The following is a 113,537-nucleotide window of genomic DNA, read 5'->3' as shown; positions in this document are numbered from 1 at the left end:
CCGCTGACCGAGTTACCCGCGTCGCGGTAGTAGCGGTACTTACCGATACCGTGCACCCCGACGATCGTGTCCATCCGCCCCCGCCTCCTGTGTTGGATGCCCGGTTTTCACGGGTGTCGATGACATGCGCCCCGAGCAACTGTGGCGGAAGCGAGCCCCGCGCCACAAGACCACGGGGGTGCTATTCGGAGACCGGGTGGCGGGCTTTCAGGAGGGAGAGGAAGGCGCGGAACAGCCCCGGCATGTCGATCTCGTCGGGGGCGAGCAGCCACTGGAGCTGGAGTCCGTCCATCACCGCGAACATCAGCGGCGCGGCCTGCTCGGGTGTGAGGCCGGCGGGTAAATCGTCGCCGAGTTCGGCGCGGATCACCTCGGCCATCCAGGCGCGGGAGGTTCCGTAGCGCTCCTTGAAGAAATCCCTGGCCGGGTGGTCCTCGATCACGCTCTCCGCGGAGAGCACGGTGAAGGACTGCACGATGCCGCGGCGCTGTGCGTTGTACTCGACCAGCGCGGCCACGGTGTCCAGCGTGATCGCTCCTCCCTCACCGGGCAGCACGAGCACGTCGAGGTTGCGCTCGTCGCGCAACTGCAGAACCTCGGCGAGCAGCCGATCCTTGCTCGGGAAGTAATGCAGCACCCCCTGCTGGCTGAGGCCCACCCGCTCGGCGATCGACGCGATCGACGCCCCCGTGTAGCCGCGTTCGGCGAACACGTCGAGCGCGGCCAGCAGGATCTCCTCTCGCCGGCTCTCGCGCGATCCTCGGCGTCGCACCATGCGTCAACCCCTCTCGTCGCGCCGAGCCTAACGTGATCAGCAAGAATAACAATTACATATCATGACCTACCGACTATTCGGTAATTGCGGGCATACTCCCGAGGGAAAGCGCGTACAGCGAGGTTCAAGGAGATCACGTGGCCGGACCCCTCGTCGTCGGTCCAGGGAGGCCCGGCGTTCTCCCGGCCACCGCACCCGCTGGTTTCGCGCGCCGCCTCGCCCTCGCCGGCCCCGGTTCCTCCGGCGACGCTCCGCGCGACCGCCGGAGGAACCGGCCCGCACTCTTCCTCTTCGCCCCGATCGGCGTGATCGTGGGCACTGTTCTGGTCACTCGCATCAAGGAGGTTCGCTGACCGTGTCGGGAATCGAGCACGACGACATCGTGGAACAGGCGCTGAGCAAACTCGACCTGGACACCAAGGCGCGCATCCTGGCCGGTCAGGACATGTGGAGCCTGCCCGCGGCGCCCGGCGCCGGCCTCGATGCGATCGTCATGTCGGACGGGCCGATCGGCGTCCGAGGCGCCAGGTGGACGGCCGACGACCCGTCCATCGCCCTGCCGAGCCCGACCGCCCTGGCCGCGACCTGGGATGTGGCGCTGGCCCGCCGCGTCGGCAACCTGCTGGCCCAGGAGGCCCGCCGCAAGGGCGTTCACGTGCTGCTGGCACCGACCGTCAACCTGCACCGCTCCCCCCTCGGCGGCCGGCACTTCGAGTGCTACTCCGAGGACCCGATGCTGAGCGGCGAGATCGCCGCCGCTTACGTCACCGGAGTCCAGGAGGGCGGGGTCGCCGCCATGGTCAAGCACTTCGTGGCCAACGACTTCGAGACCGGGCGGATGACCGCCAACGTCCTGGTCGGCGAGCGCGCCCTGCGCGAGCTCTACCTGGCCCCCTTCGAGCTCGTGGTGAAGAAGGCGGGGCCGTTCGGCGTCATGGCGGCCTACAACAGCGTCAACGGGCCCACCATGACAGAACATGACGAGCTGCAGAACAAGGTCCTGCGCGACGAGTGGGGTTTCGACGGCGTCATCGTCTCCGACTGGACGGCCGCCCGCGACACGATCCGCGCCGCGCTCGGCGGGCTCGACATCGCCATGCCCGGCCCCGGCACCGTGTACGGCCCGGCGCTCGCGGCGGCCGTACGCGCCGGAGAGCTGGACGAGGAGGTCGTGGACGAGCACGCACGCCGGGTGCTGACCCTGGCCCGCCGGGTGGGCGCCTTGGAGGGCGCGTCCCGCGCCGAACCCCTTCCGGCCGTCGACGGGGAGGCGCTGGCCCGTGAGGTCGCGGCGGCGTCGTTCACGCTGGTGCGCAACGACGGCGTCCTGCCGTTCGGCCCGGACACGAGCGTGGCCCTCATCGGAGGAGCGGCGAAGGAGGCCCGCGTGATGGGCGGGGGCAGCGCGCAGGTCTTCCCCTCCCATGTCGTGTCACCGTACGACGGGCTCGCGTCCGCGGGGATCCGGATGGCGTACGCCCGCGGGGCCGACCCCAGCGGCAGGTTCAACCCGGCGCGCTTCCCGCTGCGCGCGGTCTGCCGGGCGAAGGACGGGCGGGTGCTCGGCGATTTCCCGCTGTCCGAGGGGGTGATCCAGTGGTTCGGCGAGATGCCGGAAGGCGTGGCCTTCCAAGAGCTGCGCAGCGTCGAGATCACCGGCACGTTCACTCCCGCGGTCGGCGGCGTGCACCGGCTCTCGATCGAGGGAGTCGGCCGCTTCCGGCTCGTCGTCGGCGGGCAGGCCCGCTTCGACGGGACGATGGTCCCGGCGGGCGATGACCCGATCGCGTTGTTCATGGCGCCGCCGCACACCGTCGTCGACGTGGAGCTGCGCGCCGGGGAGCCGGTCGACGTCCGCCTCGAGCACACGCTGCCCCGGTCCGGCCTGCTGTCGTTCCCCTTCGTCGGCGCCACGCTCGGTCACCGGGAGCCGTCGCCCGGTTCGGACGAGCTGATCGAGGAGGCCGTACGGGTCGCCTCGGCGGCGGACGTCGCCGTGGTCGTCGTGGCCACGACCAAGGAGGTGGAGAGCGAGGGCTTCGACCGCACGTCGCTGAAGCTGCCCGGCCGCCAGGACGAGCTGGTGTCCCGGGTGGCCGCCGCCAACCCGCGGACGGTCGTCGTGGTCAACGCCGGCTCCCCTGTGGAGATGCCGTGGCGGGAAGAGGTCGCGGCCATCCTGCTCACCTGGTTCCCCGGCCAGGAGGGTGGCCACGCGCTGGCCGACGTGGTGCTCGGCCGTACGGAGCCGGGCGGCCGCCTGCCGACCACCTGGCCCGGCGTGCTCGAGGAGTGTCCGGTCATCGACGTCACCCCCGTCGACGGTGTGCTGCGGTACGAGGAGGGCGTCTTCGTCGGCTACCGCGCCTGGGAGCGGTCGGGTACGGCTCCCGCCTACGGGTTCGGAGCCGGTCTCGGATACACGACCTGGCACTACGAGTCCGCCGGGTACGCCGACGGGACGCTCACCGTCCGGGTGCGCAACACCGGCGACCGTCCCGGCCGCGAGGTGGTGCAGGTCTACCTGGCACCCGCGGTGCCCGACGAGTCCCGGCCCGCCCGCTGGCTGGTCGGGTTCGCCGTCGCCGAGGCCGGCCCCGGCGAGACCGCCGAGGTGTCCGTCGAGATCCCGCGCCGCGCGGCCGAGGTCTGGAGCGAGCACGGATGGCGCCTGGTCTCCGGGGACTACGTGCTCCAGACCGGGCATTCACTCGACGACATCCGCCTCACCACCGCCATACCCCTGTAGGAGACTCCCGCGTACGCGGTGGCGGCCCGCTGGGCGTTCAGGGCCCCAGCCGTTTCAGCGAGCTCTTCGAGGCCGGGCCCGGCGTCCCACCCCGCGAGTTCCGAGACCGATTCCACCTGAGCGTCACCCAGGAGCGAGCGGGGACACCGCCGGCCGCCGCGTCCGCCGCGCGGGCCGCCGGCCGGGAAAGACCGAAGACGCGCGGATCTGGAAGTCGGCCGAGAAGAGGCGGCCGTGGTCACCCTCGCGCCCTTCGATGCGGTCGACGAGCAGTTCCACCGCCGCCCGGGCGGTCTCGCCGGGCAGGAAGCTGAGCGTGCTGATCGGCGGGTCGGTGTAGGCGGCCGCCGGATCCTCCGTGGTGCAGACGAGCAGCAGGTCGTCGGGGACGGAGCGGCCGAGCCTGCGGATCGTGTCCAGCAGGAGCGGCGAGCTGACCTCGACCAGTGTGAACAGCGCGTCCGGCGGGACCGGGGCGGCGAGCAGTTCCCGCACGGCGTCGAGCGTCTGTTGCACACCGGGGCCGGGCAGGTAGACGATCCAGGGTTCACGGTCCCGCTCGGCACACCAGTCCTGGTAGGCGTCCACGGACTGCTGGTGGAAGCAGGCTGTGGCCGCGGCCGCGACGACCGCGATCCGTTCGGCACCGGCTTCCTCCAGGTGATCGAGGACCTGGCGTACGGCGCCGTCGTTGTCGAAGTCGACCCATCGGCCGATCTCCCGTACTCCGCTCGTGACCTCCGCCAGGGCCCGGCGATCGGAGACCACGGGGACGCCCGCTGCGAGGAAGTCTCCGACCATCGGATCTCCCGCGACCGGGTCGACGACGAACACGCCGTCCAGCGGCATGTCCAGCCAGCAGTCCTCCGGCCCGGAGGTCGGCAACAGGACGACGCCATATCCATGGGACAGAGCCACCCGGGTCGTGGCGATGACGAGCTGCGAGAAGTAGGCCAGATCGGTGTACACCCATGGTGTCTCGACGTACTCACGTGCCGCGAGGCCGAGCAGCCGGGTGTGCCCCCTGCGTAGGAGCCGTGCCGTGGCGTTCGGGCGGTAGCCGAGAGCTCGCGCCACCCTCTGCACATGCTCGCGGGTGGCCGCGGGAAGCCGACCGGTCCCGTTCAGCGCGTCCGACACGGTCGTCTTGGACACCCCCGCGGCACGGGCCACATCCACGAGGCGAACCCGGGCCGTGCGCTCTGACTGGCTCATGAGAACGATCCTGTCATCCTGCCGGGCGCTGCCGCCACCCGTCCAACCATTGCAGAATCGTTCCGCCAACCTCTTGTGCAGGAACGTTCCTTCACGAATACTCACTGCAATCTCAGCCGCACATCGGATCGTTGCGGCCCGTTCAGAAAGAGGTGATCTGATGCGCACCTCCCGTTTGGTCGCGGCGACCGCCCTGCTCGCCCTCGCGGTCAGCGCCTGCGGCGGCGCCACAAGCGCCGGTAAGGACGGCGGCTCCGTCGCTTTCGAGATCACGAAGGACACTCCGGCGGCCAAGGGCGCCGTGGACTCGGTGACCTGGTCGCTGTACGCCGAACCGCAGTCCCTGGACTACGTGTACGCCTTCGACTACCACCCCAACACCGTGCTCGCCAACATATGCGAGCAGCTCATGCGGATCACTCCCGACCTGAAGGTGGAGCCCGGCCTGGCCAGTGCCGCGACCTCACCCGATCCCAAACGCTGGGTCTACACGATCCGCTCCGGGGTGAAATTCCACGACGGCTCCACGCTCACCGCCGACGACGTCGTCGCCAGCATGCGCCGCCACCTCGATCCCAAGGTCGGCTCGTACTGGGTCTCCGCCTACACGAACGTCGACAAGATCGAGAAGACCGGGCCGATGGAGGTCACGGTCCATCTGAAGCAGCCCGACCAGCTCTTCAACGAGGAGATGGGCACCTCCGCCGGAACCATCGAGAGCGCCGCCTCCCTGTCCAAGGAGGGCTACGGCACCCCGGATGTCGGAGTCAACTGCACCGGCCCCTTCTCACTCGACTCATGGCAGAAGGGCCAGTCGATCAACCTCAAGAAGTTCGACGACTATTGGGACCCGTCGCTCGTACCCAAGGTGAACACGATCAAGAACGTGTTCATCCCGGACCCCGCCGCCCGCGTCAACGCGCTGCTCTCCGGCGAGGTCGACGGCGGTTACCTGCTGCCGCCCCCCGGGTTCCCCAAGCTCCGCACCGCCGACAGCGGCACGCTCTACTTCGGTCCCAACACGACGGCCGTGAACCTGATCCCCACCGACCTCAAGGGCACGCTCGGTGATGTCAAGGTCCGCAAGGCGCTGTCCATGGCGCTCGACCGCGACGGCATCATCAAGGCCGCCGCGGGCGGAGTCGCCACACCGGCGAAGGCGCCCGGCGCCATCGGCGCCTGGGGAATCGCCCCGGAGGCGGCCAAGGAGTACTACGCCAAGCTTCCGCCCCTCACCAGGGATGTCGCCGGGGCGAAGAAGCTGATCGAGGAGGCCGGCGCCTCCGGCAAGAAGATCGTGATCGCGACCAGTACGCTCTCCCCGGAGATCAGCGTCATCGCCAACGCGGTGCAGTCGGCGGGGCAGGCCATCGGCCTGAAGGTCGAACTGAAGGCGGTCGCCCCGGATGCCTACACGGCGCTGTTCTCCGACCCGAAGGCCCGCGAGGGCATCGATCTGGTCATGACGATCTGGTACGACTCCACCCCCGACCCGCTGGAGTTCTACGGGATCCTGGAGACGGGCAACTTCGCCAACTACGGCGGCTACTCCAACCCCGAATACGACGCCCTGGTCGATGAGGCCAACGCCCAGGCCGACCCGGCCGCGCGCGCCGCGACGATCGCCAAGCTGCAGGAGATCGCCGTCCGCGATGTGGTCTGGATCCCGCTGTACGAGTTGCCGCACAGCATGTTCCTCAACAAGCGGCTCACCGGCGCGCCGACCAGCATCTCCCAGCTTGTCTTCCCATGGGCCGCTCGTCTGGGTTCGGCCAGTTGAGTTCGACCATGGCGGGCTTTCTCCTTCGCCGGATCACCGGGATCATCGCGACGCTGCTCATCACGTCGTTCCTGGTCTTCGGCTCGGTCCATCTCGCCCCCGGCGACCCGGCGTCCTTCCTCCTGGGAGGGCGCTCGGCGTCACCGGCGGCCGTCGCGGCCATCAAGGAGCAGTACCACCTGAACGACCCGTTCCTGATCCAGTACACCAAGTGGATCAGCGGCGTCGTCACCGGTGACTTCGGCAAGTCCGTGCAGTTCCGGCAGGACGTGGGCGGTCTGATCACCGCCCGGCTGCCGACGACGCTGTGGCTCATCGGCTACGCCGGCCTGCTCATCCTGATCGGAGGGCTGGCGTTCGGGGCGCTGGCCGCGCTGCGGCGGGGCATCGTCGACCGGATGGTCCTCATCGGCACGGGCGTCGCCACGGCCACCCCGTCGTTCGTCGCCGCGATCGGGCTGATCTCGCTGTTCTCCGTCCAGCTGGGCTGGTTCCCCGCTTTCGGCAACGGCAGCGGTTTCGGCGACCGGATCAGCCATCTGACGCTCCCGGCGGCGGCGCTCGCCCTGACCTTCGTCGGCCTGCTGGCCCGGGTGACCCGTACCTCGATGCTGGAGGAGCTGGGACGCGAGCACGTCGAGGTGGCCCGCTCACGCGGGGTGCCCGGCTCGGACGTGGTATGGCGGCACGTGCTGCGCAACGCCCTCGGCCCGATCACCACGGTGGCCGGGACGATCGTGGCCGGCCTGCTGGTCGCCACCTCGATCGTGGAGACCGCCTTCGGCCTGTCCGGGGTCGGCCAGTTGCTGGTCAGCTCCGTCACCGTCAAGGACTTCCCTGTCGTGCAGGCCGTCAGCCTGCTGGTGGTGCTGGCCTTCGTCTCCGCCAACCTCATCGTCGACCTGGTCCATCCGCTCATCGACCCCCGCCTGTCCCACGCGAAGGGAGGCACAAGATGACCGCCCTGCCCATCCACCGGCGCAGGCTCCTCGCACCGCTGGCCCGCCTCGCGGGAGGCGACAAGCTCGTCACGACCGCCCTCGCCGTGCTGACCGTGCTGATCATCGCGGCGGTCCTCGCCCCGCTGATCGCTCCGCACGACCCCGACGCCGTCGACCTGTCCGCGACCTTGAGCGGCTCCACCCCCGACCACCTGCTGGGCGCGGACCAGTCCGGCCGCGACGTCCTGTCCCGGCTGATCTTCGGTGCCCGGACGGGACTGCTCGGCCCGCTGGTGGTCGTGGTCGTGTCGACGCTGCTCGGCATGCTGATCGGGGTGACCGCCGCCTGGCACGGCGGAGTCGTCGACTCCGTGCTTTCACGCGCCATGGAGCTCGTCTTCTCCTTCCCCGCCCTGCTGCTGGCCATCATCCTGGTGGCGGTCTTCGGAGCCGGGCTGACCGCTCCGGTCATCGCGATGAGCGTCGCCTACGCCCCGTACGTCGGCCGGCTGGCACGCAGCGTGGCCCTGCAGGAGAAGGCCCGCCCCTACATCCAGGCGTACCGGGTGCAGGGCTGGTCGGGCTGGGTGATCTGCGTGAAGCATCTGCTTCCCAACATCGCTCCGCTGATCCTCGCCCAGTCCGCGATCAACTTCGGGTACGCGCTCATGGATCTCGCGGCACTCTCCTTCCTCGGCTTCGGTGTGCAGCCGCCCACCGCCGACTGGGGCGCGATGATCAACGAGGGCTCCTCGGCCCTGCTCCAGGGCGCGACGCTCCCCGCCCTCGCCCCCGGCGTCGCCATCGTGATCACGGTGGTCGCGTTCGGCATCGTCGGCGAGTCCATCGCCGATCGCGTCGCCAGGCGGGAGCAGTGATGACCACTCGGCTACTGGAGATCGAGAACCTGACCGTGCGGCTCGCGGACGGCAAGGCCGCGCGTCCCATCCTCGACGGTGTGTCGCTGCACGTCGAGCGGGGCGAGGCCGTCGGGCTGGTCGGCGAGTCCGGATCGGGCAAGTCCGTCACCTGCCGCTCGGTGCTGGGGTTGCTCCCCGAGGGAGCTCGGGCCGCCGGCAGCCTGCGGGTGGACGGAGCGGACATCCTGACGATGTCCCCCACCCGGCTTCGCGAGCTGCGCCGCCGCGACGCCTCCATGATCTTCCAAGACCCTCGGGCCTCCATCAACCCGCTGCGCAGGATCGGCGACTTCGTCACCGAAGGGATGCGGGCCGGCGGTGTGCCACAGAAAGACGCGCTCAAGCGGGCCGAGGAGTTGCTGGAGTCGGTCGGCATCCGTGAGCCGCGCGCGGCCCTGCGCAGGTACCCGCACGAGTTCTCCGGCGGCATGCTGCAGCGCGTGATGATCGCCGGCGCGCTCGCCGGAGGGCCCCGGCTGCTGCTGGCCGACGAGCCCACCACGGCGCTGGACGTCACCACCCAGGCCGAGGTCATCTCGATCCTCAGCAGGCTGCGGGCCGAGCGTGACATGGGGATGCTCTTCGTCACCCACGACCTGGAACTGGCCGCGGCGATCTGCGACCGCATCTACGTGATGTACGCGGGACGGATCGTCGAGGCGCAGTCCACCGAAGGGCTCTTCGGCCGCCCCCGCCATCCGTACACCTCGGGACTGCTGGCCGCGACCCCGCGACTGGGGTCGGACGAGCCGCCGCACGGCGTCCCCGGGCGTCCGGTGTCACTCGCCGAGAGCCCGGCCGGATGTGCCTTCGCGGCCCGCTGCGCCCACGCCCAGCCCGCCTGCGCACAGGAGGAACCCGTCCGGCGGGAGATCGACGGTGCTCAGGTGGCCTGCCTGCGCGCGGAGGAGCTCATCCATGACTGAGTACACACTGGAGGTCGAGAACCTGCGCAAGTCGTTCGGCGACCAGGTGGCCGTCGACGACGTCTCCTTCTCGCTGAAGCCCGGCGGCTCCCTGGCCATCGTGGGCGAGTCGGGATCGGGGAAGACGACGACCGCGCGGATGCTCGTCGGCCTGGAGCGGCCGGACGCCGGCCGGATCCGCGTCGGCGGACGGGACCGCTCGGATGTGGCCCGCGGCAAGGCGACCCGGCTTGCCCGTGCCCGAGAGCTCCAGATGGTCTTCCAGGACCCCTACCTCTCGCTCGACCCCCGCGTCAGCGTCGCGCAGTGCGTCGAGGAACCGCTGCGCCTGCACTTCGGGATGAGCCCGCGGGAACGGCGGGCCCGCCGCGACGAACTGCTGGAGCGGGTCGGTCTCGGCGAGCGGGAGGCGGACGCGCTCCCCAGACGACTGTCCGGCGGCCAGCGCCAGCGGGTCGCCATCGCCCGCGCGCTGGCGACCGAGCCGAAGGTGCTGATCCTGGACGAGGCGACCGCCGCACTCGACGTGTCCATCCAGGCCCAGATCCTCGACCTGCTCTCGGAGATCCACCGTGACACCGGCGTCGGATATCTGTTCGTCACCCACAACCTGGCGCTCGTCCGGCACATCGCCGACGACATCCTCGTGCTCTACCAGGGCCGCGTGGTCGAGTACGGCCCGAGCCGGCAGGTGCTGGCCGCCCCCGAGCATCCCTATACCCGCCTGCTACTGCACTCGGTGCCGCGCCCCGGCTGGGACCCAGCCCAGATCGCGGCGGACCGACGTGCCCTCGCGACCGATTCGAAGGAGATCTCATGACGGACCTCGCCTACCTCGCCGCGACCGAGGCCCTGCGGCTGTTCCGGTCCCGCGAGCTGTCCCCCGTCGAGCTGATGACCTCCGTCATCGAGCGCGCCGAGGCCGTCGAGCCCCAGATCAACGCGCTGAGCGAGCGCATGTTCGAGGATGCGCTCCGCCAGGCGAAGGACGCCGAGCGCGCCTACCGCGACGGCTCCCCGCGACCGCTTGAGGGGATTCCCGTCGCCACGAAGGACGAGCAGCCGATCGCCGGACGGATCGCCTCGGACGGATCGCTCGCCTACACCGACCATGTGGCCGAGGTGACCCATCCGGTCATCGAGCGACTGCAGGCCGCCGGCGGCATCGTGCACGCCCGCACCACCACACCCGAGTTCTGCTGCGCGGGCTTCACGCACTCTCGGCTGTGGGGACTCACCCGCAACCCGTGGAACCTGGACTACTCCCCCGGCGGTTCCTCGGGCGGCTCGGGCGCGGCGCTCGCCTCCGGCACCGCCACCCTCGCGACCGGCTCCGACATCGGCGGCTCGATCCGGCTGCCCGCCGCCAACACCGGCACGGTCGGCTACAAGCCGCCCTACGGCCGGGTGCCCGCGATGCCGCCGTTCAACCTCGACCACTACTGCCACGACGGGCCGATGGCCCGCACGGTCGCCGACTGCGCGCTGCTGCAGAACGTCATCGTCGGCCCGCACCCCCGCGACGTGGTCTCGCTCCGCCCCGCCGTGCGCGTCCCCGAGCGGCTCGGCGACGTGACCGGCCTGCGCATCGCGTACGCGCCGAACCTGGGCGACTGGGAGATCGAGCCGGAGATCGCGGCCAACACCAAGGCGGTGGCCGACGCGCTGCGGGAGGCCGGGGCGATCGTCGAGGAGGTCGAGGTCGGGCTGCGCCGGGCCGACGTCTTCCAGGCCGTCTTCATCCACTTCGGCGCCATCTTCGGTCCCATGGTCACCCGGGTCGCGGCCGAGCACGGCGACAAGCTCAACCCCTACGCCCTCGCGTTCGCCGCGACGGCCGAGCAGGCGATGGGAGACAGCGGCGCCTTCCTGACCGGGCTGGAGCTGGAGGCGGCCGTCTACGCGCCGATCGGCGAGCTGCTCGACCGCTACGACGCGCTGCTCTGCCCGACCACGGGAGCACCCGGCCTGCTCGCGGGCGAGGACTACGTCGACACCAAGTTCACCGTGAACGGCGTCGAGCTGGACGACTACCTGGAGTACGCGCTGACTCCGGTCTTCAACATCGCCAGCCGCTGCCCGGTGCTCAACGTCCCGTCCGGCCGCGCGTCCAACGGCATGCCGACCGGGGTGCAGATCGTCGGCCGCAGCTACGACGACGCGACCGTCTTCCAGATCGGCGCCGCCGTCGAGCGGGTCCGCCCATGGGCCTACCGCCCGGAGTCGCTGTGAACCCCCTGATCTCACCTCAAGGAGAATCCGCATGACCGCCCCCGCCGACCTCGTCCTCCGCGGCGGTCCGGTGCACACGCTCGAACCCGCCGCCCCCACCGCCACGGCGGTCGCCGTCCGAGCCGGCCGGATCATCGCCGTCGGCGAGGACCCGGACGTCCGGCCGTTGATCGGCGCGGCCACCGAGGTCGTCGACCTGGCCGGCCGCGCCCTGCTCCCCGGGTTCCAGGACGCCCACGTGCATCCCGTCCTGGCCGGCCTCACCATGATCCGGTGCGACCTGCACGACGCCGAGGACGCGGATGAGGCCGTCGCCGCCGTCCGCGCCTACGCCGAGGCCAACCCCGAGGCCGAATGGATCAGCGGAGGCGGCTGGTCCATGGAATGGTTTCCGGGCGGGACGCCGAGCCGGCACCTGCTGGACGCGGTGGTCCCCGACCGGCCCGTCCATCTGATCAACCGGGACGGCCACGGGGCCTGGGTCAACACCAGGGCCCTGGAGCTGTGCGGCGTCGACGCCGGCACCCCGGACCCCGTCGACGGGCGCATCGAGCGGGAGGCCGACGGCACCCCGCAGGGAACGCTCCACGAAGGCGCGTCGCACCTGGTGGCCCGGCACGTCCCCGAGCCGACCGCGGACATGATGCTGGCCGCCCTGCGGGCCGGCCAGCGGCGGCTGCACTCCGTCGGCGTGACCGCCTGGCAGGACGCCATGGTCGACCCCGCGGTGCAGCGGGCCTACCTCACCGCGGCCGAGTCCGGGCTGCTCACCGCCCGGGTGATCGGCGCGCTGTGGTGGGACCGCGACGGGGGCGAGGAGCAGATCCCCGAACTGCTCGCGCGCAGAGGCACGGCCGGGCGGTTCCGCGCCACCAGCGTCAAGATCATGCAGGACGGGGTCGCGGAGAACTTCACCGCCGCGATGACCTCCTCCTACCTGGACGGCTGCGGGTGCGGGACCGGCAATCAGGGGATCAGCTTCGTCGATCCGGAGGCGCTGCGCGCGTACGTCACCCGCCTGGACGCCGAAGGCTTCCAGGTCCACGTGCACGCCGTCGGGGACCGCGCGGCCCGCGAGGCCCTGGACGCGTTCGAGGCGGCGCGGGCCGCCAACGGCATGAACGACCTCCGCCACCACATCGCGCACCTGCAGGTCGTGCATCCCGACGACGTGCCGCGCTTCGCCGCTCTTGAGATCACCGCGAACATGCAGCCGCTGTGGGCGGCGCACGAGCCGCAGATGGACGAGCTGACCATTCCGTTCCTCGGCCGGGAACGGGCAGGCTGGCAGTACCCGTTCGGGGATCTGGCCCGCACGGGCGCTCCGCTCGCGGCGGGCAGCGACTGGCCGGTCAGCAGCCCCGACCCGTTCCTGGGCATCCACGTCGCGGTCAACCGGACGGTCCCCGGCGAGAGCGCCAAGGTGTTCCTGCCGGAACAGCGTCTGAGCCTGACGGCCGCGCTGGCCGCCTACACGATCGGCACGGCGCGGGTGAACCACCTGGACACCCGGACCGGCACGATCGAGAAGGGCAAGCTCGCCGACCTGGTGATCACCGACCGCGACCCCTTCTCGGTTCCGGCCACCGAGATCGCCGAGACCACGGTGCTGGCCACCTACGTCGAGGGCGAGCGGGTCCACACCGATCCGGTCTTCTGACGCCGGCCGTCCGGACGCGCGGCGCGGACGGCGGGGCCGCGCACGCGTCACGGCCGGGGGGACAGCTCGTCCAGGACCTCGTCCGCGAGCTTCCGCGCGCTCGTCTCGTACCTCCGGGCCGGCGACTGGAAGACCCCTGTCATCGTGCTCCCCGCCCGGCCGAGTTTTCGCGTCCGGCGCGGAGCGGTACGGATCAGCGGACGGACTTGACGGGGAGCACGGTCGGCTCCGCCACGATGGCGATGACGACGAGCGCCGGATAGCCGCTCAGGCCGATGACGAACGCCGCGGCGAGCGGCGCGAGCAGCCGTGTCGGAAAGATCTAGATCCAGCCATCGAGACCGGCCATGAAGTCTTCGAACAGGTGGCGATGGATCGTGTGCTCGGCGCCCTTCACCACGCGCACCTCGAAGCCCTTGGAGATGAGGGCCTCGGCCGCCTCCGGGGAGATCAGCCCACTCGGGTCGGCCTGCTGAACCAGTGACGGCACCACCGGTTCGGGCGTGAAGTCCGAGTCGGCGAACGAGTTCAGCGCCATCGCGGTGGCAGGGTCCCAGCTGGCCAGCATCTCGATCTCAAGGGCGCATTCCTCGGCGGACCAGCCGGGATGGACCTGCCGCACCATCTCCACGGTCTGGTCCTTGGCCGCGGCCATCATCGCACCGAAGTCCACTCCGTCGATCCGGGGGATGCGGAACGCCGGGTCGGAGTAGATCGCCCTGCCCGGCTTGAGCCGTTCGACCGCGAGCGACAAGGTGAGGCCGCCGAGTGAGTGACCGATGGCCAGTTCGGGTGTGGCCGGGACCGACTCCAGCACGCTTGAGGCGTACAGCTCGGGGGTGTACTCCTCGGCACGGGGGCTTTCGCCATGGCCGGGCAGGTCCACCGCGACGACCCGGTAGCCACGCTCGGCCAGCGCCGGGCCGACCCGCCACCAGCAGCGGGAGTCGGCCATGATGCCGTGGATCAGCACCGCGACCCGGTCACCGCGGCCCCATTCGCGAGTGTGCAGCATTGGACTCCTTCACAGACGTGATCAACAGGATGGCGGCCGCGCCGACGAGAGGTGGCACCCCCGCAGGTCACCCCGCCGCCGACGGGATCGCTTATACGTATAAGCAGTTGATAGCATCGCCTTCGCAAGGCGACAAGGGCGCGGCTCCGGTCTTAACGAACTCGCGATGATCCAGAATGGACTCGATGTCCGCCAAGCCACCCACCAGTCTCGACGTCGCCCGTGAGGCAGGGGTCTCTCAGGCGACGGTGTCGTACGTCCTCAACAACCGCGAGGGCGCGCGTATCAGCGACGAGACGCGGGCGCGCGTCCAAGAGGCCGCCGACAGGCTCGGGTACGTGCCGCACGCCGGAGCCCGGACGCTGCGGACCGGGCACAGCGGACTGGTGCTGGTGCCGCTGGCCGATATCCCGTACGGCCCGCTCGCCGTCGGCCTGATGGAGGAGTTGGACCGCGAGCTCAGCCAGCTCGGATACACCATGATCCAGTACGGCGCGCGCCGCCTGAAAGGCGTGGCCGCCGCCCGCGCCTGGGCCGGGCTACGCCCGGTCGCGGTCCTCGCCCCGGCCGGGCGGCTGACCCGGCAGGCCGTGGACGTACTGCACTCGGCGGGGATCAGAGCGGTGATCGGCATCGGCGTCGTGGGCTGGTCCTCCGAGATCGTCTCCACCGTGACCATGGACCATGAGGGGATCGGGGCCATGGCCGCCGAACACCTCCTCGCACGCGGCAGTCGCACCCTCACCGCGATCGTCCCGGCCGAGGACGGCCTGCGCGACATGGGCCTGCTCCGGGCGACCGGCGTGCAGCGGGTGGCCGCCGCCCGCGGCGTGCCGTACACCCGGGTGGATCTGGCCTTCTCCGAGACCGCGACCGCCGCGCGGCTGGATGTGTGGCGGACCGCGGGCATCAGCGGAAACGGCCGGACCAAGCACGGCGTGTTCGCCTACAACGACGAGTACGCCATGCTGCTGATGGCGGTGCTCGCCGACAACGGGCTCTCCGTTCCCGGCAACGTGGCGGTCGTGGGCTGCGACGACCTGCCGTTGGCGAAGCTGCTGCGGCCCCGGCTGACCACCGTCCGCCTCGACGTCACCAACGCCCCGGCCGTGCTCGCCCAGACCCTGGACCAGCTCGTCAAGGAGGGCACGACCAGGCGGCCCCGCCTCGCCCTGTGGACCCATGCCCTGGTCGAGCGCGACTCCACCTGAGATCCGGTGATCAGGGACGACTCGGCACCGGGTGACTGCCGCGTTGACCCCCTCCTCGAACAAGCAGGCGCCCGAGGCGTCGAGTCCGACGGCGACCCCGCGCGCCACGCGGGCCGGCGCGATCGAGGTTGGAAGGGCCGCTGCCGCCTCCGATCCCGGGCCGGACCGGTACAGGCGACGGCGTCCCGGCCCACCCCGGCACCGTACTCGGGTCGCCGGTGACAGTGGAAATGTAAGCGACGGCCCTGTTACCGGCAAGTTTCATGAATCTTGCTGAAAGCTCTTGAAATTCTTGCAGAGATCAAAGATTGTTCTGCTAGATGGACGGCCGTCCCCTGCCCCAAAGCGCACCTTCGTCCTCGGAAGTAGGTCCATCCCCCCATGGAACGAGCTAGGTCACGCCTGCGCAGCAGGATCCGCCATGTCCTCCTCGCCGCCGCGGTCGCCGCACTCGGCATCGCCCCGGTGACCGCCGCGGTCGCCACATCTCCCGCGAGCGCCGCCGTCACGCTGAACGACAGCGAGGTGACGGCCAATCTGTGGGAATGGAACTGGAAGTCGGTCTCCGCGGCGTGTACGAACCATCTCGGACCGGCCGGGTACGGTGCGGTCCAGGTCGCGCCGCCGCAGGAGTCGGTGAGCCTTCCGAACAGCAGTGACGGGGTGCATCCGTGGTACGAGGTGTACCAGCCGGTCTCCTACAGGCTCGACTCCCGGTTCGGTAACCGGGCCCAGTTCGCCTCGATGGTGACGGCCTGCCACAACGCGGGCGTACGTGTCTACGTGGACGCGGTCGTCAACCACATGGCGGGGACGAACAACCCCGGCGGCGTGACCGGCTACGCCGGAACGTCCTTCACCGGTTACAGCTACCCGGCCGTCCCGTACGGGTACGGAGACTTCCACCACCCGGGCGACAACTGCCCGACCGGCGGCGGGATCAACGACTGGAACAACGAGTCCCAGGTGACCAGCTGCGAGCTGCTGTCGCTGTCGGACCTGTACACCGAGAAGGAGTCTGTCCGCAACAAGATCGCGGCTTACTTGAACGACCTGATCGGGCTCGGCGTGGACGGGTTCCGCGTCGACGCGGTCAAGCACATGCAGAAGTCCGACTTCGCGGCGATCCTCGGCAAGCTGAACAACACCGTCGCGGAGAACAAGCGCCCGTACGTCGCCCAGGAGATCTTCGATGGCGCCGGCAACGACGCGCTGAAGGCGCGGGCGTTCATCGGCAACGGCGATGTCCTGGACTTCGCCTACGCCAAGGGCGTCAAGGCCCAGTTCCAGGGGTCGATCTCCAACCTCGGGAGCATCGGGAGCTGGAACCTGGACGCGCCCAGCGCCAACGTCTTCGCCATGGTCACCAACCACGACCTCGAACGCGACGGCGTCACCCTCTCCTGGCGCAACGGCACCGACTACACCCTCGCCAACTACTTCGTGCTGGCCTACCCGCATGGCAAGCCCTCGGTCTACGACAGCTTCACCTACGACAACCGCAACCAGTCCCCGCCCTCCGACGGCAACGGATTCGTCACCGACACCTCCTGCGGCAGCAACTGGAACTGCCTGACCCAGTCCACCGGGATCAAGGGCATGGTCGGCTGGGCCAACGCCGCCAGGTCCGTCAAGACCGTCTCGGACTTCAAGGTCGTCAACAGCAACGTCATCGGCTTCCACCGCGGCGACCGCGCCTGGATCGGCATCAACGACTCCGGCAGCGCCGCCACCGCGCAGTTCACCACCGGCCTGGCCGACGGCGAGTACTGCGACGTCATCTCCGGCGCCGCCACCACCACCGGCTGCACCGGCACGAAGATCACGGTCTCCGGCGGCCAGGCCACCGTGACCATCCCCGCCAACAACGCGGTCGCGATCCACGTCAACGCCAAGGCGGACATCACCAAGATCGCGACGACCTTCAACGTCACCGCCGACCTCACCGCCGGGCAGACCCTGCACGTCGTCGGGAACGTCCCGGCGCTGGGCGGCGGCGACAACGCCGGCTCCGTCGCGCTCGTCGCCGCCCCCGGCGGCGGCTACACCGGCGTCGTCCAGCTGCCCGCCTCCACGGCCGTCTCCTACAAGTACCTGATCAAGGAAGGCGCGACGGTCGCCCAGGCCGAAGTGGCCGACCGAACCTTCACCACCCCGGCGAGCGGCACCGCCACCCGGACCGACACCTACGTGCCGGCCCCCGTCAGCGACAAGATCGCCACCACGTTCACCGTCACCGCCACCGCGGCCACCGACCAGAACCTCTATGTCGTCGGCGGCATCCCGGCCCTCGGCTCATGGGCCCCGGCCGGTGCGATCAAGCTGACCGCGCAGGGCAACAACCTGTACTCCGGAGTCATCGACCTGCCCAAGTCCACCGCGGTGGAGTACAAGTTCATCAAGAAGAACCCCGACGGCGCCGTCACCTGGGAGTCCGGCGCCAACCGGACCCTCACCACCCCCGCGAGCGGGACCCACGCCGTCACCGAGACCTTCCGCGGCGACACCGCCTCGCAGATCGCCACCTCCTTCAACGCCAACGTCACCACCTACTACGGCCAGAACGTCTTCGTCGTCGGCAACATCCCCGCCCTCGGCGGCTGGGACCCCGGCCAGGCGATCGCCCTGTCCTCGGCCGACTATCCGATCTGGCGGGTAGCGGTCAACCTGCCCCCCAACACCGCCGTCGAGTACAAGTACATCAAGAAGAACCCCGACGGCGCCGTCACCTGGGAGTCCGGCGCCAACCGGACCCTCACCACCCCGGCCACCGGCACCCACACCAGCAACGACACCTGGAAGTAGCCCTCCGTCAGACCGACGGCGGCCGGACCTTCACGGACCGGCCGCCGTCGGCGTCGACACCACGGATCACCCGTGACCTGCCGGCCTGTTTCCGGGCTTCGGTCTGTTCTTTCCCCTGCGAAGCGTGACGCCGGAGCTGCGCGACCTCGCCATCGAGCCATCCGGCGCGGCGAACCCCGCCTGCGCCGTTGCCATCGACTCGCCGGGTGGTGATGGCCGCCGGTCCACCTCGGCACAAGGCGACTATTTGCAAAACCTACCTACTAATAGGTAGGTTTTGCGAATGGACAGAACCACCCCACCGGCCATTCATGTAGCCGGACTCGGCCGGGACTTCGGAGACCGCTCCGCGGTGCACCAGCTCGATCTTCAGGTGAACGCTGGAGAGGTCTACGGACTGCTTGGCCCCAACGGCTCCGGCAAGAGCACCACCGTCCGCATGCTCACCACGATGCTCCGCGCCTGCTCACCACAGCCTTCACCGGCGGCGCCACCGCCGGCCAACTCCTCGTGCGCGACATCGGCTCCGGCTATCACGCCAGGCTATGGCTCACCCCGGTGGGCCGCTGGACGCTTGTCGCCGCCCCCGTCCTAGCTGGGATCCTCATCCTCACCGTGCAGGCCGGCGCGCTCACCGCACTCGGCCTGCTGCTCGACCTGAGTCCCGTCTCCGGCCTCCCCGCCCTGCTCGCCCTGGTCGGCGCGACCGTACTCCTCGGCACCGGATTCCAGCTGCTGACGGCCGCAGTCGCCCTCCACACCGGCAACGGCTCGGCGATCGGATCCGTCACCCTGGTCTTCTTCCCTCTCTCGTTCTTCACCGCCACCTTCGTACCGCGTGACCAACTCGACGGCTGGATGGCCTACGCGGCCGACATCAACCCCCTCACCCCGCCACTGGAAGCGATGCGCGGCCTGCTCACCTCACCCTGGAGCGAGCAGAACCTTCTCCCCGGCGCTCTCGTCACCGCCGGCATTCTTGCCGCGGGCGCTGTCGCGGCCCGCCTCGCCCTTATCCGCCGTACCCGTACAGGAGTCTGAACCGCCATGCCACGCCAAGCCGATACCCGCGTCCGCGCCCGCGATGAATTCGCCCGCCTCCTCGCCGAACACGGCTACCTCGGGGTCTCCCTCGATGAAATCGCCAAAACCGTGGACGTGAGGAAGGCCAGCCTCTACCACCACTTCCCCGGCGGGAAGCCCGCCCTGTTCATGGAAGTCGCCCACCACTACATCGAGGAGACCTCCGCCGTGCTCCAGCAGGCACTGGAAGGCGACGGCGATCTCCGCAACCGCCTCCTCGCCCTCGCCGACACCTATGCGCGGGGAACGTACGACTCCGTTCTCGGTGACCAGATCTACTACGCCACCCGCCACCTGGAGGACGCACAGCGCGCCGACATCTCGCGCGCCTACGTGCGTAGTCTGATCACGCCCGTCACCGACCTGATGGCCCAAGCAGTGGAGGCGGGCGAGCTACGGAAGGCTGATCCGAGCTTCCTGGCCATGGCTTTCATGGAACTGGCCGGCATGCTCCAGCCCATGCCCGCCGATGTGGCGATGCCCCCGCAGGAGCGTCCCGTTCCGCCTCCCGCCGATCAGCTGGTCCACGAAGTCGTCGACCTCTTCCTGCGAGGGGCAGCCGTCTCGGATCGGCCCATGACCTGACCGCGGCGGTCTCGAAAACTCACCACTGCGCTGACCACATAGGTTCACCGGGTTGCGACACGCCGTGGGCGTGTCCGGGGCCGTCCACGCGGGACGGCCCCGGACGGTGTCACCGCGTCGTGCAGACGGTTCCGTTGAGGGTGAAGACGGCGGGGAGGATGTTCGGGCCGCTGTAGTTGCCGACGAAGCCGATCGTGGTCGACGCGCCGGTGGGCAGCGAGCCGTTGCCGGGCTCGTTGACGACCTTGACGTTCGAGCCGTTCTGCGTCCAGACGGCGCTCCAGCCGCTGCCCAGGCTCTGCCACGTCCTGGGCCAGCTGAAGTTCAGGGTCCAGCCGTTGATCGGCGCGCCGTTGTTGGTGATGTCGATGGCGCCGACATAGCCGTTGCCCCAGTCGGACTGGTCACTCAGCCGGACCGCGCAGGAACTGGAGGCGGGCGTGCCGGTCGTGAACGTGAGGGGCGGGGAGGCCGGCGAGACACCGCCGCCGCTGTCCCTCGCGATCACGTTGACCGTGTAGCGCGTGCCCGGCTTGAGGTTGCCGACGGTGAAGGAGTTGCCGGCGGTCTCACCGAGCTGCTCGCCGACCACTCCGTTGTGGCGGTGGACCTCGTACTTCACGATCGGACGCGTCCCGGCGGAGGCGGCGGGCCAGGAGATCACGGCGGTCTTGTCCGTCACGTTCGAGACCGTCGGCTGCCCCGGCGCGCCCGGCAGCCCGGTCTGGGCCGAGGCGGGACGCACCACGATCGTGGTCAGCGACAGCGGCGGCAGCGTCCGGCTGGTCGCGCTCCCCGAGGTCGAGCCGACGAGGTCGGTGGCGCCGTTGGTGTGGGTCAGCACGGCCGGCGCCCCGGAGGCCGGGCTGAAGCCGGAATAGTCGATCGTGACGGGGAGCGACGTGTCGGACGAGGTATTGATCAACAGGACCGCCAGATCGCCGTTGGGGCGGCGGACGGCATGCGCGCCGACCTTCGCCTGGTCGCTGGCGGCCCCGACGAACCGATCGCCGGCCCGGGCGAACGCGCTCACCATCCGCAGCGCGTAGTACGGCGCGAAGGGCGTGTTCATCGCCGGCTCGCACACGCTGCCGTCGGAGGTGCACGTCCCGCTCGACAGCAGGCCGAAATCGCCGTAGTCGGTATGTCCCTCGACCTGCGTGACCTTGCCGATGCCGTTGTGGGTGTTCCACCAGTCGACCGTGAACACACCGTTCGCGAGAAGCGTCGCGTAGGCGTCGGCGGCGGCGAGCGCACCGGGCTGGGTGTTCGTGCCGTTGCTGCTGGTCCCGGTGTTGAACTCGGTCATCGAGATGCCGATCCGCTCCGACCCGGGTCCCGCGTACTCGGTGATCTGCCGGCGGGTGAGATGGATCATGTCGGGGACGTGGCCGGCCCTGTCGAAGGCGCCGGGATACCAGTGCAGGATCACAAAGTCGATCTTCGGCCCGGCGATCGACAGGACCACCTTGTTCCAGGTTCCTTCGTCGCCGCCGGCGACCAGTCCGTCCGGCCAGTTGGCGGGCGTGGTCAGGACCGCACCGATCTTGATGTCCGGGTCGACCGCCTTCATCGCGTCGGCGTACGCGACGACGTGGCGGGCGTACTCGGCCGGGCTCTTGTCGGCGTGGTCGTCGGCCTCCCAGGGGTCGCCGTAGTGACCGTTGCCGTAGTTCTCGTTGCCGATCTCCCAGTACTTGACACCGTAGGACTTGGTGACGTTGGCGTAGCGGACCCAGGCGGCGGCCTCGGCGGCGGTGCCGGTGCCGTAGTTGGCGGTCACCATCGCCTGCGCCCCGGTGCGCCGCACACCGCGCATGAAGGTGTCGAAGTCGGTGTTGGGAGCCACGTAGCCGCCGGGAGCGGTGTGGTCGGCCCAGTGGTAGATGTCGGAGTAGGAGCCGCCGGGATAGCGCAGCAGCTTCACACCCGCGCCCTTGAGCCGGTCGGCGGTCTCGTCGGTGCCCAGCTGGCTGTCCCAGATCGCATGGTTGGCGCCGATACCGGTTTCGGGGACGGTGGCGAGTGCGGCACGTGCGTTGACGGTCACCGTGACCGGGGTGACGTCGTCGGCGGCGTACGCGGTGGGAACGTTCAGTACGGCCAGCGTCAGCAGGACGGCGGACGCGACCCGTAACGGGACTTTGGGCATCGGCACACCTCAGTCATAGGTAGCGGAATTCAGTCGACGCCCCCTCCTGACCAGGGAGGCACCATGATCTTGTGGGCTGGCGCCACGCGCGTCAACCGCCGGTGAAAGTTTCAGTCGGTACGGCTGTCATGGTGATCGCCACCCCCGTGCGGCCTGTGCTTTCTCCGGTCCGGGAGCAGCGTCAAGGGCCGGAAGATCAACCGTGTACCGCTTCAAAGCTCATCGCACATCGAGAAACGGGGCATAAAACCAGTTGATCCATGCTTGTCACTCCTCGGTACCCTGAGAACACACCCCCTGTGAGAAGGAAGTAAGCGCCATGCCCGGTCCGCTCCAGATCAGCGGTTCGGTCTCGGTCCCCGAGGCCGAGCTCGGCTGGCGGTTCTCCCGTTCCTCGGGCCCCGGCGGCCAGGGGGTCAACACCACCGACAGCCGGGTCGAGCTCAGCTTCGACCTGGCCGCCACCGGTGCGTTCGGAGACGTCCTCAAGGCCCGTGCCCTCGAACGCCTCGCCTCCCGCCTGGTGAACGGCGTGATCACCATCGCCGCCTCGGAGTTCCGCTCCCAGCTGCGCAACCGCGAGGCCGCCGAGATGCGCCTGGCCCAGCTGCTCCGCGAGGCGATCGCCCCGCCCCCCAAGAAGCGCCGCCCGACCAAACCGAGCAGGGGCGCGATCGAACGGCGGATCACCGCCAAGAAACAACGCTCCGACCTCAAACGCCTGCGCCGGGACCACCACTGACCGAGCAAGCACTACGCCGTTTGAGCAGAGGGAACGAAAAGAGCGCTTTTAATCCGTAGATTCCGGGTTCGAGCCCCGGGCGCCTTAACACTGTCGACACGAATAGTCTGGGATCGTAGATAGTGCGCAACGTCACCTGCCGTGGATCCGTGGCCAGATAGGCGGCGAAGCACGGCGAGCATATGTAGCCACTGAGGTTTTCTCACCGATGAGCGTTTCCAGGCTCCAGCGAGGTTGAGAGCGGGTGGGTGGTTCGGGGTTTCCTGTGCGAGGTCCTGCGATGTGCCGTTGTGCGCTTACTCAGTCCACGTGCGACTGGCAGGAGTTCGTCAAACGCGTGGGGCACGAGAGCCCGAACTGTCGACATGGGGTCGATCGAGGAGGATCGGTTCCGTTGACCGAAATCCGCGAAGGTCGTTCGGGTCTACTCGCCGCTTGGTCGGCGTTATGGCGGTAAGAAGTGGGGCCAGCTGGTTGAGGCCGTCGCGCCACGATTGCGTCAGAAGGCTACTCGGACCTTGTCCCGGTCAGCGTTCTGGGCTGATTGACCTTGTTGACGGTGGTGTCATCGGGGTCGAGCCGTCGCCCATCTGCGGAGCGGACCTCTAGTACGCGCAGGGGCCGCCCGCGCTGGCGGTCGATCATCTCCGAATGCGGTTCATCGGGCTCGAAGAAGTGTCCTTCGCCCCACTGCCGCAGCGCCACGATGACGGGGAAGAGGTCTTTGCCCTTCGGCGTCAGAACGTACTCGTGGTAGGAACTGCCGTCGGAGGCCGGGACGACGTCCAGGATGCCGCCGGCGACCAAGACGCGCAGACGCGTGGTGAGGATGTTCTTGGCGACGCCGAGGCTGCGTTGGAACTCTCCGAAGCGGCGGCTGCCGTCAAACGCGTCCCGCACGATCAACAAGGACCACCAGTCGCCGATCGCGTCGACTGATCGAGCGACGGGACAGTCGCTGTCATTGAAACGTGTCCGCCTGACCATGGCACCCTCCATATTTACATTGGTTGCAACATGCTACCAGAACGACTACCGTCCATCTGGTAGCAAGATGAAACCAATTTCCGAAGGGCGCCGAGTGGCCAGTAACGACGAGACCACGACACCGAGGACCGCGGGCACTCCCAGCTTCGCGCTACCCCGAGGCGTCACCCTGCTCTTCGCCATCGCCTGTGGGACTGCGGTGGCCAACGTCTACTTCGCGCAGCCCCTCCTGGTGACACTGGGCCGTGACTTCGCGATCAGCCCGGCGACACTCGGTGCCGTCGTCACCCTCACACAACTTGGTTACGGGCTGGGACTGTTCTTCATCGTGCCGCTGGGCGACCTGATCGACCGCAGGCGCCTCATCGTGATGCAGCTGCTCCTGCTGGCGGCGGCGCTGATGGTGGTCGGCACCGCCACCATCGCGGCGCTCCTGCTTGCGGGTATGGCCGCTGTGGGACTCCTCGCGGTGGTGACTCAGACGTTGGTGGCCTTCGCTGCTTCGCTCGCCCCACCGGCGCAACGCGGACGCGTCGTCGGCCTCGTGACCAGCGGTGTGGTCACCGGCATCCTGCTTGCCCGCACCGTATCCGGCCTCCTGGCCGACCTCGCCGGCTGGCGCTCCGTCTACCTCACCTCGGCGGCCCTCACCTGCGTGCTCGCCCTGGCACTGCACCATGTCCTGCCGCCCCGTGACACCGCTGCACCGTCCATGCACTACGGACAGCTCTTGCGCTCCACGCTCTCCTTGTTCGCACAGGAGCGCCTCCTTCGGCTCCGTGCCCTGCTCGCCCTGCTCATCTTCGCCGCCTTCAGCACCCTGTGGAGCTGCATCGCGCTGCCGCTGAGCGCGCCTCCGCTGTCTCTGTCCCACACGGCAATCGGCGCGTTCGGACTGCTGGGAGCCGCAGGCGCCCTGGCTGCGACCGCAGCCGGCCGCCTAAACGATCGCGGGCTCTCCCAGCGGACCACCGGCATCGGCCTGGCCCTGCTCGTCGCCTCGTGGCTACCCCTGACCTTCGCCCGACAGTCACTATGGGCACTGGTGGTCGGCGTGATCGTCCTCGACCTCGCCGTGCAGGCGGTCCACGTCACCAACCAGAGCCTGATCTACACACTTCGCCCGGACGCGGGCAGCCGACTGATCGGCGGCTACATGGTCTTCTACTCGCTCGGCAGCGCCTTCGGAGCCATCGCCTCGACCGCTCTCTATGCGGCGGCCGGCTGGGGTGCCGTGTGCGCACTGGGGACCGCGATCAGCTGCCTCGCGCTCCTGCTATGGGCGGGCACCCGGCCCTGTACCCCGCCACCGGCCGCCGCCAATGTGGCTCTTCGATGTTGAGGGGGAAGTGCCACTTATCCCGCAGCACAGCCTCTTGCCACGGTTTCGATGTCGTCTTAAGCATTTCGACACGTCAACAAGGGTTCGGATTCACTCGCCTTCACGATCCACACCTGACGCGCTCGCCGGCACGCCTTTTCCGTAACGCTCACCGCCCCGGCTCTTAACCGGCGCAGCTTACGGTGGTTTGCAGCCTCCACCTGCACGGCGGCTGCGGAGGGCCCGCCTCCATCTCTCAAACAGCACCACGCCAACACGCCCCCGGTTTCCAGGGCACGCACTGGACACGTTCAGGGCATCGAGCGTTTCATCCCCGCCTTCGGCGGCGGATTTCCCGTCACGGCGTGATCGAGAAATGGCACCTTTGCACCACCGTCACCCACCTGCTTGGCCCAAACCACTCCGATACCCTGTCCACCCGGGAGAATCTGGCGTTCTGGCGGGGGCGGGCCGGGGACGCCGCAGGTGCGGTAGCCACGCTCCAAGAAGTACTGTCCGACCGGTTGCGGGTGCTGGGGACCGACCACCCCGCTACTTTGACCCTCCGCCGCGATCTGGCGTACTGGCGAGAGCAGGCGGGGCTCGCATGAATGACCTGTTGGCAAGGGCCATTGAACACCGCTCTCGGTGACCGGCGGCGCGATTAGCGAGTCGCCGAGGCCACTCACACCAGCCTCGGTTAGTAGTCGAGGGCGTGGTCGACCAGCTCGGCGACGCGGGGCTGGCCTGCAGGGCCAACGTCCGGGCGCACCCTTGAGCGTGACAGCATCTTCGTCAGCCTCGGACTGAGCGTGCGCGGCCGCGTGGGTCGGTTCGTCGGCGCGCTTGTCATTGGCATGGTCGCCCCTGTCGTCCTGCTGGTGGCGTCGCAGTTGCTCGCGGGTGCTCTCGGCACCTTCGATCTCGATCTCACTCTGCGCCAGGCCGTGATCGATCACGAGCTCCCAGTAGACACTCCGCTCCCGCAGGTATGGCTCGCTTTCGGGGGGCAGGCTGCTGACCGCGATGGTCCTCGGCGGCGCAATCAACCTGATCCTCGCCCTGGGTGAAGAGATCGGGTGGCACGGATACCTCATGCCGCGAATCCACCAGCTCTGGGGGCTACCGGTCGCGATCATCGCCGGAGGCATCATCTGGGGGCTGTGGCACGCACCGCTGATCCTCCTCGGCTACAACTATCCCGATGTCGCACCTTGGGCTGGACAACTGGCAATGGTTGCGGCCTGCATCGTGGTGGGCGGCTTCCTCTACTTGCTGACCGTGCGCCTCGGTTCCCTGTGGCCCACAGCGCTCGCCCACGGAGTGAACGATGCAACCTCTGCACTCGTCATGACCTCGCTGCTCGTCCCGGGTGCGACGATCGACACCGTCAACGGATCGGCCATGGGCCGGCCCGGATGGATCACCTACGCCACCGTCGTGATCGTCGGCTTCACACTCGCCCGTCGAACGCGCCGAGCGTAGAAACGTAGGCATTGGTCTCGCTGCTGGTGGATGTGGTCCTGCCACATCTCATCCGCAGGCCGCAGCCGCCGGTCTGGAAGCGCTTGACTGTGCCCTTAGGGCACGATGTGCAATGCGTGTCATGACTGAACAGAACGAAAGACGGGAAGCGAGCCAGGCGGGTGCGGATGTTCGCCCCGGCTGGATCGAGTTGGTGGTCGCGCTGGTCGCGGCGGTCGTGCTCTACGCGGGCGGTCTGACGCTGCTGGTCGCGTTTCCAGCGCCGACGCCGGCACTGGAGGGGGTAGTGCAGCTCGCGTTCTCCGGGGTGGCACCGCTCGCCGTCTTCGCCATCGTGGTGCTGGTGCGGATTCGTGACGTCCGGCCCTTCGGGCTGCGGAGCGTCGAGCCGAAGTGGCTACTCATTGCCGTTGCCCTCGCAGCCGGCTGCTTAGCGGTGATCCTCACATTCGACACGGTTGTCGCCACGCTTTTTCCAGGTATCGACGATGCCCAAGGCCAGCTGCGCGCCTCAGCCGCTGGTGGCCTCGCTACCCTGGTCGGCACCATCGCCTTTGGTGGGGTGTTGACTCCGCTGGGCGAGGAGCTATTGTTTCGAGGAATCCTCACCCGCTTCTTTCAGCGATGGGGAACCTGGGTCGCCGTCTTGGCCAGTGCGTTGATCTTCGCTCTATGGCACGGCATCAATCTGGTGTTTCCCTCGGCGCTGGTCGTCGGGCTCTGCTGCGGCTGGCTGCTATGCCGCACCAAGTCGGTTTGGCCAGGAGTTGTGCTCCACATCGTCTACAACAGCTCGTTCCTTTTCATCTACGCAGTGGGATAACGCTGGCGAGCAAGCTTCAGGCGGGGTCGACGTTCGCGAAGCGCTCTGGATCTGTTCGAGCTGGGTACGTACGGCGGCGAGCCGCGCGGCGTAGTTCTCGCACGTCACCGGGCCGAGCGCTGCTTCCGCGGCGCGGCGATCGGTGTCCGCGCGATCTTACGCCGCGCTCCGAGCAGCAGATGCTTCGTCGTGCGCCTTCTGTGCCTTCCTCAGCTTTGCCCCGCCTGCTCGCGCGCCGGGCCGCACGTCCCACGTGCCACATCGCCAGCGCGCCCTGCTTCCGCTTCGCGCGCAAGCCTCGCTTCCACCTTCGCGCTGTCGACATGAGATGCCCAGCAGATTCCGGATAGTCAGCTACATAAGCTGACAGAAGTCTGGAAGAGGTAGGTACGTGACGAGGCGTCGCAGGCAGTTCTCATCGGAGTTCAAGGAAGAGGCCGTCCGGATGGTACTGGAGGGCGAACGGACGGTCGCGTCGGTGGCGCGGGAGTTCGGGATCAACCCCAGCACCCTGGGCAGCTGGGTAAACAGGCACCGAATCGTGCACGGCGAGGCCGAGCGGCCGGCCTCGGGGCCGGAGCGGGCGCGGGTCCGCGAACTGGAGCGGGAGAACGCCGAACTGCGGGAGAAGCTGGCGTTCTCGAAAAAAACGGCCGCCTTCTTCGCGGCCGAGAATCGATGACGCTCGCCAAGTTCGAGCTGATCGATGCGGAGAAGGCCCACCACGCGATCGTCAACATGTGCGCTTGGCTGGAGGTGTCCCGGTCGGGCTACTACGAGTGGCGCGAGCGGCCGGCCTCGGCCACCGCGCAACGCCGCACCCTGCTGGCCACGCTGGTCGCCGAGATCTTCGTCGGCTCGCACGAGACCTACGGCTACCGGCGGGTGCACGCCGCCCTGCTGCGCCGCGGCGAGCACTGCTCGGCCGAACTGGTCCGCGCCCTGATGCGCGAATCGACTGCCACAGCAAGGCGGTCCTGGGCTGGTCGATGGCCGACCACTACCGCACCGAACTGATCAAGGACGCGTTCCGGATGGCGGCCGGCACCGGCCTGCTCCAGCCGGACGCCGTCTTCCACACCGACCGCGGGTCTGTCAATCAAACGGTGTAACTGATCGTTTTGGTTGTCTACTTCTGGCCGGCTGACAGGCGTCCGTCGAAGGTGATCGCGAATGCGCCATCGCCGGGCAGGCGTGGGGCCGGACGGTCACCCTGCTGGAGTACAAGACCTCCGAGCGGGGCGGCCAGGTGGTGAAGGTCCCCGCGCGGGGGACCTCGCAGACCTGTCACCGGTGCGGCCAGCACGCCCCGGCGGCCCGGGACGGGACACGATACGCCTGCGCCAACCCCACGTGCGGTTGGGCCGGGCATGCCGACACCAACGCCGCGATCAATATCAAGAACGCCGTCGGAACGCCGGTGTTCGGCTGACTCGCCAGAAGCTTCTGCTGCGAGAAGAAAGTCCGATCCGGTTCTGGACCGTGATCGACGAGGCCGCTCTTGCCCGCCAGATCGGCTCAGCGGCGATCATGCGCGGGCAGTACGCCAAGCTCCTTGAGTTGGTGGACCAGGACAACATCACGATCCAAGTGTTGCCGCTCGCCGCTGGCGTTCACCCGGCGACCGCCGGCGCCTTCAGCATCATGGAGTTCCGTGAGATTTACGACCCTACCGTGGTGTATGTCGAGAACATGACGAGTAGCCTGTACGTGGAAAATGACACTGAAATGTACTGGTATACGCTCGCATTTGATTACTTACGAGCTGCGGCGCTCGGCCCTGACAAGTCAAAAAAATTGATCGAGCAAATGGTCGAGGAATCCTCCTGAGGTATGTCCTGTACTCAGCGAGAAAGGTGGAGGTCCGAAGTGGATACGTCCCGTATCGAGTGGCGCAAGAGCTCCCTCAGCGGTAACGGCCCGGACTGTGTCGAAGTCGCCCTCGCCGACACCCCCCAGGCCGGAGCCGAGACCGCCCCGGACGCCGACCGGCTCGTCCTGGTCCGTGACTCCAAGGACCCCGATGGTCCGGTGCTGTCCTTCACCCCGTCCGAGTGGGATGTCTTCCTCGGGATGATCAAGGGCGGGGAGCTCGCCGATCTGGGCTGACCGTCATGGCGGCACCCTCTGCCGGGCTTCGGCGAGACATGGGACGCCGAAACCCTCTCCCGGAGGCGACCGACCGCCCGTGCCGTACGGAAATCCCGCCCCCCGGGGCCCGGATGCGGATCACGTCACCGGATCGGTGACACAATGGGCCCCATGTCTGACGTGCCGAGTGTTCGCGCCGTCCTCCTCGACGACGACCGGCTGGTGGTCTTCCGGCGTACGGTCCCCGGTAAGGAGCTCTACTGGTCCGTCCCCGGCGGCCATGTCGAGCCCGAGGACGCCTCGCTGGAGCACACCCTGCACCGCGAGGTCATGGAGGAGCTGGGCGCCGTGGTCTCCGACGTCACCCCGCTGACCACCCTGGAATGCGTGCGCGACGAGGGGATCAAGACCCAGCACGTCTACGGCTGCCGCCTGGTCTCGATGGATCTCGCCCTGCGCTGCGGCCCGGAGTTCGACGATCCCGCTCGTGGCCACTACGAGGTGGTGCGGCTCCCGCTCGATCCGGCCGAGATCTCCGCCATCAACCTCGTCCCCCCGGAGCTCGGCACCTACCTCGCGGGTACCGTCACCCTGCTGCCCGGCCTGATCTCCTGACCTTCCTGCCCGCCGAAGTCACCGCGGAGGAACGCCTTACCGGCTCGCGCCGGGCGAGGCAGTGGCACCGCAGCAGGCCGGCCTGCGGACATAGAGGCCGATCCACGAATACCCAAAATCATCGGTGGATCTCAGCACGAAATCACGGTTGCCCATCAGGGCGAGATAGCGCTCATCCTCCTCCACGAAGGCGCTGTTCTGGCGCCTCCTGCCGCCGGTGACCACCCAGACCCGCTCGACGCCGTCCAGGGCGGCCGTGAACTGCGCGGCGGTTCTCGGCGCGGCCTGGCCGGGAGCGTAGGTGAGATCGCGCAGGTTCCGGTACGCGTCCCCGTACACGGCGACGAACAGGCGCCAGTTCTCCTTCACGTACAGCACGGCGTCGCCGGGGCGCTGCTCGGCCAGCAGCGTGGCCGCCATGCTCCGCAGATCGTCGGGGCGGGTGTCCGGCTCACGGATCGTCAGGTGCGCCGGGACGGTCAGCGCCGCGACGAGGGCCAGTCCGGCCCAGGCAGACGCCCGGGGCCGCAGGGCGTCCAGGCCCGCCCCCGCGAGCAGCGCCATGGCGGGAACGGCGAAGAGCAGGTATCTCGGACTGTAGACCGGATGGATCTGCGAGATCGCCATGGACAGCAACGGCAGCAGCGCCCAGGGCAGCGCGACCCCGGTCAGCCGCCCGCCGGAGATCGCCCCGAAGATCACGAGGGCGGCCAGGGGCAGCACCGGCCACGTGTTGCCCGCGATCTCCTTCCCGAACCTGGCGACGTCGACGAACTCCGGCGATTGCAACCACGACAGCTGGGCCTCGCGCTGACCGGCCGCGAGAAGCGCGAGCGGGGCGATCCCGGCCCCGGCCACCGTCAGCGCCCCGGCGAACCGCGCGATCCCTGGGCGGGGCGCGGTCACCGACGAGGAATCACGACGAGGCGACACCACCGGCGCGATGCCTCGGCGGGACGCCTCGGTGGACGAGACGTCATCGCGGCGATGCCACACTGCCACCGTCACCGCGTGCGCGACGACCAGGAGCAGGGCGTAGACGTGCAGCCAGCCGAGCAGCACCAGGCAGGCCGCGTAGCCCAGGTACCACCGGCGGCTCGATCGTCGCGTCGCCTCGATGAGCACCCAGGTGGCCAGCACGGCCACCGCCGTCACGATGGCGTAGCTCCGGGTCTCCTGGGCGTACCGGCTCACCATCGGCAGTGCGGCGTAGCACAGTCCGGCCAGCAGGCCCGCCCGCGGAGTGGCGAGCCTCCCGCCCAGAACCGCGATGCCGTACGCGGCGGCGGCCGTGGCGAGGACCGAGGGCAGGCGCATGGCCGTCTCTCCGGTCGAGATCGCGGCGATCGGCCGGAGCATGAGGTAGTAGAGCGCGTGCACCCGGTCGATGCTGTCGAGCAGGTTCCACAGGTCGCCGATGGGCATCGCGGCGGCCAGCACGCTGACCGACTCGTCCCGCCAGAACGAGGGGGTGGCGATGCCCCAGAGGCCGATCACCATCGCCACCACCGCCGGGATCACCTCCGGCAGGCGGGTCCGGCCACGTGGCCGGACCATGACTTTTTCCACAACACCCATCACATCGTGCTATTTCACACGATGATCAGAATGATGCGATGACTGGACGGGATCGGGCCGTGGCGGAGGACTTCCCGCGAAGATTCGCGAGGACCCGGCGGTTCACCCAGGTGGCATCCGGAACGGCGAAGGCCACCGAGGGCTAGTGCGACGTTCCTTACCGGAAGTACAGATCCACCCCGGTCCTGGCATCAGGAAGGCAGGCCCGACAATCTCGGTTTCCCTGCAGCGCGTTCGCAACCTCCGCTGAGGAACGGAGCACTGTTTGAGCCACTGGTGCTGGTGTGGGACAACTTGAACACCCCCATCACCGTTCGACACCTTCACGTCGCCGTGGTGCACCGCCGGTGAGCATCACGGGCAGAGCAGCTGCCACGCTGTCGGGGCCAGTCGGCAGCTGGGTTGCGGCGCTGGTGCGAAGGCCGTCCAGGAGGAGGGCGATATGACGCCGCCAGGCGTCGGGGGCGGCGGCGCTGGTGGTGCGGGTCAGGTGGGCGTTCAGCCAGAACATCACGAAGACGTCGTCGGGGGTGAGGTCAGGACGTAGTGAGCCGTCGGCCTGGGCCTCGGTGATGAGCCTGGTGCCGAAGGCCACGGACTCGTCGCAGATCGCTGCCAGCGCCGTGGCGTCCTGGTAGGAGCGGGCGATGATGTCGTTGAGTGCGGTATCGGCGGCCTGGAGTGCGCACATCTCCTCGATGTAGACGGCGAACCGCTGCCACGGACTGGTCTGCTCCCGCGCCCGCTGCATTGCTTGGCCCAGCTTGGCCGCGGCGAGATCCGGGACGACCACGTCGATCAGTTCCTGACGGCTTTCGAACCGGTTGTACAGCGTCCCGATGCTGACCCCGGCGCGCTGGGCGATCTCCTCCAGGGGCACGCTCAGGCCACGTTCCTGGAACACCTCGACCGCGGCGCTCTTGAGTTTTTCCAGGTTGCGGCGAGCATCCGCGCGCATGAAACCTCCCAAAGGCTAACTTGACGATGCTCCTCAAGTTAGTGTTAGCATCGCAAGGAACTTGAGAACACGTCTCAACTTACCATTGTGGGAGGCCGTGACATGGCCAAGACCATCGCCGTATTCGGCGCCGGAGGCGGGATGGGCCTCTCGCTCGCCCGCCGCTTCGGCCAAGAGGGCTACCGGGTCGCGCTGGTCGCCCGGCGCCGCGACCCCTTGGACCAGCTGGTCGCCGAGCTGGCCGCCGACGGCATCGAGGCGGCGGCGTTCGTCGCGGACCTGCGTCGCACCGAAGACGTCCCGGCTCTGGTCGCGTCCATCAGGGCGCGCTTCGGGCGGATCGACGCCGTGGTGTACTCGCCGTTCAGCCCCGCCACCCTCATCCCCGCCGCCGAGCTCGACGCGGCCACGCTGCGCGACTGGGTCGACCTGTACCTGCTGACCCCGGTCGAGCTGGTGCACGCGGTGCTGCCAGAGATGCTCGAACGCCGTGCCGGCGCCATCGTGACGGGGTACGGCTACTCGGTGCTCGAGCCGTCGGCGGGCCTGTCCGGACCGGTCCCGGTGCTGGCCGCCGCCCGCAACTACATCCACACCCTGCACGACGAGCTGGCAGAGCACGGCGTCTACGCGGGCGCGGTGGCGGTGCGCGCGCTCATCGATCGCAGCGAGGCCCACCAGGCCGTGCGCTCAGGCGACATGCGGCTGGCGGTCGACCTGCCGGTGATCGACCCGGACGAGCTCGCCGACCTCGTCTGGGCGCTGGTGCGCAGGCGGGACCTGGTCGAGGTGGTGCACCCGTGAGGTACAGCGTCTCGGTCGACGTGCCGGTGCCCATGCGCGACGGCGCCGAGCTCGCCACCGACATCTGGCTCCCGCAGACCGGCGGCCCGGCCCCGGTCCTGCTGGTGCGCAATCCGTACGGCAAGCACGTGCTGGCCAACTACGGGTTCACCTCGCCCAACATCTTCACCCTCGTCGAGAACGGCTACGCCGTCGTCGTCCAGGAGTGCCGCGGCACCTTCAACTCCGCCGGCGACCACACCCCGCACGTCAACGAGTCCGCCGACGGCGCGGACACCGTGACCTGGCTGACCGGGCAGGACTGGTGCGACGGCAACATCGGCACCTGGGGCGTGTCCTACCTCGGGATGGTGCAGTGGCAGGTCGCCGCCACCGGCGTGCCCGGCTTGAAGGCGATCGCCCCGGCGATCACCTCCGCGGACCTCTACCGCGCCCCGTACTACTCGCCGGGCGGCGCCTTCTCCCTGGACACCATCTTGACCTTCACCTCGCTCATGAGCGCCAACGACGTGACGCGAAGGCTGCGCTCCGGCAAGGGAGAGGCGGCCGACCTGGTCGGGCTGGGCGAGGCGCTGAACGACATGGACGCGTTGGTGGCGGCCACGCCGACGGCGGAGCATCCGCTGCTGGCGAAGTACCTGCCATGGATCTTCGATCAGGCGATGGACCACCCGGATCGCGACGACGTCTGGCAGGAGCTGTCGGCGCTGGACAGGGCGGCCTCCATCACGGTGCCGGCGTTGAACATCGGCGGCTGGTACGACCCGTTCCTGGGCGAAACCATCCGCGCTTACGCCGAGATGAAGCAGCGCGGCGGAACGGCCGAGGCGCGCGAGGGACAGCGGCTGATCATCGGGCCATGGAGCCACACCACGGTGAGCGGGGTCTTTCCCGACCGCAGCTTCGGGATAGGCGCCTCACCTGAGGCGGCCGACATGACGGGTGCGCATCTGGCGTTCTTCGACCGGTGGCTGCGCGGCCGGAAGGATGCGCTCGACAGCATGGCGCCGGTCCGGATCTTCGTTATGGGCATCGACCAGTGGCGTGACGAACAGGGCTGGCCGTTACCCGACACCCGATACATCCCCTACTTCCTGGACGGCTCCGGTCCCGCCAACACCGCGGTCGGTTCCGGGTCGCTGACCTCGGATAAGCCCGAGAGTAACTTCACCGATGCCTACCTCTACGACCCGCACCGGCCGGTGCCGACTCTGGGCGGCTCCGTCATGCGGCCGACCGGCTTCAACGGCCCCACCGATCAGCGCCCGGTCCAGAGCCGTGACGACGTGCTGTGCTTCAGCAGCGGCGTCCTCGATGAGGCCGTGGAGGTGACCGGACCCGTGTCGGCGACCTTGTTCGTGTCGTCGTCGGTGGTCGACACCGACTTCACGGTCAAGCTGGTCGACGTCCACCCGGACGGCCGCGCGATCAACCTGTGCGACGGCATCCAGCGGATGCGCTACCGCGACTCGCTGGAGAAGCCGGAGCTGATGGAGCCAGGCGTCGTCTACGAGATCACCGTGGACCTGCTGGCGACCTCGAACGTATTCCTGCCGGGGCACCGGATCCTGGTGGAGATCTCCAGCAGCAACTTCCCGCGCTTCGACCGCAATTCGGGCACCGGCGGCGTGATCACCCGTGAGCACGAGTCGGAGATGGCTGTCGCGCTCAACCGGATCCACCACGGCCCCTCGTATCCAAGCAGGGTCACCCTCCCCGTCATCATCCGCGAGCCGACTCAGGAGTAGCGATGCTCGGACTCATGCAGGACCGCCCGCTCGCCCTACCCCACCTCTTCCACCGCGCCGAGCAGTACTTCGGCCACAAGACGATCATCACGGCCGAGGCCTCCGGCGAGACCACGACGACGATCGCCGACATGTGCGCGCGGGTGCGCAGGCTCGCCACCGTGCTGGACATGCTGGGCGTCAGCGCGGACGGGCGGGTCGGCACATTCTGCTGGAACACCGCCCGGCATCTGGAGCTGTACCTGGCGGCGCCGTGCACCGGCCGGGTGCTGCACACCCTCAACATCCGGCTGTTTCCCGACCAGTTGGTCTACATCGTCAACCATGCCGAGGACGAGGTCGTCTTCGTCGACCGCTCGCTGTTACCCGTGCTGTGGCCGCTGACCGACCGATTGGAGACCGTGCGCACTTGCGTGGTGATCGACGACGGATCCGACGCCCCGATCCCCGACGACCCGCGCATCGCCGACTACGAGCAGTTGCTGTCCGCGGCGCAGCCGTACAGCGGCACCTTCCACATCGCCGACGAGAACACCGCCGCCGCGATGTGCTACACCTCCGGCACCACCGGCAACCCGAAAGGGGTGGTCTACAGCCACCGCTCGACGGTGCTGCACTCGCTGATGACGCTGATCGCCGACGGCCCGGCGGCGCTGTCGGAACGCGACGTGGTGCTGCCGGTCGTCCCGATGTTCCACGCAGGCGCCTGGGGCCTGCCGTACGGCGCGCTGCTGGCGGGCGCGTCCTTCATCTTCCCGGGCTCGAACATGACCCCGCACGCGATCGCCTCGCTGCTGGAGCGGCACAAGGTGACCGTCACCGGCGGCGTGCCCACCATCTGGATGGGCGTCCAGCCGCTGCTCGCCGAGCACGACCTGTCGTCGCTGCGCACGATCCTGTGCGGCGGGTCGGCGGTGCCGAAGGCGCTGTCGGCGGCCTACCGCGAGGCCATCGGCGTGCCGATCCTGCAGGCATGGGGGATGACCGAGACCAGCCCGATCGCTACCATCGCCCGGCCCGGCACCCAGCACGCCGCCCTGCCGGAGGACGAGCGTGACGGCGTACGCGCCCGGCAGGGCTTGGCCGCACCGCTGGTCGAGCTGCGCATCTGCGACCCCGAGACCGGCGAGCCGCAGCCGTGGGACGACACGGCCACCGGCGAGGTACAGGCGGCAGGGCCGTGGGTCGCCAAGGAGTACTACCGCGCTGAGGGCGGCGGTGCGCAGTTCACCGAGGACGGCTGGTTGCGCACCGGCGACGTCGCCACGATCGACCGCCACGGCTCGGTCCGGCTGGTCGACCGTACCAAGGACCTGATCAAGTCCGGCGGCGAGTGGATCGGATCGGTCGAGCTGGAGAATGCGATCATGGCGCACCCGAAGGTCGCCGAGGCGGCGGTGATCGCCATTCCGCACGAACACTGGGTAGAGCGTCCGCTGGCAGTGGTCGTGGTCAAGGAAGGCGAGGCACTCACCTCCAGCGAAGTCCTCCAGTTCCTCACCGAGCGGGTCGCCAAATGGTGGGTACCCGACGTGGTGGAGTTCATCGACGAGATCCCCAAGACCAGCGTCGGCAAGTTCTCGAAGAAGACGCTCCGTGAACGATTTGGCGGCTATCAGGTCAGCGAGCCCATGGCTGAGCCGCAGAGGGCAGACCGTTGATGGTGGCATCGCTCTGCTGACAGCCGATGTCTTTCATCCATGAGCGAGTGAGGGGCACCGGCGTCAGCTGTGACGTCGACGGCTGTTTCGCGGCCTGACCAGATCGGACCCGGACGACGAGTAGGCACGGCCAAGGGCTCCGGTTGCGGGCGACACGGAGGCCGAGGACCGATGGCGACGGCGGTCATGGGCCGGCCATTTGGACGCTTCGGCGTTCGCAGCCGGGGTCGGACTGCTGGCGTCGACCTGGTGGCGCCAAGTCGTGGCATCGCAAGCCGGAGAACGTCCGTCGGTACTTCAAGCCGGCCTCGGAGGCCGGGTCATCCGCCAAGGAGGCTGGTTCGGCGGCGGCCGGGACGGGGCGTCACCGCGTGGACGCAGGTGGCCCCGGTGTCGGCGCCGCCCGCGCTCGGTTCGAGGTCGTTCGGGACGGGCGCTGTTCAGGGTTCGATGATCAGTTTGCCGACGGTGTGGCGGGATTCCAGGTCGCGTCGGGGACGGGACGAGTGCGGCGGCGGGGGCCAGGAGGTGGGTGGTGTAACTGCCGGGCACGTGATACCAGGCCACGCGCCGGCCGACGTGGAGGTCGTCGGTGCCGGGGCCCAGTGCGCGGATGACGCCTGAGCCCTCGACGCCAGGCGTCGCGGGCGGTCGGACGGTCGGGTTGAAGCCGAGGCGGGTGGAGACGTCCATGAAGTCGACGCCAATGGCACGTACCTCGACCACGGCCTCGCCCGGCCCCGGCCGCGGTATCGCGGCCGAGGTGAGGGTGAGGACGTCGGCCGGCCCAAAGCGCTCGAAGGTGATCGTGCGGGCTTGGGGCTCGTGGGCGCTCACTTGGTGATCACCGCGACGTCCGCGAGGAGGTTGGCGTTGCCGGTGTGGTGGACGGGCCGAACGCGCGCCCCGGTCAGCTTCCAGCCCTGCTCGGTGCGCTTCAGGTCGTGCTCGCCCCGGGCATAGGAGCACTAGGTCCGGCGGTCCTCCATCTCCCACAGGTGGTCGAGGACGTGCCAGGCGATGCGGCGGGCGGCGTAGCGGACGGGCCAGCCGCCGGGGAGCGGTGGCCGGCCGTCGGAGGGCCGGGACAGCACCTCGGCGAGATCCGCGCGCATCGCCGCCAGGTCCGCGGGCTCGCGTGGAGGCTTGTGGCGGACACCGACCTTGCGGGCGTACGCGCGCTCGGCCTCGACGACGTGGGCGACCATCTTGTCGCGGTCCCTGCCACCGCCGCGCGGCCCCTTGCGCAGTTCCTCCGGTGAGGCGGCGGCCGCCTCGCCGAAGAGCTTCCAGGCCGCCTCGACCAACGCGACGACCCGGACGGCCTCCGCCTCACCGACCGGTTCGGTGTCGAGCGAGGGGATCGCCTCGATGGCCCCGAAGTCCGTGGTGGTGCCGCCCTTGGCCCGCTCCACCACCACCGGGTCCGCCGGCTCGAAGAGCAGCCCCGCCCGCTCCGCGACGACCCGGTAGCGCGGCGCATACGTCACCAGCGCCTCCAGCGCCTCCTCCTCGGATCTGCCGATCCGGCACCAGCCCGGCCACTCCACCGAGCAGGCGAAGACCTTCTTGGCACCGATCTCCAGGTAAACACGTGTCATGCACGGCAGCATGGCACCCATACCTGACAGATCACGGCAGGAATGTGTCCTGCTGGACTCGACACCTCCGGTACTCCCCGCCCGGCGGACAGGCCCTAGTCGATCAGCTCGATCAGGTCGGCGACCGAGTCGACCACCAGGGAGGGGCGGAACGGATAGCGGTCGATCTGGTCCCTGCTGACGACCCCGGTCAGCACCAGGATCGTGTGCAGCCCTGCCTCCATGCCGGAGACGATGTCGGTGTCCATCCGGTCACCGATCATCGCGGTGCTCTCGCTGTGGCCGTCGATGGCCCGCAGCGCGCTGCGCATCATCATCGGGTTGGGCTTGCCCACGAAGTAGGGCTCCACCCCGGTCGCCTTGGTGATCATCGCGGCGACCGCACCGCAGGCGGGCAGCGACCCCTCGTTGGAAGGCCCGACCGCGTCGGGGTTGGTGGCGATGAACCGGGCGCCGCCCTCGATCAGCCGGATCGCCCGGGTGATCTGGGTGAAGCTGTAGGTGCGGGTCTCGCCCAGGACCACGTAGTCGGGGGCGATGTCGGTGAGCACGTAGCCGATCTCGTGCAGGGCCGTGGTCAGGCCGGCCTCCCCGACCACGTACGCCGAGCCTCCGGGGCGCTGGCCGTCCAGGAACCTGGCGGTGGCCAGCGCGGAGGTCCAGATCGACTCCGGCGGGATGTCCAGGCCTGCCGCGCGCAGTCGTACGGCGAGGTCACGCGGGGTGTATATGGAGTTGTTGGTCAGGACCAGGAACCGCTTGCCGGACTCGCGCAGCCGGCGGATGAACTCGTCTGCGCCGGGCACCGGGTGTCCTTCATGGACGAGGACCCCGTCCATGTCCGACAGCCAGCATTCGATCGGCTTGCGCTCGTCCACCGTTCTCCCCTGTTCCGGCCGTATATATACGAGAACAAGGATGGCAGGGTAAGACCGACAATGCGCCATCAGGCCCGTACATCGGAGCATCGCGCAGTTGAACGGCCGCCCAAACGGGCCTCCGGCCACCGCACGGTGCCGGACCGCCCCTACCCGTTCCCGCTCCGGCCCCTGTCCGCGGATCTTGCCGTGGCGGGGAACGGTGGGCGAAAGACCCAGGGGCCATGGCCTAACACACGGTCCGCCAGGTCTGTTCCTCGATCAGTTCTCTGCTCCGCCAGCCGTACATGGTGCGGACCAGGCGGTGGTGGTACCAGCCGCCGCCGCGGATGAGCCCTGCGGTGTCGGCGGCGATCATGTCCCTGGACGGCGCGAGCGTGTCGGTGAACGAGGCGGTGACCGCCGCCTCGTCCCCGTCGAACCTGATGGTCATCGCCCCGATCAGGTGCTGGCGTCCCGGCCAGGTCGGCAGCACCTCGGCGAGCCATCGCCGCGCCTCGTCCCTGCTGCCCCTGATGCCGCCCGCCGAGGTGTAGTCGATCACCGCGTCCGGGGTGAAGACCAGATCGAGCCGTTCCCAGTCTCCGGTGTCCACCGCGTAGGCGTATCTGGCGAGCAACTCGCCGATCTCCAGCCGGTCCGCCATCTCCTGTGCCCTCATGCCTCTATCGAACCAAACGCTTGATCAGGGCGCGAGTGCCTCCAGTGCCGCCTCCGCCCTGCGCATCGACTCCTCGGGGTCGGCGTCGGGCGATCCGATCTCCGGATCGAAGTTGAGGTCGTGGAAGACGTCGGTGACGCCCTTGGCCGCCAGCCTGTCGACGTCCTGCCTGATCTCCTCGAACGAGCCGGTCAGCGGCTCTCGTCCGGCCGTCCCCGAGGGGCGGATGCGGGTGACGCCCCGGGTGACGAAGCGCAGCGCCTCGGGATCGCGCCCGACGTCACGAGCCGCCTCCTTGGCGACGGAGATCTTCTTGTCGATCTCATCGAGGTCCTCGCGGCTCGAACTGATCCAGCCGTCCGCCAGCCGCCCGACGCGCCTCAGCGCCACCTCCGCCGACCCGCCCAGCAGGATCGGCGGCACGGTGGGCGGTTTGGGATCCTGGTACGCGGCCGGCAGCTCGTAGAACTCGCCGCTGTGCTCCACGACCTCCTCCGTCCACAGGCGCCGCAGCAGCGGGACGAACTCCTCCCCGCGCCGCCCGCGCCGCTCGAACGACGCCCCCGAGGCGGCGAACTCCTCGGGCAGCCAGCCCAGCCCGAGTCCCACGTCCAGCCGCCCGCCGGAGACCGCCTGCAGGCTGGCCAGCTGCTTGGCCAGCAGCGCGGGCGAGACGAACGGTATGTTGAGCACCGCGACCCCGAGCCTGATCCGGCTCGTCAACCCCGCCAGGTAGGCGAGCGTGACCACCGGGTCGTGCACGCTGCGGTAGATCGGGCCCATGTCGTGCCCCTGCGGATAGAGCAGACGCTGGAAGGTCCACACCTCGTGGTAGCCGAGTTCCTCGGCCCGGCGTGCGACCCGCGTCATGTTGCCCGGCGTCGCCCATGATCCCGACACCGGCACCGCAAACCCGATCCTCATATCTCGTACCTTATGCGGCTGCTCGGCAAGATCCTGGATCGAGTGGTTCACTTGCCCGGTGGACAGCGAAGACCTGATCGACAAATTACGCCGGATCGGCGTCGAGTACGGCGGTGTGGCCGGCACCGTGCTGCCGACCAGGCCGGACGTGATCATCATGCGGGCCAGCTCCGTCGTGGTCAAGGCGCACGCACCGGGGGCGGAACGGGAACCGCTGGTGGAGCGGATGCGGGCCGCCGCCCATCCGGCGCTGCGCCAGATCATGCTCCAGCCGGTGACCGAGGAGGTCATGACCGCAGGGGATCGGCTGGTCACCGTCTGGCCGGCCGGGACTCCGGTGGACCCCGAGGATCCGGACGCGGCGCCCTGGGAGGCCGCCGCCCGGCTGCTGGCACGGCTGCACGCCGTACCCGCGCGGACCCTGCCCCCGCTGGGAGCCGCGGGAGGGCCGAGCCGGGTGGCCGCGACCGTTGCCCGCCTGGGCGGCCGCTCCGCCGCCGAACTGGCGGTACGCCGGGCCTTCGGCTGCCTGCCCTCCCCTTCCACGGACCCCGGCGGCCTGACCCACGGCGACTGGCACATGGGCCAGATGGTCCGCGCGCCGGACGAGTGGATCCTCATCGACATCGACGACCTGGGCGTCGGCGACCAGGCATGGGACCTGTCCAGGCCCGCCGCCTGGTTCGCGGCCGGGCTGCTGGAACCGCAGGTGTGGCACCGCTTCCTGGATGCCTACCGCGCCGCGGGCGGAGGCGCCGTCCCTCCGGACGGTGACCCGTGGGAACGGCTGGAGATCCCCGCGCAGGCGATGACCGTACAGCTCGCGGCGGCGGCGGTGGCCACCGCCGGGCGGGCGGGGCGCCCGCTGGACGAGGTCGAGGAGATCCTCGTCGAGGCGTGCCTGAGGATTGTCCGACACAGAAGCGCCTGCCATGCTGTGCCCACGCAGTAGGTTGTGGTTACTTGGTAATCACGCCCGAAAAAGGAGACCAGCCAGATGCAGTGCCCCAAGTGTCGGGGCGCCATGCGCACCTACGAGCGCAACGGCGTCCACATCGACCAGTGTGAGAGCTGTCGCGGAATCTTCCTGGACTACGGCGAGCTTGAGACGCTGACCCGCATGGAGAGCCAGTGGTCACAGCAGTCCCACGCTGCGCCGCCGCCGCCTCCTCCGCCGCCGCCCGCGCACGGCGCTCCCGGCTACGGCGCTCCCGCCTGGGGTGCACCGCACCACGGTCACTACGGTCACCACCGCCAGCGCAGCTGGGTGGGGATGCTCTTCTCGACCTGATCGGAGCCGGGGGAACACAGGGACCGCGATCTCACCACGAGATCGCGGTCTTCGCGTCCGTGGCGGCCCACCGGAGAGCAGGTCAGCCGGGGAAGTCGCCCGGCTTGATCCGCTTTGGCTTCACGGTGCCCCCCGTGACGGCGTGCAGGGTGATCGTCCAGTCGGTCCAGCGGATCTGGGCCGCGGTGTAGACGGTCCTGAACCGCACGGACTTGCCGAACTGCTCGAAGTCGCACGACCGGGTGAAACTGCGGGCCTTGGAATCCCAGTCGCTGCCGAAGGTGTAGTAGATCTTGTAGCTGCCGTCCCGCACCCCCCGGATCTTGAACTTCGACTTCTTTCTGACGTACACGGTGACCGCCTTCCGCTTGCCGCGCACCAGGACGACGACGGCGTCCTGCCGGGTGCCGTTGCGCAGTTCGAGGAAGGCGCGCCCCGGACGGCCCTCGGAGGCGATGAACCTGCCGTTGGGCAGCCGGCGGGTGCGCTGTTTGGGCGCCTTGACCGAGATGACGCTCGCCGGATATCCGCTCAGCGCGTCGGCCGCCTTCTCCACATCGGACAGCTCCCCCGCTCTGTCCATGCCGGTCAGCACGGCGGGGCCGGTGCAGAACCGCTGTGCCTCGGCGTCCTGGCGGGCGCCTCCGAAGGCGACCGACAGGGCGCGCAGGGCCTCGACGTAGTCGTCGTGCTGGACCTTCACCTCCGCGGGAGGGGCCAGCTCGGCCAATCGGGTCACCGCGCCGTCCACCGCGGTGGAGGTCTGCTTCAGCCGCTTGTCGAGGGTCTTCAGCCCGCCGGTCGCGGCCAGCTTCTTCACCGCGGCACGCACCGGGCCGCGCGCCTTCTCCAGCTCGGTCCGGTACTCCTCGGGCGTCAGCGTCACGACGGCGGGTGAGGTGGCGGGTGAGCCGGTGGGCGGCGAAGAGGCCTGGCCGCCGGACCCCTGGCCCACTCCGGCCACACCGCCCGCGGTGGCCGGGCCGACCACTTTCTCGTCAGAGGACGCGGTGCAGGCGGTCAGGGCCACCAGAGTTGCCACGGCACAGGCGAGGATACGGGGGGTAGTCACTTACCAAACTATTGCCGCATCGATCATTGTCCGTCAAACAGTGCCGGAAAGTCGGTGGTCTCCACCAACCCCCCTCCCGATTCACGGACAACCACCGGGTGACACCGGCGGATCCCAGGAACGGCAGGTCGTGGCTGACCACGACGAGCGCGCCCCGATAGGCCTCCAGAGCCTGGGCGAGTTCTCTGACGCCACTGGGATTCCGCGGAAAATCGTCATCGGGACAATAAAGGGTCCGCCGAGGTCGGATACGCGCCGGGCCGGAAAGGCGGCTCGCGCGACTCGGTGTCCGAAGCCTCAGCACCCCAACGACCCCTCCTGCGGGAGGGGAATGTGACAGCACACCTCTGGTCCTGTCAAGCCTTTTCCCGCACCCTCCGCTATCTGGAGCCCCGAACCGGTTTCGGCTGTTTCCCGGCGGCCGATATGGCGGCGCGAGGTCATGTCCGCCACCACGGACGGGACAACATGATCTACCCCCACACCACCCGGAGGACCGGAGGCCCACATGTCCCCTCATACCGACCAGTACGGGTGAACATTCTCGGCCCGGCTCTCGCCGGAGCGCGTGGAAGAAAACGGCGAAAAGCCCGGGTGCTTACCCAAACCGGGTCTTTCACCCTCGAAGGCCACCCGCGCCATGAGGAGTTCCCGGAAAACCATGCCATCGGATCAGGAGAGCTTTGGAAACAACTACCCTCGCCACTTGAGGTGTAGCTCAGAGTGATTAAACGCCTTTGATTAATTCTTGTCGGGAACCCTAGGGCAATCAGACTGAACCGCTACCTTTGCCTCCCTGAGATGACCGTTCTCACACTTCGCACCTAGCGTGAGTCAGATCCGGACGCCAGGTCGGGTGTCGTCCTCGATACCGGTCAGGCGTCTTGGCAGCCCGGGTATCTCCCAGGGTTCCACCGATTCGGCAGGAGTGATCTCTCATGATCATCCTTAGGAACATGCTCGCAGCCGGCGCGATGGTCGTCTCGACCCTCGCCGCCCCCGTAGCGATGTCGGCCCAGGCCGCCAGTGCGGGCACCGTGGCCCAGGAGGCCACCACGACCACCCTCAGCTCCGCTCAGCCCTGCAGGTTCGCCAGAAATCCCGCGAGGTGCCGCGCCAGACGTGGTGGTGGCGGCGGTGGCGGCGGAGGCGGCGGCGGCGGCGGTGGCGGCGGTGGCGGCGGTGGCGGTGGCGGCGGTGGCGGCGGTGGCGGCGGCGCCAATGTCACCAACACCAACACCAACACCAACATCGTCGGCGGCGGGGGCGGCGGCGGAGGCGGCGGCGGTCCCCGTGGCGGAGGCGGAGGCGGCGGCGGAGGTGGCGGCCCCCGTGGCGGCGGAGGCGGCGGCGGAGGCGGCGGAGGCGGCGGAGGCGGCGGTGGCGGAGGCGGCGGCTGATCCACCGACAGCCTCGGAGACCATCGCCAGATGCACCCGAGACCGCACGTGCCAAGCGATGAGGCGCTAGGAACACCGGCGCCCCAACGATCGGGACGGCTCCGGCAGTGAGCCCACGTCAACAGATCGGGATGTTCCGCACCGGTCGCCCTCGGCGACCGGTGCGGATCCCGATCACTGTCGAGACGTCACCCGGATCTCAGCCGGACGGCCGGACCACGAGGAGCGAGCGCGGGCGCTTGGTGAACTCCGCCTCGCCCGTGACCGTGAACGTCTCACCGTCACGCGCCAGCGGCAGCCGGCCCGAGGGAGCCGAGAGGCGCAGCGTGTCGGCCTGCCACTGCTGGTAGTGGCGTGAGAGCTTCACCCTTGCGGCCAGCAGGCTGAGAAACACCCGCACCCGGGGCAGCCGGTCGGCGGCGGCGAGCACGCGGATGTCCAGCAGACCGTCTTCCAGGCGTTGCCGCCTGGCGGGAGCACCACCGCGTGCCTCGTAACGACAGTTGCCCACGAACACCGCCCAGACACGCCTGGGCACACCGTCCACGATGAGATCCACCGGCCGCGCGCCCCCGGGGCCGAGGACCTCGGCCATGGCCCAGAACAGCGCGGGCCACGTGCCGATCCGGCTCTGCCGCCGTTCCCTGCTCTCCGCCAGTGCCTGGTAGAGGCCCACACTGACGGAGTTGACGAACGTCCGGCCCGCGACCTCACCGACGTCGACGGCCACGAGGTCACCGTTGCGGTACGCCTCAGCCGCCTCCTGCACGGTCTCGACTCCGAGCGCGCGGGCGAATCGGCCGCGGACGCCCGTGGGGACGACCAGCAGCGGGGTCGCCGCGCCCGCCGTCTCCTGTGCCGCGAGGTTGACCACGGCGTCCCCTCCGGCCACCGCGAGCACCTTGGCCCGCGAAGCGGCGTCCCGCACGGCGGCCCCGAGGTCGGCACCCGGCGCCACCTCGACGACCTCGGCCCGGGGAAGGGCCGCGCGTAGCGTCTCCGCCGTTCCCGCGGCGGCGTCGGCCGCGCCGTCGACCACGGCGACCGTCCCCTCGCCCTCCGGGTCGAGCAGCGCGGAGGGCGCCGTGAGGGCGGCGCGGGCGTGCCCCGCCTCTCCGGCGTCGGGCCAGATGCGGCGGGTGACCAGTCCCGCCGCCACGCCGATCCCGGCCCCCGCGAGCACGTCGCCCGGATAGTGCACGCCGGTGTAGACGCGGGAGAAGCAGACGGCGGCCGCGAGAAGCGCGACGGGGACCGCGACCGCGCGAGGCGCCTCCATCGCCACGGCCGCAGCGAAGGCGGCCGCCGAGGCGGAGTGGCCCGAGGGGAACGACGCCGAGGTGGGCATCTTGATCAGCCGGGCGAGCGGGAGCCCTTCTGCCGACGGCCGGCTCCGGCGGAAGGCCTGCTTGCCGACCAGGTTGACCAGCGGGCTGGCCAGGCTGACCGCGAGCAGCCCTCTGGTCGCGGCGCGGCGCAACGGCCGGCGCCCGCTGACCGCGAACGCTCCGGCCACCCCGGCCCACAGCAGGGAGTTGTCCGCCGCGCGTGACAGCGCGGGCACGACACGTTCAAGACCGGGCAGCCTCGCGCTCGCCACCATGGCGAACACCCTCCGGTCCAGCCTGCTCAGCCGTGAGCTCAACCGCATGCGTCACACCCTCCCGCGACGACGAAGAACGATGACAGACGAACGGACAGTCATTTGATTCTGCCGTCTCCCCCGACAGGCGGCGCCTGGCACGTCCCCACCGCTTCCATGCTTCTTGTCAGAACGGCTTTAACGACACGGTCCCGCTAGTCGTCCGCCACATCCTCCGCCCCGGCTTCCGGCGCGGCGGGAATCGCCGGCTCGTAGCCCCGGGCGGCGAGTTCGGCCTCGATCGCGGCGCAGACGGTCTCCACCACCGTGACGCGGGCCAGGCGTTTGTCATCACCGGGGACCACGTGCCACGGCGCCTTCGGATGGTCGGTACGTGCGAGCATGTCCTCCACCGCGGCCTCGTACAGCGGACGCTTCTCGCGGTTGCGCCAGTCCTCGTCCGTGAGCTTCCAGGCCCGCAGCGGGTCACCGGCCCGGTCCTGGAAGCGCCGTAGCTGCTCGTCCTCGGAGACGTGCATCCAGAACTTGACCAAGATCATGCCCTCGGCCGTGAGGGTCCGCTCGAACTCCACGATCTCCCCGTACGCCCGGGACCACTGCTCCTCGCCGGCGAAGCCCTCGACCCGCTCCACCAGCACCCGGCCGTACCAGGAGCGGTCGAGCACGGTCATCCCGCCCCAGCCGGGCAGGACCGGCCAGAACCGCCACAGGAAGTGGTGGCGCTTCTCGTCGTAGGTCGGCGCGGCGAACTGCGCGACGCGAACGTGGCGCGGGTCCAGCGGGCGCACCAGCCGCTTGATGGCACCTCCCTTGCCCGAGGCGTCCCACCCCTCGAAGACCACGCACAGCGGCGGACCGATGCGCTGCTCGCCGACCTGGCCGCCGAGCGTGAGCCGCAGGTGGAGCAGGCGTTCGAGAGCGGCGTCGAGACGCTCGGAGGCCTCGTTCTTGGTGAGCTTCCGTGACAGGTCAACCTCAGCCAGGCGATTCATGCTGACAAGCCTCGCATGTCCCACCCCGTGGGCACTCCCGAAGAGCGGCTCCGGTCGCGCGCCGTCAGGTCAGGCGTTCCCGGTAGACCTCTCTGGCCCGGCCGATCAGGTCAAGATGGTCGGTGAGCTGCCCGGCCGTCTCGAAGACGCCCTCCTCGCGAAGGAGCGCCTCCAGGGTGTCCAGCCACTCCAGGCACCAGCCGACGTCCTCGGCCCTGGCCACGTGACGGCCGTCCACGTCGAGGTAGACCGGGCTGGTGTGGGCGTACACCTCGCCGGTGAAGGACCGCTCGTGCGGGCCACCGGTGGCGAGGGCGACCACGTAGGTGGGGTCGCCGACGACCAGTTCCGCGGTCAGCTCGCCGGGCGGCCCCTCGGCCAGCACGCCGTCGGCTGTGCGGATCTCCAGCCGCTGCACCTCGGGACCCACCGACCGGGCGGTGATCGTGATCCGCTCGCCCGGCGACAGGTCCAGGGTGGCACCGGGGCCGTGGCCTCCGGCCGACAGCTCCAGCCAGGGGCCGGTGGTGCCGAAGGTACGGCCCCTCCTGACCGCCTCGGCGAACGACGCGGCGCTCAGCGCTCCGTCCACCCGGGCGTAGACCCGCGCCCAGCCGGGCGGGTTGGACTGGTTTCCCCGCCGGGCGAAGGAGACCATCGCATCGGTCCCCGCGGTGACCGCGATGCGGTTGCCCGCCCCGATCAGGCGCCGGTAGACGGCGGCGGTCGCGGTGATCGAGGTCTGGCTGAGCACGTCGAGGGTGTCGACGAGGCCGAGAGCCGCGTCGGCGACGATCTCCCTGGAGGAGCAGTTGCGTCCCCACAACAGTGCCTTGTCCGGTGCGTCGGCGTCGGCGAACGGCGTGTGGAAGGGATGGCTGTAGCCGGTCACGGCGCCGAGGCCGCGGAGTTCCTCGCAGGCGACGCTGTTGGGCGGCCAGTCGGCGGTGCCGAGGAAACCCGTGTGGAACCGTGCGGGCGGAGCCGAGACGCCGAAGGCGTAGAGGTGGCCGAGCAGGTCGTTGCGGTACTCCACACCGATCCTGGCCACGTGCGAGGCGTCGGACCAGGGCAGGTCACGTCCCGCCCAGTGCTCCAGCGCCTCGGAGTCGTAGACCCGCTCGGAGGAGACGTTCCCCGCGACCAGGTTGAGGACGTGCAGGTCCTCGCCGTGCTGCATGGCCCCCGCGAGCTCGGGCGTGCCGACCATGTCTCCCGCCCAGTTGAGGTGGACGTGCATGTCCCCGCCGTACCAGCCGAGGGCCGCCGCGTCGTAGAGCCGCTCTGGGGTCAGCTCGACGAGGGTCTCCTCCCCCGCGGCCGGGGTGAGCGTGACCTCGGCGGAGCCGTACTCCATGCCCCTGGAGACCCGGACCGTCAGCGTCTCGGCCGGGACCTCCAGGACCAGGTCGTCGCCGTGGAAGTAGGGCATCACGTGGTAGTCGTACCTGTCGGGGGCACCCTCGGGATACCAGCCCTGCCTGTGCTCGCCGTACACGCTCCACTTGCACGCCAGGCCGGCGCGCACCCGCAGGCGGGCCGCGGGGGCCCGGCGTGCCAGTGACGACAGGTCGACCGGTAGGCCGTCGGCGACCACCTCGCTCCGATTCGTGATCTTGATGAGCCGGGCACCGCCGGGGCCGACCACGTGTGCCCGCCCGTCCACCAGCACGGTGACCGGCTCCGGCCTGGCGGAGTCGACCAGCAGCGTCGTGCGCAGGGGGCTGCCGTCCAGCACGGCCCGCGCCCGCGCCTCGACCACGGCGCCCTCCCCGGTGAGGCGGAGCGCGGCGAGGTTGTCGAGCACCCTGCCCGCCAGGACACCGCGGACCACCTCGTCCATGTCCAGCTCGTCGAGGCGGTCCCCGAGCTCCTTGAACGGCATTCCCGGGTAGCGGGCGCCGAGCATGCCGTAGCAGACCTCCCAGAAGGTCGTCGTGCCCATCAGGTAGGCGTCGGTGGCCATCGACTTGACGTAGAAGATGGGATCCTCACCCCAGGTGACCCCGTGCTCGGCCAGCAGTGCCTGGTACTCTCCGAGCGCCCGCGCCACGGGGAGAGGCATGTTCGGATCGTCACACATAGGGCTCTCCGCGCAGTAGGACTCCCGATGATCGCCGCTATCGTGACACGCCGGGCACGGGGCGTCGCGTACACGCGTCCGAGGGGGAGGGATTCATCCCTGCCGGAGGGACAAAAACGCTCCCGAGACGGTGACGATCCGCCCCGGAGGTGGGCGTTCCCACCGTGCGGGACCACCCGCTCCACGGGGAGGACGGTCTCGCAGGCTCCCGTCCGCCCCGGAAGGGGGACGGGCGTCAGCGGGTCCCGGTCCGCTCCGCGGAGGGTTCGACGCTCCCCGGAGAGGACGGCATGCCCAGCCGCATCCGCATCGCGTGCTCCACGAGGGCGATGAGCACCTCCTTGCCCGACTCCCGCTGCCTGGCGTCGCACAGCACGATCGGGATGTCCTCGTGGAGGGTCAGCCCGAGCCTGACCTCGTCGAGCTCGTAGCGGCGAGCCCCGTCGAAGCAGTTGACCGCGACGATGAAGGGCGTCTCGCGCCGCTCGAAGTAGTCGAGCGAGGGGAAGCAGTCGGCCAGCCTGCGGGTGTCGGCGAGGACCACCGCGCCCAGCGCGCCCAGCGCCAGCTCGTCCCAGAGGAACCAGAAGCGCTCCTGCCCAGGTGTGCCGAACAGGTAGAGGCGGTAGTCGTCGCCGATGGTGATGCGGCCGAAGTCCATCGCGACAGTGGTGGTCTGCTTGGTCTCCACGCCCGACAGGTCGTCGACACCGATACCCCGGTCGCTCAGGGTCTCCTCGGTGCGCAGCGGCTCGATCTCGGAGACCGCGCCGACCAGCGTGGTCTTGCCCGCACCGAACCCTCCGGCGACCAGGATCTTGATCGCCTTGGGCAGCTTCACGCGTCCGGCGTCGCGGTTAGAGCGCACGGAGTCCATCGAGCACCGCCCTGTACAGCATCTCGTCGTGCATGTCCGTCTCCGAATGCGGTTCTTGCATGGCGATGAATCCCTGATCAAGCAGGTCACTGAGCAGGACACGGACCGTGCCTGCCGGAAGATTCGTGTGGGCGGCGATCTCCGCGACCGACTGGGGCAGCCGGCAGAGCCGGACGATGGCCAGGCACTCCGGGTCCAGGCCCGGCTCCCTCGACGAGACCTGCCGGATGGTCACCACCAGGGTGATGAGGTCGAACCTACCGCGAGTCGGTTCGGTCCTGCCCCGCGTCAGGACGTACGGCCTGACGATCGGCCCCGCCTCGTCGCCGACCCACTGGGCCTCGGGCTGCTCGTCGAAGATGCTCATCGCGTGCCGTCGCCTCTGAAGGAGGAGTCGACAGTCCGGGTGGGCGAGGTGAGGTACTGGCCGACGCGGGTGACGAGCATGGCCATCTCGTAGGCGACCAGGCCGACGTCGGCCTCGGCTCCGCAGAGCACCGCCAGGCACGCTCCCTGCCCGGCGGCCGTCACGATCAGGTACGCCGTCCGCATCTCGATGATGGTCTGGCGCATCGGCCCGGCACCGACCCGGTCGCTGACCCCCCGGCCCAGGCTCTGGATCGCCGATCCGACGGCGGCCAGATGTTCGGCGTCCGCGGGGGGGAATCCCGCCGACGCGGCGAGCAGCAGGCCGTCTGTGGAGAACACGATTCCGTGCTGAGCTTCCTCCACCCGCGAGACCAGGTCGTCCAGCAACCAGGCCAGGTCCGTGAAAGATCCTGTTCCCTGCACCACTCGTTGTCCTCTCCTTCTGCCTGCCGATGTTCCGTCGCCGGCCCTCGGCACCTCATCGGCACCGGACCGGCACGCTCACATATTGGGGTCACGCGGCGGGCCCACCCTCGTCCACGGGATCGCCTGCCCGCCTGGTCAGCTGGGCCGCGTCGTCGCGGCCTCGGCGCGTGCCCGCCTGGAAGGACGTCATGGCCGCGCGGATCATCTCCGGGGAGCGCTCGTCGGCGCCGTCGTCGTCCGGGGGCACCGGCGCCGCCACCTCGTCGTCCTGCAGCGGGGCGGCGAGATGCGTCTGGGGAACACGCCTCGGGAGGCCGCCCGGCGTGTGGCTGCTGTCGGGCGGGGGCAGCACGGGCGGCAGTGCCGCCCCCGGGCCGCCCGAACGTCCGGGAGCGGCGGAGCCGTCGGGCGCGCCCGGTGCGGCGGGAGGCCCGGGGTTCGTGAAGTCGGGCAGGCTCACCGGTGCTCCGGAGTCGGGCAGCTGCCTGAGTGCCGCGGGATCGGCGAAGCGGCCGGGGGCCGCCGGATCGGCGAGACCCGCGGGAAGGCCCGGGTCTGCGACGCGGCCGGGAGACGCGGGTTCCCACGCCTCGGGCCAGGCCCCCGGGACGGACTCGTCGACGGGCTCTCCCTCGGCGCCGCCGGTCCGCACCGGGCCGGCGATGCCCAGGGGATCGCCGGCCCGGCCGCGGACCGCGGCGACCGCGGACGTGGTGCCGTTCATCTCGCCGGTGCTCGCCGGGCGTGCCTGCGGCACGCCGACGCCGACGGAGGCTTCCGGCTGCTCCTCGTTGATCAGGTCCTGCGGGATGAGGACGACGACGGTCGTGCCGCCGTACGGGGACGCCTTGAAGGTCACCCGGATCTCGTGCCGTTCGGCCAGGCGGCTGACGACGTACAGGCCCAGCCTGGCGTTACCGGAGAGCTTGAGCTCCGGAGGGTTGGCGATCCGCTCGTTGGCCCCCGCGATGTCCGCGGCGCTCATGCCCAGCCCCCGGTCCTCGATCTCCAGCGCGTAGCCGTGGGCCACGAGGTGCCCGCCGACCTGGACCGTGGTGTAGGGCGGGGAGAAGGAGGCGGCGTTCTCGACGAGCTCGGCGATCAGATGGATCACGTCGCTCACGGCCCGGCCGTCCAGCGCCACCTCTCCCAGGGGCATCACGTCGACCCGGGTGTAGTCCTCGATCTCGGCGAGCGAGCCGCGGACCACGTCGATCATCGGGACCGCGTCGCGCCAGGCCCGGCCGGGCGCCGCGCCGGAGAGCACGAGGAGGTTCTCCGCGTAGCGCCGCATCCGGGTCGCCAGGTGGTCGAGCCGGAACAGGTCACGCAGCTCCTGCGGGTCGTTCTCGCGCCGCTCCATGACGTCGAGCACGCTCAGCTGGCGATGCACGAGCGACTGGGTGCGGCGGGCGAGGTTACGCAGGATGTCGGCGATGTCGCGACGGAGCTGGGCCTGCTCCGCGGCGACCTTGATGGCGGTCTGCTGTACGGCGTTGAACGCCTGGCCGACCTGCCCGATCTGGTCGTCACCGAACTTGAGGGGCGGCGCCTCGGCCGCGACGTCCACCACCTGCCCGTGGCCGATCCGCTCGACCACGGAGGGCAGCCGCTCGTTGGCGAGCTCCCAGGCGGCGGCCCGCAGCTTCTCCAGCTGCTGGACCAGGGCGCGGGCCGTGGTGATGGCCAGGACGACCGAGGCGATGACGGCCACGAGACCCAGGCCGCCGGCCAGCGCGAGCCGTACTATGACGCCGACGGCGACCGGGCCCGACCGCTCGACCACGCCGTCGCCGGCCGTGAGCACCGCCTCCGTCAGCTTGGCCTGTGCGGACTGGGCGTCGGAGCTCCACCGCGCGACATCGACCACTCCGGCCGACACCATGCTCGCGTCCCCGATCAGCTGCTCCTCCATGGCTCTCAGCCGGGTGAACTGCTCACTGGTGGCCAGCCGCCGATAGACTTCCTGGTCGGCCGCGGGCAGTTCGGCCACCGCCTCGGTGAGGAGGAAGCGCCGCGTGCCGACGATCTGCGTGAGCCTGACCTGCTCGCCGTCGGCGAACCTGCCCGCCGTCAGGGCGCCCATCACCAGGGCGTCTCCCTGGGACAGCAGGTCCCGGGCCCGGTTCATCTCGATGAGCGTGCGGGTGTCCTTGGCGAGTTCCTCGTCGTCCAGCGTGGCCAGCGAGTCGTAGACGCGGTAGACGGAGTCGACGATACCGGTGAACTCCGCGGCCGCCCAGGTCCGGCTGCCCCGGCCCGTGTCGATCGCCTTGCGCGTGGTGGCCAGCTCGTCCAGCAGCCGGCGTGTCTCGGCGATACGCTGCCCCAGGGCCGAGCTTCCCAGCAGCTGCACGCTGCTGCTGCCGGCGGTGAGCTCCCGGAAGTTCGCACCTGCGGCATCGGTGCGTCCGCGCTGGGCGGCCAGCGCCTCGCGCCGCCGGCGTTCCGTGCCGACCGTGCCCAGCGTGATCGCGGTAAGCCGTCGTTCCGCCTGCAACTCGACGATGAGCCGTTCGCCCGGCTCCGCCACGTCGGTGTTGAGGGTCGCCACGCCCAGCATGTTCAGACCGTCACGGACCGTCACCCATGCCGTGAACGCCCAGAGCGCGGTGAGCGACACCAGAAGTGCCGTGACCTTGGTCCGCAAGCTCGCGTTACGCAAGCGCATGGTATCCACCCCGGGAAGCAGAAAGAAAATAGACGGCACATTTTTGCGGCAGTCGACGCATGTAGTTCAAACGGTCGCCACATCGCACGGATCAGCGGGACACCCCACATCACACCCGCCGAACCCTAGCAATGTCACTAAACACACTCAAGGCGGGACAGAGTAGATGAGCCCTTCTGTCCTATTTTGAATTCATAGTCAATTCTCAATACGAGTCGTCCTCAGGAAGTGAGAGCGCGCGCCGTGCCAGGTGAAGCGCGCCCAGAACGGCCGCCCTGACGATCGCCGCCGGCAGGTACAGGTCCTTGTCGACCCAGAGCGACGGCGCCTCGCCGTCCCGGGTGGCCGCCAGGCGGCGGTATCCGCGTTCCACGGCCTCCCGCCACCGCTCCTCCTCCCGCGCCGCGCCGGCCAGCAGCAGGGTCTGCAGCGCGTAGGCGGTCTCCTCCGCGGTGCCCTCCCAGCGGCCCCACGACCCGTCCGCGCGCTGGGTGCCGAACACCCACGCCAGTGCCCCGCCCACCGCGCCCGCCGACTCCTCACCGCCGAACTCGCGCAGCGCGATGGCGCAGCAGGCGGTGGCGTAGTACGGCGAGACGTGCCAGCGGTCCGTCCAGCTGCCGTCCGCCTCCTGGCGGTCACGCAGCCACGCCGCCAGCTTGGTCACGACGGCCTCGTGGCGGGGCTCTCCCCCGCACCGGCGCAGGTACTCGCCGAAGGCGTCGAGCACGTGCGCGTTGGTCGTCGGGGACATCCCCTCCTCCCCGCGCCAGGTGCAGAAGTGGGTCTCCGTCTCGAACGGCCACAGCCCCTCGGGCTCGCGCGGCTCGCCGATCAACGCCAGCGCGTACAGGGCGACGGAGGTGGTGTCGGCGTCCTCGGGAAGACCGGGCCCCGTGGCGGCCCCCTCGGGGCCAAGCCCGTCCCGCAGGCTCGCGACCAGCTCCGGTGACGCGTCCACCGGGATTCCCGCGCGCCGCAGCCAGCTGAGCGTCCAGCCTCGCTCGAACACGGTGATGGGGAGGGCACAGGGCACCGGCCCGCCGGTGGAGGCCACGACCGCCTCCAGGTAGCGCCGTACGGCCGCTTCCTGGCCTGGCCTGGAGCCGGGCGACGCGGCCAGCCAGGCGGCGCCGGCCGCGGGCGAGGCGCCGACGGCCGCCATCCCGCCGGGCATCGGCGTGGGGAGGATCCCGGAGGCCGCCGTCGCCTCCGCTCCCGCGATCTCAAGGGCGTGGACCAGCTTCTGCGGTATCTCCGCGCCCGACGCCAGCCACGCCCTGACCCCGGCCAGCTTGGCACCGTCCAGGCCCGGGGGTGGTTTCGGCCCCTCCCCGTCAAGGTGGCCGTCGATCAGGGAGAGCAGGGACGACACGATGAGCTCGATCGCGGGCGTGTCCGGCAGGGGCGCGGCGGAGCGGGGGCGATTCCGCACGGCCTCCAGCCCGCGGTCGGCCGCCTTGGCGAGCAGGTCGGGGGCAGCAGAGGTGCCGCGCCCGATCTCGGCCAGCAGCGCCTCGACCGCGCTCAGGGTGGGGACCAGAGCGTGGTCGCCGGATGAGTGCCAGCCGCCGTCCGGCCGCTGGGTGGCGAGCAGGAAGCCGATCCGCTCGGTGTGCCCGGCCAGCCACGGGGCCAGGCTCACCAGCCGGCCCGTCTCGTACGGGGAGGCGGACACCTGCCCCCAGGGCTGGGCCAGCAGCCCGGCGACCAGCTCGCGCGCCTCGGCGACCGTGTCGATTCCGTCGCCCACCCCGGTGCCGCTCTTCGTGCCGCTCCCCGCGTCGTACCCGTCGAGGGTTCCCTGGCCGATCGCCGGCGAGGCGCCGAGCACCGCGGGAGCGGACAGCCCGTCGACGCTCACAACGCCCCCCAGTAGTCGCCGACCTGGTAGAAACCGGCACAGAAGTCCATCTGCCGTTCCATGTAGCCCGCCAGCTCCGGATGAGCCTCCCGGAGCGGGGCGACCAGCTCCCTGCTCCGTGCCGCCAGCTCGGCGATCCGCCGCTCCACCTCGGCGCGGCCGATGTCGAGCAGCAGGACGTTGAGGTCTCCCCAGGCGACGTCCCGCTCGTAGGTGCCCAGGTCGTTGAGGAGGCGGATGACCCGTTGCACGGCCCGGCCCGCCTCGCGCAGCGGACCGACGTCCGCGACCGCGCCCTGACCCGTGACGTGGATCCAGTGGGCGGCGAACACGAAGGAGAAGCCGAGGTTGTCGGCGTTGCCGAGATACTCCTCGAAGGTCGGCGTGACCTTGTCGCTCTTCCAGCGCCACTCCGCGAGCATCCCGTCCAGCATGCGTTCCAGCTCGTCGCGCCAGATCGGTCCGAGCTCGGGGAAGGCGGGCGAGGAGGCGAGCTCGTCGCGGATGCCGGCGAGCATGCGGGTGAGGTCGTCGCCGGGAACCGGCGGCCCCCCGGCGGCCACGTCCAGGCACCGCCGGGCGATGTCCGCCACCTCGGCCGGCGAGGTGGCGACGTAGTCGACGAGCCAGTCCAGCCCGAACGCCCACAGGGAGGTCTTGTTCGCCATCCGCAGCTGCTCGGCGGTGAACCAGGGCCCGCCGAACGCCATGGCCAGCGAGAGGGTGCTGTACAGGGCCGAGTCGAAGGGCTTCGCGGAGAACAGGCCGGGATAGGTCTCCGCCCACTCGCGCATCTCCCGCTGGGAGTGGCCGGCACGGGCGCAGATCGTCCCGGCCTCCATCGCCTCCGGCCGGACGCCGGGGTCGGGCCGCCCCGTCATCGCGGGCCCCCGTCCCGATCGTGCCGGACGGAGGACACGCCCAATTCGACCTTGCCCTTGGGGCGCAGTGAGGCGGCCCACGCCGTGACGAACGGCCCCGGCGTGCGCACCGACATCCGGAACCGGCTGAGGATGCTCGCGACCACGAGTGGCGTCTCGACGTAGAACAGGGGCTCGCCCAGGCATTTGTGCGGCCCGCCGCCGAAGGGGAAGTAGGCGTACCTGTGCCTGCGCTCCTCGCTCTCGGCCCTGCCCGGCGCGAACCGCTCGGGGTCGAACTCGTCCGGACGCTCCCAGAACTCCTCAAGCCGCTGGGTGGCGTACGGGGTGATCAGCACCGTCGAACCGGCCTTGATCCGCACGCCGCCGATCTCCGCGTCCTCCATGACCACGCGAGGGAGCAGCCAGCCCGCCGGGTACAGGCGCAAGGTCTCCTGGAGGACCATGCGGGTGTAGGTGAGGTGGGGGATGTGCTCGGGACGGGCCGGCCCATCGCCCACCACCTCGTCGATCTCCGCCTGGAGCCTGGCCTTGACGTCCGGGTGCTCGTCCAGCAGCAGCCACAGCCAGGTGAGGACCATCGCGGTGGTCTCCGACGACGCGGCGTACACGCTGACCAGGGCGTCGCGGATCTGCTTCTCGGTGAGCCCGTCGCCGTTCTCGTCGACGGACCGGCAGAGCACGGAGATGATGTCGACATTGTCGTCGGGGGCGGCCATCGCCTTCCTGACCACGGGAAAGACCACGCCGTCGATCTTCTTGACGGCCTTCAGGAAGGCCCGGTCCCCAGGTATACGGATGAAATACGGCATGAACGGCATGAGAATCCGGTAGACGAGCGAGTGGGACACCCGTTCGAAGGCGGGGATGATGCGGTCCCCGTCCTCCCGGTTCAGCTTGTCCCCGAACAGCACCCGGTTGACGATGTAGCTGAGGATCCTGGACATCTCCGTGGCCGCGTCGAAGGTGCGCCCCGACCTGACGTACTCGTCCCACTCCTGGACGCGCCCGGCGACGCGCCTGGACACCTCCTCGGCGATCGTGGCGATGTACCGCGTGGTGAACAGTGGCTGCAGGACCTTCCGGCTGTTCTGCCAGTGCTCGCCGTCGCTCATGATGCTGTGCCCGAAGATCCGCTCCAGCGGGCGCCAGAACATCCCCAGGCGCTGGTAGTTCGTCCATTCGACGCGCATCACCTGCTGGACGTGGTCGGGATGGGTGACCAGGTAGGGGCGGAACAGCCCCAGCTCCAGCCGGACGACCTCCCCCTCGGCCTCCCGGGCGAACTCGGCGAGCGCGGCCACCGGTTCGCGGTACAACTTCGGCAGAGCCCTGCGTATCGAAACGGACCTCACTCGGCGACCGGAACCAGCATGCACGTCGATGGCCATGGACAAACGTCTCCCACCTCACGTGATGTGAATTCGCGCAGCATGAGACAACCGCCCGCGCGGGTGAGCACAGCGGTGTTCGAAAACGGGACATCCCGCTCGTCCCACTCCCGCTCGGCGCGCGGATAACGACTGGTCAACCAGCGAATCAGGGTCGACCGGCCGACAATCCTTCTAGGGCGCTCCGAGCCTCCTCGTCTGTCTCATTACCTGCTTTAAGCACTAAAGCGCATCACATCGCAGCATTGGTAAATCTTTGCACGAAGTATCACATGACCTACCAGAAGTGATCAAGCTCGTATTCGACATGAACCTTACCGGTTCCGGACACAGGCCTCGTTAACCTGCGCTTAACACGGTTGCGTAAATGGCGGATCGGCCTCTCGTCAGCGCTGTCACCCGAGGTCACCCAGGGTTACCAGAGGCCCGTGCCCGGAGCCGTCAGTTGCCCCTGCCGAAGGCCGCGAGGATGCGGTCGGCGGCCAGCGAGGGAGTGACCTCACCCTCGGCGACCTCGCGTTCCAGCTTGGTGATGATCGCCGCGACCTCGGGGTGCTCGCGGAGCCGGGCGAGCAGCCGGTCGGTGACCATGGCCCAGGTCCAGCGGACCTGCTGGCGGCGGCGGCGCTCGGCCAGCTCCCCCGAGGCCTCCAGCGCGTCACGGTGCCTGACGACCTGGTGCCAGACCTCCTCCAGGCCGTTACCGGTCATCCCGCTGCAGGTGAGCACCGGAGGCGTCCGCTCCGCGCCCAGCAGGCGGAGCGCTCCGGCGAGTTCCCTGGCGGCCCTGCGCGCGTCCAGCTCGTGGGAGCTGCCCTCGGCACCGTCGGCCTTGTTGATCGCGATCACGTCGGCCAGCTCCAGCACGCCCTTCTTGATGCCCTGGAGCTGGTCGCCCGTCCTGGCCAGGGTGAGCAGCAGGAAGGTGTCGACCATGTCGGCGACGGTGGTCTCCGACTGGCCGACGCCGACGGTCTCCACCAGGACGACGTCGTACCCGGCCGCCTCCACCACGACCATCGCCTCGCGGGTCGCCCTGGCCACCCCGCCCAGGGTGCCCGAGGTGGGCGAGGGGCGGATGAAGGCGGCCGGGTCGACCGCCAGGCGGGACATCCTGGTCTTGTCGCCCAGGATGCTCCCGCCGGTACGGGTCGAGGACGGGTCGACGGCGAGCACCGCCACCCGGTGGCCCTCCCCGGTCAGCCGCGTGCCGAGCGCGTCGACGAACGTGGACTTGCCGACGCCGGGCACGCCGGTGATGCCGACCCTGCGCGCCGCGCCGGCCAGCGGGGTCAGCTCGACCAGCAGCCGCTGGGCCAGTTCCCTGTGGTCGGCCCTGGAGGACTCCACCAGTGTGATCGCCCGCGCGATCCACACCCTGGAGCCCTCCTTCACCCCCTGGACGTAGTCGTCAAGCGTTCGCGTCATGACCCAGCCGGGTGAGCAGGTCCGCCAGCAGGCCCCTGGCCGCGTCGGCGATGACGGTGCCGGGCGGGAAGATCGCGCTCGCGCCCGCGGCGCGCAGCTCGTCGAAGTCGCCCGGCGGGATGACACCGCCGACCACGATCATGACGTCCTCCGCGCCCAGCTCGGCCAGCGCCTCGCGGAGCGCCGGTACGAGCGTGAGGTGGCCGGCGGCCAGCGAGTTCACGCCGACCACGTGCACGTCCGCCTCGACCGCCTGCCGGGCGACCTCCTCGGGCGTCTGGAACAGCGGGCCGACGTCCACGTCGAAGCCGAGGTCGGCGAAGGCCGTGGCGATCACCTTCTGGCCCCGGTCGTGACCGTCCTGGCCCATCTTCGCCACCAGGATTCGGGGGCGGCGGCCCTCCAGCCGCTCGAACTCGGCGCACGCCTCGCGGACCGCGTCCACGCCGGATCCCACCTCCTCGCGATACACGCCGGTGATCGTACGGATCTGTGCCGCGTGCCGCCCGAACACCCGCTCCAGGGCGTCGGAGATCTCCCCGACCGTGGCCATGGCACGGGCCGCCTCGATCGCCAGCGCGAGCAGGTTCCCGTCGCCCGCGGCCCCCTTGGTGAGTGCCGTCAGTGCCTCCTCCACCCGCCCGGGGTCGCGCTCGGCGCGCAGGCGGCGCAGCTTGTCGAGCTGCTGGGCGCGTACGGAGGTGTTGTCGACCTTGAGCACCTCGATGGGCTCGTCGGCGTCGGGCCGGTACTTGTTGACGCCGATGACCGGCTGGCGCCCGGAGTCGATGCGCGCCTGGGTACGGGCGGCGGCCTCCTCGATGCGGAGCTTGGGCAGCCCGGCGTCGATGGCCTTCGCCATGCCTCCGGCGGCCTCCACCTCCTCGATGTGGGCCCATGCCCTGGTCGCCAGCTCGTGGGTGAGCCGCTCGACGTAGTAGGAACCGCCCCAGGGGTCGATCACCCGGCAGGTGCCCGACTCCTGCTGGAGCAGCAGCTGGGTGTTGCGGGCGATCCGCGCGGAGAAGTCGGTGGGCAGGGCCAGTGCCTCGTCCAGCGCGTTGGTGTGCAGCGACTGGGTGTGGCCCTGGGTTGCGGCCATCGCCTCGACGCAGGTGCGGACGACGTTGTTGTAGACGTCCTGGGCGGTGAGCGACCAGCCGGAGGTCTGCGAGTGGGTCCGCAGCGAGAGCGACTTGGGGTTCTTGGCTCCGAACCCGGACACCAGCCGCGACCAGAGCAGCCGGGCGGCCCGCAGCTTGGCGACCTCCATGAAGAAGTTCATGCCGATGCACCAGAAGAACGACAGGCGCGGCGCGAACCTGTCGATGTCCATACCCGCCTGGACACCCGCCCGCAGGTACTCCACCCCGTCGGCGAGGGTGTAGGCGAGCTCCAGGTCACACGTGGCCCCGGCCTCCTGGATGTGGTATCCGGAGATCGAGATCGAGTTGAACTTCGGCATCCTCTCGCTGGTGTACGCGAAGATGTCGGAGATGATCCGCATCGAGGGGACCGGCGGGTAGATGTAGGTGTTGCGGACCATGAACTCCTTGAGGATGTCGTTCTGGATGGTCCCGGCGAGCTGCTCGGGCGCCACCCCCTGCTCCTCGGCGGCCACGACGTAGAGCGCGAGCACCGGCAGCACCGCGCCGTTCATGGTCATCGACACGCTCATCTTGTCGAGGGGGATGCCGTCGAACAGCTGCCGCATGTCGTAGATGGAGTCGATGGCCACGCCCGCCATACCGACGTCCCCGGCGACGCGCGGGTGGTCGGAGTCGTAGCCCCGGTGGGTCGCCAGGTCGAAGGCGACCGACAGTCCCTTCTGCCCGGCTGCCAGGTTACGCCGGTAGAAGGCGTTGGACTCGGCCGCGGTGGAGAAACCGGCGTACTGCCGGATGGTCCACGGCTGGTTGACGTACATGGTCGGGTACGGGCCGCGCAGATAGGGCGCGGCGCCGGGGTAGGTCTCCAGGAAGTCGAGACCGTCGGTGTCAGCGGCGGTGTAGAGCGGCTTGACGTCGATCCCCTCGGGCGTCTCCCACACCGGGCCACGAGGTCCGTCCCCCGTGGCGGGGCCGGGCACCGCCGGTCGCGCACCGAGTTCGATCTCGGAGAAGTCGGGAATCATCGAGCCACCCCCAGGTCGTCGAAGGTCGTCCGGAGCGCGCCGAGCGCGTCGCACCCGGTGTAGAGGTTGGCGTCCACGCCCTCGAACCCGCCCTTTCCTGCCAGCCAGATCCTGCGCGCCCCCGCACCCCTCAGCGCGGCGGCCACCGCCTCGGCGTGTTCGGCGTACAGCCGGTCGCTGGAGCACAGGCACGCGACCTCGGTGCCGGAGGCGGAGAACGCGGCGGCGATCTCGGCGGGGTCCGTCATGGCGCCACCGGCCACGGTGGCGATGCCGCCCGCCTGGAACAGGTTGGCCGCGAACGACGCCCTGGCGGTGTGCGCGGCCACCGGGCCGATGGTCGCCAGGAAGACCTTCGGCCGGCTCGCCTGGGCGTCGGCCAGGTCGCGCAACGCCTCGAACTCCTGCGCGTAGTGCACCCCGGTACTCCCGGTGGACCGGGCCTGCCTGACCAGGGGCCGCTCGGCGAGGTCGGGGAACTCGCTGACGCCGGTGATCGGGTCGAGGCGCCTGGCGATGTCGGCCGAGCGCCGCTCCCAGGTGGCGGCGAGCCGTCCGGCGACGAGCGCGGAGCCTTCGGCCGCCCCGACGCCCCCGGCGCGCTCGATCTCCTGGAACCACTCCCAGGCTCTGGAGGCCAGGTCCTCGGTGAGCCGTTCGACGTACCAGGAGCCGCCGGCCGGGTCGATCACCCGGGCCACACCGGCCTCCTCGACGAGCAGCGACTGGGTGTTGCGCGCGATACGGCGGGCGAAGGCGTCCGGCAGGCCGAGGCGGGCGTCGAAGGGCTGGACGGTCACCGCGTCGGCCCCGCCGGTCCCGGCCGCGAAACAGGCGAGCGTGGTGCGGAGCATGTTCACCCACGGATCGCGGGCGGTCATCATGACCGAGCTGGTCACCGCGTGCTGCCGCTGTCCCTCGTCGGGGGCGCCGCACACCTCGGCGACACGCGCCCAGAGCCTGCGGGCGGCCCGGAGCTTGGCGATGGTGAGGAACTGGTCGGCGGTGGCCGCGTACCGGAACTCCAGCTGCCCGAACGCCTCGGGCACGGTCAGGCCGGCGCCGGTCAGGGTACGCAGCGCGGCGACTCCGGCGGCGAGGGAGCAACCGAGCTCCTCGGCGTCACCGCCTCCCGCGTCGTGATAGACGGTGGCGTCCACCGTGACGGCCCTGAGGCCGGGGTGGTCCCGAACGCAGCGGCGGGCCAGCTCGATCGCGGTCTCCGCGTCGGCGAGCGCGTCGGCTCCCAGGTTCCCCTTCAGCGTGCCGGCCTTCTCACCCGCCAGCCCGAGGAGCACCTCGGCCGCCTCGCGGGTCCGCTTGCCCGCGTCGAGCGTGACCGAGATCAGCTCCAGGTGGACCCGCTCCAGGGCCCGCGGCAGGTCCTCGGGGTCGAGGGTGAGCCACAGTGAGGTGACGCCGTTCTCCAGGTCCGTGAGGATCGCCTCGGAATCGGGCACCTCGTGGCGCTGCCGCACCTCCCAGCCCCCCTCGGGGGCGGAGCCCCTGATGTAGGGGGCGGAGCCGGGAAGGCCGGGATCGCCGGGCAGATCGGACGCGTCGTAGAGCGGTGCGATCGTCACACCGTCATAGGTGGTGGAGGCCAACGCCTCCTCCGGGGAACCGGTCTCGACCCCGGACTTGCGCAATACCCCGAGCGCCAGCTCCCGCCACCGCTCACGCGTGGTCGGTGGGAACTCGGCGGCCGGTCGGGGTTCCTCAGGCGACACCGTCATGCACCGGATACTAAAGGTTGCCGTTTTTCGAACTCCCTCCGGGCTCCGGACAAACATCAACAGGAGGGCCGTCGGAAGGAGCCGAAGGGGGATTCCCGGACCATGCGGAAGAATCCTTACGCAGCAGCCCGAGGTAGCCGTACGAGAAGGCGACCAGCACGTCGACCGCCTCCTCCAGGTCGGGGTAGCGCCCGTCGATGTGGCCGATCGCCATCGCGTTGGTCAGCGCGCCGATCCCGTCGGCGATCATCTCCAGGCGGCGCCTGTCGCTCTCCCGCTCGGTCGGGAAGCCGAACGAGGCCAGGTCCGCGACCAGGTGTGCCCGGTAGGCGGCGGCGGTCTCGACGGCGAACTCCTGGAGCGGCGACGACGGGTCGTGCCGGGTGCGCAGGCCGAGGCGGAAGAGCGCGGGGTGCCCGCAGATGGCCTCCAGCGGTATCCGGAAGGCCTCGCGGTGGCGCTCCCTGTCGTCGGGTGCCTCGCGGGCCCTGCGCCGCGCCTCGCGCATCGCCCCCCGCAGCCGCTCCCCCGCCTGTTCTCCGAGCGCCCGCAGCAACTCCTGCCTGTCCTTGAAGTGCACGTAGAAGCTGGACTGGGCGATCCCCGCCGCCTTTGAGACCTTGACGGTGGTCAGCCCTGCCTCACCCTCCTCGTCGAGGATCGCGAACGCGGCGCGGATGAGACGACGCCTGGTCAGATCCTTGGCCTCGCTCCTGCTCAGGGGTGTGCTCGCCACTGTCGCCTCACTGCCGCCTCGCTTTCCACTCACCGATAATCCTACCGGCGAACCTCCACTCACACCCGGCGCAAACAATCCCCCTCAGAGGCTTGTGCGATTTTTCACCGATAGTGCTATCGGTGAATCACTCTCGGGAGCCTACCTGGAGGAGATGCGCGTGAAACGCCTGACGCTTTCCACGGCGTGGCTCGCCTCGCTGACACCGGCGCTGACACCGGTGCCGGCCGCCTGTAGCGGCGAGCGGCCCCCGCGCCCTCGGACAAGGCTCCGGCGGCGGATCGGTCCCGGCCAGTGGGTGGCCTGTCACTATCCGCAGACCCCCGTGCGGCAGGAGCCACTGGTCAGCTGACGGGTTCCTGCCAGGCCGCGTCCCAGGTGGCGCGGTCGACGGCGCCGGTGACGGGCAGCCCCTTCTCCTTCTGGAACTTCTTGCAGACATCGCTGGAGGCGGGACCGTACAGACCGTCGACGTCGATGTTCCAGCCCCGGTCGCGCATCCGCCGCTGCCAGGTGCGGACGTCCGCACCCTCCATGATCGGCGGCTGCTTGAGCGTGCGGCCGGGAAAGGAGGGGTGCGGTTCCGGCGGGTTGGTGGTCCCGCCGCCGGGACGGGGGGCGCCCCGCTTGACCCACGCGTACAGGGGCTCGCCGGGGCAGCTGGTCGAGTAGCCGTCCCGGTGGCCCTTGATCTCCTTACCCGCCCCGCCCTTGTCCCTGAGGTATTCGACGGCGTCGAGGATGCCGTGCAGGATGCCGTCGGTCGGCTTGGTGAGCCCCGACGAGCCGACCAGGCCGAGCACCGCGTAATGGTCGCTGTTGAGACCGGCGCCGTTGGCGGCCGGCACACGATTCGGCCCCCGGCCCTCGAAGACCTTCCGATGCGGACAGACCAGCATGGAATAACCAACGTCAATCCAGCCATTGCCGTCCATGTGGTGATTCTGGATGGATTTCACCAGGGCAACGCATTTGGCGTGGTCGTTCACGATATCCGGGCTGACCTGGCCGCCCGTGTAGTGGACCTTCACTCCCCGGGTGGAACTGAGCCTGCTGTAGGAACCGCGCGGCTGGCGAGCGCCCCACTCTCGGCGAGTAACAAGATCGATGGCCACGGAACGTCTCCACTGTCTGAGTGATACTGCCCTACCGGAGCGTAATGGTTGATACGACACCGTATGGTGCTGTTAATCAACTGATCTATCGTCGTATCGTCATCTGGGAACGTTCCGGTTGGTCGTCGGGCAGCGAAACAGCCACCCCCCTGACCGCAGCCGGGCGCCCTAAACCAGAAAAGCGCCCGCGGGCCTCTCCTCCCCGCGGCACCTCCCGCTCCGGGCGGGCATGGATGGCCTTGCCCTCATCGTCGCGGCCTCCTCACCCCTGATCGCCCTCGGCTTCGACACCGGCCGCGTTCCCGGCACCGTGTGGACCAGGCCCAAGGACAACACCCTGACCTGCACCTCGAAGGACGTTCCCGGTCTGGTCACCGGGACCGGCGACCGGGCCGGGAACCGAACACGCCCTGGCCGGTCATGATGCCGACCACGACCACCACCGCTCCCAGCGGCTGGTTCCACGTCAGCGCCTCGCCCAGGACGAGCACCCCGAGGACGACACCCACCAGCGGGGTCAGGTACGTCACCGTCGAGGCGGCCGTCGCCCCCCAACGGGCGATGACCGTGGTGTTCCAGATGTAGGCGAGCCCCGTGCCCAGGATGCCCAGGGCGGCCATGCTCGCCACGACGGGCAGGTCCAGGCGCACGGGACCGCCTGCCAGCAGCGGGCTCAGCGCGAGCATGACCAGGGCCGCCACGCTGATCTGGGCGGCGGCGATCGTGGGGGCGTCGTAGCCGTAGGAGACCACGAAGCGCCGTGTGTAGGCGAAAGCCAGGCCGTAGCAGAACGTCGCCCCCAGGCAGGCCGCCTGCGCCCACCCGGGGCCGGCGGCCCCGGTCAGGTTCCACGGGGCCAGGACGACGACGACACCGGCCGCACCCAGCAGCAGACCGAGCACCCCCGCCGCCCCCAGGCGCTCCTGCCGGAGCGCGGCCAGGGTCACGAACATCGTCATCAGCGGCGTCGTGGCGTTGTAGATGCTGGAGAGTCCCGAGGGGATGTACTGCCCGGCCCAGGCGAACAGCAGGAACGGCACCACGCACAGCAGCAGTGCGACCACCCCCAGATGCGCCCAGAGCCTCGCCTGCCTCGGCCACCGCCGGCGGGTGACCAACATGATCACGTTGAGCGTGAGCGCTCCCAGCGCGAGACGGCCCAGCACCGTCTGAACGGGAGACAGCCCGGTGAGAGCGACCTTGATGAACAGGAAGCTGGCCCCCCAGGTCAGGGCCAGCGCGAGATATTGGGCAAGCACGGACCGGCTCGCCGGGGACGGTACGGCGTCGATCGCCCGCACCTGTGGAGATGCTGAGGAGGTTCCTTCACGGGTCACCGGAGCAGTCTCACCAGGCCCAGGTCATGTGTCCAATGAGTTACCCCGGCAGTGTGATGAGATGTCCTCATGAGTGCCACGGTCGCGCAGCTCCGAGTCTTCACCGCCGTGATCACGAACGGCGGATTCGGCGTGGCCGCCGAGGAGCTGGGCATGTCCCAGTCGGCGGTCTCCCACGCGCTCGCCGCGCTCGAGCGCGCTCTCGGCGCACCGCTGGTGCTGCGGCACGGAGGCGTGGGGCCCACGGCCCTGGGGGCGACGATCCTGCCGCACGCCCAGGCGGCGCTCGCCTCGGTCGCCGCCATCGACGAGGCCGTCTCCGCACATCTGGGGCAGCACACCGGAGTCGTCCGCGTCGCCGCCCCGCCCACGGTCTGCTGCGGGCTGCTCCCCCAGCTCATGCGGACGTGGCGCGCGGAGCTCCCCGGTGTCGAGGTGCAGGTCTTCGAGGGCGACGACGACGAGCTGTCCCCCTGGCTGGAGACCGGAGTCGTCGACGCCGCGATCCTCGTCGATCCGGTGCCCCCGCCTCCCGCGCATGTGGTGGTGGGCCGCGACGCCTTCCACGCGGTGGTCCGCGCCGACCACCCCCTGGCCGGTCAGGAACACATCACGATGGCCGAGCTGGTGGAGGATCCGCTGCTCGTCTCCAAGGGGGGCTGCGAGCCGCAGACCCGCATCCTGTGTTCCCTGGCGGGCGTCCCCTACGCTCCGGCCCAGCATGTGCGCGAGCTCGGCACGCTCATCGGCATGATCGCCGCGGGTATCGGCGTCTCGACGGTTCCCGACCTCGGCCGCGGTCTTCTCACCCCCGGGCTCATCATGATCCCGCTGAAGCCGTCCCTGACCCGCGCCCTCGTCCTCACCGGCCCGCTGACCCGCCCGCCGAGCCCCCTGGTCGACGCCCTGCTCCGCACCGCCCCCGAGGCTCCCGCGCCGCCGGTGGCCCCCTGAGCCCGGCCCCCTTGCGAAAACCCATCGACCGGCGGACGCCCCAAGAGGATCATTACCGCCATGTCCGTACTCAAGGAGGTCCACTTCTCCCCGGAGCCCCGCCCGGTGGAGCTGCCGATGAGGATCTGGCTCGACGACGCCGACTCCGCGGTGGATGTGATCGACGCCCTCGCGCTGTCGCCGTTCGCCACCGGGGTCCAGCCGTGGTCGTGCACCGCGAACCTGGAGCGGGTCCGCCCCGACGCCTCCCTCGCCCCCTCCTCCGGGACGCTCCTCCGGGCGGCGACGGAGAAGGACGGCCGTGACTCGCGGCTGCTGTGCGGGGAGGGCTGGACGCTGCGCGTGGTCCGCCACCGCAACCGCGCCGCCACGGTCAGCGTGACCGCGGTCGACGAGGAACTGGCCCGCTCGGTGATCGACGAGATCATCAAGGACGCCGAGGAGCCCGCTCCCGAGAGCGACCACGTCGAGATGGGCTTCTGGTGGCAGGGATCCCACGGCAGCCGCCGCTCGGAGAAGCCGATCACCGCCTCCCCCTGGGCGGAGATCTCCGGCAACTACGCCAGGTCGGTCGGCGAGCGGCTGTCGCGGCTGATGTCCGTCACCGCCTCCGACACGCACGGCAGGCTGGTCCTGCTGCACGGCCCGCCGGGCACCGGCAAGACAACGCTGCTGCGCACGCTCGCCCACGAGTGGCGGTCGTGGTGCCAGGTCGACTGCGTACTCGACCCGGAACGGCTGTTCCACTCCCCCGGCTACCTCATGGAGGTCGCGGTCGGCTTTGACGACGACGACGGTAAGCGGTGGCGGCTCCTGGTGCTGGAGGACTGCGACGAGCTGATCAGATCCGGCGCCAAGGAGGCCACGGGACAGGGCCTGTCACGCCTGCTCAACCTGACCGACGGGCTCCTCGGCCAGGGCCGTGACGTCCTGGTGGCCATCACCACCAACGAGGACCTGGCCCGTCTCCACCCGGCCGTCACCCGCCCGGGCCGCTGCCTCGCCCAGATCGAGATCGGTCCTCTCCCCTACGACGAGGCCGCCCACTGGCTCGGCGGCACCGAAGGGCTCTCTCCGGCCGGTGCGACCCTCGCCGAGCTCTTCGCGCTCCGCGACGGCGCGTTCAGCCGCACGACCGTCCCCGAGAACACCGGCCTCTACCTCTGACCTCCCGCCGTGCGGGAGGTGTGGCAGACCGGCGGGCCCGGCACGTCCATCCGTAACCAGACGACATGACAGGCCGCGGCGGCGCACCGCCCCGTCCGTCCGGGGCGAGACGGTGTGAGGCTCGGCGGCGCACGGTTCCCACCCGTGCGGAACGGAACGGGACGAGCCGCGACGACACGCCCGCCCCTGAGGGAACGGGCAATGCCCGCATCACTCTCCGGCCGTTACGCGAACAATTCGGGGAACACCGCTTGTTGGTCCGCCAGGACGATGGAACGGGCCAATGGCGGTCAAGGGGCAAACGGGGTCCGCGGCTCCCGCTCGCTCACAATGCGAGACGCCCGAAATCATGCGGTCCGCGCGGCGCGCCTCGCCTCACCCGAGAGTGTCGGGACCACGCCCCAATGTGATCGACCATGTGTCGGTGACCGCCTTCGAACGCATCCGGATCTAGCCGGCCGGCAAAACCGGGGACACCCGGCCCGCATTCCAGAGCGCGAGGAAGTCATTTGTCCTACGGAAATCCTGCAACACGTTCGGTGACAGACACCGGGCATGCGTGAATTGTCCGACGAACCTCCGGAGCGGGTCCCACAGCGCCCCTCCGCCGCCGTCCCCCTCCCGGCGGACCCGGTCCGCTCGCCGCTCCCCGCCGGGATCTCATCCCGGCAGCTGCCCCGACCAGCGAAAACGGGACGGAGGACACACCCGCACACCGGGAGGACAGCACGGCCGACACGATGGAGCCCTCGAAACGAACGACAGTGGAACGATGGCCCCGAACGCCCCCAAGTGGCCGAAGTCGTTTTTTTCACGGCGACCAGGGTGGAAACCACCCGGAGGTCACGAAACTCCAAAGCGCTCGGACACCTCCATCCAGAAAACCCGCCGGGGCAACCGACAGATCCCGGGATACAAGACACCAAGGGGATCCCGGCGCCGCCGTCGTTTTTAATCCCTCGCCGGCGGGAAGCATTTCCCAATGACGTGGAGACGCCGGAGTTCGGCCTTGGGTAATTAACCTGAGCAAGTGGATCTCCGGCGGACAGGGTTTCCCGGCGCGACAGCGAAAGGAGAGGCTAGAGTTTTACTACCGGGGAAGAGACGCGGGAGCCATCGTCGGCCGGGTTCACAGCCGCACACTCTGGCGCCAAGATTAAGGAGTGACACAATGGCACGTCAGCAAGTCGTCACGTTCACCGATGACATCACCGGGAAGCGGGCGGACGAGACCGTCTCGTTCGGCCTGGACGGGACCGCCTACGAGATCGACCTGAGCGCGAAGAACGCCACAAAACTCCGCGAGGCCCTTAAGCCCTTCCAGTCCGCCGCCCGCAAGGCGAGCACCTCCCTGGGCCGCAAGGGCCGGGCGAAGGGTTCCGGCGGCAGCCGCGAGCGGAGCGCCGAGATCCGGGCGTGGGCGAAGTCCCACGGAATCGAGGTGAGTGAGCGCGGGCGCATCGGGGGAAAGGTCGCCGCGGCCTTCGCGGCGGGCGACCCCAGCGTGGCCAAGGCGGCGACCAAGAAGGCCCCGCAGACCACATCCGGCCAGTAGCGGCCAGGCTCCCGGCCCCTCCTGGAGGTAGCGGCGTCACAGCCGACCGGGAGTACATGAAGCGAACCTCGAGGTGCCCTTCCCGCTCCGGAGGGGTATGCACCCTTGGTCCTGTATTTGGGCCATAGTCTCCGGGGGGCGTTCTTCGATGAGTGAGGTCACACAGATCTGCTCGGACCTGATCAGATTCGACACCACCAATCCCGGCCCCGGCGAACGTCCGGCGGCCGAGCACGTCGCCACCCTGTTGTCGGAGGCCGGCATCGAACCGGTGGTGTTCGAGTCGGCCAGGCACAGGACCAGCGTGGTCGCCAGGATCCCCGGCGACTCACCCGACGCCCTGCTGATCCACGGCCATCTCGACGTGGTCCCCGCCCACGCCTCCGACTGGCAGGTTCATCCGTTCTCCGGGGAGGTCTCCGGCGGCTGCGTCTGGGGCCGGGGCGCGGTCGACATGAAGGGCACCCTGGCCATGACGCTCACCCTGGTCCGCGAGTGGGCACGGCGCGGGGTACGGCCTGGGCGGGACGTGGTGCTGGCGTTCCTCGCCGACGAGGAGGCCACCGGCGAGTACGGCGCGCGATACGCGGTGCGACACCACCGCGAGCTGTTCGACGGCTGTACCGAGGCGATCAGCGAGTCCGGCGGTTACAGCGTCGAGGCTCCCGGAGCACGGATCTACCCGGTCGCGGTGGGCGAGCGCGGTACCGCCTGGATGAGACTCACCGCGACCGGCGTCGCGGGCCACGGCTCCCGCCCGCCGGTGGACAACGCGGTGGCCGAGCTCTGCCATGCCATGTCCCGGATCGCCTCTCACCGCTGGCCGGTGCGGCTGACGCCCGAGGTGGCGACGCTGATCGAGAGCCTGTCGGACATCCTCGGCGAGCGCATCGACCTCGACCGGCTGGAGGAGGAGGCCGAACGGCTCGGCCGGATCGGCTCCCTGTTCGGGGCACAGATCCGGAACTCGGCGAACCCGACGATGCTCCAGGCGGGCTACAAGGTCAACGTGGTTCCCGGCACCGCCGTGGGCCACGTCGACGGGCGGTTCCTGCCGGGGGGCCGGGAGGAGTTCCTGGAGACGATCGACCGCCTGCTCGGTCCCCGGGTGAGGAGGGAGTTCGTCAACCTGGAGGACGCCCCCTCCGCCCCGATGGACTCGCCCTTCTTCGAGCGGCTCGGCGCGGCCCTGGTGGCCGAGGACCCGGCGGCGCGACCGGTGCCGTACGTGATGTCCGGCGGCACGGACGCCAAGTCCTTCGCGAGGCTCGGCATCAGGGGTTACGGCTTCGCCCCGCTGATGCTCACCCCGGAACTCGACTACTTCGGCATGTTCCACGGCGTGGACGAGCGCGTTCCCGTCGAGGGCCTGGAGTTCGGCGTCCGCGTCCTGGATCGCCTCCTCGCCTCCCCCGCGGGTGGCAGCACCAATACCGGATAAAACAGGGCGCTCCCCATCACGATCGAGCCCTGCCGGGTACTTCCGAATACATGCCGGACCCGGCCCGCCTGAAACTGGGGCATCATGGCTCACGTGCCGACTCTCATATACCCCTCGGTGACCGGCCGATCTCCTGACGAGACGCGAACGCTGGTGCGGCGCCATCCCACTCCCCTCGGGAATGCCATCGAACCATCCCGCGCGAGCGATGGGCGGGCATCCGGCACCGCCCCGGAAAGTGGTGCGGATCGGGAGCGTCGAGGTGAATGAGAACGGCACGGGGCTGCCCGCCTGGCACGAGGGCGGCACCCCCCCGTCGGGCACCCGGCCGGACCTGCCGGGGACGCGACCGGACTCGGCCACCGGCCTGCGTGCAGCCGACGGCAAGGTCGCTGCAAGCGCTCCACCCGATGATGACGAGGTGACGCGCGACGGAGGCGACCAGGCGATGGGCCGGACAGTGACCGAGGAGCGCAGGACCGGACTGATGGACCGCCTGCGCAAGGATCTGAGAAATCCCCTGTTCCTACAGGGCTACGCATTGATGATCAATACCGGGATCACCGCCGTGCTGGGCCTCGGCTACTGGTTCCTCGCCACGCACCTGTACACCGCCGCCGCGTTCGGTGAGGGCCAGGCCGTGATCAGCGCGATGCGGCTGTTCGCCTCTCTGACCGGGCTCGCCTTCGCGGGCGCGCTGGCCAGGTTCATCCCGGTGGCCGGCCGCCGCACCGCCGAGTTCGTCCTGCGCGGCTACGCGATCGCCGGTGCCACCGGCCTGGTGGCGGCGTTGGGGTTCCTGCTGACGTTGCCGGTGTGGGGGGCGGTCTACGCCGACCTCGCCGGGTTCGGCCCCGGACTGTTCTTCCTCGTCTCGGTTCTCGTCTGGACGGTCTTCACCCTCCAGGACGTGACCCTGGCCGGGCTGCGCAAGGCCGTCTGGGTGCCGGTCAACAGCCTGGCGTTCGGCCTGGTCAAAATGGGCATGCTCGCCGCGCTCGCGGTCGCGCTGCCGGAGGGCGGCCTCTTCGGCGGGATCTTCGTCTCGTGGATCGTGCCGACGGCCATGGCGCTGATCCCGATCAGCTGGTTCATCTTCGGCGTCATCATCCCCAAGCACGTCAAGAACACCGAGGAGAGCGCCGCGAACCCGCCGCGCCTGCGCGAGGTGGGGCGTTTCCTGGCCGGAGACTTCCCCGGCGCGTTCTCCATCCTGCTGATCCTCTATCTGGTCCCGGTCATCATCGCGGGCTGGCTCGACGACGCGCCGACGTTCGGCTACTTCTCGATAGCCCACACGCTGGGCTCCATGATCGGGCTGCTGGCGGCCAACATGGCGGTGTCTCTGACGGTCGAGGGGTCCTTCAACGCCGCCCGGCTGGCGCAGAGCGTGCGCAACGCGCTGCGCCGCACCTTCCTGATCGTCGGACCGGTCATCACGGTGGTCGTGGTCGGCGCGCCCCTGATCCTGAGCGTGTTCGGCCCCGGGTTCGCCGAGGCGGGCACGCCGCTGCTCCGCCTGATGGCGATCGCCGTGCTCCCCCAGACGGTGATCGAGATCTGCCTCAGCATGCTGCGCGCGCAGAGCGAGGCCCGCAAGCTCGCACTCATCCAAGTCGGAATGGCGGTGCTGGTCCTCACCTCAATCGCCCTGCTGTTCCCCCTCTTCGGGATCGCCGCGGTGGGCTACGCGATGCTCGGCAGCCAGCTCCTGGTCGCGCTACTGATCCTCCCGAACATCCGCAGAGTGATCAACCACGGCAAGGCGTCCCAGGTTGTCGCAGGTTAGGGACGGCGTGGCTCTGTTTGCAGTCTTGATCTCGCACGTGATAAACGGTCTCCAGTGACTCCTGAGCACATTGTGGCGAAGCGGACAGGCCGCCGCTGTCTTCCACTGCCCTCCAACCGTCTGGGCCTGTATCTGGCCCTGCGGCACTGGTGCAGCCCCGGCCAGCGGTTGCTGATGTCGCCGCTGTCGGCCGACGAGATCCTCTTTCTCGTGCTCGCCGCCGGGCTGCGCCCGGTCATCGCCCCGCTCTCCTCCGACGACGGCAACATCGACGCGGGCGCCGTCGACCTCGACACGGTCGACGCGGTGCTGACCACCAACCTGTACGGCCTGCCGGACCGGGTGACGGCGTTCACGGGCAAGATCCTGATCGAGGACGTCGCGCACGCGATGGAGACGAGCGTGCACGGCAGGCCGCTGGGCACCTTCGGGGTGGCGGGCGTGTTCAGCCTGTCCAAGCACGCCGGAGCGGGTTCCGGCGGGGTGATCGCGGTCGAGCACCTGGAGGACCTGCGCACCCTGGAGCGCGACCGTGACCGGCTGCTGCAGCCGGGTGCCTTCAGGAAGGAGATCCACAGCGTGCTGACCTCGGTGGGCCGGCACGCCGCGCTGCGCCTGAACATGGTCCGCCCGGCGCTGAGGGCGATGCGCGCGTTCGGCATGGAGGAGGAGCGCGAGGGCTACCGGATCGCCCCGCGCCCGGCGGATCTGGTCAGGGCGCTGGAGTACGCGCCGCAGCTACCGGCGTTCGACTCCTGGGTCCAGGCCGACCTGCACGACTACCGGGCCAGGCGCGGCCACCTCTCAAGCTGGTACCAGTCGAGGCGCCTGCGGACGCTGCCCAGGCAGCGGTCGCGGCGGATCGCCGGCGTCTCGGCGCTGGCCGCGCTGCCCAGCGTGGCGCCGGCCGTCCACCGGCACCTGGATCAACCGCTGTTCCGGGTCCCGCTGCTGGTCTCGGGCCGGGACGAGGCCATCGCCGAGCTGGAGCGACACGGGGTCGCCACCGGATACCTCTACGACCCGCCGTACGACAGCTACCTGCCCGGGTTCACCAGTCCCTCGCCGGAGCCCGAGATCGCGCACTGGTGGGGCCGGCACGTGCTGCCGGTCGATCCGCTCTACGCCCACCGCGCCCTGCCGGTCGTCGAACGGCTCGTCCCGGCCATCCCACCCACCCCTCCCCGGGTTCCCCCGGTGCTGCCGAGTCCGACCGTCTCCGATATCGCTTAGTAGGTAAGTCAATATTTAGGTAGATTTACTGCATTGGGCGGCGGCAGGGGGGCGCTGCCCGGTTCCGGGACGGTTCCCGCGCTCCGTGACACACGCCACCCATGTCCATGGGCCGGTCGGATCGCGCGTGCTCCACCCCGAGGACGACGTTCAGTTCCTCAGCCCGGGCTTCGAGAAAGGATCACCTCCTCGTGAACGGTAGGTTGACGCGCACTGTAGGCACGGTCGCCGGTCACCCCGGCGCGGCGGGAGGGGCTGCATGAGGGTCAACGTCATCCGGCCGGCGGAGCTGGGCCCGGATGAGGTCGCGGCCTGGCGCGAGATGCAACGCTCCAGCGCGCACCTTGCCAACCCCTTCCTCAGCCCGGACTTCACGATCGCGATGGGTGAGGTCCACACCGAAGCGCGGGTGGCGGTGATCACCGAGTCGGACGGGCCCGTCGGGTTCTTCCCCTTCGAGCGGCACGGCGGCGGGGTGGGCGCCGCCCTGGGCGGATGGGTCTCGCTCTCCCAGGGCGTGGTCCACGTGCCCGGCGCCGAATTCGACTCCAACACCCTGCTCAAGGAGTGCGGGCTGAGCGTGTGGGAGTTCGGCTGCATGGTCGATCACCAGCCCTGGTTCCAGCCGTTCGAGACGCTCAGGCAGGAGGCCGTGGTCCTCGACTTCGCCGACGGCTACCCGGCCTTCCTCGACGAGCTGCGCGAACGCTCTCCGAAGTTCGTCAAGAGCACCCTGTACAAGAAACGGAAGCTGGGCCGCGACACGGGCGAGATCACCTCCGAGTTCGCGGTGCGCGACGCGGAGCAGTTCCGGCTGCTGCGGGAGTGGAAATCGGCCCAGTACCAGCGGATGGGCCGCCCCGACCGCTTCGCCAAGTCATGGGTCGTGGAGCTGACCGAGCGCCTGCACGCCGTCGACACCCCCGACTTCGCCGGGCCGCTGTCCATGCTGTACGCGGACGGCAGGCCCGTCGCGGGCCACTTCGGGCTGCGCACCGGCACGATGATGATCGGCTGGTTCCCCGCGTACGACCCCGACTACGCCAAGTACTCCCCCGGCCTGATCCAGCACCTGCATATGGTCGAGGCCGCCGCGAAGATCGGTGTCAGCTCGCTGGACCTCGGCATCAGTAACGGCTCGGAGTACAAGGACGCACTGTGCAGCAGGACGGTTCCAGTCACCGAGGGCATCGCGCGCCGCCGTTCGGCCGGCGCGGCGGCGCACTGGCTACGCACCACACCGGTCCGCCGCGTGCGGCGGTTCATCCTTGACAGCCCGGCCCTGTACGGCGCCGCCGACAGGGCCATGAAACGGTACGGGCGGCTGCGCACCCGGGGGAAGGCCCAGTGAGCGGGCAGAACGGCGGCCGCGAGCTTGAGGCGGCCATGCGAGACCGGATCGGCCAGGAGTGCCTGCACGTGCCCTCCGCCAGGTTCGGTCTGCTCCTGGCGCTGCGTCACTGGTTCGAACTTGGCGACCAGGTGCTCATCTCACCGACGAACTGCGAGACCGTGCTGTTCATCGTGCTGGCCGCCGGGCTGGAACCGGTGATGGCGCCGGTCTCCTGGCGCGACGGCAACATCGACGTCCCCAACATCGACTGGAGCGGCCTGGCCGGTGTCGTCACCACGCACCTGTACGGCCAGCCCGACCGGGTGACCGAGCTGCGGGCCGAGTGCGACCGGCGCGGCGTGATCCTCCTCGACGACGCGGCACACGCCATGCAGACGACGGTGGACGGCCGCCCCGCGGGCACGTTCGGCACCGCCGGGGTGTTCAGCCTCGCCAAGCACGGACGGGCGATGTCCGGCGGGTTCCTCACCGCGCGGGACCCGGCCGCGCTGCCCGAGCTGGCCCGGGCCAGGGACGAGTCGCTGCTCCCCGGCGGGGCCCGCGCCCAGCTGCTCGGCACGCTGCGGCCCGTGCTGCGCGAGACGATCTACCGCACCGGGCTGGTCCGGCCGATGTGGCACGCCCTTAAAGCGCTCGGCCTCGTCCAGTGGACCGGCCACCGCTGCCCGCCCCGCGAGAAGGAACTGCGCGCGGCCCTCGCCGGCGATCCGGTAGACCTGCGCGCCATGGACCACTGGCTGCGGATCGACCTCGACGACTGGCGGATCCGCCAGGGGCCGCTGCTCCGCCGCTACCAGCGCTCCCGCTTCCGGGTGATCGACCGCGAGCGCGACCGGCGGATGGCCGGGGTCGAACTGCTGCGTACCCTGCCCTGGGCGGCCGAGGGTGTCCGCGACGCGGCGCCGCAGCCGCTGCTGCGGGTGCCCCTGCTGGTCGAGAACCGCGACGAGGTGGTCGCCCGGCTGGAGAGCCGGGGCGTGGTGCCCGGCTTCATCTACGACCCTCCGCTGGACGACTACCTGGAACTGGTGCCCGAGGGGCCGTCCTCGGAGATCGCCCGCTGGTGGACCGGCCACGTCCTGCCCGTCGATCCGCTCCGCGCCACCCGCATGGCCGGCTTGCTGACCGAACTCGACGTCCGCCCCGCCACGCGCCCGTTCACGGCGTCGCAACAGCCCGCCTGAGCAGGTCGCGAGCCTCCTCCCTCGGGGGGAGGCCCGCCGTGTCGCCGGGGGTCTCCACGATGCGGGCGGCCAGCAGGGTGCCGAGGGCGGCTGCGCCGCCGGGGGAGCCGCCGGACAGGCGGTCGGCGAGATAGCCGCCGAGGAACGCGTCGCCGGCGCCGACGGGATCCCGCACGACCCGGGCGGCGCCGGCCAGGTCGCCCTGCGTCATCTCGGCTCCTACCTGGTCTACGACCCGGCCGACGGCTCCTTCCGCGACGTGACCGGTGCCGTACGGACAGTGCCCGTCACCCCCGGAGCGGGCGAGCCCATAGGGGTCATCGGCTGACGCGAGGGCACCCCGGCGGGGTGCCCTCCCGGCGACCGGCCGAGCCCCGAACTCTCACCTGGCACCGGCCAGGCTGCCCGCGCGCACCCCGGCCAGTTCGAGCACCAGCTCGAACCAGACCTTGTTGGCCCCCGCCTCCCTGACCAGGCCCCAGCGGTGGGCCAAGGCCTCCAGCAGGGGCAGGCCGCGGCCCCCCGTCGCGTCCGCCGAGGCGTGGCAGACGCAGGGAGCCTGTGAGGAGCCCTCGTCCTGGACGCAGACCCGCACGCCCGTCGCCGAGTAGGCCACGGTGACCGTGAACGCCCCACCGTCCCCGGACCGGGAGTGGATCACCGCGTTGGTGGCGATCTCACTGGTCAGCAGGACACAGTCGTCGTGGAGGGGATGGTCTCGCCCCAGGGTCATCGAGACCAGGCGGCGGGCTCTGACCACCTGGTCCGGGGAACCCGCAAGGCGGAGAACCCATTCGCTTCCGTCGTGCTCCGACGAGTCCATATGTCCCCTCCGATACCGTTCCTGCCTTTGGGAAGACGCGGAGCTCGAAAGGGAAGATGTCTCGGAAAAGTAGGAATGCGATCACTTACCGGATAGACAGGTGGGGCTTGCCAGACGGGCCTTCAGCTGCATGCCCGCACCTGCCGTACCGTGCGGTTTCACCCGTCACATCCGGTGCCAGCGGGCCTCGAAGAAACAGTAGACCGCGAACAGCAGCAGGCCGATCGCGACGACCCCGAGCAGCCACGGACCGGCCGGGGTGTCGGCCAGCGAGCGCAGCGTCGAGTCGATGCCCTTGGCCTTGTCGGGGTCGTAGGTGATCGCGGCCTGGATGACGAAGACACCGGCGACCGCGGCGATCACACCGCGGGCGAGGTAGCCGGCCATGCCGAGTTTCTCGGCGAGGTCACGCGCCTTCGGCGGCATCTCGCCGGTGCGCAGGTCCTGGAGGAACCTCTTCTTCCAGCCCTTGTGGATCCAGTAGGCCCCCAGGGCGATAACCCCCAGACCGACCAGGCCCACGATGAACTGCCCGGCGGGCAGCTCCATCAGCTTGGCCGTGAGGTCCTTGGACTGACTGTCCGTTGAGCTTCCCGAGTCTCCGCGCAGCACGACACCGAGCAGCGTGGCCACGATCAGCCCGTAGACCACCGCGCGCGCCGCCGACTCCACCCGGTCCTTGGTCTGTCCCCGGCCGATGACGGCCTCCGACAGCTGCCAGAGGACCAGGGCCGTGAAACCGACGACCATGAGCCAGAGCAGCGCCATGCCGAACGGCTGCTCGGCCACCGTCTCGATGGCCCCGGTCTTGTCGGCCTCCTTACCACCGCTTCCACCGCCGAAGGCGATCTGCAAGGCCAGAAAACCAATCAGCCCGTAGAGGACTCCCCTGCAGGCCATACCGACCCGTGCCAACCTGTCCAGCGTCTGACTGTTGGCCGCTCTGTGAGCGGCACCTGCCACCTGAGTCTGAGGGCTGTTCATGGCTATGCGCACTAACCCGCGGACGGCCGGATAAACCTTACTGCTCGGGCATGGCGTCCAGCCTGCGCAGGATGACCCCCTCGCGCAGCGCCCACGGGCACACCTCCAGCTGGGCCACGCCGAACAGGTCCATGGTGGCGTCGGCGACGATGGCTCCGGCGGGCAGTTGCGGCGCCCGCCCCTCCGACACCCCGGGCAGCTCGACCCTCTCCCCCGTGCTCATCCTGGCCAGCCGGTCGGTCCACCCGACCAGGTCCGCATGCCCGAGCACCCGGCGTACGTTCACCCCCTCGTGCGAGGGCGCCGCGCCGGCGATCCTCGCGAGCTGCCTGAACGTCTTGGACGTCGCCACCGCGTGATCGGCCTGGCCGTACCGCGACACCTTGCCCACCACGCGGGCGATCTCGGCCCGCACGTACCTGCGCAGTGCCCGCACCTCGTCGGCCGGCGGCGGGTCGGCGGTGAAGCGGTCGCGGGTGAGACGGCCGGCCCCCAGCGGCAGCGACACCGCCACGTCGGGCTGCTCGTCGATCCCCGAGGCGATCTCCAGCGACCCGCCGCCGATGTCCAGCACCAGCAGCCGCCCGGAGGACCACCCGAACCAGCGGCGCACCGCCAGGAACGTCAACCTCGCCTCGTCCTGGCCGGACAGCACCTCGATGTCGACCTGCGTGTCGGCCTTGATCCCGGTGAGGACCTCCTCACCGTTCACCGACTCCCTGATCGCGGAGGTCGCGAAGGCCATGAGGTCCTCGACCCCCTTGTCCTCGGCGATCCGCAGCGCCTCCTCGACGAACTCCCGCAACCGCGTCGCGCCCTGTGCCGACAGGCGGTTGCCCTCGTCCATGTGCTCGGAGAGCCTCAGCTCCTCCTTGTGGGAGTACGCTGGCAGCGGCCGGGCCCCCCGATGTGCGTCCATCACCAGCAGGTGGACCGTGTTGGAACCGATGTCGAGAACGCCCAGTCGCATGGGATGAAGCTACTACCCCTCGAAGCCTCGCCCGCCGGGGGTTCGTACATGAACACTCACCGCGTATCCACCGCCGTCGTAGGGTGCGCCGTCCCATGTCGCCAGGCGCCGCAGCGGGGCGAGCCCCGAGGCCTGGCACCAGGCGTCGTAGTCGGCCAGGGTGACCGTTGCGGAGGCGAGTGGGAGGTGCGCGGCGTCCAGCCCGAACCCGCTCACCAGAAGCCCGCCGGGGCGCAGCAGTGCCGCGAGCCCGGCGACGGTCCGCGCCTCGGTCCCGGGGGCCAGCAGGGGGATGACGTTGCCCGCGGCGACGACCATGTCGAAGCGCTCGCCCTGCCCACGCCGCTCGCCGGACACGGCCCGTTCCGCGAACTCCGCGGAGCCGCCGAGGTCACCGAGGTCGCTGAGGTCGGCCAGGATCCAGGGCAGCTCCGGCGCGGTCCGCCGGGCGACCTCCAGCATGGACGCGTCGAGGTCGACGCCCACGCAGTCGTATCCCAGCTCCGCCAGCCGGATCGCCACCCGCCCGGTGCCGCACCCGGCGTCCAGCACCCGCGCGCCCGGCGGCAGCAGCCCCGCGCACAACCGCGCCTCACCGTGCGTGTCCGCCCCCGACTCGGCCAGCCTGGCGAACCTCGCCGCGTACCGCTCCCCGGCGTCATCTCCCGCGATGTCCGCCCAGCGGCTTCTCTGTTCCATCGGATCAGGGTCCCATCCCCTGTGGGAGCCGCTCACAGCGGCCAGGCCGAACACGGGCCCGCGAAGGCGTTCGTGGATTCGTGGATACCACCACACGCCACCTGTCCATAGGGCTGTCCGGATGCGGCCACTATAAGAAACAGATCTTGTCAATATGGGCGATTACTGCGAATACTTGCGATTTGTTCTTATTCGCGAGAGAGGCCTGTAATGAAGCGCGTTATCGTTCACAAACCTGGCACCGTCACGCTCAGTGGTACCGCAAGTGCCAAGCATGTCGGCTGAGACGAATCGCAGCACCGGCGTCCAGCAGTGGGCGCCGGCCCCCAGCACAACATAGCCATATATCATCGAATATCATCTAAATCGACTTAGAGGAGTCCGGTGAGTCGGGGAGCCCAACCGCCAGAAAACCCGTCTCTTCCCGTGCCGCCACCGCTCGTGGTGGACGCTGACCGGTACCTGCGCGGACCCTACACCGCGGGGGGCGCGCTCGTCGCCGCCCTGGTGCCCACGGCCCGGCCCGAGCTCGTCGCCCGTTACGACATCGAGCTGCGCGCGGCGGCCCCCGACCTGCAGGACCTGGTTCCCGACCGGCGCCGCTCCGTGGCCGCGAGCCTGCCCAGCGCGGAGCGGATCCTGGTGCACGCGCCGCGGCGCACGCTGCGCCTGGCTAACGGCCTGGCCGAGTTCGTCCGCGAGCACCTGGCCGAAACCGGCCCACGGACGCTGGTCGTCGAGAACGTCGACCGGGCCGACCCCACCGACCTAGAACTCCTGACGGTACTGCGGCGCCGCGTCCCCGCGGAGTCGCTGACCGTGGTGACCCGCCGGGGGACCACCGTCGAGGACCAGCTCAGCGAGGAGGAGCACGGCGCCCTCGCCGACGAGCTGGAGCGGGAGGGGACGATCGGCCCGCGGCTTGGAGCGGTCCCCTACCACCGCGAGCGCGGCGGCGACACGTCGAAGGCGCTGGAGGCGTTCCTGTTCGCGGTGCAGTGGTGCCTGGATGCGGGCTGCCATGACGCCGTGGTGGATCTCGGCAGGCGCGCCCTGCGCCTCGCCGACCCCGAAGGCGACACCGGGACCTGGTGGCGGCTCCTGCACAGCACCGCGACCGCGCTGGCCGCGCTGGGCAGGGAGGACGAGTCCGAGGACCTGTTCGACCTGGCCAGGCGGGAGAGCATCTCCCCCGCCGTCCACGCCTCGGTCGCCTACGCCACCGGAATGCTGAAGGTACGCCACCATGACCAGGCCCGGCGCGATCCGGATGCCGCGCTCGCGCTGGTGAACCAGGCGATCGCCATCTCCTCGCTGCTGCCCGACCCGCGCGAGCGGGCGTTCAAGCTGGGGTTCGACCTCAACGGCCGGGCACTGGTGGAGGTACGGCGAGGCCGCCCCGCCAAGGCACTGGAGCTGGTCTCCGAGGCCGTCGCCCTGGCCGACCGCGACCTGCGGCCCGGCGAGCACCCGATACACCGGCTGGTGCTGCTGGCCAACAGGGCGCAGCTCACCGTGATGCTGGGCCGCCCCGAGGAGGCGCTGGAGGATCTGGACGCGGTGATCGCAGCCGACCCCGTCTACCCCGACTACTACATCGACCGGGGCAACCTGCTGCACCGGCTGGGCCGGATGGACGCGGCGATCAACGACTACGAGACGGCCATGCGGGTCGGCCCGCCCTTCCCCGAGCCCTACTACAACCGGGCCGAGATCCGCTTCTCCAGGGGCGACCACCGGGGTGCGCTCAGCGACCTGGACCACGCGCTGGAGCTGGACCCGGAGTTCGTGGACGGCCTGGCCAACCGGGCCGGGCTGCTGGCCGCCCTCGGTGAGTACGGCAAGGCCAGGGCGGACGCGGAGGCCGGACTCGCCATCGATCCGGCCAACCCGTACCTGCTGTGCGCGCTGGGCCAGGTGGAGACGGCGGAGGGGCGCTACGACAGGGCGCGTACCGCCTTCGACAGGGCGCTGGAACTCGCCCCCTCGCTGGCGGCCGCCTGGGCGAACCGAGGACTGCTGGCATTCGAGACCGGTGACCCCGAGGGCGCCGTCGCGGACTTCACCCGGGCCCTCGAACCCGGAGCGGACCCCGCGCTGCTGTTCAACCGGGCGATGGCGCTGCGCGCCGCCGGGCGGGAGACGGAGGCGGTCGCCGACCTCACCCGGGCGCTGGAACTGGCGCCGGACGACGAGGACATCAGGCGCGAGCTGAAATCCTGACCCCACCTGACCGCCGCCCGCGGCCACGGAGACGGAGACGAAGGCGGCCGGAAAACACCCCGGATTCGGCGAAGCGGGTCGGAAAACAGGGGCCGGGAAGACGGAATCCCCATCGCGAAAATCTCATTATCGGATTACGCGTTACACGCACGGTGATGTGGACGCCGGCGCGTATTCGCCATCACGGACCCGTCGCGCCCCAGGGGTGGGTAGGGACGATTTCCCGATGCGCGATCACGGCGCGCCACTTTGCCGAACGGCCCCTACGGGAACGCCGTGAGTACCACGGGACGGACCGGGTCAGCGGAGCGAGCCGCCGAGATAGCGCTCGGCCAGCTCGCAGGTGCCCTCGGTGTAACCGGAGCCCAGCTCGGTGGCGATGTCCGCGCCGGTATGGGTACCGATCCAGGCGACCAGCAGCAGGCGGCGGAACATGACGAACGTCCAGATCTCCGCCTCGTCCTCGGCCGGAAGGTCCAGGACGGTCCGGTAACCCCGCACCCACGCGTCGACCAGTTCGGGAACCTCGGGGAGGTGCTCGATGAAGCTGACCGCCGCGGCCAGGTCGTAGAGGTGCCAGCCGAAGCCGCAGTCGTCGAAGTCGATGACGCTGGGCGGTCCCTCACCCGCCACGAGCAGGTTCGCGGAACGCAGGTCGGCGTGGATCAGGCCGTAGCGCTCCGGCCCCCGGCCGAAGCGGTGGAGCCGCTCGCGCAGTTCCTTGTCCAGCCGCCCCAGCACGGTCCGCGCCTCGGCCCCCATGCCCAGGCCGTCCTGCCAGCGGCCCCACCGCGCCCCGGCGCCGAGGGCCGCCTCGTAGTCCCAGTGGAAGCGGGTGAACCACTCGGGCCGTGACCAGCGGCGCGCGTGCCGGTGCATCCGCGCCGTGAGCGCACCGAGCCGCTCGAAACCGGGCACCGGGTTCTCCAGGGACGGCTCGGCACCGGGCAGCAACTCGAACATGACGCACTCTCGGGGCTCCGCGCCGGGGACGGTCAGCACCCGGGAGCCGCCGGGAGCCTGGAGCACCCGGGGGGTGCGGATCCCCTCCTGCTCGCGGAGCGCCTCCAGCCAGGCCAGCTCGGACAGGATCGCCGGGACGGAGTGGTAGCCGAGGCGGTGCACCCGCAGGATGGAGCGCCTCCCCGTGGCCGGGTCGTCCACCCGGTACGTGGCGTTCTCCGACACGTTGATCAGCGTGACCTCGGCGTCGGGCAGGCCGTGGATCCGCGCCGCCGCACGTGCCACGTCATGCGCACGGGCCAGCACGCCGCCCCCGGCGGACAGGTCGTGGGCCCGCATCGGTTCCTCCAGCTCGGTCGCACAGGGCGCCAGATCCTATCCGAGATCCGACATCGCCTGCCCGGCTGCGCGGTCCAGGTCGCCCCGGTCCTGGTCACGTACGACGTGCCCCGTCGAAGGCCCGGGGCCGGGAAACCTGATGCGGATCTTGGACTCCCGCTGTGGAAGGCGCTCCCAGTCATCCATGAGGGTCGCCTGGAGGCCGCATCCGGCGGCCAGATCGAGCAGGGTCTCGGTCCGGTAGTAGAAGGTCTCGCCCAGGACCTGGTGCTCCCTGCCCTCGGTGCGCTCGAAGGTGAAGTCGAACCAGCCCCCCGGCCTCACGATCCGGCCGACGTTTTGCAGGCACTCCTCGATCACGTGCGGCGGGGAGTGGGAGAAGACGCCGTGGGCGTGGACGACGTCGAACGCCCCGCCGGGCAGCGCGGCGAAGCGCAGGTCGGCGACCGGCAGAAGATGGGGGAGTTTGTCGCGCAGGTCGTAGGTGACCAGGGTCTCCTGGGCGGCGATCAGGATCTCCGGGGAGATGTCGAGACCGTAGTAGTTTCCGGTGTCGAGGTAGCCGATGAACAGGCGCCCGGCCCGCAGGTTGCCGCAGCCGATCTCCAGCATGCGGTGCTCGGGTTTCAGACCGTGCCGCACCAGATAGTCGAACTGCGCCTTCCCCAGGGCGACCCAGCGCCGGTAGGACCTACTGCCCACGGCCCCGCGAGGACTGCGCGCGGTCTCGGACCTCATGACGGCCCGGTAGTAGGCGACGTGGTCGCGGGTGCTCAGGCGCAGCCACGTGTTCCTGGTCACCCGTCGCAGGTGCCGGGGGACTCTTCCCGGATGGCCGAGGGCATACCTGAGCCGGTGAACGATGCGCGCGCGGCTGTGACCGTGCATGTCTCTCCCCCACGTCTGGACGACACCTCGATATCCCACCGGTGACGAGATCGTAGCCTGAAGTAAGATGAACGTCACTCTTGGTAAGAGTCGTCGGAATGTCGCCTCGTGGTCTCTCCCGTCTCACCGGGCGACGGTCCCGGCCCGTGCCGGTCCTCCGGAAGGCTCGCGTAAGCGTCGGATCGTTATGACACCTCGGATCGCCCGACCGGCGACGCCCGCCCCGGCGGTCGGAGCCGGCGGTCTTCGAAACGGTGAGGAGCCCGGTGAACCTGGAACTCGCGCTGCGCATGTGTGAGGCCGCGGTGCGGCAGGCCGTGCGGGAGGGGGCGCTCATCTCGGTCGCGGTGGTCGACGCGGGCGGGCATCTGGTGGCGTTCCAGCGGATGGACGGCGCGCGGATCTCCGGCCCCGTCCTCGCCTCCGGCAAGGCCCACACCGCGGTGGCCCACCACATGCCGACCGCCGACCTCGCGCCGCTGGTCCTGCCGGGAGGCGAACTGCACGGGCTGGCCGGCGACCGGTACGTGTGCTTCGGCGGCGGCATCCCGCTCGGGGAGCCCGGCAACGGCCGCGGGGTGGTGGGCGCGGTCGGCGTCAGCGGCGGCACCATCGGCCAGGACGTGGCATGCGCCGAGGCCGCCGCCGCCCTCTGGGAAGGGTCATAGCGGGATATATTCGGAGACCTACCTCATCAGCGGCTAGTGCTCCCGCGCCCGAGGTCGGCCGGGAAATCCCCGCCGGATGTCAGGCACCGGCCGTGGAAAGGCTCCGGTCGATCTCGGCGCGGGTGGGCATCGAACTGCTGGCACCCGCGCGCTGGACGGACAGGCCCGCCGCCGCGGTGGCGAAGCGGACGGCCCGGTCGGCGGGCTGCTCCTCGAGGTGGGCCACGGCGAGGGCGCCCACGAAGGTGTCGCCCGCGGCCGTGGTGTCCACCGCGTTCACCCTGGGCGCCTCGACCCACACGGCGGCCTCGTCGCCAGCGGAAGTGAGCGCGCCGCGCGCCCCCAGCGTGATGATCACCCAGCCGACCGTGCCCCTCAGCTCCTCCAGGGCGCGCTCGTGGTCAGCCTGACCGGTGATCGCGACGGCCTCGTGCTCGTTGGCCACCAGGATGTCCACCGCCTCCAGCAGCTCAGCGGGCAGGGGCTGGACGGGTGCGGGGGTGAGGACCACCGTGGTCCCGGCGGCGCGGGCGGCCCTGGCGGCGGCGGTGACCGCCTCGATGGGGAGCTCCAGCTGCAGCAGGAGCACGTCGGAGCGGGAGATGACCTCAATCTCGGCCTCGGTGGGAGCGGTCACGGTCCCGTTGGCACCGGGAACCACGATGATCGAGTTGCCGCCGCCGCCGTCCACCACGATCTGGGCGATGCCCGAGGGGCCGGGGACCGTGCGCAGGTCCGTCACGTCGACGCCCGCCTCGGCGAGCGTCCTGCGCATCTCGGTCCCGAAGTCGTCGTCACCCACGGCCCCGAGGAAGGCCACCTTGGCACCCGCCCGCGCGGCGGCGATGGCCTGGTTGGCGCCCTTGCCGCCGGGAACCGTGCTGAAGGCGCGACCGGTCACGGTCTCGCCGAGCGCGGGTACGACATCGACATAGGCCACCAGGTCCATGTTGACGCTGCCGAACACCGAGATCATGATTCCTCCGCCCCCAGGGCCAGCGTACGGCGGGCCAGCTCGTCCAGGCCGATGCCGTCGAACCCGCTGATGCTACTGGACAGCCGGTTCTTCAACGACCACCCCTCCGGGATTCCCGACGCGCCGCGCAGCGCGCCGACGATCGAACCCACGGTCGCCCCCGCCGAGTCGGTGTCCCAGCCGCCCGCCACGGCGCCGGCGATCGAGGCGGTGAAGTCACCCCGGCCGTGGACCAGTGCCGCCGTGATCAGTGCGGCGTTGTTGATCGTGTGGACCCAGTGCAGCTCCCCGTGGCGTGCGTGGAGCCGGTCGACGACCCGTTCGAAGTCCGGTTCCCGGTGCGCGTCCTCGGCGGCCTGCCGTACGGCGGCGGCCAGGCGGGAGTCCGGCGGGATCACGGCGAGTCCGGCGGCGACCACCTCCTCGACGGAGGAGGCCGTCAGCGCCGTGGCGCACATCGCCGCCACGAACATGGAACCGTAGATCCCGTTAGCGGTGTGGCTGAGCCGCGCGTCGCGCCAGGCGAACTCCGCGGCCGTGGCCGGATCGCCGGGGTTGGCCCAGCCGTAGACGTCGGCCCTGATCAGCGCACCGATCCACTCCCGGAACGGGTTGCGGAAGGTCGCCGTGGAGAGAGCCCGCGGGTCGTGGGGGGCGGGCGGTTCCAGGCCGGCCAGCAGGTTGCGGTAGGCGGCGCGCTCGGCGGTGAAGACCCGGCCGCCGGGCAACTCGTCCAGCCAGAGCCGCGCGACGTCGTCGGTGCCGAACCCCCGGCCGCGCCGCTCCAGCAGGGCCAGGGCGAGCAGCGCGAAGTTGAGGTCGTCGTCCTCGGGGACGCCGTCGATGTTCTCGGCGAGGCTGTTGACGGCGCTGCGACGGTTCCACGGCCAGCGCCGGCCGATCTCGGCGGGAAGCCCCCTGGCGGTGAACCATCCTCGGATCGGCCAGTTCCCTGTCGCCTCGGCGATCGCCCTGATCCCCTCCCGGGGGATCTTCTCCACCGGCTTGCCCAGCACGCAGCCCGCCGCCCGGCCGAGCCACGCGCCGAGCATCCGGTCCATGACCTGTGTGCCCGAGGTGGCCGTGCCCCTTTGTGACGGCCACCTCGGGCAGGCTGTGACGATCTCGGCCAGGGTGGAGGGCTCGGCGAGCGGGGACGGGATCGCGGCCAGCTCGTCGAGCAGGTCCTCGGCCAGGCGGCGCAGCCGTACCGGAGGGGCCTCTGGCGAGGCTCCCGCCCGGGTCGGGGCGTCGTGTCCTCCCGCGGCCTGCCAGCGCGCGGCGATCTCCGTCACCTCGCGGCCGTCCTCGGCGGCCTGGCGCAGCTCGTGGCCGACCAGGTCCTCCGGCTGTACCCAGGTCAGCCTGATCATCCGGCGTCCCCGGCGAGGGCGGCGAAGGCGGACTCGTGGGCGCGGCGGCGTTCCAGGTCCGCGCCGTGGATGCGGCGGGCGACGCGGGCCAGGCTCAGGCCGGGGGTGAGAAGGTCGATGCGGCTGGCGGTGGAGATCTGCTCCACCCAGTCGGCCGGGACGGCCTCGCGCCCGCCGAGGGCTCCGGCGACGGCGCCGCCCATGGAGGCGATGGAGTCGGCGTCGCGGCCGTAGTTGACGCCGCCGAGGACGGTGTCGCGGTAGTCGCCCTTGGCGATCAGCAGGAAGGCCAGGGCGAGTGGGAGTTCCTCGATGCTGTGCAGGCGGCTCGGGCGGCGGGCGCCGAGACCCTGGTCACGGTAGGTGTCGGCGACCGTGTCGTAGGGCTTCATGGCGGCGCGCAGCGCCTCGAAGGAGCCGTCCCAGTGGCCGAGGCCGCGGGCCACCGAACACACCGCGTCGATGGCCGCCTTGGTACCGTCCCGTGCCAGCCGCAGGCAGGCGGCGACCACCGAGTCAGGCGTCGCCCCCGGGCGCATGGCCTCGGCCACCGCGGCGGCGAGCACCCCGGCCGCCTCCCGGCCGTAACTGGACTGGTGGGCGCCGGCAAGCTCGATCGCCTCGGCGTAGGCGGCGTCGGGGTCGGCGGCGTTCACCACGCCGACCGGTGCCATGTACATCGCGGCACCGCAGTTGACGATGTTGCCCACGCCCGCCTCACGCGGGTCCGCATGACCGTAGTGCAGCCGCAGCACCAGCCACTTCTCCGCCAGGAAGACCCGCTGCAGTAGCAGCGTCTCGGCCTCCAGTTCCGGGATCCAGCGCTTCTCCCCCATCATCTCCGGTACCAGGTGCTCGGCCGCCGCGTAGGCGTCCAGGTGGCCCCCGACCCGCTCGTAGACCCGGATCAGCGCGTGGGTCATCAGGGTGTCGTCGGTGATGTGGCCGTCACCCTTGTGGTAGGGCGCGATGGGGCGGGCGTTCCGCCAGTCCTCGAAGTACGGCGGGACCAGGCCCTCGACGTACCCGCCGTAACGCTCGTGGATCTGTTCGGGCGTCCAGCCCTCGGTGGCGCCGCCGAGGGCGTCGCCGACCGCGGCACCCGCAACGCATCCCACGGCCTTGTCCTCAAGCATGCCCCTGCCCGCTGTACTCATCCGATCCGTCCCCTCGCGATGTCCAGTAGATCGATTCCCGCCAGTTCGGGTAGGCAGCAACCCGTCAGGGTGGTGCTCCACCCTCGGGGCAGCGCGTCGTGGCCGGTGAACGCGCCGGTCAGCGCGCCGGTCAGCGCGGGCGCGGAGTCCGCCGCGGCGGCCAGGCAGGCGGCGGCCGGTACGGCGGTGCGTATCGAGCCGCCGGAGACCTCCGCCAGCGCGAGGGCCACCGGGAGCGTCTCGGCGGCGGCTACCCCGTAGCTGTAGACGTGGTCGAACAGCGCCGCGTCCAGCGCGGGCACCGCCGCGAACGGATCGCCCGCCTCACGCGCGACCGCGAGCGCGACGCGGGTCGCGCGGCCGATGACGGTGTCATCGGGAAGCGCCTCCAACGCGGCCCGCACGGCTTCGCCCATCGGACCGCCGTCCACCAGGACGCCGATCGCCCGGGCCATCGCGACGGCTCCGAGCACGCCGTCACCGGCGTTGGTGACCTGGGCGTCGGCCGTGGGGTCCAGCCCGGCGGCCCCGAAGGCGACCGCCCGCACGGTCGCGGCGTCGTCGAAGAAGTGCGGGTTGTCGTGCCCGCTGGCGGGAGGGCCGAGGCCGCGCGCGAGGTTGTCCAGCGCGGTCCGCACCGAGATCCGCGCCCTGACGTCGTCCCTGCCGGTCAGACCGGCGAACGCCTCCGCGCGGTCCTCGTCGATGGTGAGCACGGTCCAGGCGAGCCATTCGGCGTCGTCGGACGGCCCCATCACCAGCGGCGCGACCGGCTGGTTGAGCGCGAACGGCACCGGCAGAGTGGTCACCCGATGCTCCTCGGCGAAGGCGTCGAGCTCGCGGTGGAGGCGTCTGCTCCACGGTGCGTGCACCCCCGCCCGGTGCCGTGACGACGGCCATCCCGCCGCGTCGCCCATCGCCAGACCGGCGAACGCCCCCAGGATCCTGTCCCCCGACATCATCGCCCTACCTCCCTTCCACGAGCTGATCGGCCATGTCGAGCACGTGCCGTCCCGCGGTCACCGGCAGGCAGCGCCCCTCGACCGGGCCGATCTGCCGTGCCCACCGCTCCGGCACCGCCGCCTCGCCGCGTCCCGCTCCGGCGAGGGCGCCGGCGATGGCCGCGGTGGTGTCGGCGTCCCGTCCCAGATTCGCCGCGATCACCACGGACTCCTCGACCTCTCCCTCGCCCATCAGGTAGGCGGCGAAGGCGAGGGCGACGGCTTCGGGAGCCAGGTCCGTCCACGGGTAGTGCCGGACCACGACCGCCTCGTGCAGCCGCCCGGCGACGTCGCCGGATCCGGGGCCGAGGGCCTCGCGGGCGCGGTTGACGCTGCGGGCGGTCCACGAGTCCTCGGGGATCACGCCGAGGCCGGCCGTGACCGCCTCGTCCGGGGAGGCGCCCGCCATCGCGGCGGCCACCGCCCCGGCGACCGCACGGCCGCCGAGGATGCCCTCCCCCGCGTTGCTCACGCTGCCGTCGACCTCCACCAGACGGGCGGCCTCGCCGGGGTCACCCGCAGCGAAGATCCCGTACGGTGCGGCGCGCATGGCCAGGCCGTCCGACCAGCCGTGGCGGTGCCACTGGCCGGTCAGCGGTGGCCGGAGTCCCTGCCGGAGTGCCTGGATGGCACCGAGCTCGGAGAAGCCCGCGCCCTTCATCGGTCCGTCGATCAGCGGGATGATCTCCTGGTGGTAGGCCTGGGCGACATCCTGGGAGGTCAGCGCGTATCCGTGCCGTATGAGCAGGGAGGCCGCGAAGATGGTGTACTCGGTGTCGTCGGTGCCGCCGCCGTCGATCTCGGTCAGCCTCCCCCAGCGGGCGGCGATCTGTTCGGGCGAGAGGTTCTCCGCCGGCCGCCCGAGGGCGTCGCCGGCCGCGAGGCCGAGCAGACACCCCCGGGCGCGCCCCCGATGTGTCAACGTCACTGGTTGTACCGCTCCAGCACCTTGTTGCCCTCGTCGACCAGCTTCTTCGCCGTCTCGTCGAGGGTGATCTTGTTGGCGAAGTACTGCTGCAGGGCCGGCGTGGCCACCTTGCTCTTCCACTCGTCGAAGCCGTTGACCTTCAGGAACGGCGCGACCACGAGGTTCTTGGCCGATGCGGTCGCCACGTTCCAGCCGTTCTCCTCGGTCGTCATGGCGGGGTCGCCCGCGGCCTTGACAGAGGTCGGCAGCAGCCAGTCGCCCTTGGCGAGCTTGACCTGGTTGGAGCCGTTGAGGAAGAAGGAGATGAACTTCAGCGACTGCTCGGGATACTTGCTGTCCGCGGCGACCGACAGCGTCTGCGAGACGGCGCCCTGCTCGGCGGTGACACCCTTCAGCGGCGGGAGGGTGATCCACTCGAAGCCGTCCGGCGCCTGCTCCACGACCTGCTGGCGCAGGTAGACACCGGCGGGCAGCATCGCGTACTTGCCGGCGTAGAAGCCGGGCAACGGGTCGGCGGAGCCCATGCCGAGCGCGGACGGGTCGGCGGACCTGTCCTTGTGGAGCTGGTCGTGGATGCGCTGGAGCACCTCGCGCTCCTCGGCGCCCACCTTCACCGTCGTCTTGCCGCCGGCGTCGGTCTGGAAGAAGGTGCCGCCGAAGTTCAGGCCCAGGTTGAGCACCTTGTTGACCGGCGACTTCATCGGCCAGGCGACACCGTAGGCGTCGCCCTTGGTGAGCTTCTTGGAGATCTCGGCGAACTCGTCCCACGTCCACGGGCTGTCCGGGGCCGGGATCCGCACGCCGGCCTTGTCGAGCAGCTTCTTGTTTCCGATGATGACCTGCGACTCCTGCAGGAACGGCACGCCGTACACGCCCTCCCCGCCCTTGCCGTCGCCGAAGGTGACGGTGTCCCAGGCGCTCTGCGGGATGTCGCCCTTCAGCTCGGCCGGAACCTTGTCCTTGAGGTCCAGCAGGTAGCCGCGGTTGGCGAAGCCGGCCAGGGCCGGGGAGTCGTCATGGATGACGTCCGGGGGGTCGCCCGCCTCGAAGGAGGTGACGAGCTGGTCGTTGACGTTGTCCCAGCTTCCCTGGATGTACTCGACCTGGATCTTGGGGTTGGCCTTGTTCCACTCCTCGACGAGCTGCTTGTTGGCGGCGATCGACTCCTTCTGCCAGGCGAGGCTCTGGAATTTGATCGTCACCGGCTCATCGGGGGCGGCCGCGGGCGATTCCGAACCGCATCCGGCGGCCAGGACGAGGAGGCCTGCGGCCAGCACGACCCTCATGCGCATATGACTTCTCCTATCGGGGGGTGGGGCTATCCCTTGACGGCCCCGGCCATCAGGCCGGACTTCAGCCGTCGCTGGATGAATGCGAAGAACACCAGGCTCGGGATCGTCGCCAGAAGCGAGGCTGCGGCGAGCGGCCCGAGGCGCACGACCCCCTCCGCGCCGGTGAACTTCACCAGCGTCAGCGGCAGGGTCGCCACATCCGGGTCCTTGAGGACGATCAAGGCGAACAGGAACTCGTTCCAGGAGGAGATGAACGAGAACAGCAGGGTCGCGACCACACCGGGGGCCAGCAGCGGGGCGACGACGCTCAGCAGCGACCGCACCCGCCCGGCCCCGTCCACCGCGGCGGCCTCCTCCAGCTCACGCGGTACGGCACGCACGTATCCCTGGAGCATCCACAGCGCGAACGGCAGCGTGAAGGTGACGTGCACGACGGTCAGGCCGGGCAGCGTGTTCACCAGGTCCAGCCTGCGCAGCACCATGAACAGCGGGATGATGATCAGGATGAACGGGAAGACCTGGCTGACCAGCACCCATCCGATCGCGATCCGGTTGACCAGCGAGCGGTAGCGGGCCAGCGCGTAGGCGGCGGGCAGCGCCAGGACCACGGTGAGCACCGCGCTGGCCACCGCGACGACGAGGCTGCGCACCCCGCTGCCGACCAGGTCCTGCTCGGCGAAGGCGTCGGCGAAGTTGGCCGGCGTCGGTGAGCGCGGGATCCACGTCGGGTCCAGGCTCGCCATCTCCTGCGGCGTCTTCAGTGCCGTGGACAGCAGCCAGACCAGCGGGAACGCCAGGAAGACGATGTAACCGGCCAGGGCCAGATAACGCAACGCCTTGCCCATGTCAGCTCGCCTCCCGCATCTGCCGCCAGAGGTAGGCGCCCAGCACGGCCAGCACGACGATCACGATCGCCACGCCCAGGGTGGCCGCGTAGCCGAAGAAGCCGTAGCGGAAGGCCTCCTCGTAGGCGAACAACATGGGCAGGCGGGTCTGGCCTCCCGGGCCGCCCTGCGTGAGAACGTAGACCAGCCCGAACTGGTTGATGTTCCAGACGAAGTCCAGTGAGGTGATGGCCACGATGACCGGGCGGAGCTGGGGCAGCGTGATGTTCCAGAACCTGCGCCAGACACCCGCGCCGTCCACCTCGACCGCCTCGTACAGCTCCTTGGGAACGCCCTGCAGCCCGGCCAGCAGCACCACCGTGGTCTGCGGCATGCCGGTCCAGATCCCGACGACGATCACCGCGGGCAGCGCGATGGAGAAGTCGTTGAGCCAGTCGATCTCGGTGCCCAGCATGCCGTTGAGGATCCCGGCGTCCGGATGGTAGACCAGCCGCCACATCAGCCCGATGACCACCGGCGGCATCGCCCACGGCACCATGGCCAGCACCCGGGCGAACCCCCGGAACCGCAGATCCTGGTTGAGCAGCAGGGCCAGCCCCAGCGAGGCCAGGAACTGCAGCACCGTCACCGAGACCGCCCAGATCATCCCGATCCGGAACGACGCCCAGAAGTCCCCGTCGGAGAGCAGGTCTCCGAAGTTCGACAGCCCGACGAACGAGGTGACCGAGTTGCGCCCGGAGCGCGCGTCGGTGAACGCCAGGAAGATCCCGTAGAGCAGCGGCCCCACGCTGAACACCAGCACGGGCACCAGCGCGGGCAGCATCAGCAGCAGCGCCTCACGCCCCTGCCGCCCGCCCTTCCGGGGTTTCCTCGGGCTCGCCGTCCTGACCGGCCGGTCGGCGGTGAGGGTCACGGCGTCTCCTCTCCTGTGGTCGAGGCCCTGACCACCAGGCGGGGCGGCACGGTGACCACTCTGGGCTCCCGCTCGCCGTTGCCCAGCCGGTCCAGAAGCAGTTCCGCCGCCGCCCTGCCCCGCTCGGCCGAGCCGAGGGAGACGCTGGTCAGGGCGGGCCAGGCGACCGCGGCCATGTCGATGTCGTCCATGCCGGCCACCGCCACGTCCTCGGGCACCCGGCGGCCGGTCCGGCGCAGGACGTCCAGGGCGCCGAGCGCGATCAGATCGTTGGCACACATGATCGCGTCCAGGTCGGGTGCCCTGGCCAGCAACCGGCTCACCGCGGCCGCGCCCTCGGCGCGGTAGAAGTCACCGATCTCCACCAGGTTCTCGTCATACGGCAGGCCGAGGGCGGTGAGCGCCTCGGCGTAGGCGGTGGACCGGGCCGAACCGGGGACCGTGTCCAGCGGGCCGTTGACGAACCCGATCCGGCGGCGTCCCAGGGAGTGGAGGTGGTCCAGCGCCAGCCGTACGCCGGTGCGGGAGTCGGTGCGGATGTTGTCCACCCGCGTGCCGTCCGGCACCGAGCCGATGATGACGACGGGGGCGCGGGCCGCCTCGACGGCCTTCAGATGCGCCTCACTCACCCTGAGCGGGATCATGATCAGCCCGTCCACGTAGCGCTCGCCGAGGCTGCGGAGCACGTCGATCTCGTCGGCGACGTCCGCGTCCGTGGAGTGCAGCACGAGACGGTATCCGGCGGCCTTCAGCACCGGCTGGATCTCACGGACCATCGCCAGGTAGACCGGGTTGCCGATGTCCGCCATCGCGAAGGCCACCTGGTTGGTCCGGCGCGACTTCAGCGACCGGGCCACCGAGTTGGGGACGTACCCCAGCTCCTCAGCCGCGCTGAGCACCCGGCGCACGGTGTTCTCACGGGTCGGCAAACCGTTGAGGACGCGGGAGACCGAGGCGATCGAGACGCCCGCCCGCTCCGCGATCGTGGTGATCGTCGGCCCGTCGCTCACAGAGACCACGCCTTTCTGTAAACGATTACGATGACCTTGATGACTTACTGAAAACGTTTACGGAGTTAGAGGAATGTAACTCGCGCGCAACAGAGGACGTCAAGTCACGATCGAGTAACAGCACGCACGGTGGACGGCGGCCCGGCTGTCGCGGCGTTCCAGCCGGCGGGCAGGGGGCAGCGGCACCACCTGGTCGGCGGATACGTCCCGACGCTCCCGGACGTCCCCGGAAGTGCCGGTGGCGTGGCTCGTCGCCAACGGATATCCGGAACGGACGAACTGACCGTCGTCCGATGGCAGGTGGCCGGGCCCAAGTCGTGGGCGACGGTCACGAGCCGGGCCCGGTCGCGTGCCCGGAGCCTGTCGAGCGGGCATCCGACGTGACCGTACCGACGCCGAGGTGCGCCGGGCGGGACCGGCGAGGTCAGGAACGCAGGTAGGCCAGGACCGCGAGGACGCGGCGATGCTGGTCGCCGTCCTCGGCGTACAGGCCGAGCTTGGCGAAGATGCTGCGGATGTGCTTCTCCACGGCCCCGTCGCTGATCACCAGCTGACGGCCGATGGCGGGGTTGGATCTGCCCTCGGCCATCAGGCCGAGCACCTCGCGCTCGCGCGGGGTGAGCTGGGCGAGAGGGTCGTCACGACGACGCCGCACCATCAGCTGTGCCACCACCTGGGGGTCGAAGACCGTACCACCGGACGCGACGGTGCGCAGGCCCGCCATGAAGTCGTCCACATCCACGACGCGGTCCTTGAGCAGGTATCCCACCGCGCCCCTGGCGTCGGCGAGCAGGTCGTCGGCATAGGAGACCTCCACGTACTGGGACAGGATCAGCACCGGCGCGCCCGGCACCCTCCGGCGCGCCTCCACCGCCGCCCGCAGCCCCTCGTCCGTGAAGCCGGGCGGCATCCGCACGTCCACCACCGAGACGTCGGGCCTGTGCTCGGCGACGGCGGCCACCAGCCGGTCACCGTCCCCCACCGCGGCGACCACCTGGCAGCCGAACTCCTCCAGGAGCCTGATCAGGCCCTCCCTGATGAGCACCGCGTCATCGGCCACGACTACCCGCACGGAACCTCCGCCACTATGACCGTCGGCCCGCCGACGGGTGAATCGACCACCAGCTCGCCGTCGACCGCCTTCAGGCGGTCACCGAGACCGGACAGGCCATGCCCCTTGGCGACATGTGCGCCGCCGACCCCATCATCCCCGATTGTCAGCATCAGGAAGCCACCTGTCCTGGTCAGCGTCACGGTGCAGATCGTGGCGTGGCTGTGCTTGGCGACGTTGGTGAGGGACTCCGCGACGACGAAGTAGACGCTGTTCTCCACGGCGGCGGGGAATCGTCCCTCCACCTGGACGTCCAGCTCGACGGGGACGGTGCAGCGCCCGGCGAGCGCGGCGAGCGCGGGGGCCAGGCCGCGGTCGCTGAGGATCGGAGGGGCGATGCCGCGCGAGAGGGCACGCAGCTCGTCCAGCGTCTCACGGGTGGAGGTGATGGCCTGGCCGAGCATCTGCTCGACTCCCGCCGGATCGCGCTTGAGCTGGCGCTGTGCCCGTGACAGGTCCATGGCCAGGGAGACCAGGCGCTGCTGCGGCCCGTCATGGATGTCACGCTCCAGCCGGCGCAGCGCGTTGGCCTCGGCCGACACCGCGGCGGCCCGGCCCTCGGCCAGGTCGTCGATGCGATCGTGCAGCTCGGCCACCCCGGTCAGCATGGCCCTGCCGAGCCCGGCCTGGACGAGCGCCGCGCTCCGCACGACCGGCGAGAGAGTGATCGCGAACAGCACGCCGATGACGGTGTTGATCACCACCTCGACCCAGAGACCGCCGCCCAGGCCGAGGAGCAGGCCGAGCCCGCCGTCGTTACCGGGGATGGCGTAGACGATCCACCCGTAGAGCGGGTAGGTGAGGCCGAGGATCGTCCCGGCCCACCAGACCACCGTGAAGACGAAGGTCACGATGGAGATCGGGAAGGCCACGATGCCGTAGAGCAGGTCGAGCCAGGACTGGCCGTTGGTCAACGGATTGATCATCCTGCGGAACCATCCGGCGCTCTGCGGAGCGGGCCGGTACCTCGGCCTGGCGACGGGGCGGCCGAGCACCTCGGGCAGCCAGCGCCGCTCGACGTCCGCGAGGCCCCGGGCGACCAGGAGTGTCGTCGCCAGGATGGGCAGGCCCACGAACACCACGGCCAGGCCTGTCCCTGCGGCGAAACCGGCCACCATGATGACGAACCAGATGACGGAGAGGGGAAAACCCACGAGCAGGTAGCGGGTGTCGGTGCCGATGCGGCTGAGAAGGGTTCTCATGCCGTCAACGCTATGAGGCCGGACCACCGCAGGCGACCCTGCACACCCGTTTGTCGGGGTGGGGCCAGCACTACCTTCGGTGGTGGGGGGATCCGGCGAGAAGACTGATGCATACGTCACTGCGCCGCGGCGGTCCCGGCGGGAGGCTTTTCACACAGCCTTTCCTGAGGTTTTCGCTCCCCCTCCCCGAGAATCGAGACCCCTTTGACCGCCGTGATCCCCAGCCCGGCAACGCGTCCGGAAGCCCGCACGGCACCGGCGCCCGCCGGTCGCGACCCGTTCATCGACGTGCTCCGCGTGTTCGGCATGGCCCTGGTGGTGCTCCAGCACTGGAGCATTCCGGTGCTCTCCTTCGCCGACGGCCGGATCACCACCGGCAACGCGCTGGCCACCGGGAACGGCTGGATGATCACGTGGATCAGTCAGGTGATGCCGCTGGTCTTCTTCGCCGGGGGCGCGGCGGGCGCGATCAGCAGGCGCGCCGCCGTACGGCGCGGTGACGCCACTCCCGCCTGGCTGGCGACGCGCCTGCGCCGCCTGGCCTGGCCGGTGGTACCACTGGCGGCGGTCTGGCTGCCCCTCCCCCATCTGCTCCTGACGCTCGGCGTGCCGGAGCAGCCGGTCACGACCGCCTCGCGGCTGGCCGGACAGCTTCTCTGGTTCCTGGTGATCTATCTTGTCGCGGTGGCGCTGACCCCGCCGATGCTCAGGCTCAACATGGCGTACGGCTGGCGGGTGCCGGCCGCGCTGGCGGCGGGGGCGGTGGCGGTGGATCTCCTGCGCTTCACCAGCGGCCTGGAGGTGACAGGTCTCCCCAACATCGTGCTGATCTGGCTGGCGGTGCACCAGCTCGGCTTCCTGTACGCCGACGGGCGGCTGGGCCGCTCCTGGATCCTGGCGCTGGCCGGGTACGGTCTGGCCGCGGCGCTGGTGACCTTCGGCCCCTACCCGCTCAGCATGATCGGGATGCCGGGTGCCGCCGTCTCCAACATGGCACCGCCCACGCTCGCGCTGCTCTCGGTCGGGGTCGGCCAGATCGGGCTGGCGCTGGCGCTGCGCCGCTGGATCGTCTCATTCGCGGAGTGGCCCGGGGTGTCGAGGGCGCTCGGCTGGGCCGGCGGCCGGATGATGACCCTCTATCTGTGGCACATGAGCGCGCTGTTCGTCATCGTCTCGATGGTCGTGGTGGGCCTGGGAGTCTCCACCCCCGAGCCGGGCACCTCGGCCTGGGTCTCCGGCTGGCCGCACTGGCTGCTCATGCTCACCCTGGCGATGTGGCCGCTGCTGCGGGGGCTCGCGCGGTTCGAGACGCCCCCCTCGGGCAGGCCGTACACCGGGGGGATGGCCAGGATCGTCGTGGCCACCGTGCTGGTGGGACTGGGGCTGCTCACGCTCACCGCGATCGGCTTCGTCCCGGGGACGGCTCCCCTGCTCGGGGCGGGCGCGATCGTGGCGGGCCTGGCGCTCACCGGCCCGTCCTTTCGCACCTCACCCGCCTCACGGGCGGGCGTTCCCGGGCCGCGTCCGGCCTCGGATCACCCGCGGCACGTCTGACGGCTCCGGCGCTCCAGCCGACGCCAAGTCCTTTTACTAGCTGTTTATGCCGAAAAAAGTGATCATAACTACATAATGTTACACACTTTACGCGAAATGTAATGTCATCCATTGCCGCAGCCGGTTCGACCACCACAAGTTCTTCGGCAGTATTGGACTGTGAGCCTTGTAGACCGCCTGCCAGAAGAGATCGACGCCGATCCCGATGCCATCTTCGACGCCTTCGTCGAATGGAACTCCGAGCGAGGGCTGACCCTCTACCCCGCGCAGGAGGAGGCGCTGATTGAGGTGGTCTCGGGAAACAACCTGATCCTGGCCACCCCAACCGGCTCGGGCAAGAGCCTGGTCGCCGCCGGAGCCCACTTCACCGCGCTGACCAAGGACGTCCGCACCTTCTACACCGCCCCGATCAAGGCACTGGTGTCCGAGAAGTTCTTCGACCTGTGCGAGGTCTTCGGCACCGAGAACGTCGGGATGATGACCGGCGACGCGAGCGTGAACCCCGGGGCGCCGATCATCTGCTGCACCGCGGAGATCCTCGCCAACGTCGCGCTGCGCGACGGCGCCCAGGCCGACATCGGCCAGGTGGTGATGGACGAGTTCCACTTCTACTCCGAGCCCGACCGCGGTTGGGCCTGGCAGGTGCCACTCCTGGAGCTGCCGAACGTTCAGTTCATCCTGATGTCGGCGACACTGGGCGACGTCACCAGGTTCGAGGAGGACCTCACCCGGCGAACCGGCAGGCCCACCGCGGTGGTGAAGAACACCGAGCGCCCGGTCCCGCTGGTCTACTCCTACCGGATGACCCCCCTCCACGAGACGCTGGAGGAGATGCTCACCACCAACCAGTACCCGGTCTACGTCGTCCACTTCACCCAGGCCTCGGCCATGGAGCGGGCACAGGCGCTGATGAGCATCAACATGTCGACCAAGGCCGAGAAGGAGGCGATCGCCTCCATGATCGGCAACTTCCGGTTCACCACCCGGTTCGGCAAGGCGCTCTCCCGCCTGGTGCGGCACGGCATCGGCGTACACCACGCCGGGATGCTCCCGAAGTACCGCCGCCTGGTGGAGCGGCTCGCCCAGGCGGGCCTGCTGAAGGTCATCTGTGGCACCGACACGCTCGGCGTCGGCGTCAACGTCCCGATCAGGACCGTGCTCTTCACCGCGCTGTCGAAGTACGACGGCAACAAGGTGCGGCGGCTGCGCGCCCGCGAGTTCCATCAGATCGCCGGGCGGGCCGGGCGGGCCGGATTCGACACCATCGGCTACGTCGTCTGCCAGGCCCCCGACCACGTGGTGGAGAACGAGAAGGCACTGGCCAAGATCGGCGACGACCCCAAGAGGCGGCGCGGGTTCGCCCGCAAGAAGCCCCCGGAGGGCTTCGTGGGCTGGAGCGAGGAGACCTTCGAGAAGCTGCAGAGCGCCGAACCGGAGCCGCTGAACTCCCGGTTCAAGGTCAGCAACGCCATGCTCCTCGCGGTGATCAACCGGCCCGGCGACTGCTACGCGGCCATGCGCCACCTGCTCACCGACAACCACGAGGACCGCAAGTGGCAGCGGCGGCACATCAGCCAGGCCATCGCGATCTACCGGTCGCTGCTGGCCGGCGGCGTGGTGGAGAAGCTGGACGAGCCCGACGAGCACGGCCGGATGGCCCGCCTGACCGTTGACCTGCAGGAGGACTTCGCGCTGAACCAGGCGCTCTCCACCTTCGCGCTGGCCACCCTCGAACTGCTCGACATCCAGGCGCCGAACTACGCCCTGGACATGGTCTCGATCATCGAATCGATTCTCGACGACCCCCGCCAGATCCTGTCCGCGCAGCTCAACAAGGCGCGCGGCGAGGCGGTGGCGCAGATGAAGGCCGACGGCATCGAGTACGAGGAGCGGATGGAGCTCCTCAACGAAGTGACCTATCCGATGCCGCTGGCCGACATGCTGCTGGGCGCGTACGAGACCTACCGGCGCGGCCACCCCTGGGTGGGCGACTACACGGTGAGTCCCAAGAGCGTCATCCGCGACATGTACGAGCGGGCGATGACCTTCGCCGACTACGTGCAGTTCTACGAGCTGACCCGGTCCGAGGGCACGGTCCTTCGCTATCTCGCCGACGCCTACCGCACCCTGTCGCGGACCATCCCCGAGCACCTCAAGACCGAGGACCTGGTCGACCTCATCGAGTGGCTCGGCGAACTGGTCCGGCAGGTCGACTCCAGCCTTCTGGACGAGTGGGAGCAGCTGCAGAATCCGACCGGGGAACTGGAGGCGCCCTCCCTGGAGGAGAGCACCAAGCCGGTCACCGCCAACACCCGCGCGTTCCGCGTGCTGGTCCGCAACGCGATGTTCCGCCTGATCGAACTGGCCGCTCTGGAGAACGAGCAGGAGCTGGAGCAACTGGCCCCCGACGTCGACTGGGGCGCCGCGCTCGACGCCTACTACGAGGACCACGAGGAGATCGGCACCGGCCCGGACGCCCGGGGCCCCGGCCTGCTCCGCATCGAGGAGGAGAAGGAGTTCTGGCGGGTCCGCCAGGTCGTCTCCGACCCGGCCGGCGACGGCGACTGGGGCATCGACGCCCAGGTCGACCTGGCCGCCTCCGACGAGGAGGGCCGCGCCGTGGTCCACGTCATCGGCCTGAACCGCCTCTGACACCCCCGATTCCGGCCCGCTGCCCGCCGTACTCGTTCGGGGGGCGGCCGCGTTCCGGCTCCCCCGAATCGGCGCCGGCTCGCAGCTTCTCCGTGACCTCTAACCAGTGGCTTCCAAGTCTGTTACCAATGCCATGCAGAAGATTTGGGGGGTTACGACGGCGTGGGGTCGTCGTCCGATGAGCAAGGGGCACGATGAACGGCAAGAAGACGATGCTGGCGGTCGGGGCGCTGGCGGGACTGATCGTGGGAGGTTCGGGTGTGGCGGTCGCCGGGGCGGTGGCCTCCAGCGATGTGATCACGGCGTGCGTTACGGCGAGCGGCACGCTACGCGTCCCCACCGCGCAGCCCACACCCTTCCCCTCGCCGACCTCGACGGCGCAGACGGAGCTGGCGCCTACCGGTGAGCCCGGGCAGGAAGGGTGCCTGGCCGGGGAGAAGGTCATCAGGTGGAACCAGATGGGTCCCACGGGACCGGCAGGATCCACGGGACCGGCAGGTCCGGCGGGACCTGAGGGACCGAACCCGTTTGACGGACAGTTCCAGGGCGGCCTGAGCACGCTCATTCAGCCGCACACCGAGGGCTCCTACGTTGGCAAGTGTCTCAGCGGGCAGATCGCGGTGAGCGGGGGCTACGAGATCTTTGACCTTGCGAACCGGACGATCGTGCCGGATGTCATCGTGTCCAAGGCAAGCCTGGTGTTCACCCAGGAAACGCCCCGAAGCTACGAGGTCAAGGCCAAGAATCCCACTGACAGGCTGCTCAACATCATGATCCGCGTTCTCTGCGTCCCGGAGTGACGATCTGAGCACGGCCCGCCTACCTGGAGGAAGGCGGGCCGGTGTGAGGAGCCTCTGGTTGTAGAGCGTGCCCGGCGAGACCTCCAGCGGCTTCGCGATGTTCCGGCCGTTCCCCTTCGGCGCGGAAGGGGAACGGCCGGAACATCGCTCTCCGGCTGTTCGTGAACGCGGAAACATCAGGCTCGACCGACGAGAATGGCGGGATGAGCGACGAAGCGATCAGGCAGGTGCTCGGCCTGCTCTACCAGGAGGACACGCTGCGGGTGCTGGCGACTCTGGCACTGGGCGGCAAGCCCGAGGAGGAGTCCGGCCTCGACAGGGAGGCGGTCAGGCGCGCGCTGGACCGCCTGGAACGCGGCGGGCTCGCCGTGCGGGGGGAGGGCGGCGAGTGGCAGGTGCGGCGCGAGCGGTTCCGCGAGCTGCTGCACACCACGGCCAAGCCCGCGCCCCCGGTCTCTCCCGAGGAGAAGGTGCTGCGCTCCTTCCTCGTCGAGGGGCGGCTGCGGGCGATCCCCAGCAAGCGGGACAAGCAGTTGGTCGTGCTCGACTACGTGGCCCAGGTCTTCGAGCCGGGGAACCGCTACCCGGAGAAGGAGGTCAACGTCGCGCTGCGCGCCTTCCACGACGACTACGCGGCGCTGCGCCGTTACCTGGTCGACGAGGGCATGCTCAGCAGGGAGAACAACGTCTACTGGCGCAGCGGCGGCTCCGTCGAGGCCTGAATCAGCCGTAGTACTTCCTCGCGCCGTCGTGCAGGGGCACCGGCTCGGTCTTCCGCGCGTTGTCGCGGCTGATCTCCCTGGCCACGGGGTGGATCTTCTCCAGCTCCGCTCTGCGCTCGAAGAGCAGCCTCGTCAGGCTCTCCACCAGGGCGGGGTCCATCTTCTCGTGCACCACGAGCAGGTTGGGCACCGAGATGGTCGACACGTCCGAGGGGGTGTCGTAGACGTCCTTGGCGATCGTGCCCGGGGCGTACGCCGAGCCGTGCTCGGCGCGCATCGCGGGCAGCACCCCGTCCAGCGGTACGAAGGCGACCTGGCCCCTGAGCGAGGTCAGCAGATCGGTGATGCCCGGTGTCGGCAGGCCACCCGACCAGACCAGGGCGTCGAGGTCGCCGTCCTTGAGCGCCTGCACGCTCTCCGGCAGTCCCAGCGACTGGCGGGTGACGTCCTCCTCCGGGTCGAGACCGGCCGCCTTCAGCAGGCGTAGCGCGATCACCTCGGTGCCGGAGTTGGGCGAGCCGGTGGAGACCCGCTTGCCCCTGAGGTCGGCGACGGACTTCACGCCGGAGCCGGTGGTGGCGACCACCTGCGTGTGGTTGTCGTAGAGGCGGGCGACGGCGCGGATCGGCTGGGGCGTGGTGAAGGCGCCCTTGCCCGTGACGGCGTCGGCGGCGGAGTCGGCCAGGGTGAAGGCGATGTCGGAGTCGCCCCTGACGACCCGCTGGATGTTCTCCACCGAGGCGCCGGTCGCCTCGGCCGTGGCCTGATAGCCGGGGATGTTCTTGCCGATCTGGTCGGCCAGGCCCCCGCCGAGGACGTAGTAGACGCCCGTGGTGTTGCCGGTGGCGATCGACAGCCTCTTGCCCACGGCCTGGTCGGCCGACCTGTCTCCGCCACAGCCGGCCAGGAACAGCAGCCCCGCCGCCAGCAGGACGGCGGTCCCGCGTCTGACTGTCAATGCTCCGCCTCTCGTTCGCGTGTCACCAGATGGAGGGAGACGACCACGATCAGGACCACCGCCCCGGCGAGCACGGGCAGGGGCGACAGGAACAGCAGCAGGATCGCCGCCACCGCGCACAGCACCCGCTCGACCGGCCCCGCCGGACCGAGCAGCCGCCCGCCGGTGGCGGCGGCCAGCGCGGTGACCGCCACCGCCGAGACCGTCGTGGCCGCCAGGATCTCCCCGAACGTGCCCTGGGCCAGCAGCCCGGCCCCGCCAGGGGTCAGCACGAAGGCGAAAGGCACCAGGAACGCGGGAAGGGTGTACCTCCAGGTGGTCATCATGGTCCGGTAGGCGTTGCCCCCGGTGATGGCCGAGGCCGCGAAGGCCGACAGCGCCGTGGGCGGACTGACCTCCGACAGCACCGCGTAGTAGAAGATGAACATGTAGGCCTCGGCCTGGCTGACACCGAGATCCGTCAGCGCGGGTCCGATGACGACCGCGGCGATGACGAACGACGCGGTCACCGGCACCGCCAGACCGAGCACGAGCACCGCGACCGCGCACAGCAGCGCGGTGACGGCGAGGATCCCGCCCGAGGCGCCGACGATCAGGGAACTCGCCTTGAGGCCCAGCCCGGTGAGCGTGACGACGGCGACGATCAGCCCGGCGGCGGCGCAGGTCGCCGCGACCGGCAGCACCCCGGTCGCCCCCGCGGCCAGAGCCCTCACCGCCCTGCCGGGGGTCAGGGCGTGCTCGGAGTCGAGGAAGGAGAGCACCAGGGCGAGCAGCGTGGCGTACACCACGGCGCGGAACGGCGACTGGCCGAGCGCCATCAGGATGACGATCACGAACAGCGAGCTGAAGTGGTAACCGAACCGCCTGACCAGTGGCCAGAGGCTCGGCGCGTCCACCTCGACCGCCCGCGTCCCGTACCTGCGGGCGTCCATCTCGATGGCCAGGAAGATGCCCAGGTAGTACAGGACGGTGGGAATGGTGGCGTAGAGCAGCACCGTCAGGTAGCTCACGCGCATGTACTCGGCGATGATGAACGCCGCGGCGCCGAGAGTCGGGGGCGACAGGATCGCTCCGATGCCCGCCGCCGCGAGCACTCCCCCACCCTGCTCGGGCGGGTATCCGGCCCGGCGCAGAATCGGCCAGGCGACGCTGCCCACGCTCACCGTCGTCGCGACGCCGGAACCGCTGACCGTGCCGAGCAGGAATCCGGCGAGGGTGACCGTGCGGCCCGGCGCCGAGCGCGAGCGGCGGAACGCGGCCAGTGAGACGTCCACGAAGAACTTTCCCGCCCCGGAGTGGTCGAGGACGGCGCCGTAGACGGTGAACAGGATGATGTAGGTGGCCGCCACGTCGAGCGGCACGCCGTACACGCCGTCGGTGCCCATCACGAACGAGACGACGATCCGGTCGATGTCGTAGCCGCGGTGCCCGACGACCCAGTCGAAGGGCAGGTAGCCGCCGTAGTAGGCGTAGGCGGCGAACCCGACGCAGACCGCGGGCAGTATCCAGCCGACGGTGCGCCGGCAGGCCTCGAGCACCAGCAGGACGATGACCGCCCCGGCCACCACGTCGAGGGTCGTCGGCTCGAAGGCGCGCCGGATGAAGTCGTCGAAGACCGCCAGCGGGTAGAGGCAGACCACGAGCGCCAGCGCGGCGAGCGCCCAGTCGTCGGCGCCCGGCCGGTCGGTGCCCCGCCGCCCCGGCTTGTAACAGACGAAGGTGAGCGGCAGCACGACCGCGAGGAAGAGCATCCGGTACGGGAGAACGGGGCCGGGCCGGAACGCGCGGTAAAGGACGTACAGCGACAGGCCGAGGGCGACCAGCGTGACGGCCTGCGCCACCCGGCCGGAAAGCCGCCGGGCTGGCCGTTCCGCGTCGAACTCCGCGATCAACTCATCCGCTGATGTGGTGCTCGTCAACCGTCGTCTCCACGTGTGAGCCGCGATATTCGACTGCAGATTACCGAGAAGGTTGACTCTCATCTGTCAGAACGGGTCACATTCGCGTCACGCCCGTCCTCGCGGGAGATCTCTGCCCCAACGGCGCGGGAAAGCGAACGTCAGGCGGCAGGACCGGGGCGCACGACTACCGATGGCGACCGGCCGTCGGCCCCGGTCGACCAGCCGCCTCAACGACGGCACCCGGAAAGCCGCGGGTCAGCCGCCCGAGGTGTCGGTCTCGGCGTCGAGGCAGGGGACCGCGAGGTCGTACGGGTCGTCGAGCCAGCCGGCGGGCAGGTGAACGCGGTCGCGCGGATTGGTCTTGCCCCGGGGGACGTCCACGCCCTCGGGCCAGGACTGGTCCGCGTCGAGTTCGGCGAGCCCCTCCCGCAGGCCGGCCAGGGTCTCGGAGGTGGCCAGGCGGCGACGGAGGGCGGAGCCGACGGTGAAACCCTTGAGATACCAGCCGACGTGCTTGCGGAAGTCGGCCACGGCGTGCGGCTCGCTCTCGAAGCACTCGGTCAGCAGGGTGGCGTGCCGGTCCATGGTCGCGGCGACCTCGCCCAGCCGGGGACGGCGCCGCTCGTCGCCGCCCTCGCACATGGCCGCCAGGTCGGCGAAGAGCCACGGGCGCCCCAGGCATCCCCGGCCGACGACGACGCCGTCGCACCCGGTCTCGTCCATCATGCGGCGCGCGTCGTCGGCGCTCCAGATGTCGCCGTTGCCGAGCACCGGGATCTCCGGCACGCTCTCCTTGAGCCGCGCGATCGCCTCCCAGTCGGCGGTTCCGCCGTAGTGCTGGATCGCGGTGCGGCCGTGCAGCGCGATCGCGGAGACGCCCTCCTCCACGGCGATCCGCCCGGCGTCCAGATAGGTCAGGTGGTCGTCGTCGATGCCCTTGCGCATCTTCATGGTCACCGGCAGCGTCCCGGCGTTGCGCACCGCCTCACGCAGGATCGCCCGGAGCAGGTTCCGCTTGTACGGCAGGGCGGAGCCGCCGCCCTTGCGGGTCACCTTGGGCACCGGGCAGCCGAAGTTGAGATCGACGTGATCGGCCAGGTCCTCCTCGGCGATCATGCGGACGGCCCTGCCGACCGTCACCGGGTCGATCCCGTAGAGCTGGAGGCTGCGGGGACGCTCGTCGGGCTCGAACCGGATCATCTTCAACGTCTTCGGGCTACGCTCCACCAGCGCCCGCGTCGTGATCATTTCGCAGACGAACAGACCGCCGCCCTGTTCCCGGCAGAGGGCACGGAACGCCGTGTTGGTTATCCCGGCCATCGGGGCGAGGACGACCGGCGGCCACACCTCCAGCGATCCCAGTTTCAACGACTCCACCTGGCTTTTCTACCGCACCGCGACGAGCGGGACGAATCATCCGCTGGATATGGTGTACCTGGTGTAACCCGACGTGACATGGGAGGCCGCGGATGCTGCTGCGACTGCGGATCGCACTGCCCGACCGGCCGGGCTCCCTGGGGAAGGTCACCCGCGTCCTCGGCGTCGCGGGCGCGGACATCACCCAGGTGGTCGTCCTGGAGCGCGGCGAGGGCCGGGCACTGGACGACATCACCGTCTACTGGCCCGACTCCGCCCCCAGGGAAACCCTGGTCGAGGGGTTGGAGAGCGTGCCGGGGGTGACGATCGAGGGTGTCTGGAGCACGCGCGAGGCACCGGGCACCTACCCGGAGCTGGAGATCCTCAAATACATCACCACGGCCGGCGATCGGGCGCTGGCCACCCTGATCGACTCCATGCCCGTGCTGTTCAGCGCCGACTGGGCCGCAGCGGCGACCGAGAAGATCCCTCGCGTGACCGTCCACTCCAGCTGGCGGGCTCCCGAGCAGGTCCCCTTCCCCACCGAGACCCCCGCCCGCCCGACCTCCTTCACCCTCGACTCCGGCCTGCACGTGATCGCCGCCCCGCTGCCCCCGCTGGCCCTGACCTTCCTGCTGGCCCGCGCCGACGGCCCCGCCTTCCACCGCATCGAGGTGCACCGCCTCACCCGCATCCTGGAGATCTTCCTCACCCTGCCCGCGGTGGAACGCGCCGTCGTCCGTCAGTTGCGCCACCAGACCGGCCAGACCGGCTGAGCCGCCCGCCCTACGGGCACCGGACGGGCGGCTGAACGCACGGTTACGCAACCGCGCGGAAAACCCGCTAGAGTTCTCTCGTCGCCACCGGGAGCGAAACCCGGAGGAAACACGCGGAAGTGGCTCAGTGGTAGAGCATCACCTTGCCAAGGTGAGGGTCGCGGGTTCGAATCCCGTCTTCCGCTCGAAGGGTCTTCGGGCTCTCACTCCGGTGGAGTGGCCGAGAGGCGAGGCAACGGCCTGCAAAGCCGTCTACACGGGTTCAAATCCCGTCTCCACCTCTGGTCCTTCCCCATGCGGACGATTAGCTCAGCGGGAGAGCGCTTCCCTGACACGGAAGAGGTCACAGGTTCAATCCCTGTATCGTCCACCCACATCAAAGGCCGTTTCCCCCCAGCGGGAAACGGCCTTTTTGATTCTCCGAGCGACCAGGCCGCCTTGCCCTCAGCGGCGAAGGCCAGATCCAGTCGCCGCGCCCCACGGACGCTCCCCGGTCACGCCCGGTGAAGCGTCCGTGCTCGACGAGCAGTGCGGCGACCTCGGCCCGCGCCACGCCGGAGGGCACGGCCCGCAACCGAGACGGCGAAGTCGCTTCTCGCCCCGGTTCGATCGCTGAGATGTCCCTGACCCGATCGGCCGATCTCCTCCTCACCGCTCACGCACTGTGACCGGCCGCGTGATCGGCTTTTGCGCCACGGCACCGGCGTGCTCGCCGAAGGCGAGTCCTTCCGCGTCCCTCAGTCCGCGTCCCTCGGCCCGCATGCGTCAGCCCGCGGCGTCAGCCTGGACACGGGCGAGTGGACGCCTCAGCAGGCCCTGAGAGTCCCCCGGCAGCGGGGACCTCCGGCCGCCCACCGGAGGCGACGCGCACCTTGCCGATGGCACCGATCAACAGCTCCATGCCCGCCTACCTGGGAATCTTCATGCCCGTTGACATGCCAATGCAGTCGCCCACAAGTCACTTTCAAGGCGATAAGGACACGCTCACCCCGAGTTGACCACGAAGACCGAGGACGAGTCCGGAACGGATCTTCGCCGTCATCCCGACGAACGTGGTCGCGTCCAGATGTCCGTTCCACTCACGGGGAGACAGAATCATGCGCAGGAGACACTGCGACAAAGAGGGCGGCCTCCATCTGGCCGCCGATAAGATCACCGGCACCGGGCCGCGCCACGCCTCAGGTTTCGAGGCCGACGATGACGGTGCGTGAACGGCCGAAGCTGGCTCCGGTGCCGCTCGATCAGGTTCCCGAGGTCGCGGAGTTCCTCACGAGGCTCGATCTGGGGACCCTGCGACAGGACGCGGTCTCCACGTTCCTCGGTCGCAACGACATCTGGGCCGGCGTGACCAGTACGGGACTTCCGGTCTTCGTCAAGCGGGTCAACGGGCCGGCGGACATGGTCCGCCGGCAGGTGGACCGGATCAGCGCGATGGGCGTGCTGCTCGACGCGCATGCGGTGATCAACGCTCCCCGTTTCCTGGGCGGCGACGGCGAGTCCGGCCTGGTGGCCTTCACCCTGCTTGAGGGTGCCACCAGCGGAGCCGACCTCGCCACCGAAGACGGCTTCACCTGGGAACTCGCCAACTCGGCGGGGATCCAGATCGGGACGCTCCACACCCTCCAGGCGCCGGGCCCCGTGGCCGAGGACACCTCGGAACCGCCGCTCCCGCCGCTCGGCGGCCTGTCCGCTATCCCGCTGGAGGTCTACGCGGCCGCGAGCGGGGCGGAACTGGAGGGGTGGGGGATCCTGCACAACGATCCCGTGGTCGTCGAGGCGATCAGGAACCTTTCCCAGTGGGAGAAAGGCAGTTCCCGCGTCCTGGTCCACGGTGACCTCCGGATCGACCAGTTCCTGTACCACGAAGGCACGCTGTATCTGGCCGACTGGGAGGAGGCCAGAGTGGCCGACCCCGCGCGGGACGTGGGCGCCTTCGTCGGTGAATGGCTCTTCCGTGGCGTGCTCGGCATGGCCACCCATGAGGACGCCGTGAGCGACCGGGAGGTCGTGGCCAACGGCGCCCGGCGGTTCGAGACCCTGCGGCCGTACATCGAGTCGTTCTGGTCGGGCTATCTCGATGCCAGGCCGGCGGCCCGCGCCGACCAGGAGCTGGCGGTCAGGGCAGCGGCCTTCGCCGGCTGGCACATGTTCGACCGGCTCCTCGCCGCCGGCCTCCAGCGCCCGCGGTTGACGCCCCTGCAACGTGCGGCGGCGGGCGTCGGGCGCAAGGTCCTGCTCAGTCCCGCCGACTTCACCACCACGTTGGGCATTGGAGGTTGAAGGTGAAGCAGTCACTCGACCGGGTGCAGATCAGCGCGGATCTGATGTCCGCCACGGTGGACGATCGCGAGGTCACCGCCGACAGTCCCAAGGCGTTGCGCGGCGCGCTGGCGGACGCGCTGTACGACGTGTTCCACGCCGGCCGGGAGCTCAGGGAGGGGCCGCGTCCCAAGTCGCTGCGTGATTCCGGCTTCGAGCAGGCTCTGCGCGCGATGGTTCCGCACCGTGTCTCCCCTGTCCTGGCCCCGATGGAGCCCGGCTCGCCCGCCGTCGTCCGCCTGCACGGCGTGCGTGTGCTGATCCCTGAGCCGCAACTCGGCGCCGAGGTCGAGACGCCCGGCGGGCCGTCGCGATGGGTCAGTCTGCCGGCCGTCCTGCCGGCGCTGTCGCCCGGCTTTCTACTCGTCAACGGCTCGCTGGGGCACGACATCGAGCAGGGCGCGTGCGTGCGGCTGTACGTCGGAGCCGACGCGGCCGACGCGGCCCCCGGGTTGTGGGGCGCGGTGATCGAACGGCTGGAGGAGCTTCAGGTTCCCTATCGGGCCAAAGTGCTCTCCGCTCGCGACCTCTATCCGCGTCGCGACGCCATCGTGGTCTACCTGGGGTCACGTTCCTGGCATGTCGTACCGGAGATCGCCCGGGCGGCCTCCGCGGCCGGCGGGCTCCGGCAGGACATGTCCAGCTATGTCGCCGAGCTGGATCGCGGCATCGGCTGGGCCTGGGAGCCGCAGGACTCCCGGCCCGGGATGCGCGGCCTGAGCTTCGGCGAGCACCGCTCCCAGGCCGTCACCGCCGGCCTGCTGGCGCACGCCGAGCACGGCGGCGACCGGGACCAGGCGGTCGCCGAGGCACTGCGGGCCGCCGGGATCGTCCCCGACGCGGTCCACCGCAACCTCGACTCACCGACGCTCCCCTTCGAGACCACCGACCCCGAACCCGGGTCCGGATCTTGAGAGAGGTACCGGAGGAGGTGAACACATGCCCACCGAGTTCCTGATGGAGGGTGCCGAGGCCTACACCTCACTCGCCGAGGTCGCGGCGGGCCCCGAAACCGACGCTCCTGAGGCCACCCCGATCGTCAGCATGACCATCACCCTCATCAACGTCACCGTCTACCTCGGCTGCTGACGCCCTGAAACCAGCACACCCACCGCACAACATCGCGAAAGGAGAAACACATGCCCACCGAACTCCTCATGCAAGGCGCCGACGCCTACACCTCCCTCACCGAAGTCGCCACCACCCCCGAAACCGACATCCCTGAGATCACCCCCGCCGTCTCCTTCAGCATTGGCGTCAGCGTCAGCGTCGCACTCACACTCGGCGGCGGCTGCTGACGTTTTGAAACCGGGAAGTTCATCGCACAACGTTTCAAAAGAAAGATCGTATACCTGCTGAGCTTCTGACGGAAGGCGCCGTCGCGTACACCTCGCTTGCCAGGGGGTACGCGACGCCCCCGGAGCCGACGCCCCCGAGGCTGCCTCGATCACCACCAGCACCGCCACCCTCTCCGTTTCTTTCACCATTGTCTTCGGCTGCTGACTCTCCTACCTCTCAAAACCCATCGCAAGACACCTCAAAAGGAGAAACACATGACCGCCGAACTCCTCATGCAAGGCGCCGACGCCTACACCTCCCTCGCCGAGGTCACCGCAGCCACCGAAATCGACACCCCCGAGGCCACCCCCGTCATCTTCAGCTTCACCCTCGGCTTGAGCTACGGCGCCACCATCGTCGTCAACTGCTGACGCCCTGAACCAGCACGCCCACCGCACAACACCGCGAAAAGGAGAAACACATGCCCACCGAACTCCTCATGCAAGGCGCCGACGCCTACACCTCCCTCACCGAGGTCACCACCACCCCCGAAACCGACACCCCCGAGGCCACCCCCTACATCATCTCCTTGACCTTGGGCTACTCGATCGCCGCCACAGTCGCCGGCAGCTGCTGACGCCCTGAACCAGCACACCCACCGCACAACACCGCGAAAAGGAGAAACACATGCCCACCGAACTCCTCATGCAAGGCGCCGACGCCTACACCTCCCTCACCGAGGTCACCACCACCCCCGAAACCGACACCCCCGAGGCCACTCCCATTGTGAGCATCTTTTTCAGCATCGGCGTCACAATCGCCACATTCGAACACAGCTGCTGATGCTCTGAAACCGGGAAGCCCATCACACGGCATCTCGAAAGGAGAAACACATGTCCACAGAACTCCTGCTCGAAGGCGCCAACGCCTACACCTCACTCGCCGAAATCGCCACAGCCTCCGAAACCAGCACCCCCGAGGCCATTCCCACTTCCACCATCAGCGTCAGCATCTCCCTCACCTTTTACCTCGAGTGCTGATCACCTGACCTCCGAAATCCGCAACACAACACCCCAAAGGGAAAACACATGTCCGCAGAACTCCTGCTCGAAGGCGCCAACGCCTACACCTCACTCGCCGAAATCGCCACCACCCCCGAAACCGACACCCCCGAAGCCACCCCCATCACGCTCATCCTGACCCCCGGCGCCATCGCCTTCACCGTCGCCATCGAGTGCTAACCACCTGACCCCCAAACCCGCAACACAAAACCCCAAAAGGAAAAACACATGACCACCGAACTCCTACTCGAAGGCGCCAACACCTACACCTCCCTCGCCGAGGTCGCGTCTGGCCCTGAAATCGACGTCCCCGAAATCAGCCCCGCAACCATAAGCATCCTCAGCATCAGCTGGGCCACCTCCATCGCCGTCACCAACGCCCTCGAGTGCTAACCACCTGACCCCCAAACCCGCAACACAAAACCCCGAAAGGAAAAACACATGACCACCGAACTCCTGCTCGAAGGCGCCAACGCCTACACCTCACTCGCCGAAATCGCCACCACCCCCGAAACCGATGCCCTCGAGGCCGCTTCGCTGACCACCACCACCGCCACCCTCGACGTCTCTTTCACCATCGTCTTCAACTGCTGACTTTCCGACCTCTCGAAACCCACCACACAACACCCGAAAGGAAGAACACATGACCACCGAACTCCTGCTCGAAGGCGCCAACACCTACACCTCACTCGCCGAAATCGCCACCACCCCCGAAACCGACACCCCCGAAGCCACCCCCCTCACCACCGTCATGACCATCAGCTTCATCAGCTACACCTACGTCCT

Annotated in this window: 108 protein-coding genes, 3 tRNA genes and 1 pseudogene (1 of these 112 running past the window's edge); 61 read left to right on the top strand and 51 right to left on the bottom strand. The window is 69.8% G+C overall.

What is annotated here, in order from left to right; genetic code table 11:
* Together ACWD3H_RS05415 and ACWD3H_RS05410 are read right to left on the bottom strand one after the other, a co-directional pair.
* Positions 1-74, bottom strand: partial view of a hypothetical protein gene (locus ACWD3H_RS05415; RefSeq protein WP_355618657.1) — the start only. It extends 760 nt beyond the left edge of the window; 74 of the gene's 834 nt are visible here — the first part of the coding sequence; it begins with the start codon at positions 72-74; its stop codon lies beyond the left edge, outside the window.
* A gap of 107 nt (positions 75-181) precedes the next feature.
* Positions 182-775 carry a TetR/AcrR family transcriptional regulator gene (locus ACWD3H_RS05410; protein ID WP_451954124.1) on the bottom strand — a complete coding sequence of 198 codons (594 nt, stop codon included), beginning with the start codon at positions 773-775 and terminating at the stop codon, positions 182-184.
* Positions 776-912: 137 nt separating this feature from the next.
* Between ACWD3H_RS05410 and ACWD3H_RS05405 the strand changes: the two genes are divergently transcribed.
* Together ACWD3H_RS05405 and ACWD3H_RS05400 are read left to right on the top strand one after the other, a co-directional pair.
* On the top strand, positions 913-1,128 hold the full coding sequence (locus tag ACWD3H_RS05405) for a hypothetical protein (protein WP_451954123.1): 216 nt from the start codon (positions 913-915) through the stop codon (positions 1,126-1,128).
* A gap of 2 nt (positions 1,129-1,130) precedes the next feature.
* Entirely contained in the window at positions 1,131-3,524 is a 2,394-nt protein-coding gene (locus ACWD3H_RS05400; RefSeq protein ID WP_451954122.1) for a beta-glucosidase, read from the top strand.
* Between the two features lie 123 nt (positions 3,525-3,647).
* Here ACWD3H_RS05400 and ACWD3H_RS05395 read toward each other — a convergent pair whose 3' ends face one another.
* Positions 3,648-4,739, bottom strand: a complete 1,092-nt coding sequence (locus tag ACWD3H_RS05395) for a LacI family DNA-binding transcriptional regulator (protein WP_451954121.1) — start codon at positions 4,737-4,739, stop codon at positions 3,648-3,650.
* Between the two features lie 160 nt (positions 4,740-4,899).
* Between ACWD3H_RS05395 and ACWD3H_RS05390 the strand changes: the two genes are divergently transcribed.
* From ACWD3H_RS05390 to ACWD3H_RS05360, 7 genes are read left to right on the top strand one after another with little or no spacing between them, the layout of a single operon-like run.
* Complete coding sequence (locus tag ACWD3H_RS05390) at positions 4,900-6,519, top strand: ABC transporter substrate-binding protein (RefSeq protein ID WP_451954120.1); 1,620 nt, start codon at positions 4,900-4,902, stop codon at positions 6,517-6,519.
* Positions 6,520-6,527: 8 nt separating this feature from the next.
* Complete coding sequence (locus ACWD3H_RS05385) at positions 6,528-7,478, top strand: ABC transporter permease (protein WP_451954119.1); 951 nt, start codon at positions 6,528-6,530, stop codon at positions 7,476-7,478.
* A complete protein-coding gene (locus tag ACWD3H_RS05380) occupies positions 7,475-8,338 on the top strand; it encodes an ABC transporter permease (RefSeq protein WP_451954118.1) in 864 nt (287 codons plus the stop codon). The genes ACWD3H_RS05385 and ACWD3H_RS05380 overlap by 4 nt, the downstream gene beginning before the upstream one ends.
* Positions 8,338-9,306 (top strand): ABC transporter ATP-binding protein, encoded by a 969-nt coding sequence (locus ACWD3H_RS05375; RefSeq protein WP_451954117.1) that lies wholly within the window; start codon positions 8,338-8,340, stop codon positions 9,304-9,306. Before ACWD3H_RS05380 ends, ACWD3H_RS05375 begins: the two co-directional genes overlap by 1 nt.
* Complete coding sequence (locus tag ACWD3H_RS05370; protein ID WP_350919596.1) at positions 9,299-10,126, top strand: ABC transporter ATP-binding protein; 828 nt, start codon at positions 9,299-9,301, stop codon at positions 10,124-10,126. The genes ACWD3H_RS05375 and ACWD3H_RS05370 overlap by 8 nt, the downstream gene beginning before the upstream one ends.
* A complete protein-coding gene (locus ACWD3H_RS05365) occupies positions 10,123-11,538 on the top strand; it encodes an amidase (protein ID WP_451954116.1) in 1,416 nt (471 codons plus the stop codon). Before ACWD3H_RS05370 ends, ACWD3H_RS05365 begins: the two co-directional genes overlap by 4 nt.
* 31 nt (positions 11,539-11,569) lie before the next feature.
* The gene (locus ACWD3H_RS05360) at positions 11,570-13,198 is read left to right on the top strand and encodes an amidohydrolase (RefSeq protein WP_451954115.1); all 1,629 of its coding nucleotides are present in this window, start codon (positions 11,570-11,572) and stop codon (positions 13,196-13,198) included.
* Positions 13,199-13,520: 322 nt separating this feature from the next.
* Here the strand turns inward: ACWD3H_RS05360 and ACWD3H_RS05355 are convergent, their stop codons facing one another.
* A complete protein-coding gene (locus tag ACWD3H_RS05355; RefSeq protein WP_451954114.1) occupies positions 13,521-14,213 on the bottom strand; it encodes an alpha/beta fold hydrolase in 693 nt (230 codons plus the stop codon).
* A 185-nt stretch (positions 14,214-14,398) separates the two neighbouring features.
* Here ACWD3H_RS05355 and ACWD3H_RS05350 point away from each other — a divergent pair, with 185 nt between their 5' ends.
* The 5 genes and pseudogenes from ACWD3H_RS05350 to ACWD3H_RS05330 all read left to right on the top strand — a co-directional run bounded on the left by ACWD3H_RS05350 (position 14,399) and on the right by ACWD3H_RS05330 (position 19,897).
* Positions 14,399-15,424 (top strand): LacI family DNA-binding transcriptional regulator, encoded by a 1,026-nt coding sequence (locus ACWD3H_RS05350; protein WP_451954113.1) that lies wholly within the window; start codon positions 14,399-14,401, stop codon positions 15,422-15,424.
* Positions 15,425-15,805: 381 nt separating this feature from the next.
* Positions 15,806-18,229, top strand: a complete 2,424-nt coding sequence (locus ACWD3H_RS05345) for a carbohydrate-binding module family 20 domain-containing protein (RefSeq protein ID WP_451954112.1) — start codon at positions 15,806-15,808, stop codon at positions 18,227-18,229.
* Positions 18,230-18,512: 283 nt separating this feature from the next.
* Positions 18,513-18,677: pseudogene (locus tag ACWD3H_RS05340) on the top strand (ATP-binding cassette domain-containing protein); the annotation flags it as partial.
* Positions 18,678-18,691: 14 nt separating this feature from the next.
* Complete coding sequence (locus ACWD3H_RS05335; RefSeq protein WP_451954152.1) at positions 18,692-19,270, top strand: ABC transporter permease; 579 nt, start codon at positions 18,692-18,694, stop codon at positions 19,268-19,270.
* 6 nt (positions 19,271-19,276) lie between these two features.
* A complete protein-coding gene (locus tag ACWD3H_RS05330; RefSeq protein ID WP_451954111.1) occupies positions 19,277-19,897 on the top strand; it encodes a TetR/AcrR family transcriptional regulator in 621 nt (206 codons plus the stop codon).
* Between the two features lie 109 nt (positions 19,898-20,006).
* On the opposite strand, the gene ACWD3H_RS05325 is transcribed toward ACWD3H_RS05330, so the two are convergent.
* Entirely contained in the window at positions 20,007-22,049 is a 2,043-nt protein-coding gene (locus ACWD3H_RS05325) for a cellulose binding domain-containing protein (protein WP_451954110.1), read from the bottom strand.
* 319 nt (positions 22,050-22,368) lie between these two features.
* Here ACWD3H_RS05325 and arfB point away from each other — a divergent pair, with 319 nt between their 5' ends.
* The gene (gene arfB, locus ACWD3H_RS05320) at positions 22,369-22,791 is read left to right on the top strand and encodes an alternative ribosome rescue aminoacyl-tRNA hydrolase ArfB (RefSeq protein ID WP_350961584.1); all 423 of its coding nucleotides are present in this window, start codon (positions 22,369-22,371) and stop codon (positions 22,789-22,791) included.
* 507 nt (positions 22,792-23,298) lie between these two features.
* On the opposite strand, the gene ACWD3H_RS05315 is transcribed toward arfB, so the two are convergent.
* Positions 23,299-23,790 carry a winged helix-turn-helix transcriptional regulator gene (locus ACWD3H_RS05315; RefSeq protein WP_451954109.1) on the bottom strand — a complete coding sequence of 164 codons (492 nt, stop codon included), beginning with the start codon at positions 23,788-23,790 and terminating at the stop codon, positions 23,299-23,301.
* Positions 23,791-23,872: 82 nt separating this feature from the next.
* Between ACWD3H_RS05315 and ACWD3H_RS05310 the strand changes: the two genes are divergently transcribed.
* The 10 genes from ACWD3H_RS05310 to ACWD3H_RS05265 all read left to right on the top strand — a co-directional run bounded on the left by ACWD3H_RS05310 (position 23,873) and on the right by ACWD3H_RS05265 (position 30,113).
* On the top strand, positions 23,873-25,120 hold the full coding sequence (locus tag ACWD3H_RS05310) for an MFS transporter (protein ID WP_451954108.1): 1,248 nt from the start codon (positions 23,873-23,875) through the stop codon (positions 25,118-25,120).
* A 344-nt stretch (positions 25,121-25,464) separates the two neighbouring features.
* Complete coding sequence (locus ACWD3H_RS05305) at positions 25,465-25,710, top strand: tetratricopeptide repeat protein (RefSeq protein ID WP_451954107.1); 246 nt, start codon at positions 25,465-25,467, stop codon at positions 25,708-25,710.
* Between the two features lie 415 nt (positions 25,711-26,125).
* Positions 26,126-26,584, top strand: a complete 459-nt coding sequence (locus tag ACWD3H_RS05300; protein ID WP_451954106.1) for a CPBP family intramembrane glutamic endopeptidase — start codon at positions 26,126-26,128, stop codon at positions 26,582-26,584.
* Positions 26,585-26,705: 121 nt separating this feature from the next.
* Positions 26,706-27,407, top strand: coding sequence for a CPBP family intramembrane glutamic endopeptidase (locus tag ACWD3H_RS05295; RefSeq protein WP_355556213.1), 702 nt, complete (start codon positions 26,706-26,708; stop codon positions 27,405-27,407).
* A gap of 391 nt (positions 27,408-27,798) precedes the next feature.
* Positions 27,799-28,089 carry a transposase gene (locus ACWD3H_RS05290; protein ID WP_451954105.1) on the top strand — a complete coding sequence of 97 codons (291 nt, stop codon included), beginning with the start codon at positions 27,799-27,801 and terminating at the stop codon, positions 28,087-28,089.
* Positions 28,086-28,424, top strand: a complete 339-nt coding sequence (locus tag ACWD3H_RS05285; RefSeq protein ID WP_451954104.1) for an IS3 family transposase — start codon at positions 28,086-28,088, stop codon at positions 28,422-28,424. Before ACWD3H_RS05290 ends, ACWD3H_RS05285 begins: the two co-directional genes overlap by 4 nt.
* Before the next feature lie 163 nt (positions 28,425-28,587).
* A complete protein-coding gene (locus tag ACWD3H_RS05280; RefSeq protein WP_451954151.1) occupies positions 28,588-28,839 on the top strand; it encodes a zinc ribbon domain-containing protein in 252 nt (83 codons plus the stop codon).
* Positions 28,761-29,237, top strand: coding sequence for a DUF5753 domain-containing protein (locus ACWD3H_RS05275; RefSeq protein WP_451954103.1), 477 nt, complete (start codon positions 28,761-28,763; stop codon positions 29,235-29,237). The genes ACWD3H_RS05280 and ACWD3H_RS05275 overlap by 79 nt, the downstream gene beginning before the upstream one ends.
* Before the next feature lie 39 nt (positions 29,238-29,276).
* Positions 29,277-29,516, top strand: a complete 240-nt coding sequence (locus ACWD3H_RS05270; RefSeq protein WP_451954102.1) for a DUF397 domain-containing protein — start codon at positions 29,277-29,279, stop codon at positions 29,514-29,516.
* A 153-nt stretch (positions 29,517-29,669) separates the two neighbouring features.
* The gene (locus ACWD3H_RS05265) at positions 29,670-30,113 is read left to right on the top strand and encodes an NUDIX hydrolase (RefSeq protein ID WP_451954101.1); all 444 of its coding nucleotides are present in this window, start codon (positions 29,670-29,672) and stop codon (positions 30,111-30,113) included.
* Positions 30,114-30,149: 36 nt separating this feature from the next.
* On the opposite strand, the gene ACWD3H_RS05260 is transcribed toward ACWD3H_RS05265, so the two are convergent.
* Both ACWD3H_RS05260 and ACWD3H_RS05255 read right to left on the bottom strand, forming a co-directional pair.
* The gene (locus ACWD3H_RS05260) at positions 30,150-31,670 is read right to left on the bottom strand and encodes a glycosyltransferase family 39 protein (protein ID WP_451954100.1); all 1,521 of its coding nucleotides are present in this window, start codon (positions 31,668-31,670) and stop codon (positions 30,150-30,152) included.
* 328 nt (positions 31,671-31,998) lie between these two features.
* The gene (locus tag ACWD3H_RS05255; RefSeq protein WP_350919642.1) at positions 31,999-32,649 is read right to left on the bottom strand and encodes a TetR/AcrR family transcriptional regulator; all 651 of its coding nucleotides are present in this window, start codon (positions 32,647-32,649) and stop codon (positions 31,999-32,001) included.
* Between the two features lie 102 nt (positions 32,650-32,751).
* Here ACWD3H_RS05255 and ACWD3H_RS05250 point away from each other — a divergent pair, with 102 nt between their 5' ends.
* The 3 genes from ACWD3H_RS05250 to ACWD3H_RS05240 are packed head-to-tail and all read left to right on the top strand — an operon-like array spanning position 32,752 to position 36,862.
* Complete coding sequence (locus ACWD3H_RS05250) at positions 32,752-33,453, top strand: SDR family NAD(P)-dependent oxidoreductase (protein ID WP_451954099.1); 702 nt, start codon at positions 32,752-32,754, stop codon at positions 33,451-33,453.
* Positions 33,450-35,201: a CocE/NonD family hydrolase gene (locus tag ACWD3H_RS05245; protein ID WP_451954098.1), complete on the top strand. Its 1,752-nt coding sequence runs from the start codon at positions 33,450-33,452 to the stop codon at positions 35,199-35,201. Before ACWD3H_RS05250 ends, ACWD3H_RS05245 begins: the two co-directional genes overlap by 4 nt.
* Positions 35,202-35,203: 2 nt before the next feature.
* Positions 35,204-36,862 (top strand): long-chain fatty acid--CoA ligase, encoded by a 1,659-nt coding sequence (locus ACWD3H_RS05240; protein WP_451954097.1) that lies wholly within the window; start codon positions 35,204-35,206, stop codon positions 36,860-36,862.
* A 297-nt stretch (positions 36,863-37,159) separates the two neighbouring features.
* On the opposite strand, the gene ACWD3H_RS05235 is transcribed toward ACWD3H_RS05240, so the two are convergent.
* From ACWD3H_RS05235 to ACWD3H_RS05215, 5 genes are all read right to left on the bottom strand, one after another.
* The gene (locus ACWD3H_RS05235) at positions 37,160-37,699 is read right to left on the bottom strand and encodes an alcohol dehydrogenase catalytic domain-containing protein (protein ID WP_350963043.1); all 540 of its coding nucleotides are present in this window, start codon (positions 37,697-37,699) and stop codon (positions 37,160-37,162) included.
* Positions 37,700-37,830: 131 nt separating this feature from the next.
* Positions 37,831-38,463 carry a hypothetical protein gene (locus ACWD3H_RS05230; protein ID WP_451954096.1) on the bottom strand — a complete coding sequence of 211 codons (633 nt, stop codon included), beginning with the start codon at positions 38,461-38,463 and terminating at the stop codon, positions 37,831-37,833.
* A gap of 95 nt (positions 38,464-38,558) precedes the next feature.
* On the bottom strand, positions 38,559-39,341 hold the full coding sequence (locus ACWD3H_RS05225; RefSeq protein WP_355548600.1) for an HAD-IIA family hydrolase: 783 nt from the start codon (positions 39,339-39,341) through the stop codon (positions 38,559-38,561).
* Between the two features lie 229 nt (positions 39,342-39,570).
* Entirely contained in the window at positions 39,571-40,002 is a 432-nt protein-coding gene (locus tag ACWD3H_RS05220) for a nuclear transport factor 2 family protein (protein WP_355548597.1), read from the bottom strand.
* Between the two features lie 24 nt (positions 40,003-40,026).
* A complete protein-coding gene (locus ACWD3H_RS05215) occupies positions 40,027-40,926 on the bottom strand; it encodes a TIGR03619 family F420-dependent LLM class oxidoreductase (RefSeq protein WP_355548594.1) in 900 nt (299 codons plus the stop codon).
* Between the two features lie 58 nt (positions 40,927-40,984).
* On the opposite strand from ACWD3H_RS05215, the gene ACWD3H_RS05210 reads away from it, so the two are divergent.
* Positions 40,985-41,878 carry a phosphotransferase family protein gene (locus tag ACWD3H_RS05210; RefSeq protein ID WP_451954095.1) on the top strand — a complete coding sequence of 298 codons (894 nt, stop codon included), beginning with the start codon at positions 40,985-40,987 and terminating at the stop codon, positions 41,876-41,878.
* A 45-nt stretch (positions 41,879-41,923) separates the two neighbouring features.
* Complete coding sequence (locus ACWD3H_RS05205; protein ID WP_451954094.1) at positions 41,924-42,217, top strand: TFIIB-type zinc ribbon-containing protein; 294 nt, start codon at positions 41,924-41,926, stop codon at positions 42,215-42,217.
* Positions 42,218-42,299: 82 nt separating this feature from the next.
* Here ACWD3H_RS05205 and ACWD3H_RS05200 read toward each other — a convergent pair whose 3' ends face one another.
* Positions 42,300-43,289, bottom strand: coding sequence for a hypothetical protein (locus ACWD3H_RS05200; RefSeq protein ID WP_451954093.1), 990 nt, complete (start codon positions 43,287-43,289; stop codon positions 42,300-42,302).
* Between the two features lie 938 nt (positions 43,290-44,227).
* On the opposite strand from ACWD3H_RS05200, the gene ACWD3H_RS05195 reads away from it, so the two are divergent.
* On the top strand, positions 44,228-44,689 hold the full coding sequence (locus ACWD3H_RS05195) for a hypothetical protein (protein WP_451954092.1): 462 nt from the start codon (positions 44,228-44,230) through the stop codon (positions 44,687-44,689).
* 199 nt (positions 44,690-44,888) lie between these two features.
* Here ACWD3H_RS05195 and ACWD3H_RS05190 read toward each other — a convergent pair whose 3' ends face one another.
* From ACWD3H_RS05190 to ACWD3H_RS05125, 14 genes are all read right to left on the bottom strand, one after another.
* Positions 44,889-46,340 (bottom strand): phosphatase PAP2 family protein, encoded by a 1,452-nt coding sequence (locus tag ACWD3H_RS05190; protein ID WP_451954091.1) that lies wholly within the window; start codon positions 46,338-46,340, stop codon positions 44,889-44,891.
* 146 nt (positions 46,341-46,486) lie between these two features.
* Positions 46,487-47,284, bottom strand: coding sequence for a polyphosphate kinase 2 family protein (locus ACWD3H_RS05185; protein WP_451954090.1), 798 nt, complete (start codon positions 47,282-47,284; stop codon positions 46,487-46,489).
* Positions 47,285-47,348: 64 nt separating this feature from the next.
* On the bottom strand, positions 47,349-49,349 hold the full coding sequence (locus ACWD3H_RS05180; protein ID WP_451954089.1) for a CehA/McbA family metallohydrolase: 2,001 nt from the start codon (positions 49,347-49,349) through the stop codon (positions 47,349-47,351).
* Positions 49,350-49,602: 253 nt separating this feature from the next.
* Positions 49,603-50,244 carry a GTP-binding protein gene (locus ACWD3H_RS05175; protein ID WP_355548570.1) on the bottom strand — a complete coding sequence of 214 codons (642 nt, stop codon included), beginning with the start codon at positions 50,242-50,244 and terminating at the stop codon, positions 49,603-49,605.
* Complete coding sequence (locus ACWD3H_RS05170) at positions 50,225-50,611, bottom strand: DUF742 domain-containing protein (protein WP_355548567.1); 387 nt, start codon at positions 50,609-50,611, stop codon at positions 50,225-50,227. The genes ACWD3H_RS05175 and ACWD3H_RS05170 overlap by 20 nt, the downstream gene beginning before the upstream one ends.
* The gene (locus ACWD3H_RS05165; RefSeq protein WP_451954088.1) at positions 50,608-51,039 is read right to left on the bottom strand and encodes a roadblock/LC7 domain-containing protein; all 432 of its coding nucleotides are present in this window, start codon (positions 51,037-51,039) and stop codon (positions 50,608-50,610) included. Before ACWD3H_RS05165 ends, ACWD3H_RS05170 begins: the two co-directional genes overlap by 4 nt.
* Positions 51,040-51,127: 88 nt before the next feature.
* Positions 51,128-53,710: a nitrate- and nitrite sensing domain-containing protein gene (locus tag ACWD3H_RS05160; protein ID WP_451954087.1), complete on the bottom strand. Its 2,583-nt coding sequence runs from the start codon at positions 53,708-53,710 to the stop codon at positions 51,128-51,130.
* A 205-nt stretch (positions 53,711-53,915) separates the two neighbouring features.
* Positions 53,916-55,574: a prenyltransferase/squalene oxidase repeat-containing protein gene (locus ACWD3H_RS05155; RefSeq protein ID WP_451954086.1), complete on the bottom strand. Its 1,659-nt coding sequence runs from the start codon at positions 55,572-55,574 to the stop codon at positions 53,916-53,918.
* Positions 55,571-56,455 carry a terpene synthase family protein gene (locus ACWD3H_RS05150; protein ID WP_451954085.1) on the bottom strand — a complete coding sequence of 295 codons (885 nt, stop codon included), beginning with the start codon at positions 56,453-56,455 and terminating at the stop codon, positions 55,571-55,573. Before ACWD3H_RS05150 ends, ACWD3H_RS05155 begins: the two co-directional genes overlap by 4 nt.
* Positions 56,452-57,759, bottom strand: coding sequence for a cytochrome P450 (locus tag ACWD3H_RS05145; protein ID WP_451954084.1), 1,308 nt, complete (start codon positions 57,757-57,759; stop codon positions 56,452-56,454). Before ACWD3H_RS05145 ends, ACWD3H_RS05150 begins: the two co-directional genes overlap by 4 nt.
* 528 nt (positions 57,760-58,287) lie before the next feature.
* A complete protein-coding gene (gene meaB, locus ACWD3H_RS05140; RefSeq protein WP_451954083.1) occupies positions 58,288-59,274 on the bottom strand; it encodes a methylmalonyl Co-A mutase-associated GTPase MeaB in 987 nt (328 codons plus the stop codon).
* Positions 59,258-61,408, bottom strand: coding sequence for a methylmalonyl-CoA mutase (gene scpA / locus ACWD3H_RS05135; protein ID WP_451954082.1), 2,151 nt, complete (start codon positions 61,406-61,408; stop codon positions 59,258-59,260). The genes meaB and scpA overlap by 17 nt, the downstream gene beginning before the upstream one ends.
* Positions 61,405-63,144, bottom strand: coding sequence for a methylmalonyl-CoA mutase family protein (locus ACWD3H_RS05130; RefSeq protein WP_355548543.1), 1,740 nt, complete (start codon positions 63,142-63,144; stop codon positions 61,405-61,407). Before ACWD3H_RS05130 ends, scpA begins: the two co-directional genes overlap by 4 nt.
* Before the next feature lie 10 nt (positions 63,145-63,154).
* Complete coding sequence (locus ACWD3H_RS05125) at positions 63,155-63,913, bottom strand: TetR/AcrR family transcriptional regulator (protein ID WP_451954081.1); 759 nt, start codon at positions 63,911-63,913, stop codon at positions 63,155-63,157.
* A 127-nt stretch (positions 63,914-64,040) separates the two neighbouring features.
* Between ACWD3H_RS05125 and ACWD3H_RS05120 the strand changes: the two genes are divergently transcribed.
* Complete coding sequence (locus ACWD3H_RS05120; RefSeq protein ID WP_451954080.1) at positions 64,041-64,232, top strand: hypothetical protein; 192 nt, start codon at positions 64,041-64,043, stop codon at positions 64,230-64,232.
* Here ACWD3H_RS05120 and ACWD3H_RS05115 read toward each other — a convergent pair.
* Both ACWD3H_RS05115 and ACWD3H_RS05110 read right to left on the bottom strand, forming a co-directional pair.
* Positions 64,225-64,815, bottom strand: coding sequence for a peptidoglycan recognition protein family protein (locus ACWD3H_RS05115; RefSeq protein ID WP_350959852.1), 591 nt, complete (start codon positions 64,813-64,815; stop codon positions 64,225-64,227). The two genes, ACWD3H_RS05120 and ACWD3H_RS05115, sit on opposite strands and share 8 nt — an antisense overlap.
* 551 nt (positions 64,816-65,366) lie before the next feature.
* Complete coding sequence (locus ACWD3H_RS05110; protein WP_451954079.1) at positions 65,367-66,332, bottom strand: DMT family transporter; 966 nt, start codon at positions 66,330-66,332, stop codon at positions 65,367-65,369.
* Positions 66,333-66,401: 69 nt separating this feature from the next.
* Here ACWD3H_RS05110 and ACWD3H_RS05105 point away from each other — a divergent pair, with 69 nt between their 5' ends.
* From ACWD3H_RS05105 to ACWD3H_RS05070, 8 genes are all read left to right on the top strand, one after another.
* The gene (locus tag ACWD3H_RS05105; RefSeq protein WP_451954078.1) at positions 66,402-67,286 is read left to right on the top strand and encodes a LysR family transcriptional regulator; all 885 of its coding nucleotides are present in this window, start codon (positions 66,402-66,404) and stop codon (positions 67,284-67,286) included.
* Between the two features lie 60 nt (positions 67,287-67,346).
* A complete protein-coding gene (locus ACWD3H_RS05100; protein WP_451954077.1) occupies positions 67,347-68,453 on the top strand; it encodes a DUF5925 domain-containing protein in 1,107 nt (368 codons plus the stop codon).
* Between the two features lie 1,171 nt (positions 68,454-69,624).
* Positions 69,625-70,008: a histone-like nucleoid-structuring protein Lsr2 gene (locus ACWD3H_RS05095; protein WP_355548525.1), complete on the top strand. Its 384-nt coding sequence runs from the start codon at positions 69,625-69,627 to the stop codon at positions 70,006-70,008.
* Between the two features lie 148 nt (positions 70,009-70,156).
* Positions 70,157-71,449: a M20/M25/M40 family metallo-hydrolase gene (locus ACWD3H_RS05090; RefSeq protein ID WP_451954076.1), complete on the top strand. Its 1,293-nt coding sequence runs from the start codon at positions 70,157-70,159 to the stop codon at positions 71,447-71,449.
* Positions 71,450-71,711: 262 nt separating this feature from the next.
* Positions 71,712-73,238: a lipopolysaccharide biosynthesis protein gene (locus ACWD3H_RS05085; protein WP_451954075.1), complete on the top strand. Its 1,527-nt coding sequence runs from the start codon at positions 71,712-71,714 to the stop codon at positions 73,236-73,238.
* Between the two features lie 72 nt (positions 73,239-73,310).
* Positions 73,311-74,471: a DegT/DnrJ/EryC1/StrS family aminotransferase gene (locus ACWD3H_RS05080; RefSeq protein ID WP_355548516.1), complete on the top strand. Its 1,161-nt coding sequence runs from the start codon at positions 73,311-73,313 to the stop codon at positions 74,469-74,471.
* Positions 74,472-74,730: 259 nt separating this feature from the next.
* Positions 74,731-75,822, top strand: coding sequence for a GNAT family N-acetyltransferase (locus ACWD3H_RS05075; RefSeq protein WP_451954074.1), 1,092 nt, complete (start codon positions 74,731-74,733; stop codon positions 75,820-75,822).
* On the top strand, positions 75,819-77,009 hold the full coding sequence (locus tag ACWD3H_RS05070; protein ID WP_451954073.1) for a DegT/DnrJ/EryC1/StrS family aminotransferase: 1,191 nt from the start codon (positions 75,819-75,821) through the stop codon (positions 77,007-77,009). Before ACWD3H_RS05075 ends, ACWD3H_RS05070 begins: the two co-directional genes overlap by 4 nt.
* Here the strand turns inward: ACWD3H_RS05070 and ACWD3H_RS05065 are convergent.
* The 5 genes from ACWD3H_RS05065 to ACWD3H_RS05045 form a co-directional block, all read right to left on the bottom strand.
* Entirely contained in the window at positions 76,984-77,220 is a 237-nt protein-coding gene (locus tag ACWD3H_RS05065) for a PfkB family carbohydrate kinase (protein ID WP_451954072.1), read from the bottom strand. The genes ACWD3H_RS05070 and ACWD3H_RS05065 overlap by 26 nt on opposite strands.
* A gap of 171 nt (positions 77,221-77,391) precedes the next feature.
* Positions 77,392-77,832, bottom strand: a complete 441-nt coding sequence (locus ACWD3H_RS05060) for an ATP-binding protein (RefSeq protein WP_355548507.1) — start codon at positions 77,830-77,832, stop codon at positions 77,392-77,394.
* 165 nt (positions 77,833-77,997) lie between these two features.
* Positions 77,998-78,747, bottom strand: coding sequence for a DUF1206 domain-containing protein (locus tag ACWD3H_RS05055; protein ID WP_355548504.1), 750 nt, complete (start codon positions 78,745-78,747; stop codon positions 77,998-78,000).
* A gap of 106 nt (positions 78,748-78,853) precedes the next feature.
* Positions 78,854-79,786, bottom strand: a complete 933-nt coding sequence (locus tag ACWD3H_RS05050) for a Ppx/GppA phosphatase family protein (protein WP_451954071.1) — start codon at positions 79,784-79,786, stop codon at positions 78,854-78,856.
* Between the two features lie 12 nt (positions 79,787-79,798).
* On the bottom strand, positions 79,799-80,485 hold the full coding sequence (locus ACWD3H_RS05045) for a class I SAM-dependent methyltransferase (protein ID WP_355626058.1): 687 nt from the start codon (positions 80,483-80,485) through the stop codon (positions 79,799-79,801).
* 426 nt (positions 80,486-80,911) lie between these two features.
* Between ACWD3H_RS05045 and ACWD3H_RS05040 the strand changes: the two genes are divergently transcribed.
* On the top strand, positions 80,912-82,708 hold the full coding sequence (locus ACWD3H_RS05040; protein WP_451954070.1) for a tetratricopeptide repeat protein: 1,797 nt from the start codon (positions 80,912-80,914) through the stop codon (positions 82,706-82,708).
* A 300-nt stretch (positions 82,709-83,008) separates the two neighbouring features.
* Here the strand turns inward: ACWD3H_RS05040 and ACWD3H_RS05035 are convergent, their stop codons facing one another.
* Together ACWD3H_RS05035 and ACWD3H_RS05030 are read right to left on the bottom strand one after the other, a co-directional pair.
* Positions 83,009-84,010 carry a phosphotransferase enzyme family protein gene (locus ACWD3H_RS05035; RefSeq protein WP_355548492.1) on the bottom strand — a complete coding sequence of 334 codons (1,002 nt, stop codon included), beginning with the start codon at positions 84,008-84,010 and terminating at the stop codon, positions 83,009-83,011.
* Between the two features lie 36 nt (positions 84,011-84,046).
* Positions 84,047-84,898 (bottom strand): class I SAM-dependent DNA methyltransferase, encoded by an 852-nt coding sequence (locus tag ACWD3H_RS05030; RefSeq protein WP_451954069.1) that lies wholly within the window; start codon positions 84,896-84,898, stop codon positions 84,047-84,049.
* Between the two features lie 266 nt (positions 84,899-85,164).
* Between ACWD3H_RS05030 and ACWD3H_RS05025 the strand changes: the two genes are divergently transcribed.
* Positions 85,165-85,566 (top strand): GlcG/HbpS family heme-binding protein, encoded by a 402-nt coding sequence (locus tag ACWD3H_RS05025; RefSeq protein ID WP_355548486.1) that lies wholly within the window; start codon positions 85,165-85,167, stop codon positions 85,564-85,566.
* 79 nt (positions 85,567-85,645) lie between these two features.
* Here the strand turns inward: ACWD3H_RS05025 and rbsK are convergent, their stop codons facing one another.
* The 11 genes from rbsK to ACWD3H_RS04970 form a co-directional block, all read right to left on the bottom strand.
* On the bottom strand, positions 85,646-86,542 hold the full coding sequence (rbsK, locus tag ACWD3H_RS05020; protein WP_355548483.1) for a ribokinase: 897 nt from the start codon (positions 86,540-86,542) through the stop codon (positions 85,646-85,648).
* On the bottom strand, positions 86,539-87,915 hold the full coding sequence (locus ACWD3H_RS05015; protein ID WP_451954068.1) for an ADP-ribosylglycohydrolase family protein: 1,377 nt from the start codon (positions 87,913-87,915) through the stop codon (positions 86,539-86,541). Before ACWD3H_RS05015 ends, rbsK begins: the two co-directional genes overlap by 4 nt.
* Complete coding sequence (locus ACWD3H_RS05010) at positions 87,912-89,072, bottom strand: ADP-ribosylglycohydrolase family protein (RefSeq protein WP_451954067.1); 1,161 nt, start codon at positions 89,070-89,072, stop codon at positions 87,912-87,914. Before ACWD3H_RS05010 ends, ACWD3H_RS05015 begins: the two co-directional genes overlap by 4 nt.
* Positions 89,069-90,034: an ADP-ribosylglycohydrolase family protein gene (locus ACWD3H_RS05005; protein ID WP_451954066.1), complete on the bottom strand. Its 966-nt coding sequence runs from the start codon at positions 90,032-90,034 to the stop codon at positions 89,069-89,071. Before ACWD3H_RS05005 ends, ACWD3H_RS05010 begins: the two co-directional genes overlap by 4 nt.
* Before the next feature lie 4 nt (positions 90,035-90,038).
* A complete protein-coding gene (locus ACWD3H_RS05000) occupies positions 90,039-91,001 on the bottom strand; it encodes an ADP-ribosylglycohydrolase family protein (protein WP_451954065.1) in 963 nt (320 codons plus the stop codon).
* On the bottom strand, positions 90,998-92,293 hold the full coding sequence (locus ACWD3H_RS04995) for an ABC transporter substrate-binding protein (protein WP_355548468.1): 1,296 nt from the start codon (positions 92,291-92,293) through the stop codon (positions 90,998-91,000). Before ACWD3H_RS04995 ends, ACWD3H_RS05000 begins: the two co-directional genes overlap by 4 nt.
* A gap of 26 nt (positions 92,294-92,319) precedes the next feature.
* On the bottom strand, positions 92,320-93,138 hold the full coding sequence (locus ACWD3H_RS04990; protein ID WP_451954064.1) for a carbohydrate ABC transporter permease: 819 nt from the start codon (positions 93,136-93,138) through the stop codon (positions 92,320-92,322).
* A 1-nt stretch (position 93,139) separates the two neighbouring features.
* Positions 93,140-94,051, bottom strand: a complete 912-nt coding sequence (locus ACWD3H_RS04985; protein WP_355548462.1) for a carbohydrate ABC transporter permease — start codon at positions 94,049-94,051, stop codon at positions 93,140-93,142.
* Entirely contained in the window at positions 94,048-95,061 is a 1,014-nt protein-coding gene (locus tag ACWD3H_RS04980) for a LacI family DNA-binding transcriptional regulator (RefSeq protein WP_355615180.1), read from the bottom strand. The genes ACWD3H_RS04985 and ACWD3H_RS04980 overlap by 4 nt, the downstream gene beginning before the upstream one ends.
* A 424-nt stretch (positions 95,062-95,485) precedes the next feature.
* Positions 95,486-96,133: a response regulator transcription factor gene (locus ACWD3H_RS04975; RefSeq protein WP_355548456.1), complete on the bottom strand. Its 648-nt coding sequence runs from the start codon at positions 96,131-96,133 to the stop codon at positions 95,486-95,488.
* A complete protein-coding gene (locus ACWD3H_RS04970; RefSeq protein ID WP_355548453.1) occupies positions 96,124-97,374 on the bottom strand; it encodes a sensor histidine kinase in 1,251 nt (416 codons plus the stop codon). The genes ACWD3H_RS04975 and ACWD3H_RS04970 overlap by 10 nt, the downstream gene beginning before the upstream one ends.
* A 213-nt stretch (positions 97,375-97,587) precedes the next feature.
* Between ACWD3H_RS04970 and ACWD3H_RS04965 the strand changes: the two genes are divergently transcribed.
* From ACWD3H_RS04965 to ACWD3H_RS04950, 4 genes are all read left to right on the top strand, one after another.
* Positions 97,588-98,928, top strand: a complete 1,341-nt coding sequence (locus ACWD3H_RS04965) for an acyltransferase family protein (protein ID WP_451954150.1) — start codon at positions 97,588-97,590, stop codon at positions 98,926-98,928.
* A 159-nt stretch (positions 98,929-99,087) separates the two neighbouring features.
* A complete protein-coding gene (locus tag ACWD3H_RS04960; protein ID WP_355548450.1) occupies positions 99,088-101,580 on the top strand; it encodes a DEAD/DEAH box helicase in 2,493 nt (830 codons plus the stop codon).
* A 194-nt stretch (positions 101,581-101,774) separates the two neighbouring features.
* Complete coding sequence (locus tag ACWD3H_RS04955) at positions 101,775-102,380, top strand: hypothetical protein (protein WP_451954063.1); 606 nt, start codon at positions 101,775-101,777, stop codon at positions 102,378-102,380.
* Positions 102,381-102,583: 203 nt separating this feature from the next.
* A complete protein-coding gene (locus tag ACWD3H_RS04950; protein WP_355548444.1) occupies positions 102,584-103,102 on the top strand; it encodes a DUF2087 domain-containing protein in 519 nt (172 codons plus the stop codon).
* Between the two features lies 1 nt (position 103,103).
* Here ACWD3H_RS04950 and ACWD3H_RS04945 read toward each other — a convergent pair whose 3' ends face one another.
* The 3 genes from ACWD3H_RS04945 to dusB all read right to left on the bottom strand — a co-directional run bounded on the left by ACWD3H_RS04945 (position 103,104) and on the right by dusB (position 107,338).
* On the bottom strand, positions 103,104-104,060 hold the full coding sequence (locus ACWD3H_RS04945; RefSeq protein ID WP_355615168.1) for a TAXI family TRAP transporter solute-binding subunit: 957 nt from the start codon (positions 104,058-104,060) through the stop codon (positions 103,104-103,106).
* Positions 104,057-105,979 carry a TRAP transporter permease gene (locus ACWD3H_RS04940; RefSeq protein ID WP_451954062.1) on the bottom strand — a complete coding sequence of 641 codons (1,923 nt, stop codon included), beginning with the start codon at positions 105,977-105,979 and terminating at the stop codon, positions 104,057-104,059. Before ACWD3H_RS04940 ends, ACWD3H_RS04945 begins: the two co-directional genes overlap by 4 nt.
* 237 nt (positions 105,980-106,216) lie before the next feature.
* On the bottom strand, positions 106,217-107,338 hold the full coding sequence (gene dusB / locus ACWD3H_RS04935; protein WP_451954061.1) for a tRNA dihydrouridine synthase DusB: 1,122 nt from the start codon (positions 107,336-107,338) through the stop codon (positions 106,217-106,219).
* 92 nt (positions 107,339-107,430) lie between these two features.
* Between dusB and ACWD3H_RS04930 the strand changes: the two genes are divergently transcribed.
* The 15 genes from ACWD3H_RS04930 (at position 107,431) to ACWD3H_RS04860 (ending at position 113,345) form a co-directional block, all read left to right on the top strand.
* Positions 107,431-108,093 (top strand): ACT domain-containing protein, encoded by a 663-nt coding sequence (locus ACWD3H_RS04930; protein WP_355548435.1) that lies wholly within the window; start codon positions 107,431-107,433, stop codon positions 108,091-108,093.
* Between the two features lie 113 nt (positions 108,094-108,206).
* Positions 108,207-108,278, top strand: a tRNA-Gly gene (locus ACWD3H_RS04925).
* A gap of 25 nt (positions 108,279-108,303) precedes the next feature.
* A tRNA-Cys gene (locus ACWD3H_RS04920) sits at positions 108,304-108,374 on the top strand.
* A 17-nt stretch (positions 108,375-108,391) separates the two neighbouring features.
* Positions 108,392-108,463 (top strand) — tRNA-Val (locus ACWD3H_RS04915).
* Between the two features lie 827 nt (positions 108,464-109,290).
* A complete protein-coding gene (gene lxmK, locus ACWD3H_RS04910) occupies positions 109,291-110,373 on the top strand; it encodes a class V lanthionine synthetase subunit LxmK (protein WP_355548432.1) in 1,083 nt (360 codons plus the stop codon).
* A gap of 2 nt (positions 110,374-110,375) precedes the next feature.
* Positions 110,376-111,326: a T3SS effector HopA1 family protein gene (locus ACWD3H_RS04905; protein ID WP_451954060.1), complete on the top strand. Its 951-nt coding sequence runs from the start codon at positions 110,376-110,378 to the stop codon at positions 111,324-111,326.
* Between the two features lie 25 nt (positions 111,327-111,351).
* Positions 111,352-111,501 (top strand): LxmA leader domain family RiPP, encoded by a 150-nt coding sequence (locus ACWD3H_RS04900; protein ID WP_355548426.1) that lies wholly within the window; start codon positions 111,352-111,354, stop codon positions 111,499-111,501.
* A 50-nt stretch (positions 111,502-111,551) separates the two neighbouring features.
* Complete coding sequence (locus tag ACWD3H_RS04895; protein ID WP_451954059.1) at positions 111,552-111,710, top strand: hypothetical protein; 159 nt, start codon at positions 111,552-111,554, stop codon at positions 111,708-111,710.
* A gap of 255 nt (positions 111,711-111,965) precedes the next feature.
* Positions 111,966-112,121, top strand: a complete 156-nt coding sequence (locus ACWD3H_RS04890; protein ID WP_451954058.1) for an LxmA leader domain family RiPP — start codon at positions 111,966-111,968, stop codon at positions 112,119-112,121.
* Positions 112,122-112,171: 50 nt separating this feature from the next.
* Positions 112,172-112,327 (top strand): hypothetical protein, encoded by a 156-nt coding sequence (locus ACWD3H_RS04885; protein WP_355548417.1) that lies wholly within the window; start codon positions 112,172-112,174, stop codon positions 112,325-112,327.
* Positions 112,328-112,377: 50 nt separating this feature from the next.
* The gene (locus ACWD3H_RS04880) at positions 112,378-112,533 is read left to right on the top strand and encodes a hypothetical protein (protein ID WP_355548414.1); all 156 of its coding nucleotides are present in this window, start codon (positions 112,378-112,380) and stop codon (positions 112,531-112,533) included.
* Between the two features lie 50 nt (positions 112,534-112,583).
* Entirely contained in the window at positions 112,584-112,730 is a 147-nt protein-coding gene (locus tag ACWD3H_RS04875; protein WP_355548411.1) for a hypothetical protein, read from the top strand.
* 48 nt (positions 112,731-112,778) lie between these two features.
* Positions 112,779-112,931 carry an LxmA leader domain family RiPP gene (locus tag ACWD3H_RS04870; protein WP_355548408.1) on the top strand — a complete coding sequence of 51 codons (153 nt, stop codon included), beginning with the start codon at positions 112,779-112,781 and terminating at the stop codon, positions 112,929-112,931.
* Between the two features lie 48 nt (positions 112,932-112,979).
* Complete coding sequence (locus ACWD3H_RS04865; protein ID WP_451954057.1) at positions 112,980-113,144, top strand: hypothetical protein; 165 nt, start codon at positions 112,980-112,982, stop codon at positions 113,142-113,144.
* A gap of 48 nt (positions 113,145-113,192) precedes the next feature.
* Positions 113,193-113,345, top strand: coding sequence for a hypothetical protein (locus tag ACWD3H_RS04860; protein WP_451954056.1), 153 nt, complete (start codon positions 113,193-113,195; stop codon positions 113,343-113,345).
* Positions 113,346-113,537: the final 192 nt, after the last annotated feature.

It is taken from the genome of Streptosporangium sp. NPDC002607, assembly GCF_053592655.1.
Note: the sequence above shows the minus strand (reverse complement) of the source record. Positions and strands in the feature narration are given on the sequence as shown.

What these genes read in the sequence shown, in the direction of transcription:
- ACWD3H_RS04875 (WP_355548411.1), top strand. Translation starts at nt 112,584, where the DNA reads ATGTCCACAGAACTCCTGCTCGAAGGCGCCAACGCCTACACCTCACTC.
- ACWD3H_RS05295 (WP_355556213.1), top strand. Translation starts at nt 26,706, where the DNA reads ATGACTGAACAGAACGAAAGACGGGAAGCGAGCCAGGCGGGTGCGGAT.
- ACWD3H_RS05185 (WP_451954090.1), bottom strand. Translation starts at nt 47,284, where the DNA reads ATGAATCGCCTGGCTGAGGTTGACCTGTCACGGAAGCTCACCAAGAAC.
- ACWD3H_RS04885 (WP_355548417.1), top strand. Translation starts at nt 112,172, where the DNA reads ATGCCCACCGAACTCCTCATGCAAGGCGCCGACGCCTACACCTCCCTC.
- ACWD3H_RS05220 (WP_355548597.1), bottom strand. Translation starts at nt 40,002, where the DNA reads ATGAGGGCACAGGAGATGGCGGACCGGCTGGAGATCGGCGAGTTGCTC.
- ACWD3H_RS05375 (WP_451954117.1), top strand. Translation starts at nt 8,338, where the DNA reads ATGACCACTCGGCTACTGGAGATCGAGAACCTGACCGTGCGGCTCGCG.
- ACWD3H_RS05010 (WP_451954067.1), bottom strand. Translation starts at nt 89,072, where the DNA reads ATGAGTACAGCGGGCAGGGGCATGCTTGAGGACAAGGCCGTGGGATGC.
- ACWD3H_RS05330 (WP_451954111.1), top strand. Translation starts at nt 19,277, where the DNA reads ATGCCACGCCAAGCCGATACCCGCGTCCGCGCCCGCGATGAATTCGCC.
- ACWD3H_RS04865 (WP_451954057.1), top strand. Translation starts at nt 112,980, where the DNA reads ATGACCACCGAACTCCTACTCGAAGGCGCCAACACCTACACCTCCCTC.
- ACWD3H_RS04995 (WP_355548468.1), bottom strand. Translation starts at nt 92,293, where the DNA reads ATGCGCATGAGGGTCGTGCTGGCCGCAGGCCTCCTCGTCCTGGCCGCC.
- ACWD3H_RS05090 (WP_451954076.1), top strand. Translation starts at nt 70,157, where the DNA reads ATGAGTGAGGTCACACAGATCTGCTCGGACCTGATCAGATTCGACACC.
- ACWD3H_RS05395 (WP_451954121.1), bottom strand. Translation starts at nt 4,739, where the DNA reads ATGAGCCAGTCAGAGCGCACGGCCCGGGTTCGCCTCGTGGATGTGGCC.
- ACWD3H_RS05380 (WP_451954118.1), top strand. Translation starts at nt 7,475, where the DNA reads ATGACCGCCCTGCCCATCCACCGGCGCAGGCTCCTCGCACCGCTGGCC.
- ACWD3H_RS05180 (WP_451954089.1), bottom strand. Translation starts at nt 49,349, where the DNA reads ATGCCTCTCCCCGTGGCGCGGGCGCTCGGAGAGTACCAGGCACTGCTG.
- ACWD3H_RS05195 (WP_451954092.1), top strand. Translation starts at nt 44,228, where the DNA reads ATGATCATCCTTAGGAACATGCTCGCAGCCGGCGCGATGGTCGTCTCG.
- scpA (WP_451954082.1), bottom strand. Translation starts at nt 61,408, where the DNA reads ATGATTCCCGACTTCTCCGAGATCGAACTCGGTGCGCGACCGGCGGTG.
- ACWD3H_RS05215 (WP_355548594.1), bottom strand. Translation starts at nt 40,926, where the DNA reads ATGAGGATCGGGTTTGCGGTGCCGGTGTCGGGATCATGGGCGACGCCG.
- ACWD3H_RS05105 (WP_451954078.1), top strand. Translation starts at nt 66,402, where the DNA reads ATGAGTGCCACGGTCGCGCAGCTCCGAGTCTTCACCGCCGTGATCACG.
- ACWD3H_RS05030 (WP_451954069.1), bottom strand. Translation starts at nt 84,898, where the DNA reads ATGCACGGTCACAGCCGCGCGCGCATCGTTCACCGGCTCAGGTATGCC.
- ACWD3H_RS05345 (WP_451954112.1), top strand. Translation starts at nt 15,806, where the DNA reads ATGGAACGAGCTAGGTCACGCCTGCGCAGCAGGATCCGCCATGTCCTC.
- ACWD3H_RS05015 (WP_451954068.1), bottom strand. Translation starts at nt 87,915, where the DNA reads ATGATCAGGCTGACCTGGGTACAGCCGGAGGACCTGGTCGGCCACGAG.
- ACWD3H_RS04930 (WP_355548435.1), top strand. Translation starts at nt 107,431, where the DNA reads ATGCTGCTGCGACTGCGGATCGCACTGCCCGACCGGCCGGGCTCCCTG.
- ACWD3H_RS05350 (WP_451954113.1), top strand. Translation starts at nt 14,399, where the DNA reads ATGTCCGCCAAGCCACCCACCAGTCTCGACGTCGCCCGTGAGGCAGGG.
- ACWD3H_RS05060 (WP_355548507.1), bottom strand. Translation starts at nt 77,832, where the DNA reads ATGGACTCGTCGGAGCACGACGGAAGCGAATGGGTTCTCCGCCTTGCG.
- ACWD3H_RS04970 (WP_355548453.1), bottom strand. Translation starts at nt 97,374, where the DNA reads ATGAGAACCCTTCTCAGCCGCATCGGCACCGACACCCGCTACCTGCTC.
- ACWD3H_RS05360 (WP_451954115.1), top strand. Translation starts at nt 11,570, where the DNA reads ATGACCGCCCCCGCCGACCTCGTCCTCCGCGGCGGTCCGGTGCACACG.
- ACWD3H_RS05255 (WP_350919642.1), bottom strand. Translation starts at nt 32,649, where the DNA reads ATGCGCGCGGATGCTCGCCGCAACCTGGAAAAACTCAAGAGCGCCGCG.
- ACWD3H_RS05170 (WP_355548567.1), bottom strand. Translation starts at nt 50,611, where the DNA reads ATGAGCATCTTCGACGAGCAGCCCGAGGCCCAGTGGGTCGGCGACGAG.
- ACWD3H_RS05045 (WP_355626058.1), bottom strand. Translation starts at nt 80,485, where the DNA reads ATGGAACAGAGAAGCCGCTGGGCGGACATCGCGGGAGATGACGCCGGG.
- ACWD3H_RS05250 (WP_451954099.1), top strand. Translation starts at nt 32,752, where the DNA reads ATGGCCAAGACCATCGCCGTATTCGGCGCCGGAGGCGGGATGGGCCTC.
- ACWD3H_RS05390 (WP_451954120.1), top strand. Translation starts at nt 4,900, where the DNA reads ATGCGCACCTCCCGTTTGGTCGCGGCGACCGCCCTGCTCGCCCTCGCG.
- ACWD3H_RS05410 (WP_451954124.1), bottom strand. Translation starts at nt 775, where the DNA reads ATGGTGCGACGCCGAGGATCGCGCGAGAGCCGGCGAGAGGAGATCCTG.
- ACWD3H_RS05365 (WP_451954116.1), top strand. Translation starts at nt 10,123, where the DNA reads ATGACGGACCTCGCCTACCTCGCCGCGACCGAGGCCCTGCGGCTGTTC.
- ACWD3H_RS04870 (WP_355548408.1), top strand. Translation starts at nt 112,779, where the DNA reads ATGTCCGCAGAACTCCTGCTCGAAGGCGCCAACGCCTACACCTCACTC.
- ACWD3H_RS05065 (WP_451954072.1), bottom strand. Translation starts at nt 77,220, where the DNA reads ATGACGCAGGGCGACCTGGCCGGCGCCGCCCGGGTCGTGCGGGATCCC.
- ACWD3H_RS04950 (WP_355548444.1), top strand. Translation starts at nt 102,584, where the DNA reads ATGAGCGACGAAGCGATCAGGCAGGTGCTCGGCCTGCTCTACCAGGAG.
- ACWD3H_RS05075 (WP_451954074.1), top strand. Translation starts at nt 74,731, where the DNA reads ATGAGGGTCAACGTCATCCGGCCGGCGGAGCTGGGCCCGGATGAGGTC.
- ACWD3H_RS04880 (WP_355548414.1), top strand. Translation starts at nt 112,378, where the DNA reads ATGCCCACCGAACTCCTCATGCAAGGCGCCGACGCCTACACCTCCCTC.
- ACWD3H_RS04895 (WP_451954059.1), top strand. Translation starts at nt 111,552, where the DNA reads ATGCCCACCGAACTCCTCATGCAAGGCGCCGACGCCTACACCTCCCTC.
- ACWD3H_RS05230 (WP_451954096.1), bottom strand. Translation starts at nt 38,463, where the DNA reads ATGACACGTGTTTACCTGGAGATCGGTGCCAAGAAGGTCTTCGCCTGC.
- ACWD3H_RS04990 (WP_451954064.1), bottom strand. Translation starts at nt 93,138, where the DNA reads ATGGGCAAGGCGTTGCGTTATCTGGCCCTGGCCGGTTACATCGTCTTC.
- ACWD3H_RS05300 (WP_451954106.1), top strand. Translation starts at nt 26,126, where the DNA reads ATGGTCCTCGGCGGCGCAATCAACCTGATCCTCGCCCTGGGTGAAGAG.
- ACWD3H_RS04900 (WP_355548426.1), top strand. Translation starts at nt 111,352, where the DNA reads ATGCCCACCGAGTTCCTGATGGAGGGTGCCGAGGCCTACACCTCACTC.
- ACWD3H_RS05315 (WP_451954109.1), bottom strand. Translation starts at nt 23,790, where the DNA reads ATGGAGGGTGCCATGGTCAGGCGGACACGTTTCAATGACAGCGACTGT.
- meaB (WP_451954083.1), bottom strand. Translation starts at nt 59,274, where the DNA reads ATGACGCGAACGCTTGACGACTACGTCCAGGGGGTGAAGGAGGGCTCC.
- ACWD3H_RS05160 (WP_451954087.1), bottom strand. Translation starts at nt 53,710, where the DNA reads ATGCGCTTGCGTAACGCGAGCTTGCGGACCAAGGTCACGGCACTTCTG.
- ACWD3H_RS05385 (WP_451954119.1), top strand. Translation starts at nt 6,528, where the DNA reads ATGGCGGGCTTTCTCCTTCGCCGGATCACCGGGATCATCGCGACGCTG.
- ACWD3H_RS04890 (WP_451954058.1), top strand. Translation starts at nt 111,966, where the DNA reads ATGACCGCCGAACTCCTCATGCAAGGCGCCGACGCCTACACCTCCCTC.
- ACWD3H_RS05260 (WP_451954100.1), bottom strand. Translation starts at nt 31,670, where the DNA reads ATGGTCCGGCCACGTGGCCGGACCCGCCTGCCGGAGGTGATCCCGGCG.
- ACWD3H_RS05050 (WP_451954071.1), bottom strand. Translation starts at nt 79,786, where the DNA reads ATGCGACTGGGCGTTCTCGACATCGGTTCCAACACGGTCCACCTGCTG.
- ACWD3H_RS04955 (WP_451954063.1), top strand. Translation starts at nt 101,775, where the DNA reads ATGAACGGCAAGAAGACGATGCTGGCGGTCGGGGCGCTGGCGGGACTG.
- ACWD3H_RS05130 (WP_355548543.1), bottom strand. Translation starts at nt 63,144, where the DNA reads ATGACGGTGTCGCCTGAGGAACCCCGACCGGCCGCCGAGTTCCCACCG.
- ACWD3H_RS05355 (WP_451954114.1), bottom strand. Translation starts at nt 14,213, where the DNA reads ATGCTGCACACTCGCGAATGGGGCCGCGGTGACCGGGTCGCGGTGCTG.
- ACWD3H_RS05150 (WP_451954085.1), bottom strand. Translation starts at nt 56,455, where the DNA reads ATGACGGGGCGGCCCGACCCCGGCGTCCGGCCGGAGGCGATGGAGGCC.
- ACWD3H_RS05265 (WP_451954101.1), top strand. Translation starts at nt 29,670, where the DNA reads ATGTCTGACGTGCCGAGTGTTCGCGCCGTCCTCCTCGACGACGACCGG.
- ACWD3H_RS05370 (WP_350919596.1), top strand. Translation starts at nt 9,299, where the DNA reads ATGACTGAGTACACACTGGAGGTCGAGAACCTGCGCAAGTCGTTCGGC.
- ACWD3H_RS05100 (WP_451954077.1), top strand. Translation starts at nt 67,347, where the DNA reads ATGTCCGTACTCAAGGAGGTCCACTTCTCCCCGGAGCCCCGCCCGGTG.
- ACWD3H_RS05285 (WP_451954104.1), top strand. Translation starts at nt 28,086, where the DNA reads ATGACGCTCGCCAAGTTCGAGCTGATCGATGCGGAGAAGGCCCACCAC.
- lxmK (WP_355548432.1), top strand. Translation starts at nt 109,291, where the DNA reads ATGACGGTGCGTGAACGGCCGAAGCTGGCTCCGGTGCCGCTCGATCAG.
- ACWD3H_RS05205 (WP_451954094.1), top strand. Translation starts at nt 41,924, where the DNA reads ATGCAGTGCCCCAAGTGTCGGGGCGCCATGCGCACCTACGAGCGCAAC.
- ACWD3H_RS05325 (WP_451954110.1), bottom strand. Translation starts at nt 22,049, where the DNA reads ATGCCCAAAGTCCCGTTACGGGTCGCGTCCGCCGTCCTGCTGACGCTG.
- rbsK (WP_355548483.1), bottom strand. Translation starts at nt 86,542, where the DNA reads ATGATCTCGGTGTTCGGCAGCGTCAACATGGACCTGGTGGCCTATGTC.
- ACWD3H_RS04860 (WP_451954056.1), top strand. Translation starts at nt 113,193, where the DNA reads ATGACCACCGAACTCCTGCTCGAAGGCGCCAACGCCTACACCTCACTC.
- ACWD3H_RS05175 (WP_355548570.1), bottom strand. Translation starts at nt 50,244, where the DNA reads ATGGACTCCGTGCGCTCTAACCGCGACGCCGGACGCGTGAAGCTGCCC.
- ACWD3H_RS05095 (WP_355548525.1), top strand. Translation starts at nt 69,625, where the DNA reads ATGGCACGTCAGCAAGTCGTCACGTTCACCGATGACATCACCGGGAAG.
- ACWD3H_RS05190 (WP_451954091.1), bottom strand. Translation starts at nt 46,340, where the DNA reads ATGCGGTTGAGCTCACGGCTGAGCAGGCTGGACCGGAGGGTGTTCGCC.
- ACWD3H_RS05005 (WP_451954066.1), bottom strand. Translation starts at nt 90,034, where the DNA reads ATGATGTCGGGGGACAGGATCCTGGGGGCGTTCGCCGGTCTGGCGATG.
- arfB (WP_350961584.1), top strand. Translation starts at nt 22,369, where the DNA reads ATGCCCGGTCCGCTCCAGATCAGCGGTTCGGTCTCGGTCCCCGAGGCC.
- ACWD3H_RS05240 (WP_451954097.1), top strand. Translation starts at nt 35,204, where the DNA reads ATGCTCGGACTCATGCAGGACCGCCCGCTCGCCCTACCCCACCTCTTC.
- ACWD3H_RS05035 (WP_355548492.1), bottom strand. Translation starts at nt 84,010, where the DNA reads ATGCGGGCCCACGACCTGTCCGCCGGGGGCGGCGTGCTGGCCCGTGCG.
- ACWD3H_RS05115 (WP_350959852.1), bottom strand. Translation starts at nt 64,815, where the DNA reads ATGGACGGCAATGGCTGGATTGACGTTGGTTATTCCATGCTGGTCTGT.